Origin of the sequence: Gemmobacter sp. 24YEA27, assembly GCF_030052995.1 — a bacterium.
Lineage (GTDB): Bacteria > Pseudomonadota > Alphaproteobacteria > Rhodobacterales > Rhodobacteraceae > Pseudogemmobacter.
The window spans coordinates 1390007-1502188 of the sequence record NZ_JASJPW010000001.1; the positions used below are offsets into that span (position 1 = coordinate 1390007).

At 63.8% G+C, this 112182-nt stretch carries 110 protein-coding genes and 6 pseudogenes (2 of these 116 only partly in view); 41 read left to right on the top strand and 75 right to left on the bottom strand.

Annotation, left to right across the window (positions count from 1 at the left end; genetic code table 11):
- From gcvP to QNO18_RS06945, 4 genes are all read left to right on the top strand, one after another.
- Positions 1–141, top strand: the 3' end of a protein-coding gene (gene gcvP, locus QNO18_RS06930) for an aminomethyl-transferring glycine dehydrogenase (protein WP_283177087.1). The gene continues 2706 nt to the left of window position 1, outside the view; the window shows 141 of its 2847 coding nt (coding positions 2707–2847); its start codon lies off the left edge, out of view; its stop codon occupies positions 139–141.
- 138 nt (positions 142–279) lie between these two features.
- Entirely contained in the window at positions 280–984 is a 705-nt protein-coding gene (locus QNO18_RS06935; RefSeq protein WP_283177088.1) for an AzlC family ABC transporter permease, read from the top strand.
- Positions 981–1319: an AzlD domain-containing protein gene (locus QNO18_RS06940; protein WP_283177089.1), complete on the top strand. Its 339-nt coding sequence runs from the start codon at positions 981–983 to the stop codon at positions 1317–1319. The genes QNO18_RS06935 and QNO18_RS06940 overlap by 4 nt, the downstream gene beginning before the upstream one ends.
- Before the next feature lie 36 nt (positions 1320–1355).
- Positions 1356–1673: a DUF3775 domain-containing protein gene (locus QNO18_RS06945; RefSeq protein WP_283177090.1), complete on the top strand. Its 318-nt coding sequence runs from the start codon at positions 1356–1358 to the stop codon at positions 1671–1673.
- 9 nt (positions 1674–1682) lie between these two features.
- Here the strand turns inward: QNO18_RS06945 and xylB are convergent, their stop codons facing one another.
- From xylB to QNO18_RS06985, 8 genes are read right to left on the bottom strand one after another with little or no spacing between them, the layout of a single operon-like run.
- Positions 1683–3128, bottom strand: coding sequence for a xylulokinase (gene xylB / locus QNO18_RS06950; protein WP_283177091.1), 1446 nt, complete (start codon positions 3126–3128; stop codon positions 1683–1685).
- Positions 3129–3182: 54 nt separating this feature from the next.
- Positions 3183–4124: an ABC transporter substrate-binding protein gene (locus tag QNO18_RS06955; protein WP_198837976.1), complete on the bottom strand. Its 942-nt coding sequence runs from the start codon at positions 4122–4124 to the stop codon at positions 3183–3185.
- Between the two features lie 35 nt (positions 4125–4159).
- The gene (locus QNO18_RS06960; RefSeq protein ID WP_092895630.1) at positions 4160–5146 is read right to left on the bottom strand and encodes an ABC transporter permease; all 987 of its coding nucleotides are present in this window, start codon (positions 5144–5146) and stop codon (positions 4160–4162) included.
- Positions 5143–6654 carry a sugar ABC transporter ATP-binding protein gene (locus QNO18_RS06965; RefSeq protein WP_283177092.1) on the bottom strand — a complete coding sequence of 504 codons (1512 nt, stop codon included), beginning with the start codon at positions 6652–6654 and terminating at the stop codon, positions 5143–5145. Before QNO18_RS06965 ends, QNO18_RS06960 begins: the two co-directional genes overlap by 4 nt.
- On the bottom strand, positions 6651–7784 hold the full coding sequence (locus tag QNO18_RS06970) for a Gfo/Idh/MocA family oxidoreductase (protein WP_198837974.1): 1134 nt from the start codon (positions 7782–7784) through the stop codon (positions 6651–6653). The genes QNO18_RS06965 and QNO18_RS06970 overlap by 4 nt, the downstream gene beginning before the upstream one ends.
- Positions 7785–7800: 16 nt before the next feature.
- The gene (locus QNO18_RS06975; RefSeq protein ID WP_283177093.1) at positions 7801–8853 is read right to left on the bottom strand and encodes a sugar phosphate isomerase/epimerase; all 1053 of its coding nucleotides are present in this window, start codon (positions 8851–8853) and stop codon (positions 7801–7803) included.
- A 25-nt stretch (positions 8854–8878) separates the two neighbouring features.
- Positions 8879–10195, bottom strand: coding sequence for a xylose isomerase (gene xylA, locus QNO18_RS06980; protein ID WP_283177094.1), 1317 nt, complete (start codon positions 10193–10195; stop codon positions 8879–8881).
- Positions 10192–11280 carry a LacI family DNA-binding transcriptional regulator gene (locus QNO18_RS06985; RefSeq protein ID WP_283177095.1) on the bottom strand — a complete coding sequence of 363 codons (1089 nt, stop codon included), beginning with the start codon at positions 11278–11280 and terminating at the stop codon, positions 10192–10194. The genes xylA and QNO18_RS06985 overlap by 4 nt, the downstream gene beginning before the upstream one ends.
- Positions 11281–11494: 214 nt before the next feature.
- Here QNO18_RS06985 and QNO18_RS06990 point away from each other — a divergent pair, with 214 nt between their 5' ends.
- From QNO18_RS06990 to QNO18_RS07005, 4 genes are read left to right on the top strand one after another with little or no spacing between them, the layout of a single operon-like run.
- Positions 11495–12748: a sarcosine oxidase subunit beta family protein gene (locus QNO18_RS06990; RefSeq protein ID WP_283177096.1), complete on the top strand. Its 1254-nt coding sequence runs from the start codon at positions 11495–11497 to the stop codon at positions 12746–12748.
- An 11-nt stretch (positions 12749–12759) separates the two neighbouring features.
- The gene (locus QNO18_RS06995) at positions 12760–13047 is read left to right on the top strand and encodes a sarcosine oxidase subunit delta (protein WP_198837970.1); all 288 of its coding nucleotides are present in this window, start codon (positions 12760–12762) and stop codon (positions 13045–13047) included.
- Positions 13044–15995 carry a sarcosine oxidase subunit alpha family protein gene (locus tag QNO18_RS07000; protein WP_283177097.1) on the top strand — a complete coding sequence of 984 codons (2952 nt, stop codon included), beginning with the start codon at positions 13044–13046 and terminating at the stop codon, positions 15993–15995. The genes QNO18_RS06995 and QNO18_RS07000 overlap by 4 nt, the downstream gene beginning before the upstream one ends.
- Positions 15988–16575 carry a sarcosine oxidase, gamma subunit gene (locus QNO18_RS07005; protein ID WP_283177098.1) on the top strand — a complete coding sequence of 196 codons (588 nt, stop codon included), beginning with the start codon at positions 15988–15990 and terminating at the stop codon, positions 16573–16575. The genes QNO18_RS07000 and QNO18_RS07005 overlap by 8 nt, the downstream gene beginning before the upstream one ends.
- Positions 16576–16750: 175 nt before the next feature.
- Here the strand turns inward: QNO18_RS07005 and QNO18_RS07010 are convergent, their stop codons facing one another.
- Positions 16751–17758, bottom strand: coding sequence for a GlxA family transcriptional regulator (locus tag QNO18_RS07010; RefSeq protein ID WP_283177099.1), 1008 nt, complete (start codon positions 17756–17758; stop codon positions 16751–16753).
- Positions 17759–17892: 134 nt separating this feature from the next.
- Between QNO18_RS07010 and QNO18_RS07015 the strand changes: the two genes are divergently transcribed.
- The 5 genes from QNO18_RS07015 (at position 17893) to acs (ending at position 23008) form a co-directional block, all read left to right on the top strand.
- Complete coding sequence (locus QNO18_RS07015; RefSeq protein WP_092895648.1) at positions 17893–18555, top strand: XRE family transcriptional regulator; 663 nt, start codon at positions 17893–17895, stop codon at positions 18553–18555.
- A gap of 39 nt (positions 18556–18594) precedes the next feature.
- The gene (gene meaB, locus QNO18_RS07020) at positions 18595–19575 is read left to right on the top strand and encodes a methylmalonyl Co-A mutase-associated GTPase MeaB (RefSeq protein WP_198838020.1); all 981 of its coding nucleotides are present in this window, start codon (positions 18595–18597) and stop codon (positions 19573–19575) included.
- 186 nt (positions 19576–19761) lie between these two features.
- Positions 19762–20049 (top strand): 50S ribosomal protein L28, encoded by a 288-nt coding sequence (rpmB, locus tag QNO18_RS07025; protein WP_092895652.1) that lies wholly within the window; start codon positions 19762–19764, stop codon positions 20047–20049.
- A gap of 174 nt (positions 20050–20223) precedes the next feature.
- Positions 20224–20883, top strand: a complete 660-nt coding sequence (locus tag QNO18_RS07030) for a pyridoxamine 5'-phosphate oxidase family protein (RefSeq protein ID WP_283177100.1) — start codon at positions 20224–20226, stop codon at positions 20881–20883.
- Positions 20884–21052: 169 nt separating this feature from the next.
- Positions 21053–23008 (top strand): acetate--CoA ligase, encoded by a 1956-nt coding sequence (gene acs / locus QNO18_RS07035; RefSeq protein ID WP_283177101.1) that lies wholly within the window; start codon positions 21053–21055, stop codon positions 23006–23008.
- 85 nt (positions 23009–23093) lie between these two features.
- Here acs and QNO18_RS07040 read toward each other — a convergent pair whose 3' ends face one another.
- Positions 23094–23540 carry a pseudoazurin gene (locus QNO18_RS07040; protein ID WP_283177102.1) on the bottom strand — a complete coding sequence of 149 codons (447 nt, stop codon included), beginning with the start codon at positions 23538–23540 and terminating at the stop codon, positions 23094–23096.
- Positions 23541–23720: 180 nt separating this feature from the next.
- Here QNO18_RS07040 and QNO18_RS07045 point away from each other — a divergent pair.
- The 3 genes and pseudogenes from QNO18_RS07045 to QNO18_RS07055 form a co-directional block, all read left to right on the top strand.
- Positions 23721–23786: pseudogene (locus tag QNO18_RS07045) on the top strand (hypothetical protein); the annotation flags it as partial.
- Between the two features lie 164 nt (positions 23787–23950).
- Positions 23951–24916 (top strand): DNA (cytosine-5-)-methyltransferase, encoded by a 966-nt coding sequence (dcm, locus tag QNO18_RS07050; protein WP_283177103.1) that lies wholly within the window; start codon positions 23951–23953, stop codon positions 24914–24916.
- A 31-nt stretch (positions 24917–24947) separates the two neighbouring features.
- The gene (locus QNO18_RS07055; RefSeq protein ID WP_283177104.1) at positions 24948–25421 is read left to right on the top strand and encodes a very short patch repair endonuclease; all 474 of its coding nucleotides are present in this window, start codon (positions 24948–24950) and stop codon (positions 25419–25421) included.
- Here the strand turns inward: QNO18_RS07055 and QNO18_RS07060 are convergent.
- Entirely contained in the window at positions 25355–26419 is a 1065-nt protein-coding gene (locus QNO18_RS07060; protein ID WP_283177105.1) for a 3-deoxy-7-phosphoheptulonate synthase, read from the bottom strand. The genes QNO18_RS07055 and QNO18_RS07060 overlap by 67 nt on opposite strands.
- Positions 26420–26730: 311 nt before the next feature.
- Here QNO18_RS07060 and QNO18_RS07065 point away from each other — a divergent pair, with 311 nt between their 5' ends.
- Positions 26731–27048 carry a hypothetical protein gene (locus QNO18_RS07065; RefSeq protein WP_283177106.1) on the top strand — a complete coding sequence of 106 codons (318 nt, stop codon included), beginning with the start codon at positions 26731–26733 and terminating at the stop codon, positions 27046–27048.
- Here QNO18_RS07065 and QNO18_RS07070 read toward each other — a convergent pair.
- Positions 27005–27226 (bottom strand): hypothetical protein, encoded by a 222-nt coding sequence (locus QNO18_RS07070; protein ID WP_283177107.1) that lies wholly within the window; start codon positions 27224–27226, stop codon positions 27005–27007. The two genes, QNO18_RS07065 and QNO18_RS07070, sit on opposite strands and share 44 nt — an antisense overlap.
- Before the next feature lie 249 nt (positions 27227–27475).
- Here QNO18_RS07070 and QNO18_RS07075 point away from each other — a divergent pair, with 249 nt between their 5' ends.
- Positions 27476–27733, top strand: a complete 258-nt coding sequence (locus tag QNO18_RS07075) for a GlsB/YeaQ/YmgE family stress response membrane protein (protein WP_198836744.1) — start codon at positions 27476–27478, stop codon at positions 27731–27733.
- 19 nt (positions 27734–27752) lie between these two features.
- Here the strand turns inward: QNO18_RS07075 and QNO18_RS07080 are convergent, their stop codons facing one another.
- Together QNO18_RS07080 and uvrB are read right to left on the bottom strand one after the other, a co-directional pair.
- On the bottom strand, positions 27753–27890 hold the full coding sequence (locus tag QNO18_RS07080) for a hypothetical protein (protein ID WP_283177108.1): 138 nt from the start codon (positions 27888–27890) through the stop codon (positions 27753–27755).
- A 183-nt stretch (positions 27891–28073) separates the two neighbouring features.
- Positions 28074–30263, bottom strand: coding sequence for an excinuclease ABC subunit UvrB (gene uvrB, locus QNO18_RS07085; protein WP_283177109.1), 2190 nt, complete (start codon positions 30261–30263; stop codon positions 28074–28076).
- Between the two features lie 201 nt (positions 30264–30464).
- Here uvrB and QNO18_RS07090 point away from each other — a divergent pair, with 201 nt between their 5' ends.
- Positions 30465–30776 carry an ETC complex I subunit gene (locus QNO18_RS07090; protein ID WP_092895672.1) on the top strand — a complete coding sequence of 104 codons (312 nt, stop codon included), beginning with the start codon at positions 30465–30467 and terminating at the stop codon, positions 30774–30776.
- Positions 30777–30996: 220 nt separating this feature from the next.
- Here QNO18_RS07090 and QNO18_RS07095 read toward each other — a convergent pair whose 3' ends face one another.
- Positions 30997–32190, bottom strand: a complete 1194-nt coding sequence (locus tag QNO18_RS07095) for a DegT/DnrJ/EryC1/StrS family aminotransferase (RefSeq protein WP_283177110.1) — start codon at positions 32188–32190, stop codon at positions 30997–30999.
- Positions 32191–32283: 93 nt separating this feature from the next.
- On the opposite strand from QNO18_RS07095, the gene QNO18_RS07100 reads away from it, so the two are divergent.
- Positions 32284–33036, top strand: a complete 753-nt coding sequence (locus QNO18_RS07100) for a CmcI family methyltransferase (protein WP_283177111.1) — start codon at positions 32284–32286, stop codon at positions 33034–33036.
- Here the strand turns inward: QNO18_RS07100 and QNO18_RS07105 are convergent.
- The 3 genes from QNO18_RS07105 to QNO18_RS07115 all read right to left on the bottom strand — a co-directional run bounded on the left by QNO18_RS07105 (position 33012) and on the right by QNO18_RS07115 (position 35996).
- Positions 33012–33701 carry a hypothetical protein gene (locus tag QNO18_RS07105; protein WP_283177112.1) on the bottom strand — a complete coding sequence of 230 codons (690 nt, stop codon included), beginning with the start codon at positions 33699–33701 and terminating at the stop codon, positions 33012–33014. The two genes, QNO18_RS07100 and QNO18_RS07105, sit on opposite strands and share 25 nt — an antisense overlap.
- A gap of 350 nt (positions 33702–34051) precedes the next feature.
- On the bottom strand, positions 34052–34942 hold the full coding sequence (locus QNO18_RS07110) for a glycosyltransferase family A protein (protein ID WP_283177113.1): 891 nt from the start codon (positions 34940–34942) through the stop codon (positions 34052–34054).
- 130 nt (positions 34943–35072) lie between these two features.
- On the bottom strand, positions 35073–35996 hold the full coding sequence (locus QNO18_RS07115) for a glycosyltransferase (protein ID WP_283177114.1): 924 nt from the start codon (positions 35994–35996) through the stop codon (positions 35073–35075).
- Positions 35997–36147: 151 nt separating this feature from the next.
- Between QNO18_RS07115 and QNO18_RS07120 the strand changes: the two genes are divergently transcribed.
- A complete protein-coding gene (locus tag QNO18_RS07120) occupies positions 36148–36951 on the top strand; it encodes a hypothetical protein (protein WP_283177115.1) in 804 nt (267 codons plus the stop codon).
- A gap of 3 nt (positions 36952–36954) precedes the next feature.
- Here QNO18_RS07120 and QNO18_RS07125 read toward each other — a convergent pair whose 3' ends face one another.
- From QNO18_RS07125 to rfbF, 5 genes are read right to left on the bottom strand one after another with little or no spacing between them, the layout of a single operon-like run.
- Positions 36955–37749: a glycosyltransferase family 25 protein gene (locus tag QNO18_RS07125; protein ID WP_283177116.1), complete on the bottom strand. Its 795-nt coding sequence runs from the start codon at positions 37747–37749 to the stop codon at positions 36955–36957.
- Between the two features lie 22 nt (positions 37750–37771).
- Entirely contained in the window at positions 37772–38305 is a 534-nt protein-coding gene (locus QNO18_RS07130; RefSeq protein ID WP_283177117.1) for a dTDP-4-dehydrorhamnose 3,5-epimerase family protein, read from the bottom strand.
- Positions 38302–39534, bottom strand: coding sequence for a class I SAM-dependent methyltransferase (locus QNO18_RS07135; RefSeq protein ID WP_283177118.1), 1233 nt, complete (start codon positions 39532–39534; stop codon positions 38302–38304). Before QNO18_RS07135 ends, QNO18_RS07130 begins: the two co-directional genes overlap by 4 nt.
- The gene (rfbG, locus tag QNO18_RS07140; RefSeq protein ID WP_283177119.1) at positions 39531–40601 is read right to left on the bottom strand and encodes a CDP-glucose 4,6-dehydratase; all 1071 of its coding nucleotides are present in this window, start codon (positions 40599–40601) and stop codon (positions 39531–39533) included. Before rfbG ends, QNO18_RS07135 begins: the two co-directional genes overlap by 4 nt.
- Complete coding sequence (gene rfbF / locus QNO18_RS07145; protein ID WP_283177120.1) at positions 40598–41368, bottom strand: glucose-1-phosphate cytidylyltransferase; 771 nt, start codon at positions 41366–41368, stop codon at positions 40598–40600. The genes rfbG and rfbF overlap by 4 nt, the downstream gene beginning before the upstream one ends.
- Before the next feature lie 207 nt (positions 41369–41575).
- On the opposite strand from rfbF, the gene QNO18_RS07150 reads away from it, so the two are divergent.
- The 5 genes from QNO18_RS07150 to QNO18_RS07170 all read left to right on the top strand — a co-directional run bounded on the left by QNO18_RS07150 (position 41576) and on the right by QNO18_RS07170 (position 43859).
- Positions 41576–41851 (top strand): hypothetical protein, encoded by a 276-nt coding sequence (locus QNO18_RS07150; RefSeq protein WP_283177121.1) that lies wholly within the window; start codon positions 41576–41578, stop codon positions 41849–41851.
- A gap of 112 nt (positions 41852–41963) precedes the next feature.
- Positions 41964–42440, top strand: coding sequence for an anion permease (locus QNO18_RS07155; protein ID WP_283177122.1), 477 nt, complete (start codon positions 41964–41966; stop codon positions 42438–42440).
- Complete coding sequence (locus QNO18_RS07160) at positions 42380–42958, top strand: SLC13 family permease (protein WP_283177123.1); 579 nt, start codon at positions 42380–42382, stop codon at positions 42956–42958. The genes QNO18_RS07155 and QNO18_RS07160 overlap by 61 nt, the downstream gene beginning before the upstream one ends.
- A gap of 5 nt (positions 42959–42963) precedes the next feature.
- Positions 42964–43437, top strand: a complete 474-nt coding sequence (locus QNO18_RS07165) for a LysR family transcriptional regulator (RefSeq protein WP_283177124.1) — start codon at positions 42964–42966, stop codon at positions 43435–43437.
- 20 nt (positions 43438–43457) lie between these two features.
- Positions 43458–43859: a LysR substrate-binding domain-containing protein gene (locus QNO18_RS07170; protein WP_283177125.1), complete on the top strand. Its 402-nt coding sequence runs from the start codon at positions 43458–43460 to the stop codon at positions 43857–43859.
- Positions 43860–43956: 97 nt separating this feature from the next.
- Here QNO18_RS07170 and infB read toward each other — a convergent pair whose 3' ends face one another.
- From infB to rimP, 4 genes and pseudogenes are all read right to left on the bottom strand, one after another.
- A complete protein-coding gene (infB, locus tag QNO18_RS07175) occupies positions 43957–46554 on the bottom strand; it encodes a translation initiation factor IF-2 (RefSeq protein WP_283177126.1) in 2598 nt (865 codons plus the stop codon).
- Positions 46555–46559: 5 nt separating this feature from the next.
- Positions 46560–47206, bottom strand: a pseudogene (locus tag QNO18_RS07180) (RNA-binding protein).
- A gap of 24 nt (positions 47207–47230) precedes the next feature.
- Positions 47231–48856, bottom strand: coding sequence for a transcription termination factor NusA (gene nusA / locus QNO18_RS07185; RefSeq protein WP_283177127.1), 1626 nt, complete (start codon positions 48854–48856; stop codon positions 47231–47233).
- Between the two features lie 52 nt (positions 48857–48908).
- On the bottom strand, positions 48909–49526 hold the full coding sequence (gene rimP, locus QNO18_RS07190) for a ribosome maturation factor RimP (RefSeq protein ID WP_283177128.1): 618 nt from the start codon (positions 49524–49526) through the stop codon (positions 48909–48911).
- A gap of 425 nt (positions 49527–49951) precedes the next feature.
- Between rimP and QNO18_RS07195 the strand changes: the two genes are divergently transcribed.
- Complete coding sequence (locus QNO18_RS07195; RefSeq protein ID WP_283177129.1) at positions 49952–51772, top strand: autotransporter assembly complex family protein; 1821 nt, start codon at positions 49952–49954, stop codon at positions 51770–51772.
- Positions 51772–55320: a translocation/assembly module TamB domain-containing protein gene (locus tag QNO18_RS07200; protein ID WP_283177130.1), complete on the top strand. Its 3549-nt coding sequence runs from the start codon at positions 51772–51774 to the stop codon at positions 55318–55320. The genes QNO18_RS07195 and QNO18_RS07200 overlap by 1 nt, the downstream gene beginning before the upstream one ends.
- Before the next feature lie 194 nt (positions 55321–55514).
- Here QNO18_RS07200 and QNO18_RS07205 read toward each other — a convergent pair whose 3' ends face one another.
- From QNO18_RS07205 to QNO18_RS07235, 7 genes are all read right to left on the bottom strand, one after another.
- Entirely contained in the window at positions 55515–55712 is a 198-nt protein-coding gene (locus QNO18_RS07205) for a hypothetical protein (protein ID WP_198836724.1), read from the bottom strand.
- A 411-nt stretch (positions 55713–56123) separates the two neighbouring features.
- A complete protein-coding gene (locus tag QNO18_RS07210; RefSeq protein WP_283177131.1) occupies positions 56124–56762 on the bottom strand; it encodes a YjbF family lipoprotein in 639 nt (212 codons plus the stop codon).
- The gene (locus QNO18_RS07215) at positions 56753–57595 is read right to left on the bottom strand and encodes a YjbH domain-containing protein (protein WP_283177132.1); all 843 of its coding nucleotides are present in this window, start codon (positions 57593–57595) and stop codon (positions 56753–56755) included. The genes QNO18_RS07210 and QNO18_RS07215 overlap by 10 nt, the downstream gene beginning before the upstream one ends.
- The gene (locus tag QNO18_RS07220; RefSeq protein ID WP_283177133.1) at positions 57550–58812 is read right to left on the bottom strand and encodes a YjbH domain-containing protein; all 1263 of its coding nucleotides are present in this window, start codon (positions 58810–58812) and stop codon (positions 57550–57552) included. The genes QNO18_RS07215 and QNO18_RS07220 overlap by 46 nt, the downstream gene beginning before the upstream one ends.
- Before the next feature lie 180 nt (positions 58813–58992).
- A complete protein-coding gene (locus QNO18_RS07225) occupies positions 58993–60915 on the bottom strand; it encodes a nucleoside-diphosphate sugar epimerase/dehydratase (protein WP_283177134.1) in 1923 nt (640 codons plus the stop codon).
- 99 nt (positions 60916–61014) lie between these two features.
- Entirely contained in the window at positions 61015–61626 is a 612-nt protein-coding gene (locus tag QNO18_RS07230; protein WP_283177135.1) for a sugar transferase, read from the bottom strand.
- Between the two features lie 3 nt (positions 61627–61629).
- On the bottom strand, positions 61630–62490 hold the full coding sequence (locus QNO18_RS07235; protein ID WP_283177136.1) for an NAD-dependent epimerase/dehydratase family protein: 861 nt from the start codon (positions 62488–62490) through the stop codon (positions 61630–61632).
- Positions 62491–62634: 144 nt separating this feature from the next.
- Here QNO18_RS07235 and QNO18_RS07240 point away from each other — a divergent pair, with 144 nt between their 5' ends.
- Both QNO18_RS07240 and QNO18_RS07245 read left to right on the top strand, forming a co-directional pair.
- Complete coding sequence (locus QNO18_RS07240) at positions 62635–62937, top strand: hypothetical protein (RefSeq protein ID WP_283177137.1); 303 nt, start codon at positions 62635–62637, stop codon at positions 62935–62937.
- On the top strand, positions 62934–63776 hold the full coding sequence (locus QNO18_RS07245) for a polysaccharide biosynthesis/export family protein (protein WP_283177138.1): 843 nt from the start codon (positions 62934–62936) through the stop codon (positions 63774–63776). Before QNO18_RS07240 ends, QNO18_RS07245 begins: the two co-directional genes overlap by 4 nt.
- 28 nt (positions 63777–63804) lie before the next feature.
- On the opposite strand, the gene QNO18_RS07250 is transcribed toward QNO18_RS07245, so the two are convergent.
- The 4 genes and pseudogenes from QNO18_RS07250 to QNO18_RS07265 form a co-directional block, all read right to left on the bottom strand.
- Positions 63805–64251: a MarR family transcriptional regulator gene (locus QNO18_RS07250; RefSeq protein WP_092895714.1), complete on the bottom strand. Its 447-nt coding sequence runs from the start codon at positions 64249–64251 to the stop codon at positions 63805–63807.
- Positions 64248–65090 carry a carbon-nitrogen hydrolase family protein gene (locus QNO18_RS07255; RefSeq protein WP_283177139.1) on the bottom strand — a complete coding sequence of 281 codons (843 nt, stop codon included), beginning with the start codon at positions 65088–65090 and terminating at the stop codon, positions 64248–64250. The genes QNO18_RS07250 and QNO18_RS07255 overlap by 4 nt, the downstream gene beginning before the upstream one ends.
- The gene (grxC, locus tag QNO18_RS07260) at positions 65090–65347 is read right to left on the bottom strand and encodes a glutaredoxin 3 (protein ID WP_283177140.1); all 258 of its coding nucleotides are present in this window, start codon (positions 65345–65347) and stop codon (positions 65090–65092) included. The genes QNO18_RS07255 and grxC overlap by 1 nt, the downstream gene beginning before the upstream one ends.
- 35 nt (positions 65348–65382) lie before the next feature.
- A pseudogene (locus tag QNO18_RS07265) lies at positions 65383–66121 on the bottom strand (ComF family protein).
- A 92-nt stretch (positions 66122–66213) separates the two neighbouring features.
- Between QNO18_RS07265 and QNO18_RS07270 the strand changes: the two are divergent.
- Both QNO18_RS07270 and hemH read left to right on the top strand, forming a co-directional pair.
- Positions 66214–67035 carry an SAM-dependent methyltransferase gene (locus QNO18_RS07270; protein WP_283177141.1) on the top strand — a complete coding sequence of 274 codons (822 nt, stop codon included), beginning with the start codon at positions 66214–66216 and terminating at the stop codon, positions 67033–67035.
- A gap of 72 nt (positions 67036–67107) precedes the next feature.
- On the top strand, positions 67108–68160 hold the full coding sequence (gene hemH / locus QNO18_RS07275; protein ID WP_283177142.1) for a ferrochelatase: 1053 nt from the start codon (positions 67108–67110) through the stop codon (positions 68158–68160).
- 215 nt (positions 68161–68375) lie between these two features.
- Here hemH and QNO18_RS07280 read toward each other — a convergent pair whose 3' ends face one another.
- On the bottom strand, positions 68376–68552 hold the full coding sequence (locus QNO18_RS07280; RefSeq protein ID WP_092895724.1) for a hypothetical protein: 177 nt from the start codon (positions 68550–68552) through the stop codon (positions 68376–68378).
- Positions 68553–68696: 144 nt separating this feature from the next.
- The gene (locus tag QNO18_RS07285) at positions 68697–69299 is read right to left on the bottom strand and encodes a L,D-transpeptidase (RefSeq protein WP_092895726.1); all 603 of its coding nucleotides are present in this window, start codon (positions 69297–69299) and stop codon (positions 68697–68699) included.
- A gap of 263 nt (positions 69300–69562) precedes the next feature.
- On the opposite strand from QNO18_RS07285, the gene QNO18_RS07290 reads away from it, so the two are divergent.
- Positions 69563–70081: a CAP domain-containing protein gene (locus tag QNO18_RS07290; protein WP_092895728.1), complete on the top strand. Its 519-nt coding sequence runs from the start codon at positions 69563–69565 to the stop codon at positions 70079–70081.
- Positions 70082–70168: 87 nt separating this feature from the next.
- Here QNO18_RS07290 and QNO18_RS07295 read toward each other — a convergent pair whose 3' ends face one another.
- From QNO18_RS07295 to QNO18_RS07325, 7 genes are all read right to left on the bottom strand, one after another.
- Positions 70169–70669 (bottom strand): L,D-transpeptidase family protein, encoded by a 501-nt coding sequence (locus QNO18_RS07295; protein WP_092895730.1) that lies wholly within the window; start codon positions 70667–70669, stop codon positions 70169–70171.
- Between the two features lie 97 nt (positions 70670–70766).
- The gene (locus QNO18_RS07300) at positions 70767–72002 is read right to left on the bottom strand and encodes a class I SAM-dependent RNA methyltransferase (protein ID WP_283177143.1); all 1236 of its coding nucleotides are present in this window, start codon (positions 72000–72002) and stop codon (positions 70767–70769) included.
- Positions 71995–73857, bottom strand: coding sequence for an ABC transporter ATP-binding protein (locus QNO18_RS07305; RefSeq protein ID WP_283177144.1), 1863 nt, complete (start codon positions 73855–73857; stop codon positions 71995–71997). Before QNO18_RS07305 ends, QNO18_RS07300 begins: the two co-directional genes overlap by 8 nt.
- A complete protein-coding gene (locus QNO18_RS07310) occupies positions 73854–75710 on the bottom strand; it encodes an ABC transporter ATP-binding protein (RefSeq protein WP_283177145.1) in 1857 nt (618 codons plus the stop codon). The genes QNO18_RS07305 and QNO18_RS07310 overlap by 4 nt, the downstream gene beginning before the upstream one ends.
- A gap of 60 nt (positions 75711–75770) precedes the next feature.
- Positions 75771–76922: a CCA tRNA nucleotidyltransferase gene (locus QNO18_RS07315; RefSeq protein ID WP_283177146.1), complete on the bottom strand. Its 1152-nt coding sequence runs from the start codon at positions 76920–76922 to the stop codon at positions 75771–75773.
- A gap of 13 nt (positions 76923–76935) precedes the next feature.
- Complete coding sequence (locus QNO18_RS07320) at positions 76936–77556, bottom strand: CoA pyrophosphatase (RefSeq protein ID WP_283177147.1); 621 nt, start codon at positions 77554–77556, stop codon at positions 76936–76938.
- Positions 77546–78553 carry an Hsp33 family molecular chaperone HslO gene (locus QNO18_RS07325; RefSeq protein WP_283178757.1) on the bottom strand — a complete coding sequence of 336 codons (1008 nt, stop codon included), beginning with the start codon at positions 78551–78553 and terminating at the stop codon, positions 77546–77548. Before QNO18_RS07325 ends, QNO18_RS07320 begins: the two co-directional genes overlap by 11 nt.
- A 236-nt stretch (positions 78554–78789) precedes the next feature.
- On the opposite strand from QNO18_RS07325, the gene QNO18_RS07330 reads away from it, so the two are divergent.
- Complete coding sequence (locus tag QNO18_RS07330; RefSeq protein WP_283177148.1) at positions 78790–79233, top strand: NUDIX hydrolase; 444 nt, start codon at positions 78790–78792, stop codon at positions 79231–79233.
- Positions 79234–79295: 62 nt separating this feature from the next.
- Here the strand turns inward: QNO18_RS07330 and QNO18_RS07335 are convergent, their stop codons facing one another.
- The 5 genes from QNO18_RS07335 to mbfA form a co-directional block, all read right to left on the bottom strand.
- Positions 79296–79919, bottom strand: a complete 624-nt coding sequence (locus tag QNO18_RS07335) for an HAD-IA family hydrolase (RefSeq protein ID WP_283177149.1) — start codon at positions 79917–79919, stop codon at positions 79296–79298.
- Positions 79916–80878 (bottom strand): DMT family transporter, encoded by a 963-nt coding sequence (locus QNO18_RS07340; RefSeq protein WP_283177150.1) that lies wholly within the window; start codon positions 80876–80878, stop codon positions 79916–79918. Before QNO18_RS07340 ends, QNO18_RS07335 begins: the two co-directional genes overlap by 4 nt.
- 13 nt (positions 80879–80891) lie before the next feature.
- Complete coding sequence (locus tag QNO18_RS07345; RefSeq protein WP_283177151.1) at positions 80892–81371, bottom strand: YaiI/YqxD family protein; 480 nt, start codon at positions 81369–81371, stop codon at positions 80892–80894.
- A 158-nt stretch (positions 81372–81529) separates the two neighbouring features.
- Entirely contained in the window at positions 81530–82360 is an 831-nt protein-coding gene (gene fghA / locus QNO18_RS07350; RefSeq protein WP_283177152.1) for an S-formylglutathione hydrolase, read from the bottom strand.
- Positions 82361–82463: 103 nt separating this feature from the next.
- Positions 82464–83441 (bottom strand): iron exporter MbfA, encoded by a 978-nt coding sequence (gene mbfA, locus QNO18_RS07355; RefSeq protein WP_283177153.1) that lies wholly within the window; start codon positions 83439–83441, stop codon positions 82464–82466.
- A 248-nt stretch (positions 83442–83689) separates the two neighbouring features.
- Here mbfA and QNO18_RS07360 point away from each other — a divergent pair, with 248 nt between their 5' ends.
- Positions 83690–84250, top strand: a complete 561-nt coding sequence (locus tag QNO18_RS07360; RefSeq protein ID WP_349293845.1) for a TetR/AcrR family transcriptional regulator — start codon at positions 83690–83692, stop codon at positions 84248–84250.
- A 155-nt stretch (positions 84251–84405) separates the two neighbouring features.
- Here the strand turns inward: QNO18_RS07360 and QNO18_RS07365 are convergent, their stop codons facing one another.
- The 8 genes and pseudogenes from QNO18_RS07365 to QNO18_RS07400 all read right to left on the bottom strand — a co-directional run bounded on the left by QNO18_RS07365 (position 84406) and on the right by QNO18_RS07400 (position 91737).
- The gene (locus tag QNO18_RS07365; RefSeq protein WP_283177155.1) at positions 84406–84801 is read right to left on the bottom strand and encodes a GNAT family N-acetyltransferase; all 396 of its coding nucleotides are present in this window, start codon (positions 84799–84801) and stop codon (positions 84406–84408) included.
- A gap of 237 nt (positions 84802–85038) precedes the next feature.
- The gene (locus tag QNO18_RS07370) at positions 85039–86322 is read right to left on the bottom strand and encodes a folylpolyglutamate synthase/dihydrofolate synthase family protein (RefSeq protein ID WP_283177156.1); all 1284 of its coding nucleotides are present in this window, start codon (positions 86320–86322) and stop codon (positions 85039–85041) included.
- A gap of 1 nt (position 86323) precedes the next feature.
- On the bottom strand, positions 86324–86629 hold the full coding sequence (locus QNO18_RS07375; RefSeq protein WP_198836699.1) for a monooxygenase: 306 nt from the start codon (positions 86627–86629) through the stop codon (positions 86324–86326).
- A gap of 19 nt (positions 86630–86648) precedes the next feature.
- Entirely contained in the window at positions 86649–87581 is a 933-nt protein-coding gene (accD, locus tag QNO18_RS07380; protein ID WP_283177157.1) for an acetyl-CoA carboxylase, carboxyltransferase subunit beta, read from the bottom strand.
- 247 nt (positions 87582–87828) lie between these two features.
- Positions 87829–88434 carry a recombination mediator RecR gene (gene recR / locus QNO18_RS07385; RefSeq protein WP_283177158.1) on the bottom strand — a complete coding sequence of 202 codons (606 nt, stop codon included), beginning with the start codon at positions 88432–88434 and terminating at the stop codon, positions 87829–87831.
- Between the two features lie 13 nt (positions 88435–88447).
- Positions 88448–88801: a YbaB/EbfC family nucleoid-associated protein gene (locus QNO18_RS07390; RefSeq protein WP_092895762.1), complete on the bottom strand. Its 354-nt coding sequence runs from the start codon at positions 88799–88801 to the stop codon at positions 88448–88450.
- Between the two features lie 55 nt (positions 88802–88856).
- Complete coding sequence (locus tag QNO18_RS07395) at positions 88857–90656, bottom strand: DNA polymerase III subunit gamma/tau (protein WP_283177159.1); 1800 nt, start codon at positions 90654–90656, stop codon at positions 88857–88859.
- 122 nt (positions 90657–90778) lie between these two features.
- Positions 90779–91737: pseudogene (locus QNO18_RS07400) on the bottom strand (L-threonylcarbamoyladenylate synthase).
- Positions 91738–91896: 159 nt separating this feature from the next.
- Between QNO18_RS07400 and QNO18_RS07405 the strand changes: the two are divergent.
- Positions 91897–93591, top strand: coding sequence for an acyl-CoA dehydrogenase (locus QNO18_RS07405; protein WP_283177160.1), 1695 nt, complete (start codon positions 91897–91899; stop codon positions 93589–93591).
- Between the two features lie 3 nt (positions 93592–93594).
- Here the strand turns inward: QNO18_RS07405 and QNO18_RS07410 are convergent.
- Positions 93595–94250, bottom strand: a pseudogene (locus QNO18_RS07410) (GntR family transcriptional regulator).
- A gap of 75 nt (positions 94251–94325) precedes the next feature.
- Positions 94326–95018 carry a SprT family zinc-dependent metalloprotease gene (locus tag QNO18_RS07415; protein WP_283177161.1) on the bottom strand — a complete coding sequence of 231 codons (693 nt, stop codon included), beginning with the start codon at positions 95016–95018 and terminating at the stop codon, positions 94326–94328.
- Between the two features lie 167 nt (positions 95019–95185).
- On the opposite strand from QNO18_RS07415, the gene QNO18_RS07420 reads away from it, so the two are divergent.
- Positions 95186–95521: a TIGR02300 family protein gene (locus QNO18_RS07420; RefSeq protein WP_092895770.1), complete on the top strand. Its 336-nt coding sequence runs from the start codon at positions 95186–95188 to the stop codon at positions 95519–95521.
- Positions 95522–95648: 127 nt separating this feature from the next.
- On the opposite strand, the gene QNO18_RS07425 is transcribed toward QNO18_RS07420, so the two are convergent.
- From QNO18_RS07425 to QNO18_RS07435, 3 genes are all read right to left on the bottom strand, one after another.
- Positions 95649–96530, bottom strand: a complete 882-nt coding sequence (locus QNO18_RS07425) for a 4-(cytidine 5'-diphospho)-2-C-methyl-D-erythritol kinase (RefSeq protein WP_283177162.1) — start codon at positions 96528–96530, stop codon at positions 95649–95651.
- The gene (locus QNO18_RS07430; RefSeq protein ID WP_283177163.1) at positions 96511–98382 is read right to left on the bottom strand and encodes a tetratricopeptide repeat protein; all 1872 of its coding nucleotides are present in this window, start codon (positions 98380–98382) and stop codon (positions 96511–96513) included. The genes QNO18_RS07425 and QNO18_RS07430 overlap by 20 nt, the downstream gene beginning before the upstream one ends.
- 370 nt (positions 98383–98752) lie before the next feature.
- A complete protein-coding gene (locus QNO18_RS07435; protein ID WP_283177164.1) occupies positions 98753–100417 on the bottom strand; it encodes an electron transfer flavoprotein-ubiquinone oxidoreductase in 1665 nt (554 codons plus the stop codon).
- 316 nt (positions 100418–100733) lie between these two features.
- Here QNO18_RS07435 and greA point away from each other — a divergent pair, with 316 nt between their 5' ends.
- The gene (gene greA, locus QNO18_RS07440) at positions 100734–101204 is read left to right on the top strand and encodes a transcription elongation factor GreA (RefSeq protein WP_198836689.1); all 471 of its coding nucleotides are present in this window, start codon (positions 100734–100736) and stop codon (positions 101202–101204) included.
- A 12-nt stretch (positions 101205–101216) separates the two neighbouring features.
- Positions 101217–102248, top strand: coding sequence for a hypothetical protein (locus QNO18_RS07445; RefSeq protein ID WP_283177165.1), 1032 nt, complete (start codon positions 101217–101219; stop codon positions 102246–102248).
- Here QNO18_RS07445 and QNO18_RS07450 read toward each other — a convergent pair whose 3' ends face one another.
- From QNO18_RS07450 to QNO18_RS07480, 7 genes and pseudogenes are all read right to left on the bottom strand, one after another.
- Positions 102249–102896: a GNAT family N-acetyltransferase gene (locus QNO18_RS07450; protein ID WP_283177166.1), complete on the bottom strand. Its 648-nt coding sequence runs from the start codon at positions 102894–102896 to the stop codon at positions 102249–102251.
- Positions 102886–103386 (bottom strand): molybdopterin-guanine dinucleotide biosynthesis protein B, encoded by a 501-nt coding sequence (gene mobB, locus QNO18_RS07455; protein ID WP_283177167.1) that lies wholly within the window; start codon positions 103384–103386, stop codon positions 102886–102888. The genes QNO18_RS07450 and mobB overlap by 11 nt, the downstream gene beginning before the upstream one ends.
- Positions 103383–103967, bottom strand: coding sequence for a molybdenum cofactor guanylyltransferase MobA (gene mobA / locus QNO18_RS07460; protein WP_283177168.1), 585 nt, complete (start codon positions 103965–103967; stop codon positions 103383–103385). Before mobA ends, mobB begins: the two co-directional genes overlap by 4 nt.
- Positions 103968–104015: 48 nt before the next feature.
- Entirely contained in the window at positions 104016–104642 is a 627-nt protein-coding gene (locus tag QNO18_RS07465) for a hypothetical protein (RefSeq protein ID WP_283177169.1), read from the bottom strand.
- A gap of 83 nt (positions 104643–104725) precedes the next feature.
- A complete protein-coding gene (locus QNO18_RS07470; RefSeq protein ID WP_283177170.1) occupies positions 104726–104875 on the bottom strand; it encodes an aa3-type cytochrome c oxidase subunit IV in 150 nt (49 codons plus the stop codon).
- Positions 104876–105032: 157 nt separating this feature from the next.
- A complete protein-coding gene (locus QNO18_RS07475; RefSeq protein WP_283177171.1) occupies positions 105033–105536 on the bottom strand; it encodes a DUF6173 family protein in 504 nt (167 codons plus the stop codon).
- A pseudogene (locus QNO18_RS07480) lies at positions 105533–106563 on the bottom strand (MBL fold metallo-hydrolase). Before QNO18_RS07480 ends, QNO18_RS07475 begins: the two are co-directional and overlap by 4 nt.
- A gap of 201 nt (positions 106564–106764) precedes the next feature.
- Here QNO18_RS07480 and QNO18_RS07485 point away from each other — a divergent pair.
- The gene (locus QNO18_RS07485) at positions 106765–107424 is read left to right on the top strand and encodes a thermonuclease family protein (RefSeq protein ID WP_283177172.1); all 660 of its coding nucleotides are present in this window, start codon (positions 106765–106767) and stop codon (positions 107422–107424) included.
- A 42-nt stretch (positions 107425–107466) separates the two neighbouring features.
- Here QNO18_RS07485 and QNO18_RS07490 read toward each other — a convergent pair whose 3' ends face one another.
- From QNO18_RS07490 to QNO18_RS07500, 3 genes are all read right to left on the bottom strand, one after another.
- Positions 107467–109443 carry a DNA topoisomerase IV subunit B gene (locus QNO18_RS07490; RefSeq protein WP_283177173.1) on the bottom strand — a complete coding sequence of 659 codons (1977 nt, stop codon included), beginning with the start codon at positions 109441–109443 and terminating at the stop codon, positions 107467–107469.
- 237 nt (positions 109444–109680) lie between these two features.
- A complete protein-coding gene (locus QNO18_RS07495; protein ID WP_283177174.1) occupies positions 109681–110700 on the bottom strand; it encodes an LLM class flavin-dependent oxidoreductase in 1020 nt (339 codons plus the stop codon).
- A 139-nt stretch (positions 110701–110839) separates the two neighbouring features.
- On the bottom strand, positions 110840–111499 hold the full coding sequence (locus tag QNO18_RS07500) for a glutathione S-transferase family protein (RefSeq protein ID WP_283177175.1): 660 nt from the start codon (positions 111497–111499) through the stop codon (positions 110840–110842).
- Positions 111500–111871: 372 nt separating this feature from the next.
- Here QNO18_RS07500 and ppk2 point away from each other — a divergent pair, with 372 nt between their 5' ends.
- Positions 111872–112182, top strand: partial view of a polyphosphate kinase 2 gene (ppk2, locus tag QNO18_RS07505; RefSeq protein WP_283177176.1) — the beginning only. 676 nt of this gene lie beyond the right edge of the window; only the first 311 of its 987 coding nucleotides appear in the window; it begins with the start codon at positions 111872–111874; the stop codon falls past the right edge of the window.

The window sequence follows — 112182 nt, forward strand, 5'->3', positions numbered from 1 at the left end:
GAACAGGGTTGTTTTCCGCCGGCGGCGTTCCGGGTCGATAAATACTGGCCGCCGGTTGGCCGGATCGACAATGTCTACGGCGACCGGAACCTTGTCTGCACCTGCCCGCCGCTGGAGAGCTATCTCGACGCGGCGGAGTGATGTGACCCAGGCACGGGGGGCTGTCTGCCCCCGGGAAGCGGCTTTGGCCGCTTCCTCCCCCGAGGATATTTTCAGACAGATGAAAGGCCGGGCGGGGGTTTTGACATTGGTGTTATGGCGGGGTAGCGCTGCTGCATCATGAGTGACAAACCAGCCTCGTTTCGCGGTGGCCTGCTGGCCGCTTTGCCCATCGTGATGGGGTATTTCCCGATTGCGTTTTCTTTTGGCGTCGCGGCCACCCGAGGCGGGCTGAGCCAGGCCGAGGCGGTGATGCTCTCGCTGGTGGTCTATGCCGGGGCCTCGCAATTCCTGGCGCTGACATTGTTTGCCAGTGGCGCGCCGGTGCTGGTGGCGGCCTTTACCCTGATCGCGATGAATGTGCGCCATGTGCTTTACGGGCCGGCGCTGATGAAAGAGGCGGGAGCGGAGGGTTCGCGCCGCTTTGCCTGGGTCTGGGCCTGGGGGCTGACCGATGAGGTCTTTGGCCAGGCGCTGGGGGCGCTGGCGCGGGGGCAGCGGTTTTCCGAGGCCTATATGTTCGGGCTGGGGCTGGCGGCCTATGCGTCCTGGGTGCTGGGAACGGCGGTTGGGGCCTTCGCCGGCGGTGGCGCGCTGGATGGCTGGCCGGCGGTGAGCTCCGGCCTTGATTTCATGCTTTCGGCGTTGTTTCTGGCGCTTTTGCTCTCGATCCTGTCGCGGCTTGCCATGCCGGCGATTGTGGTTGCGGTGATCGCGACCTGCCTTGGCACCGTGGTCTGGTCGGCGACGGCCGGGATCCTTGCAGGGATGATCTGCGGTGCGCTAGCCGGAATGGCCGGCGGGCTGGTCAGGGGGCGCGGATGAACCCGGATCTGGTGCTGATGGCGGGGCTTGCGGGGCTGGCGAACTGGGCTTTCCGGGCGCTGCCGGTCCTGTTGATGCGGGGCGAGGCGAAGCCGGGCGGGCTGATGGCGGGGTTTCTGGCTTCGACCGGGCCGGCGGCGATTGCGACGCTGTTCGTGGCCTCGGTCCTGCCGCGTCTCTGGCCCGGGCAGACGGATCTCGTGCCCCTGGCGGTGGGAACTGTGGTCACGGTTCTGGCCTTCCTGCCGAAGCGCTCGGTCGTGGTGGCGACGCTCGCGGGGTCACTGGCATACGGTATCGCGTTTGCGCTGATGCATCCGGCGCTTGCACCCTGAAGGGGAAAGCGGGATCATGGCGGCAGGAGGTGTCCCATGATCGAAATCTCTCCCAGCAAAGTGGTGCAGGTGATTTTCCTGTCGCGCGAGGGGCCGGCAGGTCAGGCGCAGCTATATGCCTTTATCGACGGGCTGAATGACGAAGAAAAGGCGCATCTGACCGCCATTGCCTGGATCGGGCGCGGGGCGTTCGAGACCGAGGATTATGCCGAGGCGCTGCGCACCGCCTATACCGAAGCGACCACCCCCACCGCGGATTACCTGATGGGGATGCCGCATCTTCCGGAAAATCTCGAAGCCGGGCTGGAGGCGCTTGGCGTCGATGTCACGGGCGAGGAAGAGGATCTGCTGTAAGGCCGGGCCTTACCCCGCCAGCGCGGGGTAGAGGCTGCGATAGCGCGAATAAGCGTCATCAAAGGCCGCGAGGAGGCCCGCATCCGGCGCGATGGTGGTTTTGGTGGCGGGGGCGGTGCAGATGCTTTCCGGGCTGGCGCCGGTGGCAGCCATCAGGCCGAGCCGTGCCGCGCCGAAGGCTGCACCGAAATCGCCGCCGACCGGCAGATCGACCGGGATGCCGAGCGTGGTCGCGATGACCTTCAGCCAGTAGCCCGAGTTTGAACCACCACCGACTGCGGTGACGCGCCCGATCCGGGCCCCGGCCTGGCGCAGCGCGTTCAGATTGTCTTTCAGCGCGAAGGCGACGCCTTCCATCACCGCACGGGTCAGCGCCTTGCGGTCGGATTCGTGGCCGAGGCCGGTAAAGGCGCCCCGGATCTTCGCATCATTATGCGGTGTGCGCTCGCCCGAGAGATAGGGCAGGAAACTGGCCGAACCCGGCGCGACCAGATCTTCGCCGAGTTCGCGCGCGAGATCGGCGGCGGCGGTGCCGGTGATGCCGGCATACCAGTTCAGCGCATCGGTGGCGGACAGGATCACGCCCATCTGATGCCAGCGGTCCGGCAGCGCATGGCAAAAGGCGTGAACAGCGCTTTCAGGCAGCGGTCGGAAGGCGTCATTGGCGGCAAAGATCACACCTGACGTGCCGAGCGAGACAAAGGCCTGGCCTTCGCGAATGGTGCCCATGCCGATGGCCGAGGCGGCGTTGTCGCCCGCACCGCCGGCGACGATCACCGGGCCGGTGAGGCCCCAGTCTGCCAGAAGTTCGGCACGCAGGTGGCCACCGGGGGCCGAGCCCTCGACCAGACGCGGCATCTGTGCGCGGGAGAGGCCGGAAGCCGTCAGCAGGTCATCCGACCAGTCGCGCGCCGCGCAATCCAGCCAGCTGGTGCCGGCGGCATCCGACATCTCGGAAATATGCTCGCCCGTCAGCCAGAGCCGCAGCGCGTCTTTCGGCAAAAGCACCATGGCGATCTGATCAAAGAGGGCGGGCTCGTGCTTTGCAACCCAGGCCAGTTTCGGGGCGGTGAAGCCCGGGAAGACGATATTGCCGGTCACCTGGCGAAAGCGTGGATCGGCATCCATTGCGGCGGCCTCAAGGCTCGCGCGGGTGTCATTCCACAGGATCGAGGGGCGCAGCGCGCGGTCGCTGCGGTCAAACAGCGTGGCGCCATGCATATGGCCCGACAGACCGACGCCGCGAATGCCGGCGAATTCAACGGGATGGGCGGCGCGCAGGGCCGCTACGGCCTCTTTGCAGGCTGTGGTCCAGTCTTCGGAATCCTGTTCGGACCAGCCGGGATGGGGGCGTGACACCGGCGTCGCGGCGCTGGCCGAACCGATGATCCGCTGTTCTTCATCCATCAGCAACGCGCGGATGCCAGAGGTGCCGAGATCGAGACCGAGATACATATTCACCTCATGGAATTGCCCCGGCCGGCGCGAACCGGCCGGGGTCGTAATGCCTCAGAACGGGCTGTCGGGGTAGTAGAAGGTGGCCGCATTGTCCGGCGTCACCAGAACCGAGCCGATGATGAAATCGCCCGAGACCGGCGCCGGCGAGACGAGGCCGACCGCGGTGATTTCGATTGCGGTGGCGATCATCGACGGCGGGTAGGTCACATTGGCCGGGATCATCGCATCGCCGTCCATGGTGCGCTTGATCATCTCTTTCATACCGGCGCCGCCGAGCACGAATTTGATGTCTTTGCGGCCGGCGGCTTCGATTGCTGCCAGTGCGCCAAGCGCCATATCGTCATCCGAGGCCCAGACCGCGTCGATTTCCGGATATTTCGACAGGAAATCCTGCATCACGGTAAAGCTCTTGTCGCGGTTCCAGTCGCCATGTTCGGCGGCAAGAACTTCGATCCCCGAGCCCTCAATGGCGCCCTGGAAGCCTTCGAGGCGCTCATTGTCGATGGTGGTCGGGATGCCGCGCAGCACGACAACCTTACCGCCATCGGGCATGTGGGATTTCATGAATTCGCCAGCGACGCGGCCAAAGCCGGGGTTGTCGCCCGCGACATAGAGGTCTTCGATGCCGTCAACCGCCAGACCACGGTCGACCACGGTCACCCAGGCGCCCGAGGCTTTGACATTCTGCACCGGACCGGTCAGCGGCTCGGATTCAAAAGGCAGCACGACCAGCGCGCTGATCTTCCGGGTGGCCAGCATGTCTTCGATATCATTGACCTGCTTGGCCGGGTCCGAGGCGGTCGCCAGCACGAAATCCAGCTCGGGATAGGTGGCTTCCAGCCGCTCTACCGTGGTTTTGGCGAAATAGTTCATGCCGCCTGCCCAGCCATGGGTCGCCGCCGGGATCGACACGCCGATCACTTTGGTGTCCTGGGCCAAAGCAGGCCCTCCAAGCGCAACCGCAAGCGCCAGTGCCGATACGAAATGTTTCATAGTTTCTCCTCCCTTGAGTCATTCGGGGCCAGGGGTCACTGGCCCGCTTTGCTTCCGCGCTGCAAAACGACAGCGAGAACGATGATCGCGCCCTGGATTGCTCCGTTCAGATAGGGCGAGACGTAATCCGTCAGGTTCAGCAGATTGCCGATCAGCACGAGGATCAGCACCCCCACAACCGTGCCCCAGACGCGGCCGAAACCGCCCTTGAGGGCCGTGCCACCGATGATGACGGCGGCAATCGCCTCCAGCTCCCACAGGAGGCCGGTGGCGGACGAGGCCGAGCCAAGGCGCGGCACATACATGATGACGGCCAGCCCGACGAGGGCGCCAAGCATCACATAGGTCAGAAGCCGCACGCGGCCGACGCGCACGGATGAATATTTCGCCACCTGATCATTTGACCCGATGGCGGCGCAATGGCGGCCAAAGGCGGTAGAGCGCATCAGCAATTCACCGAGGATCACCACCACGGCAAAGACGATGATCGGCCAGGTAACGCCGAAAATGCCGCCGTAATAGACCGGCTGGTAGAAGGTGCGCAGGCCGAAATCGAGGCTCAGCGTGCCGCCATCTGCAAGCCAGGTGACGAGGCTGCGATAGATCCCCATCGAGCCGAGCGTGACGATGAAGGCCTCGATCCCCAGCCGGGTGATCAGAAGACCGTTGATCAGCCCCGCGATGATCCCGGCGCCAAGCGCGACCAGCATCCCCACAAGGACAATCGGCACGCCCACGCCCATCGAGGGCAGCATTTTGTTCATCACAAGGATCATCAGCCCGGCGATAAACGCCGCCATCGAGCCGACCGAGAGGTCAAGCCCGCCTGCCGTGATCACGAAGGTCATCCCCACCGCGATGATACCGATAAAGGCCGACCGCGCCAGAACATTGGTGATATTGTCGAGGCCGAGGAAATTCGGGTTCATCATCGCGCCCATGATCACGAGGATCACCAGCGCGAGGATCGGGCCGATCACGCTCATCTGCACCCGGCGCGCCGGAGCTGCCGCAACACTCATTCCTGTAACTCCTTTGCGAGAGGGGCGGCCTGGCCGACCCCCATGGCGAGGCGCACGATGGCGTCCTCAGTGATGGTATCGCCGGTCACCTCGCCCTGGATCCGGCCCTGCCGCATCACCAGAACGCGGTCGGCAAGGCCGATGACCTCCTGCATTTCCGAAGAGATCACCACGATGGCGCGGCCCTCGCGGGCAAGGCGGCGGATGAAGTCGTACATCTGCTGTTTGGTGCCGATGTCGATGCCGCGGGTCGGCTCGTCGATCACGATGATCTGCGGGTCCGAGAGCATGGTTTTCGCGAAGAGCAGCTTTTGCTGATTGCCGCCGGACAGATGGCCGACATTGATCCCGCGCGCGCCACGGATGTCGAAATCGCGGATCGCCTGGTCAAGGGCCGCCTCTTCGGCGCGCTGATCCAGCAGCCCATGCGAGAACCGGTGCAGCGCCTGGAGCGTGAGGTTCTCACGCATCCCCTTTTGCAACAGCAGCCCGCGCGTCTTGCGGTCTTCGGTCAGGTAGCACAGGCCAAGCTCCAGCGCCTCCCAGTTGTGGCGGATGGTGACCGGGCGGCCTTTGACTTTGACCGAACCGGTGGCAGGGCGCAGTCCAGCCAGGCCCTCGAATGTCTCTGTCCGCCCCGAACCGATCAGCCCGGCAATGCCGAGGATCTCGCCCGCGCGCAGGCTGAAGCTGATATCTTCGGCAAAGCCCGGCACTGTCAGGCCAGAGACTTCCAGCACGATCTCACCAGGGGTGCCGTCTTTGGCGGGGTAAAGCTGCGACATCTCGCGCCCGACCATTGCTTCGGCCATGCCATGTTCGTCCATCGCATCGGCGGGGCCTGAATAGACCACCGCGCCATCGCGCATGATGGTCAGGTCGTCGGCGATCTCTTTCACCTCGTCGAGCTTATGCGAGGTGAAGAGAATGGCCGTACCGGCGGCCCTGAGCGCCCGGACCTGGTCCATCAGGATCCTGGTTTCCGCCTTGGTCAGCACCGCAGTCGGCTCGTCCATGATCAGGACGCGGGTCTCGCGCGACAGGGCTTTCGCGATTTCGACCATCTGCTTGTCGGAATTCGACAGGCTCGAGATCGGGCGATCCGTCGCGACCCGGCATTGCAGCCGGTCCAGAAGCGTCCGGGCTTCAGCCCGCATCGCGGCTTTGTTGAGGAAAAGGCCGCGCTTCAGTTCGCGGCCAAGGAAGATATTTTCCTCAACGGTCAGCTGTTCGGCGAGGTTGAACTCCTGATGGATCATCGAGATCCCCGCCGCCTCGGCCTCACCCATGGTGGCGAAGGCGACCGGGCGACCGTCCAGCAGAACCTCGCCTGAGGATGGCGGCTGATAGCCCGCGAGGATCTTCATCGTGGTGGATTTCCCCGCGCCATTCTCGCCGATCAGCGCATGGACGCGGCCCGGGGCCAGCGCGATCGAAATGCCATGCAGCACCTCGATCGGGCCGAAACTGCGGCTGACGCCGTTCAGGGCGAGAACGGGAGTGGTCACAGCGCCACCCATGCCGCATCGGCCCGGGACGAGCGGATCGCGGCGTCGATAAAGCGCATCCCGTCCATCCCCGCCGCAATCCCCGGCAGAAGGCCGGTATCCGGGATCTGGCCGCTGTCTGCCGCGCGAATGGCGCGGGCGGCCTCGGTATAGAGATTGGCGAACCCTTCGAGATAGCCCTCGGGATGGCCGCCCGGGGTGCGGCTGACCGCATTCGCCGCCGCATTCGCCCCGGCGCCGCGCCGGGTCACGAGGCGTTTCGCCGCGCCAAAGGGGGTGTGCCAGAGGTAATTCGGATCCTCCTGGCTCCATTCCAGCCCGCCTTTTTCGCCAAAGACGCGCAGCCGCAGCCCGTTTTCGCAGCCCGGCGCCACCTGGCTGCACCAGAGCACGCCGCGCGCGCCGCCCTGCATCCTGAGAAGGATATTCGCGTTGTCATCGACCCGGCGCCCGGGGACAAAGCTTTGCAGATCGGCGGCAAGGCTTTCCACCGCCAGCCCGGTCACGAAACAGGCGAGGTTATGGGCATGGGTGCCGATATCGCCGATCGCGCCGCCTGCGCCCGAGCGCGCGGGGTCGGTGCGCCAGTCTGCCTGTTTGTTGCTGTCGTCGGCGGCTTCGGTCAGCCAGTCCTGGGCATATTCGACCTGAACGACGCGGATCTTGCCCAGCTCGCCCGAGGCCACCATGTCCCGCGCCTGGCGGATCATCGGATAGCCGGTGTAATTATGGGTCAGGATGAAGAGCGCTTTCGACGCTTTGACCGCAGCTTCAAGGTCGCGCGCCTGGTCCATCGTGGCGGTCAGTGGCTTGTCGCAAATCACATGGATGCCGCGGTTCAGAAAGGCCATCGCGGGGCCGGCATGCATATGGTTCGGCGTCACGATGGACACGGCGCGGATACCATCCTCGCGCGCGGCCTCGCGTTCGGCCATCTCTTCATAACTGCCATAGGACCGATCCGCGGCCAGTCCGAGCGCCAGCCCGCTTTCCAGCGCCCGTTCCGGTGTCGAAGACAACGCGCCGGCGACAAGGTCATATTCGCCATCGATGCGGGCCGCGATCCGGTGGACGCCGCCGATAAAGGCATCCTTGCCGCCGCCGACCATCCCCAGTCTGATCTTTGTCATGGTGCCAGATCCCCCCTCAAAGCCCGAGCATACGGCGGTTCGCGGCTTCATCAGTGCCACCATCCGCGAAATCGTCAAACGCTTTGTCGGTCACGCGGATGATGTGGTGTTTCACAAACTCGGCCCCTTCGCGCGCGCCGTCTTCGGGATGCTTGATCGCACATTCCCATTCCACGACCGCCCAGCCGTCGAAATCATTCGCCGCCATTTTCGAGAACACCGCGCCGAAATCGACCTGCCCGTCGCCAAGGCTGCGGAACCGCCCGGCCCGGTTCACCCATGACTGGAAGCCGCCATAGACCCCCTGGCGGCCGGTCGGGTTGAACTCGGCATCCTTGACATGGAACATCCGGATACGGTCGCGGTAAATGTCGATATTGTCCAGATAATCCAGGCATTGCAGCACGTAATGCGAGGGATCGTAGAGCATGCAGGCCCGGGGATGGTTGCCGGTGCGTTCCAGAAACATCTCATAGGTGATGCCGTCATGCAGGTCTTCGCCGGGATGGATCTCGTAGCAGATATCGACATCGCAGTCGTCGGCATGGTCGAGGATCGGCTTCCAGCGTCGCGCCAGCTCGTCGAACGCCGTTTCCACCAGGCCAGCCGGGCGCTGCGGCCAGGGGTAGACATAGGGCCAGGCCAGCGCGCCGGAAAATGACGCCTGGGCCGTCAGCCCCATATGTTTGCTGGCGGTCAGCGCGTTTTTCACCTGGGTCACGGCCCATTCCTGGCGTGCCTTTGGATTGCCGCGCACATGCGGCGCGGCAAAGCCGTCAAATCCCTCGTCATAGGCCGGATGCACCGCGACCAGCTGGCCCTGGAGATGGGTCGAAAGCTCGGTCACCACCACGCCATTCGCCTCGGCCACGCCCTTGAATTCGTCGCAGTAATCCTTGCTGGAGGCGGCGCGGTCGAGATCGATCAGCCGCCCGTCCCAGCTGGGCACCTGGACACCTTTATAGCCGATATCGGCGGCCCATTTCGTGATGCTGTCCCAGGAATTGAACGGCGCCGCATCGCTTGCGAATTGCGCGAGAAACAGTCCCGGCCCTTTGATCGTCTTCATGGTCTTTCCTCCCCAGGGCTGGCGCTCAGACGTAGCGATTAACCAGATTTTCCAGAATTTCCTGCCGCCCCGAAACCGGCTGCGGGTCAAGCCCGGCGGCCTCTGCCGCATCGGCAATCGAAGCGAGGGTCGCGGACTTGCCCAGCATCGCCTGGGCATCCTCGCTCTGCCAGCCTTTGTACCTTGCTGTACGGGCGGCCTCGAGCCGGCCCTCTTCCAGCATTTTCGCCGCCGCTTTCAGGCCACGCGCGCAGACATCCATCGCGCCGACATGGGCCGCGACCAGGTCTTCTGCATCGAGCGACTGGCGGCGGACTTTCGCGTCGAAATTGGTGCCGCCCGTGGTGAAGCCGCCGTCTTTCAGCACCTCGTAATAGGCCAGCGCGATTTCAGGCACATTGTTCGGGAACTGATCGGTATCCCAGCCGGACTGGTAATCATTGCGGTTCATGTCGATAGAGCCGAGGAGGCCAAGCGTCCGCGCCATTGCAAGCTCATGTTCGAAGGAATGGCCCGCAAGGATCGCGTGACCCTGTTCGATGTTCAGTTTCACCTCATTTTCAAGCCCATAGCGCTTGAGGAAACCGTAGCAGGTGGCAACGTCATAGTCGTATTGATGCTTGGTCGGCTCCTGTGGTTTCGGCTCCAGCAGGATGGTGCCTTTGAAGCCGATCTTATGCTTATGCTCGACAACGAGGTTCAGGAAACGACCCATATGGTCAAGCTCCTGGCCGAGATCGGTGTTCAGAAGCGTCTCATAGCCCTCGCGCCCACCCCACAGCACGTAGTTTTCACCGCCGAGACGATGCGTTACCTCCATCACACCGCGCACGATGGACGCGGAATAGGCGAAGATATCCGGGTCGGGGTTCGAGGCCGCGCCCGACATATACCGGCGATTGGTAAAGAGGTTCGCGGTGCCCCAGAGGAGTTTCGGCCCGCCTGCCTCCATCTTCGCCTGGAAATAGTCGGCGATTTCTTCAAGCCGGGCGCGGCTTTCGCGCAGAGTTGCGCCTTCGGGGCGGACATCATGGTCGTGGAAACAGTAATACGGCACGCCGAGGATGCGGAAGAGGTCGAAGGCCTCATCTGCCCGCTGCTTTGCCAGCGCCATCGTATCGGCGGGGAACCAGGGGCGGTCAAAGGTGCGGCCGCCAAAGGGGTCGCCGCCTTCCCAGGCAAAGGAATGCCAGTAAGCGACGGCGAAGCGAAGGTGATCTTCCATCCGCTTGCCCAGCACGATTTCATCGGGGTTATAGTGATGATAGGCGAGCGCCCCGGAGTCATGGGCAGTTTCGGGGGCGAATTTCACCGGGGCGATGGAGTCGAAATAACCGCTCAACGGGGGTCTCCTGTGGACATAAGGGCAGGCTGAAGGTCAGCCGGGGGCGCGGGCAATGCCGCAGGCAGGTTGTCTTTCAGAAAGATGGTCGGCGTGATGTCGCGCGTCGGGTCGGGAAGCTCGCGCCCGTCCGAGAGCGCCTTCATCACATCGACCGACAGCGCGACCTCCTGCGCCGGTTTCTGGTCGATCACCGCATCGACAAGGCCGGCTTCAAGACCGCCGCGCGTTGTGGGCGTCAGATCATGCATGATGGTGAAGGGGCGCGCATCGGGCCTTTGCGCGAGGATTTCGATCAGCCCGCGATTGCCGGCGCCGATGGAATAAATGCCGGTGATGCCGGGTTCCTGTTCCAGCGCCTCCGTCACGCGCAGCCGCATCAGGTCGGGGCGGTCATCCACCACAACAGGGGCCATAAGCTGCGGCCCGCCTTCAAGCACAAGGCGCGCGCCTTCCAGCCGGTCACGGTGGTCGCGCGCACTGAGCGCACCGATCACCGGCAGGATCAGCCCGGGCGAAGAGGCTGGTCGCGCAATATGGGCCATCCGGATCAGGCGCCCGGCGGTGCGCCCGGCCATCTGGTTGTCGATGCCGACATAGGCCGCGCGCAGATCAGGCGCGGCGTCGCCCACCAGCGTCACCACCGGAATGCGCGCTTCGCACAGCGCGCCGATGGCCTCGGCTATTCTCGGCGTCTCGGTTGCCACCACCGCCACGGCATCACAATCGCGCGGCAGCTGTTCCAGCGCGCGTGCCAGCGCGTCCGAATCAAGCGTCGGCACTTCGGTCAGGGTGAAACGGACGCGGTCCGTGCGGCGGGCAGAGGCTTCGGCGTCGACCGCCTGGCGCAGGGCGCGAAAGAAGCTGTGATCGCCGCCCGGCAGCAGGAAGCGGAAATGATAGATGCGCCCGCGCGACAGATTCGCGGCATGGAGATCGCGCTCATACCCGAGCGTTTCGATGGCGTGCAGGACCCGGCGCGTGGATTTCTCGGCGACATTGCCGCGCTCATTGAGAACCCGGTCCGCAGTCGCGTAGCTCACGCCCGCAGCCCGCGCCACATCCTGCAGCGTCGGCTTGCGCATTTGATTCTCCTCCCGCCCGCAGAAGAGATGAGGAAATGACATACGTCAATCATTTTCTGATATACGTCTGTCATTATGACCTGGTCCCGGGATCCGTTACCCCGCTGACAGAATTTTGTGACATGTCCGAAATGAAAGGGTTGCTGTCTGAAACAAGAGGGGTGGGGCGCGTAAAAATCCTGACACTGAGCTGAAGTTTCGGCGCGGGGATATGATGCGGTATTCAGGCTTCAAAGTGATCAAAGAGGCCCTGACGGGCCATAAAGGCTGGACGCCCGCATGGCGCGACCCGGAGCCGAAGAAACAATATGATATCATTATCATAGGTGGTGGTGGCCACGGTCTTGCGACCGCCTATTACCTGGCGAAGATCTTCGGCAAGGCGAATGTCGCCGTGCTGGAAAAGGGCTGGATCGGCGGCGGCAATGTGGGCCGCAACACGACGATCATCCGCTCGAACTATCTGCTTGATGGCAATGAGCCGTTCTATGAGTTTTCCATGAAGCTGTGGGAAAACCTCGAGCAGGATTTCAACTATAACGCCATGGTCAGCCAGCGCGGCGTGCTGAACCTCTGCCATACCGATGCACAGCGCGATGCCTTCCGCCGTCGCGGCAACGGGATGCGGCTGAACGGGGTCGATGCCGAGCTGCTGGACCAGGAAGGCGTGCGCAAACTGGCGCCCTTCCTGAACTTCGACAATGCGCGTTTCCCGATCAAAGGCGGCCTGTTGCAACCGCGTGGTGGCACCGTGCGCCATGATGCGGTCGCCTGGGGCTATGCGCGCGGCGCCGATCAGCGCGGCGTCGACATTATCCAGAATTGCGAAGTCACCGGGTTTAAGATCGAGAACGGCAAGGTGCTGGGGGTCGAGACCACGCGCGGGTTCATCGGCGCAAACAAGATCGGCTGCGCGGTCGCCGGGTCGTCGGGCAAAGTCATGGCGCAGGCCGGCATCCACCGCCTGCCGATCGAAAGCCATGTGCTGCAGGCCTTCGTCTCGGAAGGGCTGAAGCCGGTGCTGCCGGGCGTGATCACCTATGGCGCGGGCCATTTCTATGTCAGCCAGTCCGACAAGGGCGGTCTGGTATTTGGCGGCGATATCGACGGCTATAATACCTATGCCCAGCGTGGCAATCTTCCGGTCGTGGAAGACGTCTGCGAGGGCGGCATGTCGATCATGCCGATGATCGGGCGCGCGCGCCTTCTGCGGATCTGGGGCGGTATCATGGATATGTCGATGGATGGCTCGCCCATCATCGATAAGACCGATATCGACGGGCTCTATTTCAATGGCGGCTGGTGCTATGGCGGGTTCAAGGCAACGCCCGCAAGCGGCTGGTGCTTTGCGCATCTGCTCGCCAATGACCAACCGCATTCCGTGGCGACCGCCTATCGGTTCGACCGGTTCCGCAAGGGGCTGATGATCGACGAAAAGGGCATGGGCGCCCAACCGAACCTGCATTGAGGACCTGAGCGATGATTATCAATCACCCCCTGCTGGGGCCGCGAGATTCGCAGGAATTCGTCTATCTTGGCGATGCGAACCTGATCGACCGGCCAGACTGGGCCGCCGAGGGCGCCGTCGATACCTTTCATGACTATCTCTATCAGCGCACGAACCCGGCAGGGCTTCACCAGGAGCTGTGGTTCCACGAACAGGGCGACCGGTCCTGGCTTGTGGTGACCCGCAACACGCTGACCCATGAAATCACCAAAGTCGAGCTGGCCCGAGATGTGGCCCGGGCCCGGGGAAGGTCGAAATGAGCCAGAAGAACCGTCTGTCCGGTGGCCAGCTGAACCGCTCAAAACCGCTGAACTTCACCTTCGATGGGGCAACCTATCAAGGCTATGAGGGCGACACGCTCGCCTCGGCTCTGCTCGCGAATGGCGTGCGGCTGATGGGCCGGTCGTTCAAATATCACCGCCCGCGCGGCCCGATCTCTTCGGGTTCGGAAGAGCCGAACGCGATTGTCGAACTGCGCCAGGGCGCGCGGCAGGAGCCGAACACCCGCGCGACCATTGCGGAACTGTTCGAAGGCCTCAGCGCGAAAAGCCAGAACCATGTCGGTTCGCTGAAATTCGACTTCCTCGCGATCAATGACCGGCTGTCGTCCTTCTTTGCTGCGGGGTTCTACTACAAGACCTTCATGTGGCCGAAGGCCTTCTGGGAAAAGCTTTACGAGCCGATGATCCGCCGCGCGGCGGGGCTTGGCAGCCTCTCGATGCAGGACGACCCGGATGCCTATGACAAGGGCTTCCTGCATTGCGATCTGCTGGTGATCGGGGCCGGGCCCTCGGGTCTGGCGGCGGCGCTGACGGCGGCGCGGTCTGGTGCGCGGGTGATCCTCGCCGATGAGGATTTCACCCCGGGCGGGCGGCTGAACTCTGAGACCTTTACGCTTGGCGATGCCTCGGGCGCGGACTGGGCGAAATCTGCAATTGCCGAGCTTTCGAGCCTGCCGAATGTTCGCATCCTGACGCGGACGGTTGTGATCGGCTCTTTTGATCACGGCATTTATGGTGCGCTGGAGCGGGTGTCGGACCACATCGCGACCCCGGCGTCAGGCAAGCCGCGCCAGATCCTGTGGCGGATCTATTCGCAGCGCGCCGTGCTGGCGGCCGGTGCGACCGAGCGTCCGATTGCGTTCAAAAACAACGACCGCCCCGGCGTGATGCTGGCCGGTGCGATGCGCGCCTATGCCAATCGCTGGGCGGCGACGCCGGGCCAGACGGTCGCGGTCTTCACCAATAATGACGATGGCTTGCGCACGGCGTCGGATCTGCTCGCGAAGGGCGTCAAGGTTGCCGCCGTGATCGACAGCCGCGCCGATGGCCCCGCCTTCCAGGGGGCCGAACATCTGCGTGGCGCGGTGGTGACCGATGCGCATGGCCGCCTTGGCCTGTCCTCGATCAGGGTGAAACTTGCGAATGGTGAGACCCGCCAGATTTCCACAGAGGCGCTTGGCGTCTCGGGTGGCTGGAACCCCAATGTGCATCTGACCTGCCATCAGCGCGGTCTTCCGGTCTGGAATGCAGACCTTGCCGCCTTTGTTCCCGGCACGCTTCCGGTGGGCATGGTTGTTGCGGGCGCGGCGAATGGCCGGCTTTCAACCGCCGGTGCGCTGGCCTCTGGTGCAGAGGCTGCGGCCCTGGCGCTGGAAGGCCTTGGTCTGACGGTGAAATCCGCCGATCTGCCCCAGGCCGAGGATGCGCCGGTGCGCGTCACGCCGCTCTGGTATGTGCCGCATAAGGGCCGCGCCTGGCTCGACCAGCAGAACGATGTCACCGTCAAGGATGTCAAGCTGGCGCATCAGGAAGGTTTCCGCTCGGTCGAGCATCTGAAGCGCTACACCACGATGGGCATGGCGACGGATCAGGGCAAGACCTCGAATATTTCGGGCCTTGCCGTGATGGCCGAGATGACCGGCAAGTCGATCCCGGAAACCGGTACCACCATTTACCGCCCGCCCTATACGCCGGTGCCGATTGCGGCCTTTGCGGGCCGGTCTGCGGGGGCTGACTTCCGCCCCAAACGCCTGACGCCCTCGCATAAATGGGCAGCGGAACAGGGCGCGGTCTTTGTTGAGGTCGGCATGTGGCTGCGCGCCCAGTGGTTCCCGAAAGCGGGCGAGACCACCTGGCGGCAATCGGTTGACCGCGAAGTGCTGGCGACCCGTGGATCGGTCGGCATCTGCGACGTGACGACGCTGGGCAAGATCGACGTTCAGGGGCCGGATGCGGCGGAGTTCCTCAACCGCATCTATTGCAATCCTTTCGCGAAACTGCCCGTGGGCAAGGTCCGCTACGGCCTTATGCTGCGCGAAGACGGTATGGCGATGGATGACGGCACCACGGCGCGCCTGGCGGAAGACCATTTCGTCACCACCACCACCACCGCGAATGCGGTCGGCGTCTACCGCCATATGGAATTCGCGCGGCAATGCCTCTGGCCTGATCTTGACGTGCAGATCATCTCGACCACCGAGGCCTGGGCGCAGTTCTCGGTCGCCGGACCCAATGCCAGGAAACTCCTGCAGAAAATCGTCGATCCGGAATTCGACATCTCGAACGAGGCCTTCCCCTATATGGGCTGCGGCGAGATCACGGTTTGTGGCGGCCTCAGGGCGCGGCTGTTCCGGATCTCCTTCTCGGGCGAGCTGGCCTATGAAATCGCAGTGCCGACCCGTTACGGCGACGGCCTTGTCCGCGCCATGATGGAGGCCGGGCGCGAGTTCAATGCCCTTGTCTATGGCACCGAGGCGCTCGGCGTCATGCGGATTGAGAAAGGCCATGCGGCGGGGAATGAGCTGAACGGCACCACCTCGGCGCTGAACCTCGGCATGGCCGGCATGGTCAACAAGAAGAAGGACTCGATCGGCTCGACCTTGTCGGAACGTGAGGGGATGAACCGCGAGGGCGCCTATAATCTTGTGGGCTTCCAGCCGGTTGATGCGACGAAACCCCTGCTTGGTGGGATGCATTTCATCAACCAGGGCGCGCCGGCCGATGCGAAGAATGACCAGGGCTATATGACCTCGGTCGCGTTTTCGCCCTCGCTTGGCCATTCCATCGGCCTTGGCTATCTGAAAGACGGTGCGGCCCGCAAAGGCGATACACTGCGCGCCGTGAACCCGCTGGCGGGAGAGGAGACGCTGGTCAAAGTCGTTTCCGCCCATTTTGTCGACCCGGAAGGAGAACGTCTCCGTGGCTGATCCCGTGCTGAAAATGCGCCCGCTTAAACCGATCACCCAGCTGGGGGGCGACGCGCCCCGCAAGGACAGCTTCCCCGGCCTGACCATTACCGAGCGGACCGACACCGCGCTGGCCTCGCTTTCGGCGCGGCAGGGGAAACTGGCAGAGTTCCATGCGGCAGCCAGTGCTTTCTTCGGCTTCGACCTGCCCGCTCCGGCGCGCAGTGCCACGGGCGGCGCATTTACCGCGATCTGGACCGGGCCGGAGCAATGGTTCATCGAGGCACCTTTCGCCACACATGAAGACATTGCGCCGATCCTGAAAAAGGGCTTCGGAGATACGGCTTCGATCACCGAACAGACCGATGGCTGGGGCGGGTTCGATCTGGAGGGCGAGGGCGTTCTTTCCGTTTTCGAACTTCTTTCGAACCTCGATCTGGGAAAACTGCCCACTGGCGGTGCCAGCCGTACAGTTATCGAACATCTGGGCTGTATCCTGGTCTGTCGTGCCGCAGGGAAAAGTTACACGGTCTATGGCGGGCGCTCCTCGGCTGCCTCGCTGCATCATGCGCTGGTGACTGCGGCGAAATCGGCGCTCTGATGCGCGGCGCAGCACAAGGTTGAAACTGTGGCGAGGGGGCACTGTCCCCTCGCCATCCGGAATATCCAGAGACAGAAACCAGCGCGGTTTCTCCGATATTGTTGTCGTTCTCCTGAACATCCCCGCCGGAGGCTTCTGCAGCCTGCCAGAAGCGGGTGGCCCCCATCGCAACGGGTCAGATTGCGGGAAGTGGCGCGTTTTCTTTCACACGGAACTGGTTGGCCTGTTTGCGATCCTCTTGTGGAGTGACGCCGAAGGCCTGACTGTAATGGCGCACGAGCGGGGTGGTGCTGGCATAACCCACCGCCAGCGCGATTTCCGTGATCGTGTCGTTCGAGTAAAGCGCCATCTGACGCGCTTTTTTCAGCCGGAGCAGCCGGTAATATTTCAGTGGGCTCTGGCCGGTTGACCGTTTGAACGAGCGGTCGAGCTGGCGTGAGGAGAGGTCCACCGCCTCGGCCACCTCGGCGATCTGGATCGGGTCTTCGATATGTTCGGCGAAAAGCCGGATCGCGCGGGCCACGGGCGGCGGCAGCATATCCTCGGTGCGGTCCGAGCGGAGCGTCGGGGTCTTTTGTTCGACCTCCTCGCCGCGCATGAAAGGGTGCTGGAACCAGCAGGCCACTTCCGTCATCGCCTCGGGGCCAAGCAGTTCCTCGATCAGCCGCAGCATCAGATCAAACACAGCGGTGGCGCCTGCGGCGGTCAGGCGGCCGCGGTCGATGGTGATCACCTTTTCCGACGCGATCACGCCGGGAAACTCGGTCTTGAACGCGGCCTCATAACACCAGTGGACCGAGGTTTTATGTCCATCGAGCAGGCCGGAGCGGGCCAGAGGGAAGATGCCGCCCGAGAAGGCGCCGATCCCGGTGCCATGGCGCGCGAGCCGGCGCAGCACCGCATTTGAGCTGCGGGCATTGGTGAACTTCCCCGCCGGGCCCGACAGGATATAAAGCTGGTCGCAATCCGTAAGATCTGCCAGCGCCAGATCGGGATCGAAACCGACCTCGGCAGACGAGACCACGCGGCTCGCGGTTTCGCCCACGACACTCCAGCGGAACGCGCGTTTGCCGATGATCTCATTGGCTGCGCGCAGGGGCTCGATGGCCGAGGTCAGGCAGGCCATCGGAAAGCCCGGAAAGATCAGAAAGCCCAGATGCAGGCCGCTTTCATCCTGGTTCATGTTTCTTATTCTCTCAGGAAACATTTATCGCTAGCATAGTCATATTTTACGGCCATGATACAAGCTCCGTCAGTGGACCGGCAGGTCCGGGCCGGCAAGGCCTGACGGCAAACTGTGGGAAACAGAGGGATTTGATGAGCAGCAGACCGAAGAAAGCAGAGCCCGCCAAGCCACTTCGTTCCCTCTCCCAGGATCCGCACCGGGTCTCTGAACCACGCGAGAAAGTGCTCGAGGTGGCCATCGGGCGCGCCGTGCGCAGCTTTCGCCGCCAGAAGGGGATGACGGTCGCTGATCTCTCAAAGCAGACGGGGCTCTCGATCGGCATGGTCTCGAAGATCGAAAATGGCATCACCTCGCCCTCGCTCACGACGCTGCAGGTGCTGGCCCATGCGCTTTCCGTGCCGCTGACCTCGTTCTTCCGCCGCTATGAGGAAAATCGCCAGGTCATGCATGTGAAATCGGGCGAGGCGGTGATTACTGAGCGCGCCGGCACGCGGGCGGGCCATCAATACAGCCTTCTCGGCCATATCGGCGAGAATGCCAGCGGTGTGATCGTCGAACCCTATCTGATTACGCTCAACGAGCAATCCGATATCTTCCCGACCTTCCAGCATGACGGGATCGAGCTTCTCTATATGCTGGAAGGCGAGGTTGTGTACCGCCATGGCGAGCAGACCTTTCTGATGCAGCCCGGCGACAGCCTGTTCTTTGACGCCGATGCACCACATGGGCCGGAAAAGCTGAACACGCTGCCGGCACGCTATCTTTCGGTGATCTCCTATCCGCAGGCGAACTAAGGCTGGCAGATGCGGGAGCGGAGCGCAGAGGTGAAGTCTATGGATATTGGCGCAATGGCCGGGGCGATCCTGGCCTGTGACCGGCGGGCGCTGGCGCGGGGGATCACGCTGATCGAAAGCGCGCGCCCTGATCACCGTGAACAGGCGGTAGAGCTGATTTCCGCGCTGCGCGCCTCGGGGCGTCAGGCGCTGAGGTTGGGGCTTTCGGGCACGCCGGGGGTGGGGAAGTCGACCTTTATCGAAGCTTTCGGCATGAAGCTGGCCGAGACCGGCAAAAAGATCGCGGTTCTCGCGGTGGATCCGTCTTCGGCGCGGTCGGGGGGCTCGATTTTGGGCGACAAGACCCGGATGGAGCAGCTCTCGCGCCATCCCAACGCCTATATCCGCCCCTCGCCCAGCCAGGCCCATATGGGCGGTGTGGCGCGGCGCACCCGTGAGGCGGTGGCGCTGTGTGAGGCGGCGGGGTTTGACCTCGTGCTGATCGAGACGGTGGGGGTCGGCCAGTCCGAGACCATGGTGGCCGAGATCTGTGATGTTTTTTTGCTTCTCATGGCGCCGGCGGGCGGCGATGAGCTGCAAGGGGTCAAGCGCGGCATCATGGAAATGGCCGATATGATTCTGGTCAATAAGGCGGATGGCGACCTGCTGGCGACCGCGACCCGTACCGTGGCCGATTATGCGGGCGCGCTGCGGCTGTTGCGCAAGCGCGCGCAGGACCCCGAAGGCTTCCCCAAAGCGATGCCGGTTTCCGCCTATAGCGGCGCAGGGCTCGACAAGGCCTGGGACGAGATGACCCGGCTTGCCACCTGGCGCAAGGACCAGGGCCATTGGGCGCGCAGGCGGTCGGAACAGGCGGCGCATTGGTTCGGAGAAGAGGTGCGCCACGGGCTTTTGGCGGTGCTGGAGCGCGAACCGGCAAAGGGTATCCTCGCACGGCTCGGCGCTCAGGTCGCGGCCGGAGAAGCCACGCCGGAGGCCGCCGCGCGGCAGATGATGGCAGCGCTTGGGCGCCCGGTATGAAAGCTGCCTGACAGCTGCGTTTCCCGGCGGCTTCCCGCGGTGAATCGCTTGACGCCGGAGCGGATTCCCCGTATTTGCCCCAGGATCGAATTCGGACAGCGGGGGGATTCCCTTGGGTTTGTCCTTTGAAAACAGCGCAAGCTGACCCAATACAGCGAAAGCTGACCAGACCTGAAGGATACCGCAATGTCGCGCGTTTGCGAACTGACGGGCAAAGGCCCGATGACCGGCAACACGGTCAGCCATGCGAATAACAAGAACCGTCGTCGTTTCCTGCCGAACCTGAATGAGGTTTCGCTCGCATCCGACGTGCTCGGCAAAACCTATACCCTGCGCATCTCGGCAGCCGCTCTGCGGACCGTGGATCACCGCGGCGGTCTGGACGCGTTCCTCGCACGCGCCAAGGATGCAGAGCTTTCGTCCGATGCGCTGAAAATCAAGCGCGATATCGAGAAAGCACAAGCCGCCGCCTGAGGCGTGCCGGGCTTCACGCAGTCGTGGGGCCCAGGTAAGATCTAAACCCCGTCCGGGTAACGCCCGGGCGGGGTTTTTCTGTTGTCGGATCCGGGCAATGCGCTGGCTGAAACGGGGTGGACGACGGGGCGGCGTCAGAGAAGACTGCGCATAGAGCCACCGCCTGGAGCCAGCATGTCCGACCATAAGCCGCCTTCGACCCTGACCCGTGCCCGCCGTCAGCATGGGATGGCCAGCTATGACCCCGAGGTGATCCGTGATGTGCTGGACCGCATTCCGCTGGCCCATATCGGCCATCTGATTGACGGCCAGCCGGTGGTGACCGCGACGCTGCAATGGCGGATCGGCGACCGGATTTACTGGCATGGATCTTCGGCCAGCCGGATGATCAAGGCGGCGTCTGGCGCGAAGGTCTGTGTCACGGTGACGGCGGTCGATGGAATGGTATTGGCGCGGTCAGGGCTGGAACATTCAACGCAATATCGCTCGGTGATGGTCTTTGGCGAGGCGGTCCTGCTGCGCGACCCGGGCGAGAAAGAGGCCGCGCTGAAGGCGATGATGGAGCGACTTTTCCCCGGTCGCTGGGATACTTTGCGCCCGATGACGGTGCAGGAGCTGAAGGCGACGGCGGTCTTGTCACTGCCGATCTCGGAGGCCTCGGCCAAGATCAGCGCCGGCGGTCCGACCGACCCTCCGGAAGATGCCGGCTGGCCTGTCTGGGCCGGCGTTCTGCCAATGCAGATGGTGATGGGGGTGCCGCGCCCGGCCCCTGACCTGGCACCCGGGCTTGCCGCTGATCCGCCCTCTTATCTGCGCGATTTCACCTTCGGTTGAACAGGAAGGCTGTCGCCCCTTCTTGACCTTTCCGCTCCCGAGGCCCCCTATCGCGTTCAGGGGGGCGGTCCTGGATCCGGCCCCGGCCAGCAGATCGGGGCGGAAACCGGGCCTTGGGGGAAATCCCGGCCAGGGGCACAGACCGCCCGAAGCAAGGGAGGAATGTGTCATGTCAGGTCCGGTTACGAGCCGCGCGCCATCATTGGAATTTTCATCTGGTGCGCATGTTGATGCGGCGGGTTACGCGCGTCTTTATGGCGAATCGATAGGGTCTCCTGACGCGTTCTGGGGGCGTGAGGGGCTTCGTCTGGACTGGATCCAGCCCTATAGCACGGTCAAAGAGACCAGTTTCGCGCCGGGGAATATCTCGATCCGCTGGTTTGGCGACGGCTCGCTGAATGTGGCGGCGAATTGCATCGACCGCCATCTGATCGACCGGGCGGAGCAGACCGCGATCATCTGGGAGCCGGATGATCCGAAAGAACCGGCGAAACACATCACCTATCGCGCGCTGCTGGAGCAGGTTTCGCGCATGGCCAATGTGTTGAAATCGCATGGTGTGAAAAAGGGCGACCGCGTCGTGCTTTATCTGCCGATGATCCCCGAGGCCGCCTATGCGATGCTGGCCTGCGCCCGGCTGGGCGCGGTGCATTCCGTTGTTTTCGGGGGATTTTCTCCGGATGCGCTGGCGAACCGGATCAATGATTCCGAGGCGAGAATCGTCATCACCGCCGACTGGGCACCGCGCGCCGGCAAGAAGACCGGGCTCAAGGACAATACCGATAAGGCGCTTTTGCATTGTTCGGACCGGGTGAAATGCCTGGTGGTGAAACGCACGGGCGAGCAGACCTCCTGGGTCTCGGGCCGCGATTTCGATCTGCTGGCGGAAATGGCTGAGGCGAAGCCCTATTGCCCCTATGTCGAGGTCGGGGCCGAGGATCCTTTGTTCATCCTCTATACGTCCGGCTCGACCGGTAAGCCGAAAGGGGTGGTGCATACATCGGGCGGCTACCTGACCTATGCCGCGATGACGCATCAATATACCTTCGATTATCATGACGGCGATGTTTACTGGTGCACGGCCGATGTCGGCTGGGTCACCGGCCACAGCTATATCGTCTATGGGCCGCTGGCGAATGGCGGCACCACGCTGATGTTCGAGGGCGTGCCGACCTGGCCCGATGCCGGCCGTTTCTGGGAGGTCTGCGCCAAACACAAGGTCAACCAGTTCTACACCGCGCCGACCGCGATCCGGTCGCTGATGGGGATGGGGCCGGAATTTGTCGAGAAGCATGATCTGTCGTCCTTGAAGCTGCTTGGTTCGGTTGGTGAACCTATCAACCCCGAAGCATGGGCCTGGTACGACAAATATGTTGGAAAAGGGAAACTGCCGATCGTCGACACCTTCTGGCAGACCGAGACCGGCGGCCATATGCTGACGCCTTTGCCGGGCGCCACCGCGACGAAGCCGGGCTCGGCGACGGTGCCGTTCTTCGGGGTGAAGCCGGTGGTTCTCGACCCGCAGACCGGGGCAGAGCTGAGCGAGACCGAATGCGAGGGCGTGCTGTGCATCAGCGACAGCTGGCCCGGGCAGATGCGCACGCTCTGGGGCGATCATGCGCGATTTGAAGAGGCTTATTTCAGCCAGTATAAAGGGTATTATTTTACGGGCGACGGCTGCCGTCGCGATGCGGATGGCTATTACTGGATTACCGGCCGCGTCGATGATGTCATTAACGTCTCCGGCCACCGGATGGGCACGGCAGAGGTGGAATCCGCCCTTGTCGCGCATGAGAAGGTCGCCGAAGCGGCAGTTGTCGGCTATCCGCATGACCTCAAGGGCCAGGGCATCTACGCCTATGTCACGCTGATGAACGGCGTCACCCCCTCGCCCGAGCTTAAGCGCGAGCTGGAGGCCTGGGTCCGCGCCGAGATCGGCCCGATCGCCAAGCCCGACCTGATCCAGTTCGCCCCGGGCCTGCCCAAGACCCGTTCCGGCAAGATCATGCGCCGCATCCTGCGCAAAATCGCCGAAAACGATTTTGCCGCCCTGGGCGATACCTCAACCCTCGCAGACCCCACCGTCGTCGAAGACCTCATCGAGAACAGGATGAACAAGGGATGAGGCTGTAACGCCAGATCCGGGCCAGATGTTGAAGAAGGGAAAACGCTGCTCGTAATCGGGCGGCGTTTTCCATATCGATGTTCGATTATTGAACCTGAGCCAGCGCGAGATCCATTCGCTCACGCGCTTTCTTCGGCAGTTTCACAGCCTTGAGCTTTTCGATCTCGTCCGCCAGATCTTCAGGCGCGGCGCCAACCTGGATCACCATCACCATGCCCATGGCAAGATGTGGCGTGCATTTGACGCCGTAAACGCCCGGCTCGGTCACCGTCACGTCAAGCGCTTCATTGATCTTGCCTTTGAACACTGCGGCGCCGGGCGGCAACATATCTTTGATCGCCTCGACATTGTGGCTCTTGTCGGTCGGGATGAACCTGATCACATCGCCCGGTTCGGCGCGCACGTAATCGGGTTCGAAAACCATTGTGCCAGCGGCGCCTTTGTTCAGCATATGCACCTCGATTTCAGCGGCAAAGCCGGGGCCTGCGAGGCCGCAGGCGATCAGGGCGGCAAAGAGGATGCGGGATGTCATGGTAAACTCCTGTGTCACAGAAATGACCGGCAACCGGCCATTCCCCATGCGCTAGGCGAGGCTGTCCCGCCCGACCTTGAGCGAGGTCAAACCGGAGCTGCGGCGGGGCGTCGCAGTCCCGGTTGCGGCGGGGCGTGTATCGCCATAATGTCAGAAAAATTCCCAGAGATGAAAGCCGCGATGCAAACCGAATTTGACAGGCTTCTGGCCCAGGCGGGGTGGTCTGTGCCCGATGCTGCGAAACGTCTTGGCTATTCTGAGGGCCATATTTACCGCTGGAAACGCGGCGAAGAAGCCCCGCGCGAGGCCGTTCTGACGGTATTGCGCGCCGAGGCCGGGCGCCATCCGGATCCCGTTGGTTCCTTCACGTTCATTGACCTTTTCGCCGGAATTGGGGCCTCAGGCGTGCCATGGAGGCGGCGGGGGGGCGCTGTGTTTTTACGTCGGAATGGGACCAGTTCGCGCAGAAGACCTATCATGCAAATTATCCCGACAACCGCCCGATTGCCGGCGATATCCGCGAGGTGGCTGAGGCAGATGTGCCCGACCATGATGTGCTGGTTGCGGGCTTTCCCTGCCAGCCGTTTTCCATCGCCGGGGTCTCGAAGAAAAACGCGCTCGGCCGGGCGCATGGTTTTGCCGATGAAACCCAGGGAACGTTGTTTTTTGACGTGGCGCGGCTGATAAAACACCATCGCCCAGCCGCGTTTTTGCTGGAAAATGTAAAGAACCTGCAAAGTCATGATAAGGGCAATACCTTCGCAGTGATCAACCGGACGCTGACCGAAGAGCTGGGCTACCAGCTGTTTACCAAAGTGATTGATGCCGGTCATTTCGTGCCGCAGCACCGCGAGCGGATCGTGATGGTGGGGTTTCGCGAGGCCACCTCTTTCAGCTGGGCTGATCTTGAGCTGCCCTCTTACGGTGGTCGCCGGCTGGGCACGATCCTGCATCCCGAGAATGGCACCGAGGCTCCGGAAGGGCATTTCACCACCGGCCCCGATGCGGTTGTCAGCGAGAAGTACACGCTGACCGACAAGCTCTGGCGCTATCTTCAGGACTATGCCGCCAAGCATCGCGCAAAGGGCAATGGCTTCGGCTTTGGCCTTTTCGGGCCGGATGACATCGCCCGCACGCTTTCGGCGCGCTACTATAAGGACGGGTCCGAGATTCTGATCCGCCAGCAGCCCGGTGAAAACCCGCGTCGCCTGACGCCCAGAGAATGTGCCCGGCTGATGGGCTATGGTGAGAATTTCCGCATTCCGGTCTCGGACACCCAGGCCTATCGCCAGTTCGGCAATTCGGTGGCGGTGCCGGTCTTCACCGAGGTCGCGCAGAAGATGCGGCCGCATATCCTTTCGCTGATCCATGGCTGACGTCCATTCGCCTGATGCGCGGCGACGCAATATGCAGGCGATCCGGGGCGCGGATACCAGGCCTGAGATGGTCTTGCGCAAGGGGCTGCATGGGCTAGGCTTTCGCTACCGATTGCAAGCGCGCGATCTGCCCGGGCGGCCGGATCTTGTGCTCCCGAAATACCGGGCGGTGATCTTTGCGCATGGGTGTTTCTGGCATGGCCATGGCTGCGATCTGTTTCGCTGGCCGAGGACCCGGGAAGAGTTCTGGCGCGCCAAGATCGGCGGCAATATGGCGCGCGACGCCCGCATCCTGGCCGCGCTTGAGGCACAGGGCTGGCGGGTTGCCCTGGTCTGGGAATGCGCGCTGAAAGGGCGGCGGCGCCAGCCCGAAGGTATGGTTCTGGCAGAGCTGGCCGCCTGGATTGCCGGAGGCGGCCAGCGTATAGAGATTATGGCTCAGGCGGCTGCCATATCGCCCGCTTTGACCGCATCGGCCAGCCCGTCAAGCAGCTCGACCGTCTGATCCCAGGAAATGCAGCCATCGGTGATCGACTGACCATAGACAAGCTTTTGGCCGGGAACGACTTTTTGGGCGCCGGCGACCAAGTTGCTTTCGACCATCAGCGCGCGGATACGGCGCTCGCCGGCGCGGATACGGGTGGCGACATCGGCGACCACCCCGGGCTGGCGGGCCGGATCCTTGCCGCTGTTGGCATGGCTCGCGTCGATCATGATGCCCGGATCAATGCCGGCTTTTGCCGCGGCCTCCGCGACCGCATCGACGTCAGCCGCACTGAAATTCGGCCCTTTCGATCCGCCGCGCAGCACGACATGACAATCGGGGTTGCCGGTGGTGCGCGCAATCGCCGCCCGCCCGTCCGCCGTGATCGCCGGGAAGGAATGCTGGCCGCGCGCCGACAGAATCGCATCCAGCGCCATCTGGACCGAGCCATCGGTGCCGTTCTTGAAGCCCACCGGGCAGGACAGGCCCGAGGCCAGCTGGCGATGGATCTGGCTTTCGGTGGTGCGCGCCCCGATCGCGCCCCAGGCAATCAGATCTGCGAAATATTGCGGCATGATCGGGTCGAGGAATTCGGTCGAGGCGGGCAGACCCATGCGGTTGATATCGAGCAGCAGTTTGCGCGCGAGCGGCAGCCCGTCCTCGATCCGGTCCGAGCCGTCGAGATGCGGGTCATTGATCAGCCCCTTCCAGCCAACCGTGGTGCGCGGCTTTTCGAAATAGACCCGCATCACGATTTCCAGCTTGTCCTGGTGGCGCTTGCGCTCGGCCGCGAGGCGGCGGGCGTAATCCATCGCGGCCTCGGGGTCATGGATCGAACAGGGCCCGATCACGAGGAGCAGCCGTTCGTCGCGGCCCGCCAGGATCTCACGGATGGCGTTGCGGCTTTGCGCCACAGTCTCGGAAATGGCGGCATCGCGGGGGATCGCCACGGCGAGCTCCAGCGGCGAGGGCAGGGGGCGCAACTCCTGGATACGCAGGTTGTTGGTTTCGGTCGGCATTTCGGTCTTCCTGTACTTTGCCTCAGGATCTGACCGGCACCCCCGAAAACGGAAAGCCGCCGGTTGAACCAGCGGCTTGGGGGTTTTTGGTGAGTATCGCCTGTCTCGCGTTACACAGCCGCCCGCATCCGCTGGCATGAGCGGAAGTAATAAAACCAGACGGGGGCGCAGGACATGGACATGCGGGGAAAGCTAAGCGCGAAAAGTCACTTTGTCATCAGAAAAATAATGGGGCTTTTCAGGGGTCTGGTGGGCCGGACGAAGATCTTCAGGAATTATTAACCCTGGTCGCAGAGCATCGGATCATGCGAATGGCCCTGATCCTGCCTCTTTCCCTTGCCGCCTGTGGTGCCCAGCCCGCGCCGCATATGTTTGGCGCCGAACGCTTTGAGGCCAGCCGTGGCGGGCATGACTATGTGGTCTTTCTGAAGGGAAGCAGTGTCGAGGTGATCCGTCTCGGCTGGGCCTCGCCGGGGGAACATCAGGCGATTCGGGCCATAATGATCGACCTGATCCCGGAACTCACCGGCTGCAAATTGCGCGAAAGCGCGCTCCAGGGGGATTCGGGCGAGATGCGGGGGCTGGTCACTTGTCCCCGTCCGGGCCCCCGTCGGGCCCCTTCGGCCTGACGATAAAAAGCATATAGCCGGCATAAAGCCCCGCGACGAGGAAGACCGCGCCCCAAAGCGGCGCGTTGAAAGCAAAGAATTCCAGACCAGACCACAGGATTGGCAGGATCGTGGTTAAAAGCCGCGTGAGGGGGCGCTCGAACATCGGGTGAAACGGGTCGAGGATCTGCATGGGCATGGGTCCGGTCTTTGAGGACGTGGGTCGACGGATGGCACGGCGGCAGAGGTTGCAGCGCAGCACAATCGGCGGATGCGGCGGCAAGGTCAATCGCTGTGAGGCCGCGTCTTTACGCGATATGGAACCAAATCCCTCCGGCTGCGTTAACCTTCCGGCCATAGTGAGGCTCTGCAACAGAACCGCCGATCTTCGGGCGGGGCGGCAACGCCCGACACCCTGACGGCGCTTCGTTAAAGTGAGGGAGAGATTATGGGTATCGAAAGCATTTTGATTCTTCTGGTCATCGGCGCGGTTGCCGGCTGGCTGGCGGGGCAACTGGTCAAAGGCTACGGCTTTGGCCTGGTCGGGAATATCGTGGTTGGTGTGGTCGGCGCCTTTATCGCCGGGCTGATCCTGCCACGCATCGGCCTGACCTTCGGCGGCAATGCTATTCTTGCCTCCATCATCCACGCCACCATCGGCGCGGTGATCCTGCTCCTGCTGATCCGCCTGGTGCGGACGGCCTGAAAACGCTAATTCGACGGGGTCAGCGGTCGCAGCCGGCCCCGTCGCCATCCCGGTCGGGATCGCAGATATCCTGACCGCTGGCCCTGACCGGGCCTTCGACATAAGCGGCGTAAGTGCCGGTTCCGCCGATGTGACTGACAACAGAGTCGAGTGGCACGCTTCCTCCGGAAGGGGTCCGGTTATAGTTCTGGTCACAGTCCTGAGCTGAAACCCCGCCGGTCTCTGCGCTCAGCGCCAGGGCCGAAATGGCGAAACACCGAAGAATATACCAGCTGCCCTCCCAAAGCAGGGCGTGCGCAGGTTAACGAAGGTTAACCGTGCCGGGGCAAAGCCAGCTGCGTTACCGCCGCTTGCTCCTTTTGGTGCCGCCGCGCTGGCCCGCGCGCCCGGCGGTCGAGCGGCCCGAAGACTTCACCGCCTCCTCCACCGCTTCATCGACCGCCGATTGCCGCGCCAGCGGGTCGTCGGCGACGGCCAGTTCCACCGCTTCGAGCCGTTTGACCTCGTCGCGCAGCCGGGCGGCTTCCTCAAATTCGAGGTTCTCGGCCGCCTTGCGCATCGCCACCCGCAGCGCGTCGAGATGCGCCGCGAGGTTCTGCCCCACCGCCGGCCGCTCGATCTTCGCCGTCACCCGCGACTGATCTGTGTCGCCCGACCACAGCCCCGCCAGCACATCCTCGACGTTTTTCTTCACCGTCTGCGGTGTGATGCCATGTTCGCGGTTATAGGCCTTTTGCTTTTCGCGCCGCCGGTCGGTCTCGGCCATGGCGCGGGTCATCGAGCCGGTGATCTTGTCGGCATACATGATAACGCGGCCCTCGGCATTGCGCGCCGCCCGCCCGATGGTCTGGATCAGCGAGGTTTCCGACCGCAGGAAGCCCTCCTTATCGGCATCGAGAATCGCCACCAGACCGCATTCGGGAATATCGAGCCCCTCGCGCAAAAGGTTAATGCCCACCAGCACGTCAAAGGCCCCGAGCCGCAGATCGCGCAGGATCTCGATCCGCTCGATCGTGTCGATATCGGAATGCATGTAGCGGATGCGGATCCCCTGTTCATGCATATATTCGGTGAGATCCTCGGCCATGCGCTTTGTCAGCGTGGTCACCAGAATGCGCAGCCCCTTTGCCGCCACCCGCCGGACCTCGTCCAGCAGATCATCGACCTGCATCTCGACCGGCCGGATCTCGATCATCGGGTCGATCAGCCCGGTCGGGCGGATCACCTGTTCGGTGAAAACGCCGCCGGCCTGTTCCAGCTCCCATGCCGAGGGCGTCGCCGAGACGAAGACCGATTGTGGCCGCATCGCGTCCCATTCCTCGAATTTGAGCGGCCGGTTGTCCATGCAGGAGGGCAGGCGGAAGCCATGTTCCGCCAGCACCGATTTACGCCGGAAGTCGCCCCGGTACATGCCGCCGATCTGTGGCACAGAAACATGGGATTCATCTGCAAAAACAATGGCATTGTCGGGGATGAATTCGAACAGGGTGGGCGGCGGCTCGCCAGGCGCGCGCCCGGTCAGATAGCGCGAATAGTTCTCGATCCCGTTGCAGACGCCGGTGGCTTCCAGCATTTCCAGATCAAATCGGGTACGCTGTTCCAGCCGTTGCGCCTCGAGCAGCTTGCCCTCGTCATTAAAGCGTTTGAGCTGCTGGTGCAGCTCGGCGCGGATGCCCTGGATCGCCTGGGCCATGGTCGGGCGTGGCGTCACATAATGGCTGTTCGCATAGATGCGGATCTGAGCATAGCTGCCGGTTTTCGCGCCGGTCAGCGGGTCAAATTCGGTGATGCTCTCCAGCTCTTCGCCGAAGAATGAGAACCGCCAGGCGCGGTCTTCCAGGTGGGCGGGCCAAAGCTCGATCACATCGCCCCGGACGCGGAACCCGCCCCGCTGAAACCCGACCTCTGAGCGCCGGTATTGCTGCGCCACCAGCTCCTGGATGAATTTGCGCTGATCGTAGAACTGGCCCTGAACCATGTCCTGGGTCATCGCCGAATAGGTCTCGACCGAACCGATGCCGTAGATACAGGACACCGACGCCACGATGATCACATCGTCACGTTCCAAAAGCGCCCGTGTCGCCGAATGGCGCATCCGGTCGATCGCTTCGTTGATCTGGCTCTCTTTCTCGATAAAGGTATCGGTGCGCGCGACATAGGCCTCGGGCTGGTAGTAATCGTAATAGCTTACGAAATACTCAACGGCGTTATCGGGGAAGAAGCCCTTGAATTCCCCGTATAACTGCGCGGCCAGTGTCTTGTTTGGCGCAAGGATGATCGCAGGTCGCTGCGTCTCTTCGATCACCTTCGCCATGGTGAAGGTCTTGCCGGTGCCGGTCGCCCCCAGCAGCACCTGGTCATGTTCGCCCGCGGTTACGCCCTGCGACAGCTCGGCAATTGCGGTCGGCTGGTCGCCTGCTGCTGTGAAGGGCGTGTGCATGACAAACCGTTGCCCGCCTTCGAGCTTTTCGCGCCGCACGGGCGTGATATGGGAAATGTCGGGCAGTTTATCGGGCGCGTTGTTATGCATCTCGGGCCTCGGGAGGGGCAGGGGGGCAGCGGGCAGTCACCCGCTAATTTGATCTGTTTTTGTTCCAGTTCAACCCCAGTTCAGCGCGAGCATGTTCCGGCGGCGCGCAATGCGCCGGCGCGAAGGTTCAATCTGTCGGCATCCCTTGCGCTTTCGCCGCGTTTCGGCCAGAACGGCGGGGCTATTCCGGAGGTCAGCCCAATGCGAGCCCGTATCTATCAGCCCAGCCGCAATGCCATGCAATCCGGTATGGGCAAAACCCATGTCTGGCTCTTGGAATTCGCGCAGGATTCCGCACGTGAAGTGGATCCGCTGATGGGCTGGACCTCATCTTCGGACACCCAGACCCAGGTCAAGCTGCGGTTCGAGACCCGGGAAGAGGCCGAAGCCTATGCCCAACAGCATGGCATCGCCTATACGGTGATCGAGCCGACCCCGCGCAAGGCAAATATCCGCCTGCGTGGCTATGGCGAGAATTTCGCCACTGACCGGCGCAATCCCTGGACTCATTGACCTGGGTGACTTGCGGTAAGGTTCGGTCCGGCTCACAGCAGTTCGCCCCCGACTGGCAGTCAGGTTTGCGCTGTCACCGATGGTGCGTTCCGCGCAGCTGACGCCTGGCTGTGCCCGGAGTATGACGGTCGGCCTGACCGCGACCATGGCCGTCAGGCAGGGCTTTCAGGTGCGATTTCGTCCTTTTGCGTCGGAGAGAGCGGCGCGGGTGCGCGTCGCCTCAGCGCCGTTCGCATCCCTGCAGAATCGCTTTCAGCGTTTCGCAAATGTAACTCACTGTTACTTCATCGAGGCCATAGCCCGAGGGCAGATTGATCCCGGCATGGACGATCCGTGCGGTCTCTGTGCGCGGCGTCATCAGGGGGCGGCAGTCTGTGTCCGCATAGGCCTTGAGCGATGAGAGGCTTGAGAAGAATGGTCTTGAATCAATGCCCTGTTCCGCTAGCGCGGTTTGCAGGGCGAATTTATCCAGATCATAGCGTTCATCGGGCATGACCGTGACCATCCAGAATGAGTTCTTCACCTCTTGCGGTTCGGCATTGATCGCGAGGCCCGGCACATTGCGCAACCGGTCAGCATACCAGCCGAACAATTGCCGCTTATAGGCAATCAGCGCGTCCAGCCGTTCCATCTGTGCGATGCCAAGGGCGGCCTGGACGGCGCTCATCTTATATTTGAATGCGACCTCGTCATTGAGGAAGAACCGGTCCCCCGGCGGGCGGCCGTGATCGCGCAGCTTTTGTACCCGGGCATGAAGCTGCGGGTCATTGGTCACCAGCGCGCCACCTTCGCCCGTGGTGATGGTTTTCGAGCCGTGGAAGGAAAACACCGCCACATCGCCAAGGCTGCCAGCCGGGCGGCCGCAATATGTCGAACCAAGCGCTTCGGCCGCATCCTCGATCAGCGCAATCCCGTGACGGTCGGCGATCTCGCGCAGTGTATCCCAGTCGCACATCGAGCCATAGAGATCGACGCCGATGATCGCTTTCGTGCGGGGCGTGATCGCGGCCTCGACCGCCTCCGGGTCAAGGCACCAGGTATCGGGCAGGATATCGACAAAAACCGGCACCGCGCCCATATAGGTGACCGGCGCCATCGAGGCGATCCAGGTCACATCCGGGCCGATCACCTCATCGCCGGGCCCGACCCCGAGCGCCGCCAGCGCCAGGTGCAGCCCCGAGGTCGCATGGGGCAGGCTGACCGCATGGGCAACCCCGCAATGGGCAGCGAGCATCTCTTCGAACCGGCGGTTATAGCGGTAGTGATCCGCGCCCCAGGCGTTCAGCGCAGCCTCACGCGCCAGCTCGCCCTCGCGTTCAGTAATCGACGGCGCTGCCACCGGGATCTGGCGGGCGGGCTTTGCGGCGGAAACGGGAGCGGCAGGACTGGGGGCCAATGGCCGATCAGATGTCATTCGACGTTTCTCCCTGACCGGTTTTCTCTTGACCGGTGGCCGGTCCTGGTCGTCTGATCCCGATACCCTGATCCAAGTCGTATCGAGGCCAAAGTGACCGTACAAGACGACCGTTTAGAGTTCGAAGCCCATAAACGCAAGCAAGCGCTCGCGCTCGGAGAGGATAAGGCGGTTTTCGCGCAATCGCTTGATATGCTCACCGCGCTGGACCGCTATGATTACTCCTATCTCTGGAACTGGATGGGCGTGCCGATCATCCAGATGCCGGCCGATATCATGGCGACGCAAGAGGTGATCTGGGAGACGAAGCCCGATGTGATCATCGAAACCGGTGTGGCGCGTGGCGGATCGGTGCTGTTCATGGCCTCGCTTCTGGAGGTGATGGGCAAGGGCAAGGTGATCGGTGTCGATATCGACATCCGCGCCCATAACCGCGAGGCGATCGAAAGCCATCCGATGTCGAAACGGGTGGTGCTGATCGAAGGGGGCTCGGCGGATGAGGATACGCTGGCAAAGGTGCGGGCCGAAATCCCGCCGGGGTCGCGAGTGATGGTGGTTCTCGACAGCGACCATTCGCGCGCGCATGTTCTGGCGGAATGCCGCGCCTATGCCGATCTGGTGACCGAAGGCTGCTATCTTGTGGTCGCTGATACGGTGATCGGCTTTATGACGCCGGATCAGACGCCGGAGAAACGGTCGAAGATCTGGTATCCGGGTGATGAGCCGCTGAGCGGGATGCTGGATTTTCTGGCTGAGACCAGCGATTTCGAACCCGATCAGGTGATCAATGGCAAGCTGCAGATCGCATCTTCGCCCGGCGGTTATCTGCGCCGCAAGAAGGCCTGATCCAGCAATGCAAGATCGGTGACCGGCGGTTCCAGCCTGAGAAATCTGGCGGGATTGCCGACCACCACCTCGTTTTCGCCTACATGCCGGCGAACCAGCGCGCCGGCGCCGATCTGGGCGCCACGTCCGATGGTGAGGTTCGGCAGAATGGTGGCATTGGTGCCGATTGTTACGTGATCGCCAATGGTGACGCGCCCGGCAATGGCGGCTGCTCCCATGACATGGACGCCCTCACCGATCACACATTCATGGTCAATCGTGGCGCCGGTATTGATCAGCGTGTAATCCCCAATCCGGCTGGCAAGCCCGATATAGGCCCGCGCCATCAGCTGTACACCTGCACCAAGAACCGCCTCAGGATCCAGACCGGCCTGCGGCGAGATGATGGTAAGCGGGTTCAGCCCCCAGTCATCCCTGAGCCTGTGAGACAGGGCGGCCCTCTGTGCGCCATGCGCCCCGCCGATACAGACCACAAAGTCGCGCGCGCGGTCCAGCGCTGCGGCCAGCGCTCCGGATGTGTTGCAGAAACCAGCGCTGGTGGCGAAATCCGGCGCGCTCAGGGTCGCGTCGAACAGCATCCCGGGCGGTGTGCCGGCGCGCGTCAGCTCTGCCGCAATTATGCGCGCCTGCGATTTTGCCCCCCAGAGGAAAATTCCGCTGCTCATCTCACGCCTGTCCTTTTTCAGCCCGTTCGTCAGGCAGGGGCCATATGCTGTCTTGGCTCATCCGGCGCTCGGCCCTGTTCCCGGAAAGACGCCGCTGAAACGCGTGAGACCTGCCGATCACTGCGATTTTAAGGGAGATCACGCGGCGAATACAATTGGGAAGGCTGGCCACACTCGCGCGACGATTGCGAGAAGCCCATGACCTGTAAGATCCGCCTTATCATCCCGACCTACGAGCGCCTGGAATATCTGCCCTGCGCGCTGTCCTCGGCGGAGCTTACGGCACCTGGCACCTGCATCACGGGCCTTTGCCTCTAAAGGACGAGCCATGTGTTGCGACCCTATGCGTTTCAGGTAGCCTGCTTTTCAATTCCCAGAATAGTCCGCAGTTTTGCTTTCGCAACGCGCCGCCAAGGGTAACAGCGCTTGTAAGTATACTTCTGCAGAACCTTGTCGATTGCACGCTTGTCGGGCGCGGCCATATCGGTTTCGGTCAGCAGGTCCCTGGCGCAGGCGAGGAAGCGCGTATTGCGGTCCTTCATGACCGACCAGGGCGGCCGGCGCGACGAGCCGTAATGGCTGGGTCCGGGCAAAACGCCCTGCAGGAACTCGATTTCCGGATCGGAGGTGCCTGCTACGCCATCCGCAAGTATTGCGTGCAACAAAATCAGATGATCACTGGCCCAGAGATCGTCATATTGCGAAAGGACGCGCTCGAATGCCTCTGTGAGCGCTGCTTTTCGCCACAACCCGTAGAACCAGGCGGGGTAGCAGGCAAACATTCTGTGAATGATGCGCTGCGCGGCCTGCCCTGTCTCTGTCGCCGGGTCGCTGATCCAGGGCACTTCGCGCATGCCGATCTCGGGTCCGAAGTCCTGTCTGACATTGCCGACAGCCAGGCGCATGTCTGAATTCGTCTTAAGCAGGTCCGAGAGTTTGCTGAAATAGCCTGGAGAGCTCAGGTCATCATACGCCCGGAAGGCAAAGAACTCGCAGTCAGCAGCATCCCGAACCGAGCGAAAATTGTCGTTTGCCGAGGATGTTGTCGCGTGGCGCACATGCCTGAAACGTCGATCCCTGTCGGCAAATTCCGCGCAGATCTCGCTTGTGCCATCCGTGGACGCGTTGTCTGAGAGGATGATCTCAACGTCCTCAAGCTGATGTGCCGTGAGGTTCTCCAGGCACCTGCGGATAAGAGAAACTCCGTTGAAGACAGGCACTCCGACAATGGTTCTTGGCATGCATATCTCCCGACAGTTACCTCAGAGCAGCGATACCTCAGGATTACTGCACGGTAAATACGGGCGCGGGCGACGGCTATTTGAATGCGTCTGTCGCATCAGGCCACAAGACGAAGCTGTCGCGGAAAACTCAGCGCCGCGCTTTTAATGATATGAGCTTGACCGCGCCATAAAGCCGGAATGCGGGCCGAATCAGCCGGGGGCGCACCATTGCCGTGAAAGCCCTGAGCCGCGCGCGCGCGCCCAGTTTTGCCGCCCGGCGCAGATAACGTGCGCCAAGGAACCAGCGTGCCTCGGACCATGCGGGAAAGCTTGCCTCATGCCGGGTCCAGGTCCGCAGGTAGCAGTCCAGCACCAGATCCGGATCCGAGCCTTGCGTCAGCTGCGCGCCGGGCGCGTCGGCGGCGCTGTGCAGGTGATAGATCCGCATGCCGGGCCGCGCCTCATACCAGGGCAGGCTGCCGCTGGCGATGAGCGCGCAGCACAGGCTGGTATCCTCGTCGATCTTCTGATCTGGATCGAGGCCGCCCAGGGCGAGAAACCGCGCGCGGCGGATCCAGAAACCGGTGCCAAGCCCGGCGATCTTGTGGCGCAGCGCGGCTTTTTGCGGCACCTGACCCGGGGCGAGGCGGCGGGTGACCGTTTCTTCCTGCCCTGAGGCATCGCGCCTGAGAACCGCACTGAAGCCGTAATCCACGGGTTCGCCTGTGGCGATTTCCAGGACGCGGGCCGCGTAACCGGGCAAGAGTTCATCATCATCGTCGAGGAAGAGGATGATCCCGCCCAAGGCCTCCGCCACGCCGAAATTCCGCGCCCCTGCCGCGCCGCGCAAACCGCTGTTGCACAAGACCCGGAGCCGCGTGTCCCATCCGGCCAGAACCTCGCTGGCCGGCACAGTGGAGGCATCATCGATCACCAGAACCTCCGCCCCCGCCGGCAGATCGGCCAGCGCCGAAGCGACCGCGCGTTTCAGCAGATCCGGGCGGTTATGCGTCGGGATCAGCACCGTCAGCGCAAGCCCCTCAGTTTTTACCGCATCCCGCCCCTCTGTCACTGCCAGGTCCCCCGTTTCCTGCGCTCTGACTAGCGCATTGCGCGGCGAATGGCGAGGCTGCGACGGGGCTGTGCCGCCCGCACTGGCAGCCCGGGCCGAATGGTGACAGAATGGACCCTTGTGATCCAATTCACGTAAATCCGAGGCAAGTATGGCTCCCCATTCGAAAAGCGGCTCTGGCGAGCGCGTTGTGCTGAGCATGAAATGGGGCAAGCTCTATCCGGCCAGCTATGTGAACGTGCTTTATAATGCCTGCCGCCGGAACATCACCGGGGATTTCCGTTTTGTCTGCCTGACGGATGACGCGACCGGGCTTGGCCCCGATATCGAGGCCTATCCGATCCCCGATCTTGGCCTGACACAGGGCATGTGGAAAAGCGGCGCCTGGGCCAAACTCGGGGTGTTTGAGCATGATCTTTACGGGCTGAAGGGCCGCGCGCTTTTCATCGACCTTGATATGGTGATCTGCGGCGCGCTGGACCCGTTTTTCGACCATCCGGCGCCGGTCCTAACCACGGATATGGGCGAGGGCTGGGGGCGGCCGTCGCGGGCCAATGCGCCCCGGGAGGCCGGGACCTGCATTTTCGCCTTTACGCTCGGCGCCGAAGGCCAGATTGTCGACCGCTTTACCGCAGACCGCGAAAAGGCGGTGCGCGACCATGTGATCGAGCAAAACTGGGTCGGGGCCGAAGCCAGCGCAATGGAGTATTGGCCCGATGGCTGGGTGATCAGCTTCAAGCGGCATTTGCGCCGACCAGTTGGCCTGGATCTGATCCTGCCCCCGAAAGCACCACCGGCCTCTGCCAAGGTGCTCGCCTTTCACGGCACGCCGCGCCCGATTGACCTTCTGCGCCCGGGCAACCGGTTCTGGGACAGGTTTCCGCATATGGGCCATGGCCAGGTGCGCTGGATGGCGGATTACTGGGTGGAAAACGGCGGCGATCTGCCGCGCTGATCCTCAGCCCTTAGGGGCGGGAAAGCGCCCTTTGCGGGTCAGATAGACCAGCTTTCCGATCATATTGCGAAAACGCAGCCCATATAGCGGCAGCCGCCGATACCAGGTAAATTTTCGTACATCGCTGTGCGACTGGCCGGTGATGGTGCTGGAATTGCCGTCATCGACATGGCTGGGAAAGGGTTCCAGGCCGTAATGGCGGAAGTCATGGATATGGACGCGGTCAAGTTCATGATCGATGGGCCGGGTGATCGGCAGCGTCGCGGGCAACAGCCGCGCCACCAGATCGCGGCGGATCAGATAGGCGCCAAGCCCCGTCGCGGGGCCGAGATAGGCGTTCAGATCCCAGATGCCGAGCTTTTTCTGCCGCAAAGGCTGTTTGGCGCGGATCTTGTTGAGCTTCAGGAAATCCCAGTCGGCCCTGGCGGCCAGCGCCGTTTGCAGCGCGGTCATGAATTCGGGATGGAAGACGACATCATCCTCCATCACCAGCGCCACATCCTTGCCGGAGTCGAGAAACGCCTGCCAGACCGCGATATGCGAATGGTAGCAGCCAATCTCGCCCGGAAGCACCTCGCGGCCCACATTGCGGCGAAAGGCGGCAAGGTCGACATTCTGCACCAGCCGGTTCCATTCCACGCGGCCATCGGTGGCCTCGTGCAGGCTATAGGGCAGGTTCAGTGCCGAAAGCTGTGCTTCCATAGCGGCGCGCCGCTGTGCTGATCGCGGCAGGTTGATCAGCCAGGCGCCGAAATCCGGCAGAGCTTGCGGGTCGGGCAGCGCTTGCGGGTCTGGCATGTTCACTCCTGGTCAGGTCAGGTCAGGTCAGGCTGGCGAAGGGCGGCAGGGCGGCGTCGGCGTCAGAGATCACCGCAGGCCGCGCGGGCCAGGTGATGGCGAGATCGGGGTCATCCCAGGCGATGCCGCGCCCATGGCCGGGGATATAGGCGGGCGCCATCATATATTGAACCACTGCGCCGGGCGTCAGGCTGAGAAAGCCATGCGCAAAGCCTTTGGGGATATAGATGCCGTTCATCCGCGCCGCATCCAGTTCAACCGCATACCATGCGCCGCGCGTCGGGCCGGGGCGCAGATCGACCGCCACATCCCAGACCCGGCCCGCGACACAGCGGACCAGCTTCTCCTCGGCAAACTCACCGGCCTGGTAATGCAGTCCCCGCAAGGTATGGACCGCCGTATTGGTCGAAAGATTGACCTGCACCGGCTGAAAATCCACCCCGGCCGCCAGAAAGCTGTCACGGCAAAAGACCCGCGCGAACTGCCCGCGCGTATCCTGATGCGGATGAGCTTCGACCTGGATCAGGCCGGGAAAGGGTGTCGGGATCAGTCTCATCCGATCTGAAGCGCCGGGATCGCGGTGACGAATTCGCCACCCCAGGTGCGGATCTGCGCCTGTTGGTAGCGGACCTCGGCTGCGATGTTCCAGGGCAGGATCACCAGGTAATCCGGGCGGCGGGCGGCGATTTCCTCGGGCGCGAAGACCGGGATATGGCTGCCCGGCAACAGGGTCGCCTGTTTCTCGGGGTTGCGGTCGACGACGAAGGCGATGTCATCCGCGCCGATGCCGGCCACGTTGAGGAAGGTGTTGCCCTTGGCCGCCGCACCATAGCCCGCGATGGTCTTGCCGTCTTCACGCGCACGCGCCACGAAGGCGCGGAAGGCGCTTGTGATTGCCGCGACCTTGCCGGCGAGATCGCCATATCCGGCAGCCTGATCCAGCTTCAGGCGCGTCTCTTCCGCCGCGACCTCTGCGAGGCCCGGCCCCGGCTGATGCGCGCCCTTATGGCCGACAAAGACCCGCAGCGAGCCGCCATGGGTTGGCAGGCGTTCGACATCGAAGACCTCCAGCCCGGCCTCATCCATCAGGCGGCGCACGAAGGTCAGCGACAGGTAGGAATAGTGTTCGTGATAGATCGTATCGAACTGTACCTGTTCGATCAGCCGCGCCAGATGCGGAAATTCAAAGGTCGCAACGCCTTCGGGGTTCAGCAGCACCCGGAATCCGGCAGCGAAATCGCGGATATCGGGGACATGGGCCAGCACGTTATTCGCGGCCATCAGGTCGGCGCCATGGCCCTCTTCACGCAGCTGCCGCGCGGTCGCTTCGCCGAAGAACGCGACCCGCGTGGGCACGCCCTTTGCCTCGGCAAGGCTTGCGGCATGGCCGGCGGGTTCGACCCCATGCACCGGGACACCATCCGCCACGAAATGCTGCAGCAGATAGCCGTCATTCGACGCGATCTCGACTACCTTCGACTGCGGGCCAAGCCCAAACCGCGCCGTCATGGCGGTCGCATAGCGGCGGGCATGTTCGACCCAGCCCTGGGAAAAGGACGAGAGATAGGCATAGCCGTGCGAGAAGATTGCGTCCGCAGGCACGGTCTCGGTCGTCTGGGCAAGCCAGCAGCTGTTGCAGACCATGACATGGAGGGGAAAGCGCCGCTCGGCGGCCTGGGCGCCCGCATCCCCTGCGGGTAGGTAGCTGTTTGCAAGCGGGGTCTCGCCCAGATCGACGAGCGTCTGGGTCAGGGCTGCGTTGCAAAAGCGGCAGGAACGGGTCACGGGCGGATATCCTCGTAAAGGGCAATCTGGTGGTCGGTGAGCGCGGTCACATCCTGCCCCTCCGCCCAGGCGGCATACCAGTCAGCGGTGAGGCCGATGGTCCGGGCGGCGTCAAGGCGCGGCGTCCAGCCAAGCACCTTCTGCGCCAGCGCGGAGTTGATACCAAGGAGCGCCATTTCATGCGGGCCGGTTTGACTGTCCTGCGCAAAAGCGGTGGGTCGTCCCATGGCCGAGAGCAGGCGGTTCGTCAGGACGCCGACCGCGACCGGCTCTGCCCCCTCGGCAGGGCCAAAATTCAGCGCATCGGGCAGGGGCGCGTCACCTGTCATCGCCTCAAGCAGGGTGAGATAGCCGTCAAGACATTCCAGCACATGCTGCCAGGGCCGGGTCGAGGTGGGGTTGCGCAGCACCGGCACCTCATCTGCGGCCAGCGCACGGATGATATCGGGGATCAGCCGGTCCTCCGACCAGTCGCCGCCGCCGATCACATTGCCGCCCCGCGCGGTCATCAGCCGGGGGCCGGCCTCGGTGCAGAAAGACTGCCGCCACGAGGCCACAGCGATCTCGGTCGCGGCTTTCGAGGCCGAGTAGGGGTCATGCCCGCCCAGCCGGTCGCCTTCCTCATAGGCACGGCCGGAGCCGTCATTCTCATAGACCTTGTCCGAGGTGATCACGAGCACCGCGCGCGGGCGTGCCAGCCGCTGCAGCGCGTCGAGGAGATGCAGCGTGCCCATCACATTGGTGGCAAAGGTCGCGACCGGTTCTGCGTAAGACCGCCGCACCAGCGGCTGTGCGGCCATATGCAGCACCAGATCGGGCTGCGCCTGTGCCACGGCCGCGTCAACCGCCGCCGCATCGCGCAGATCGACCAGATGCGAGGCCGCGAGATGATCCTCGCCCAGAAGCGTCGAGAGGTTCGGCCCGGGCTCCGGGGCCAAAGCGAGGCCGGTCACGGCCGCACCGCGCCGGGCCAGCCAGCGGCCCGCCCAGGCGCCCTTGAACCCGGTATGGCCGGTCAGGAGAACGCGCTTCCCGGCCCAGAAGTCGCTCGCGGAACCAGAGGTCACGACCAGATTTTCCAGGGCGCGGCCCCACCGGCCCAGAGCTTTTCCAGATGGTTGCGGTCGCGCAGTGTATCCATCGCGTGCCAGAACCCGGGATGGCGCCAGGCCTGCAGCTCGCCGTCGCGGGCGAGCCCCTCAAGCGGATCTCCCTCGAACGGGGTCGGATCTCCCTCGATCCGGTCCAGAACCTCACGCTCCAGCACGAAAAAGCCGCCATTGATGCGGCCCTCATCCCCGGGCGGCTTTTCGATGAACCGCTCCACCTGGCCGCTTGCGGTGATCTCAAGCGCGCCATAGCGGCCCGGAGGCGTCACTGCCGCGATGGTCGCAAGCTTGCCATGGGCGCGGTGAAAGGCGATTTCCGCCGTGATATCGATATCCGAGACCCCGTCGCCATAGGTCATGCAAAAGGTCTGGCCAAGCCAGGGCTTTGCCCGTTTCAGCCGCCCCCCGGTCATCGAATTCTCGCCTGTGTCAATCAGCGTGATGCGCCAGGGTTCGGCGACCGAGCCGTGAAAAGTGATCTCGCCCGTCCGCGCATCGACCGTCATATCCGAGCTGTGCATGACGTAATTGGCGAAATATTCCTTGATCATATGGCCGCGATAGCCAAGGCAGATCACGAAATCGGTAATGCCGTGATGGGCATAGATCTTCATGATATGCCACAATATCGGGCGGCTGCCGATCTCGATCATCGGCTTGGGTTTCAGATGGCTCTCTTCGGAGATCCGGGTGCCAAAGCCCCCTGCCAGGATAACAGCCTGCATGTCCACCCTCATATCCATCGCCCGCTATGTACAATATCGCGGGCGCGGATGACAACCTCCGGCGCAGGCAGGGACTGTGTCGGCGGCGGTCCTCAGCTTTTCCGGGGGGAGGCCCCGGTCATTCGATTGGTAAGCCCGGCGGCGGATATGCGATAGCGTGGACTGGCCAGACCGGATGGGGCGGCCAGGATGGCAGGAGAGGGTCTGATGGGCGCAGTACAAAGACAGGGCATGGCGGCGCTGATCACCCTGATGAGCCTTGCGCTCGCCGCAGGGCTGGCGCTCTGGCTGCCCTGGGGGATCGCCGGGACCGCCGGTCTGGGCGCGTTTTGCATCCTGATGTGGGCCAGTGGCGCAGTGCCGGAACATCTCACCGGGCTGATCTTCTTCGCGGTGGCGATCCTGAGCGGGCTGGCGGTGCCCGAAGTGGTGCTGGGGGATTTTCCTCCTCGACCTTCTGGCTGTTGTTCGGGGGGATGGTGATGGCGGCCTCGATCCGCTTTACCGGGCTCGGGCGGCGACTGGCGCCGCTTCTCGGGCGGCTGACGGGGCAGAGCCTTGGCGGCATCGTGGCGACGATCGTTGCGGTGGGGTGGTGCTGTCTTTCGTGCTGCCCTCGTCGATGGGGCGGATCGCGCTGTTGTTGCCGGTGGTGGCGGCGCTGGCGGATCACCTCGGATATGCGCAGGGGCGACCGGGGCGGATGGCCATGCTGATGGCGGCCACGTTTGGCGCCTGCCTGCCTGCCTATGCGATCCTGCCCGCCAATCTGCCGAACATGATCCTTGCGGGCAGTGCCGAAAGCCTCTGGCAATATCACATCGGCTATTTCGATTATTTCTGGCTGCATTTTCCGGTTCTGGGCGCGCTGAAGGCGGTGCTGCTGGTGGTGGTGATCCTGCGCCTCTATCCCGATCAGCCACCCGGGCGTCCGGAGCGGCATGAGGCGCCATCGGCCATGAGCCGGGCCGAGATCGCGCTTCTGGTGATCATCCTTGCGATGCTGGGCCTGTGGCTGACCGATGCGCTGCATCACATCTCGCCGGGCTGGATCGCGCTGGCGGGGCGGTGATCTGTCTCTGGCCGGGCGCCGGGCTGACCGGGCCGAAATGCCTGAATGAAGAGATCGGCTACGGCACCCTGTTCTTTGTCGCGGCGATCATGGGGCTCGGGGCGGTGATTGCGACCAGTGGGCTGGGCGAATGGATCGTCGGTCAGGCATCCGGGCTGATCGGGCTCGCGCCGGGGCAGCCGCTGCGCAGCACCCTGGCGCTTGGCGCGATCGCGACGCTGGTGGCGCTGGTGACCAATCAGCCCGGCGTGCCACTGGTCATGACCCCGGGCGCCGGCCATCTGGCAGAGGTGACCGGTCTGCCGCTGGCCACGGTGCTGATGACCCAGGCACTTGCGTTTTCCAATGTGATGCTGCCGTTTCAGGCGCCGCCTTTGATCATGGCCGCCCAGACCGGCAATCTGCCGATGCGCGAGATGACCCGGATCTGCCTGATCCTCTTCGGGCTGACGCTTCTGGTGCTGACGCCGCTTGATCTGGTCTGGTGGTGGTGTCTCGGCATGTTTCCGCTATCGTAACCACGATGGATATCCATGAGCTGCGCAGTTTTATCGCGGTGGCGGCGGTGGGCAGTATCACCCGCGCCTCGGAACAGCTTTGTCTGAGCCAGCCGGCGGTCAGCGCCCATATCAAAGCATTGGAGGAGGAGCTGGGCCTCGTGCTCTTCCGGCGCAATCCGCGTGGGATGGGGCTGACCGATGACGGTGCCCGGCTGCTGTCCGGGGCCGAAGCAATCCTGGCGGCGCATCGCGACTTCCTCGCCTGTGCGCAGCTTTTGCGCGGGCGGCTGTCCGGCCCGCTGCGGATCGCGGGGGGCGGCAATTCTGACCCGGAACCGCCAGGCCTTCTGGTTAGCGCGCTTTCTGCCCGCCATCCGGAAATCGCGGTGACCCTGGTACAGGCGAGCAGCGGTGAGGTGATCCGCGGGCTGCGGGAGGGCAATTTTGACGCAGGGTTCTTCAATGCGCCCGCGCCGGACGGTGCCGGGAGGATCTGAGTGATCTGACGCAGCGGGTGGTGGGGCGGTTCAGCATCTGGCTTGCCGCGCCGAAAGGCATGGTGGCGGATCCGTCCGATCCCGACTGGCAGGCCCTGGCAGAACAGACCTGGATCCTGCCCTCCGAGCGCCCGAGCTGTTGTGGCCTGGCTGGCGAGGCGCTGTTCCTGCGCCACCAGTTCCGTCCGCGCCAGGTGATCGGGATCGACCGCGAGGCCGCAACCCGCAGCCTGATCGCAAGCGGGGCCGGTCCCGGCTTTCTCCATGACAGGGCGGCGTTTGCCGCGCGCGACAATGGCGAGCTGGAGCTGATCTGCCAGGCCGGGCAGGGCGGTGATGTGGTTTTCGCAACCCTCGCCAGTCGGGCGGAAGAGCCGCTGATTGCTGCCACAGGCGCAATCGCAGATGATCTCTGGCCGTGATCGCGCAGCAGCCAGAGCCCAAAACAGATAACAAATGAAAAAGGCCGGGACATGATCCCGGCCTTTTTCATAGTCACTACGCTTTGAGGCCGGGCGCTCAGAGGCTGCGCTGGATCTCTTCGCGTTCGAAGATCTCGATCACGTCGCCCTGACGGATATCCTCGTAGCGTTCAAACGCCATACCGCATTCGGTGCCGGACTGGACCTCTTTGACCTCGTCCTTGTGGCGCTTCAGCGTTTTCAGCGTGCCTTCATGGATCACCACATTGTCACGCAGCAGGCGCACGCCAGCCGAACGGCGGGCAATGCCTTCGGTGACCAGACAGCCTGCGACATTGCCGGTGCCGGTGATGCGGAAGACCTCGAGGATCTTCGCATAGCCGATGAAATGCTCGCGGATCTCGGCCTTGAGCATGCCCGAAGCCGCCTGTTTCATATCATCCAGCAGATCATAGATGATCGAATAATAGCGGATCTCGACGCTCTTTTGCTGCGCCGAAGCGCGGGCGGTCGCGTTGGGACGCACGTTGAAGGCAAGGATCGGCGCGCCCGAAGCATCGGCCAGGCCCACATCCGAATCGGTGATAGCCCCGACACCGTAATGCAGGATCCGGATCCGGACCTCGTCATTGCCAACCTTTTCCAGCGCCTGGACAATGGCCTCAGCCGAGCCCTGGACGTCTGCCTTCACGATCACCGGCAGCACGGCCACATCCTTGTCAGCCTTGGCTTTCGCCATCAGCTGTTCCAGCGTGGTTGCAGCACCGGCAGCCGCACGTTTGTCCTTGGTCGCTTTCTCGCGGTAATCGGCGATCTCGCGGGCCTGGGCCTCGGATGCCACCACGTCAAGCGTGTCACCAGCCGAAGGCGTCCCATCTAGGCCAAGAACCTCGACCGGAACCGAAGGACCGGCTTCAAGCACGGTCTCGCCCTTGTCATTCACAAGCGCGCGGACCTTACCCCATTTCTCGCCGACGACGAAGATATCGCCCTTCTTCAGCGTGCCGTTCTGCACGAGAACCGTCGCCACCGGGCCGCGGCCCACATCCAGCTTGGCCTCGACCACGGCCGCACGGGCGGCCCGGTTCGGGTTGGCTTTCAGGTCAAGCACTTCGGCCTGGATCGCGATGGCTTCCAGCAGGTCGTCAATGCCCTGGCCGGTATGGGCCGAGACCTCGACATCCTGCACGTCGCCCGACATCGCCTCGACGACGATCTCGTGCTGCAGAAGATCGGTGCGCACCTTGGTCGGATTGGCCGAAGGTTTGTCGATTTTGTTGATCGCCACGATGATCGGGACGCCCGCCGCTTTCGCGTGGGAAATCGCCTCGACCGTCTGCGGCATAACCGCGTCATCCGCCGCGACCACCAGCACCACGATATCCGTCACCTGGGCGCCACGGGCGCGCATCGAGGTGAAGGCCGCGTGGCCGGGCGTGTCGAGGAAGGTGATCAGCTGGCCGTTCGGGGCTTTCACCTGATAGGCGCCGATATGCTGGGTGATGCCGCCGGCTTCACCCGTGGCCACAGTAGCCTTGCGGATCTTGTCCAGGAGCGAGGTCTTGCCGTGGTCGACATGGCCCATGATCGTCACAACCGGCGAGCGGGTGATCAGGTCATCGGCTTTGTCCACAACGGTGTCGATCGACTGTTCAACGTCAGCATCCGAGACGCGGACAGCACGGTGGCCGAATTCCCCGATCACCAGTTCAGCCGTATCGGCATCAATGGATTGGTTCATCGTGACCATCATGCCCATTTTCATCAGCGATTTGACGACATCGGCGGCACGTTCGGCCATCCGGTTCGCCAGTTCGCTGATCACAATGGTCTCAGGCAACTGCACATCGCGGGCCTGCTTCTCGGGCTTCGAGAAGCCCATTGCCTTCTGGCGGGCCTTTTCCTGCTTGCGCTTCATCGCAGCAAGGCTGCGCTGACGTCCGCCTTCTTCATTGGTCGCAGCCGAGAGTGTCAGCTTGCCGGCACGGCGGTCGCCTTCGCCGCGACGTGCGGCGCCGCGATCGGTGTCGCGATTCTCACGCTCGCGCTCGGTCTTGCGCGGCGTGGTGGCCGGGCGCGGGCCGGTGGCGTCGGTTGCACCGGGGCGCGGACGGCTCTGGCCGGCGCCGCGATCTGCGGGTACGCCCGGATCGGCTTCGGCTGCGGTCTTTGCAGGCGCTTCGGGGGCTGCGGGCTGACGACGCTGCGTGCCAAGCACATCAGCCTTACGGGCTGCGGCTTTGGCCTTAGCCTCTTCCTCGGCCTCGCGCTTGACGCGCTCTTCCTCTTCGGCTTTCGCCCGGAGAGCGGCCTCGCGCTGGCGATCCTCGCGCTCTTTCGCCTCGATTTCCTCGCGGCGGCGCTGGCGTTCCTCTTCGCGTTCTTTTTCCTCGGCAGCCCGTCTGGCTGCATCTTCCTGCTCGCGTGCTTTGGCACTGCGCAGAGCGTCGAGGCGGCGCTGCATTTCAGCATCAGAGATGCCTGCGGGCCGTTTCGACGGGTCGCCCAGATGCGACGCGCCGGCCCCGCCGGCAGCCGTACCGGGCTTTGCCTGGGCAGGCACCACAACGCGCTTGCGTTTGGTCTCTACGACCACCGCATGGGTGCGTCCGTGCGAGAAGCTTTGCTTCACCGAACCGGAACGTGGGCCACCACCGCCAAGCCCGAGGGGTTTTTTGCCGTCAGTATCGCTCATACGTCTTACATATCCTTCCCGGCGGATATCCCGCCGACATGCTCTGCGTCCGGTTCGCCCGATGGCGCCCTGAAGCCGGAGAGCCTTGCCGCTTCCTCTACTATGCGTGGACTGAGTCCACCAGCGGCAAGCGCCGCGTGTATTGCACGTTCACGACCGAATGCCAAACCCAATTCCCCGGCAGAAAGCCAGGAAATCAGGGTGTTTTTGCCTTCGGGGGGCGCAGCTTGCTTTTGCCGCGTTCCGATCCGTCTTCTGCCTGGATCAGGACACGCGCGGTCCCCTTCACCAGCCACTCTTTCACCTTCTCATATCCGGTGACCGCATCGCCGGATTTGCGGGCCAGCGAGATCAGTTCGATCACCCGTCTTGTCAGCAGATCATGGACCGTATCTGCCAGGTCTTCCGGAGCCATCACAGGGGCGCGCGCCGCCCGGGCGAAGAGCCCCTTCTTCGCGGCTTTCGTCACCAGATCCCGGTCGGCCGAGACCCAGATCCCCCGGCCGGGCAGGCGTTCCAGAATATCCGGAACGATTTGCCCGTCAGGTCCGACGACGAAACGGACGAGGCCGGTTTTCGACCCCGTCTCGCCGGAAGCGATACATTTGCGCTCCGGCTCGTCCCTTGATTTATCCCGGCCACCGCGCGTCATCGCGGAAACTCCCGAGGCCTGAGATCAGGCCCCGGTCTCCTCTTCGCCGGTTTCATCTTCTTCGGTCTCTTCTGCCTCTGCCGGCATCATTTCGGTCGGGTCGACCCAACCCAGCATGACGCGCGCGGTCATGACCAGGTTCTGTGCATCATCAAGCGACACGCCGAATTTCTCGAGCAGGCCGTCGTCTTTCTTGCGCTGGCCGTTTTCCGTGGTCCAGCCGCCGGCCAGTTCCCAGTCGGCGCAGGTTGCGAAATCTTCCAGCGTCTTCACGCCGTCTTTACCCAGCACTTCCAGCATCTGGGGAGTGAGGCCCTCGAATTCAATGAGGCTTTCCTCGACACCCATCGCGCGGGCGGCTTCCAGAGACTTTTTCGCCTGCTCTTCCAGGTAGTCGCGGGCGCGGGCCTGCAATTCGTCTGCGGTGCCTTCGTCAAAGCCGTCGATGGACAAAAGCTCGTCCTGGTCGACATAGGCGACTTCTTCGAGATTGGTGAAGCCTTCGGCCACCAAGAGCTGCGCCATCATCTCGTCCACGTCCAGCGTCTCCATGAAGAGCGCGGTGCGGGCGGCGAATTCAGCCTGGCGGCGGGTCGATTCTTCGGCTTCGGTCAGGATATCGATGTCCAGAGCCGTCAGCTGCGAGGCCAGACGCACGTTCTGACCGCGACGGCCGATGGCGAGCGAGAGCTGCTCGTCCGGTACCACGACCTCGATCTTGCCGCCTTCATCGTCGAAGACAACCTTGGAGACCTGGGCCGGTTGCAGCGCGTTCACGAGGAAGGTCGCCTGGTCCTGGTTCCACGGAATGATGTCGATCTTCTCGCCCTGCAGCTCGTTCACCACGGCCTGGACGCGGCTGCCGCGCATACCGACGCAGGCGCCGACCGGATCGATCGAGTTGTCATAGGAAATCACTGCGATCTTGGCGCGCGAGCCGGGGTCACGGGCCACGGCCTTGATCTCGATGATGCCGTCATAGATTTCCGGCACTTCCATCTTGAAGAGCTCGGCCATGAATTGCGGGTCGGTGCGCGACAGGAACACCTGCGGGCCACGGACTTCGCGGCGCACGTCTTTGATATAGCAGCGGATGCGGTCGCCGATGCGATACGCTTCGCGGCCGATCTTTTCGTTGCGGCGCAGGATGCCCTCGCCACGGCCGATATCGACGATGACATTGCCATATTCTTCGCGTTTGACTGCGCCGTTGATGATGGTGCCCTTGCGATCCTTGAATTCGTCGAACTGACGATCACGCTCAGCCTCGCGAACGCGCTGCAGGATCACCTGTTTCGCCGATTGCGCGGCGATGCGGCCCAGATCGACCGGGGGCACTTCGTCAACGATCTCGTCGCCGATGGCCGGGTCTTTCAGGTAGTCTTTCGCCTGTTTGACAGTCAGCTGGGCGTGGTAGTTCTCAACCGCATCATCCTCGACCACGGTGCGCACGCGGGTGAAGCTTGCGCGGCCCGTCTTGCGATCGATGGCGACACGGATGTCCATATCGGCGCCGTAACGCGATTTCGCCGCACGGGCGAGGCTGTCTTCCATCGCCTGGATCACCAGATCCGGGTCAATCATCTTCTCGCGCGCAACGGCCTCTGCGGTCTGCAAAAGCTCAAGCTGGTTGGCCGAGGTAATCGCCATTTGGGTCTCTCCCGCTCTCGTGTCAGGTTCTGGAAGTCAGTATTCGGTAGCGTCAGTGTTTCGTCTCGGGCGTGTCGGAAATGTCTTCCTCTTCGCCTTCGACTTCTTCGATCTCGTCAAAACCGCCCTCTTCGGGCAGTGCGACTTTGCGCTGGCGCAGCATCTCGGCGATCAGCTCATCCGTCAGGACCAGTTTCGCATCCGCCAGCCAGTCGAATTGCAGCCCGATGATCACAAGCTGACCGTGCTGTTCGATCTCGATCAGGATCTCGCCATCCTCGACGCCTTTCAGCTCGCCCTTAAAGCGGCGCTGGCCTTCGATCAGCTCGGTCGTCTCGATCCGCGCTTCCCAGCCGGCCCAGGCTTCGAAATCCTTCTCCCGGGTCAGCGGGCGGTCGATGCCGGGCGAGGAGACCTCGAGCACGTAATTCTCTTCGATCGGGTCTTCGACGTCGAAAACCGCCGACACCGCAGTCGAGATTTTCGAGCAATCTTCGACGCCGATGCCGCCCTCGGGCCTGTCGGCCATGATCTGGAGGGTGCGCTGGACCCTGCCCTGGCCGCCCATCAGACGGATGCGCACCAGTTCATAGCCGAGCCCCTCGATCACCGGAGTGGCGATTTCGGCGAGGCGGCGGTCAATGGCGGTTTTTGCGATCAGGTCGGACATGGCGGGCTCGGATATGCCTTTCGGGCGAAGGGTCTGGTGCGGTAACGGCAGGGCGGGGCGCGAAACAAAAAAGCGGGCTCAGCGGCCCGCTCATCTTTTCGGTAGCCCCGGGTTTGGACCCCGGCGCAGCTGTTGGAGCCTTATATAGGGCCAGTGACGTTTTCATGCAAGCGCTCAGTGGTCCGGCCACCGGTGGTGGCGGCGTCAGGGAGGCTCCGGCCAGCAAAACCAGGGCCTTAGCTGTCAGGACTGCGACGCGGCACCGGGGCGGTGGTCGCGAATCGGTGTGCCAGGCAGCCGGCTGCGCCGGGCAACAGAGGGGAACAGTTTGGGATAAGCCTGCCACAACACGCTAAATCTGTGGTTCTCCGGTTGCTCTTGGCCAGGAATTTGCGATACTTGACCGGTTGGCGGAGGGTGATGTTTTGCGTAGCTTTTTTCCAGGACTCCCAGGGCGCCGGCTGGCGCGCGTCACGCTGATTGCGGGGGGCATTTCCTGTTTCGCGCTGGAGCCCGGCCAGGCGCTGGACGGGGTCGCGTTTGACGTGGTGGGCGCGGATAAAGACCTTACCAGAACCCTGCGGCAATCGTCGCTTCTGGTGGCGCAGGTCTCTGAAAAGCAGACCGAGGCCGAAGATCTGTTTACCGCCGCGCGGGCCGATTACGGCCGCATCCTTGCCGCGCTTTACGCCGAGGGCTATTATTCGGCGGTGATCCGCATCACCATCGACGGGCGCGAAGCCGCGAATATCCCGCCGCTGGATGCGCCCTCCTCGGTCGGTGCGGTCAGCGTCTGGGTCGATCCCGGCCCGCGTTTCGAGTTTTCCGATACAGTAATCGACCCGCTGGCCAGCGATACGGTCCTGCCCGAGGAATTCGCCCGCGGCGAGGTCGCCCGCGCCGGGGTGATTGAAGAGGCGGTCTCGGCCTCGATCCTGCAATGGCGCGAGCGCAGCCATGCGAAAGCAAAGGTCGAGCGTGAGGATGTTACCGCCGATCACCGCAATAACACACTTTCGGCGCGGATCGGGATCCTGCCCGGCCCGTCGCTGCGGTTCGGCACGGTGACCGTCAAAGGCGCCGAACGGATGCGGGTGCAGCGCATCCTCAAAATCGCGGGCCTGCGCGAGGGGGAGAAATTCAGCCAGACCGAGCTGGACCGCGCCGCCAACCGGCTGCGGCGGTCAGGCGTTTTCTCGGCTGTGACGCTGACCGAGGGAGAGACACTGCAAAATGGCGGTCTCCTGCCCATCGAGATCTCGGTCACTGAACAGAAGACGCGGCGCTATTCCATCGGGGCTGAGCTGTCTTCGGTCGACGGGGTCGCGCTGACCGGCAACTGGATGCATCGCAATCTGCTGGGCGGCGGTGAGCGGCTCAAGGTCGAGGGCGCGATCAGCAATATCGGCTCGGGCGACAGCGGGGTGGATTACGAACTGGGCGTCACCATCGACCGCCCCGCCACGCTGACCCCGGACACCACGGCCGGGCTTCTGGCAAAGGTCGGCCATCTTGACGAGGTGGATTACTACGCCGATTACGCCGAATTCGGCCTGACCTTCACACAGTATTTCTCGGAACAGGTGACGTTCCGGGGCGGGCTTTCCTTCGAATATGTGCAGGGTGCGGATCCGACCGGCGATTTCCGCTACCGCAATCTCGCGCTGCCGCTGGGCGTGACCTGGGACCGCCGCGACAGCAGCACGGATGCGCGCAAGGGCTTTTATATCGATGCGACCGCCAAGCCGTTTTACGGGCTTGGCACCACCGGTTCGGGCGCGCGGCTGACCGCAGATATGCGCGGCTATCGCAGCTTTGCCGATAAGAAATACACCATCGCGGCGCGGATCCAGGGCGGTGCGATCGTCGGCAGCGAGCTCTTGGAAACGCCGCGCGATGATCTGTTCTTCTCGGGCGGCGGCGGTACGGTACGCGGCCAGCCCTATCGCTCGCTCGGGATCGACACGCCGGACGGCTCCGGCGGCACCTATCTGATCGGCGGCACCGAATTCGCCGCCGCCTCGATAGAGCTGCGCGCGCGGTTTGGCGAAAGCTGGGGAGGCGTGGCTTTCGTGGATGCCGGCTATGTCGGCGCCGATGGCGACAGCGAATCCCATGCCGGCGCCGGTCTTGGTGTACGCTATGAGACGGGCTTTGGCCCGATCCGCTTTGACGTGGCGGCTCCGGTCAGCGGCAAGACCGGGGACGGCGTGCAGATTTACATCGGTCTGGGGCAGGCATTCTGATGCGCTATATTCCTCTGATTCTCCCGGTTGTTGCGCTTACCGTGCTGCCGGGCGCCCCTATCCATGCGCAGGACAGCGCCGCTGATGATCGCGGCTGGCTGACTGCCATGCTGGAAGACAGCCTTTCGGGGGCCGGGCGCAAGGTGACGATCACCGGTTTCGCCGGCGCCTTGTCCTCGCGCGCGACGATCCAGAAACTGACCATCGCCGATGATCAGGGCGTCTGGCTGACCATCGACAATGCCGCCCTTGACTGGAGCCGCACCGCGCTTTTGTCGGGCGAGGTGATCGTCAACGAGCTTTCCGCCAGCTCGATCGTGCTGGACCGTATTCCGGCGGGCGATCCGGACGCGGTCGCCCCCGAGGCGGGGACGTTTGATTTCTCGCTGCCGGATCTGCCGGTCTCGATTGATATCGGCAAGGTCCAGGCCAACAGTATCGTGCTTGGGGAAAGCGTGCTCGGCCAGCAGCTGACCGGCACGCTGGCGGCGGAACTGCACCTTGCGGGCGGCGCCGGTACTGCCGATGTACTGATCGAACGTACCGATGACGGGCCCGAGGCGAAGATCGCGCTGAAAGGCAGCTATTCGAACGAGACGAAACAGCTGGCGCTTGATCTGGATGCGCGCGAAGGCGCGGGCGGGCTGGTCGCCACTGCGCTGGATCTTCCGGGCAAACCCGCCGCCGGGCTGAGCGTCAAAGGTCAGGGCACATTCGACGATTTCGCCGCCGATTTCCGGCTGGAAAGCGATGGCGAGGAACGTCTGGCCGGGCCGGTTACGGTGAAAACCATCGAGGCGGGCACCGGGTTCGAGGCGCGTCTGACCGGCAATCCGGCGCCTTTGTTCCTGCCGGAATATGCCGAATTCCTCGGCGACAGCCTGTCGCTTGATGTGGCCGGCACCAGCCTTAGCAGCGGCGAGCTGGATCTGGGCGAGGTCACGCTGAAAGCGCGCTCGCTGAACCTTGATGGCAAGCTGAAGCTTGATGCCGGCAAGATGCCGACCCTGATTAACCTGACCGGCACCTTGGCCAGCCCCGATGGCACCGCGGTGCTACTGCCGATCTCTGGCCCGGTGCCGACACGGGTGCAGGATGCGGCACTCGGGCTGCAATTCGATGCAGCGCAGGGCTCCGGCTGGACCATGCAGCTGAGCATGACCGGGCTTGACCGTGCTGACCTTTCGCTGGCCCGGGCCGGACTGATTGGCGGCGGCACGCTGGACCGACAGGACGGCAAGCCCGGGATCGAAGGAACGCTGATGTTCGACGCCGAAGGCATCGGGCGGCTTGACCCCGCGCTGATCACGGCGATCGGCCCGAAAGTCACCGGTCGCACCAGCTTCAGATGGCGCGAGGGCGACCAGTCGTTCAGCCTGCCGGAAATCTCCCTCAACGGCAGTGATTACGGGCTGACCGGCACTGTCGATATTGCCGGGATCGGCGAAGCGCTTTTGACCAGGCTTGATATGGTGGTGAAAGCCGGGGATCTGGGGCGCTTTTCGGGGCTGGCCGGGCGCCCGCTTGCCGGTGTGGCCGAAGTCGGGCTGAAAGGCACGGTGACGCCGCTGACCGGGGCGTTTGATCTTGATCTGAACGTGCTGGGCGAGGGGCTGAAATCCGGCATTGCTGAGGCCGACCGGCTGCTCGCGGGGCGTTCGGTCATCACAGCCTCGGCTCTGCGCGATATCACGGGCACCACGCTGCGCAGCTTCTCGGCCCAGGCGGCATCACTGAATGTCAGCGGCTCCGGCAAGCTGACCAGCCAGGGCGCTGATATCAAAGCCGATATCGACTGGAGCAACCTCGCCGATATCGGGGCGAATTATGGCGGCGGGCTGAAGGTCAGCGGCACGTTCACCGGTGATGCGGCCAATGGAACCGCAAGTTTCAGCGGCGAAAGCCAGGGGCTGCGCATCGGCCAGGCCGAGGTCGACCGGCTGATCTCGGGGCGCTCGGATATCAGGGCGACGGTGGCGCTGGTCGGCGGCGCGCCGATCCTGCGGGCGCTGAACCTCACCTCTCCCCATGTCACCGCCGAGGTGACGGGCGAGGGGGATCAGGGCGCGATGCGGGTCTCGGGGCGGCTGAGCGATCTTGGGCTGCTGGTCGCGGAATTCCCCGGGCCGGTGACGCTTTCGGGGCGGCTGACCCCGGCGGGGGGCGCGGATTTCGACAGCGATCTGCGGGTCCAGGGGCCGGCGGGGATCGATGCGCGGCTTACCGGTCGTATCGGCCCGGTGCCGGATCTGACCGTCACCGGCAGCGGCGAGGCAGGGGTGGCCAATCCCTTCACCGATCCGATCACTGTCGCGGGGCGGCTGGGTTATGACATCCGCCTTCAGGGCGGCTGGGGTGTGACGAATGCCGCCGGTCGGGTGACGCTCTCGAATGGTCAGCTGGCCGTGCCTGCGCGGGGGATCTCTTTCGAGCGGATGGCGGCGACGGCGGATCTCTCGGGTGGTACGGTGCGGCTTGCGCTGACGACTGATGTGACGCGGGGCGGGCGGATACGGGTCGACGGACCGCTGGCGCTGGCCGCGCCATTCAACGCCGATCTGACCATCCAGGCCGACCGGGTCCATTTGCGCGATGCCGAGCTTTACGACACTACCATTGATGCGGCGCTGGCACTGAGCGGGCCACTGATGGGCGCGGCGCGGCTTTCGGGCACGGTGCAGATCGGCGAGACCGAGTTGCGCGTGCCCTCGACCGGCTTTGCTTCGGCGGCCGATATGGAGAAGATCCGCCATGTCGGGGATTCGAGCGCGGTGCGGGCCACCCGCGACCGGGCGGGACTGGGGGCCGTACCGCCGGGCGGTGCTGCGGCAGAGGCCGGCTCTGGCATGCCGCCCTGTGCGCTGGACCTGGTGATCCAGGCGCCGAACCGGATTTTCGTGCGCGGACGCGGGCTTGATGCCGAACTGGGCGGGCAGCTGCGCGTTGGTGGCACGCTGAACAATATCGTGCCCGCCGGCAGTTTCGACCTGATCCGGGGCCGTCTCGATATCCTCGGCAAACGCCTCGTGCTGGATGTCGCGTCGCTGACGATGGAAGGCAGCCTCGTGCCCTATATCAATTTCCAGGCGAGCAACGTTTCGGATGAGGTGACCAGCACCGTGACTGTCTCGGGCCCGGCCAATGACCCGGAAGTGACCTTCTCTTCTGACCCGGAGAAGCCACAGGAAGAGGTTCTTGCCTGGCTTCTGTTCGGGCGTGGGCTGGATACGATCTCGGCCTTCCAGGCAGCGCAGCTGGCCAATGCGGTGGCCACGCTGGCGGGCCGCGGTGGCGAGGGGATCGTCAATAAACTGCGGCGCGGCTTTGGTTTTGACGATCTGGATGTCTCGACCTCGGCGGACGGGAATACATCGGTCAGCGCCGGGAAATATATCTCAGAGAAAGTCTATACCGAGGTCGGCGTTGATCAGTCCGGCAATACGCGGGTCAACCTCAACCTGAGCCTGAAGCCCGGTGTCACGGTCAAGGGCAGGGTCGACAGCGATGGCAGCAGCGGCATCGGTATCTTCATGGAGCGCGATTACTGAGGCCAGTCAGGCCGGCACTGAGGGGCCAGCACGGGCAGGCCAGTGAAAACGGAAAAGGGCCACCCTGGCGGGTGGCCCTTTTTCTGTCCGGCCTCACTGCGATATACCGCACAGCTGAAGGAGAGGAGGCAAAAAAAAGAGCCAGCCCGAAGGCTGACCCTTTTAAGTTTCTGCGCGAGTTATGCGCAGTTGGCTCAGCTGTCGCTGCCGCAAGCAACGGCGCAGAGAACCGCAGCACCGATCAGCAGCGGGACGAGAACGCCACCGGTGCTCGAGGTGCGCTCGGTAACAACTACCGGTTCAACGTCGTCAACGACGACAACCGGGCCACCAGCGAAAGCAGCCGAGCCCACGAGGGACAGTGCGACTGCAGCAGTCATGACTTTCTTCATCGGAAACCTCCAGAACGACTCCACCTTCCGGATAGCATTTTTCTGCTCAGGACAAAAGCTAATCTCACGCGCTGAGCGGAAACTGTGGCAGCGGTGCAATGAATTCGCCCTGCGGATGCAGAGATCCGCCAATCCTGTCGGACTTAACCCTGAAAATGATGCTTTTTAAGGCCGAAAGCGCGAAATTTGAGGGGGCGCTGGCAATCGTCGCGTGGCCAGGCCGGAGGGCGGTGGCGTTTGGTCAACAAAAGCGGCGGAATCACGCCTGGGATTGCGGGTGTTTCCGACTGCAGGAGGCCGGAAGATATACCGCAGTGCCCGAAAGCCTGTGACGCGCCGGATAAAAGAAAAGGTGCTGCGGGCGAGGCAGCGGAGATTCCCTGCCCCCTTCGCTTTCTTGCCCGCGCGCGGTCAGTCGACCACGCGTTCGAATTCGATCTGACCGATACCCGGGCTGACCCATTCGCGCGATTTGCGGACCTTGCCGCCTTCCAGCCAGTAATGATTGGTGAGGCGCCCGCCTTCGCGTTCACAGGTCTCGCTGATCTTGCGGGTGCTGTGGCCGCGCCCGTAGATCGTCACCGTCTCGGACCCGTCGGTGGTGGTGACGCAATTGTAATCGCGCCGTCCGGTCTGGTCATCGGCATCCATATAGAAATACGACCGCCGGTAAGCGCCGCCCGAGGCGATCTGGCCGGCCTGGGGGGCAGCAGAGGACATCAGATCAGCGCCAAGCCCCCGGGTCTCGATCAGGATATCCCCACGGAACGAGAACAGCATCCCGTCCGCCGAGAACCATTGTGTCACATCGCCACGACGGTCGCGGATGGTGAGGAACGTCTCGATCCCGCGCGAGGGGACGCGCAGTTTCATCACCGGCCCGCCCGATTTCTCGATCGCGGCGCGGCTGACATTGCCGATCGGTGCCAGCTGGCCACCGGCCTCGCCGCCCGTCAGGTCGCTGACCCCGGGGATGAGCTTTTCCAGCTTGCCGCAGCCCGCGAGCGTGGCGAGCAGCGCCAGCGCGCCGGTGGTGGTTTTCAGCGCCATACGCGGCTCCATTGGTCATCGACCCGGTCAGAGTGATAATCGCGGATCGTGTCATAGAGCCTGCCCTCGACATCGACACGCGCGCCGCCGTCGCGTTGCAGCGGGCGGATGGTCTGGCTGATTTCCTGGCGGGACGGGTTGCTGAGCATCCAGTTCATCGGGATGGTGATGCGGATCCCCTTGTCGAACCGCCCCTCGCCAACCTCTGCCGCGCTGGCATCGGTCAGGGTGGCAAAAGCGCCCACTTTCCAGCCATTGGCGAATTCGCGGTCCAGCGTCAGCGTTGCGCCGACATCGCCCGCAAGATAGCGCCCGACATCTAGCTGGCCGAGATAGCCATTGCCGAAATCGTAATAGGCCGAAAGGTAGCCGGTCGCGATGGCATAGTCATAGTCGCCAAAGCCCAGCATGCCGTCGGTGTCACGCTGCTTGGTGTAATTCACCTCGACCCCAAGGGCGAGCGGGCTGTCGGCGGGCTTCCAGAGCACCTCACCCGAGACGCCGCCATGCATCCGTTCCAGATAACCGACGGTGACGCGGCTGTAGAAATTCGGGGCAGGGTGGGCGTACCAGGCCAGCGTCGCGCGTTCGAACGCGAAATCGGAATCCTCGTTATATTTGCGCGTGTCCGAGCGAACATGGGGCAGGGTGCCGCCTTTGGGGACCAGATGGGCTTTCTCGGAATTGCCGGCGATCTTTTGATAGATGGTGCCCGAGGCCACCCAGCCAGGGGCGAAATCATAGCTGGCCGAGGCGCGGATACCGATATCGCCATGCGCCGGCGACGTCACGCGGAAGCCCGGCAGGATGCGCCAGCGGAGTTTCTGATACATGTCCTCTTCGGCGCCTGCGCCACCGGGATCATCTCGCCTGCATCGGCCCAGGTGACACGGTCCCGCAGGGTCGCGGCATTGTTGGGCGTATGCTCCAGCCGTTCAAGATCCGAACGGCGGATGGTGACTTTCGACACGCCCATGCCTTTGACGACCGGCACGATCTCAAAGGTCTCGACCGAGGCCGGCATCACAGCGGCAAGGGCGCGGGCGGTGCGGCCTATCGCCTGGGCCGGGGCGTCAAGCTTGTCATTGCGGATGCGGATCTGCACGCGATCAGCGGTATAGGCGAAATCCTCGATCCGGATTCCGTCCTTTTCCAGATAGCGGTTCAGGTTCTTGCGCAACACACCATTGGCATCGGCCTGCGTCACCCAGCCGCCGTCATAAGCATCCGGGTTCGAGGCACGCGACGGGCGGGTGATCACCGGGATCGGCCCTGACCCCAGCACGCCGATGGTGCCGGGGCGGTTTTTCGGATCCATCACCAAATGGAAGGAAAGCCCGAATTCCGACCCGTAAAGCGAATAGGCGCCGATGCGGACATTGTCGCCCCAAGCGTATTCGACGCCGATATTATAGGGGTTCTTGCGCTCGAACACTTTCCGGTCGCCGGATTCCAGATTGTAATTGTCGCTGGAATACTCGGCCTTCAGCGTCCATTTGTCGTTGATCTTATATTCAAGGCCGCCAAAGAGTGCGGCCGGGCCGCGAAACCAGTTATCGGCGTTCAGCTCAGAGCCGAGGCCGGTGGCGGAATCCCAGGTGTCGCGCACGCCGCCGAACGGATTGCCAAAGGACTGGTAGCTGCCAAAACGCCCCCAGCCGATGCCGGCGGTCACCTTCAGCCTGTCGTTGAAGGTTTTGGTCGCGACAAGATATTCGGCAGAATTAAAGCCTGTCCCCAGAAAATCCTGCAACCCGAGGGTGACAGCGGGCATCCATGTGCCCTCTTCCGCGAGGCGGAAGCGCAGATCGAAGCTGCGGTCATTATAGGTCGAATAATCATTCGGGTCGGGCAGAACATCGTTCCACTTGCCGGTCGCCTGCAGCCGGAAACTTGCGGCCATCCAGGAGGTGATCTGGAAGCTGAGTGTTGCGCGAGACACCGCGCCAAATTTCGAAACAGAGAGATTGAAGGTGCCATCCGGCATAGCATCGCCCGAGGGCATATCAATAAGGCCGGGCACGCCGCTGAAGCTCAGCGTCGGTTTCATCTCTGCCTTCGACTCTCGCACAAAGGGAAACGTCATCACCGATGCACAAACCGTCGCAAGCAGCAGGCTACGTGTCTTGCTTGCCAAAACTGACCCTCCGTTCGCCCCATCTATGCGAAAGCCTGCACCGAACGGCAAGCCCTGCTGTGCGCAGCTGCCCACAGATTGGCAGGAACCGCGTCACTGCGACATCACTGCCGCGTTGAGATCCCGCCCGGCTTCGCCAGTGCCGCAGGCGACGCTGATCGCCAGTTCACGGGCTTCCGCGGCATCGCCTGTGGCGGCAATCCGGCCAAGCCTTTGCAGCAGAAGCGGAATTTCCAGCCGGGTCTCGTCTTCTTCACTCGCGCGCAGGATCTTGGGATGCGGCGTGCGCAACAGGCCGTCGCCGATCAGCAATTCCTCATGCAGTTTTTCGCCAGGACGCAGCCCGATGACGGTGATTTCAATATCGCCGGTCGGGTTGTTCTCATCGCGTAAGGTATAGCCCGCCGCTTCGATCAGCTGGGTCGCGAGGTCGCGGATCCGGACCGGCTTGCCCATGTCCAGCACGAAGACATTGGCGCGCCCGCGTGTCGAGGCATCCTCGAACGAGCCCGCCAGCAGGACGAGCCGGGTCGCCTCGGAGATCGTCATGAAATAGCGGGTGACGTCTTCATGGGTCAGGGTGACCGGCCCGCCATGCGCGATCTGGTCTTTGAAGAGCGGAATGACCGAGCCCGAGGACCCCAGCACGTTTCCGAACCGCACGATTGAGAAATGTGTGCCCGGGTGGCGATGCGCCATATCCTGGATCACCAGTTCCGCCAGCCGTTTGGAGGCGCCCATCACATTCGTGGGCCTGACCGCCTTATCTGTCGAAACCAGCAAAAAGCGCTGCACCCCCGCCTCGACACAGGCATCGGCCAGCGCCCTGGTGCCCAGCACATTGTTTACCAGACCCGAAATCGGATTGGCCTCGACCAGCGGGACATGTTTATAGGCGGCGGCATGGAGCACCACCTCGACGCCGTTTTCATGGATGGTGCGGCGCAGGGTACGGGCATCCGTGACCGATCCCAGCACCGGTTCGATATGGATATCCTGCGCGCCGGGCATCGCGGCGAGTTCGCGCTCGATGGTGTAAAGCGCCAGTTCGGACATCTCGAACAGAACCAGCCGCGCCGGTCCGCAGGACATAAGCTGGCGGCACAGCTCGGACCCGACAGACCCCCCGGCGCCCGAGACCAGGACCGAGCGGCCGTAATAGGCGTCCGATCCGTCCGGCAGGCCGACATCAAGCCGGTCGCGGTTCAGAAAATGCCCCGGCGAAACCGATTTCAGCGTATCGACGCGCATCTCGGCACCGGCGAGCTGCTCGAACGAGGGCAGCACCTGCACCTCCAGCCCAAGCGCCTGCATCTGCCGCACGATCCGCATCTGTTTTGGTGCCGACAGCGACGGGATCGCCAGGATCACCCGGTTGATCTCATGATTGCGGGCAATATCGGAAATCCACTCGGGCGAGAGGATGCGCAGCCCGGCAATGCGCTGGCTGGACAGGTTCGTGTCATCATCAAGGAAGGCGACAACGCGGATCGTCTCATGCGCTTTCAGGGCCGAAGCGAGACGCAGCCCCGTGGTGCCGGCACCATAGATCAGAACCCGTACCGGCACTTTGTTATAGCGCAGCGCCGAGAGGTAAAGCTGCAGCAATACCACCCGCGAGCCAATGGCGGACAGAAACAGGATCAGCGCAAAGGCCAGCGTCCCGACCACCGGGAAATAGAGCCCCGGCAGGCTGGTGACGAAAAAGGCGCCGGTCGCCACCACTGCCGCATAGGGGAAGATCCCGATGGTGCCGAAGGTCTCATAGCTTTTCAGCTTGACCCGCAGCAGCCCGAAGGCGACCGAGGCAAAGCCGCCAAACACCGCCAGCAGCGGAAAGACCAGCCCCAGCCGCGAGAGCTGCTCGCTGGGCCAGAGTGTATTATACGTGAAAATGCAGGCCAGCAAAAAGCTGAATGGGGCCAGCGAGACATCGAGCAGCCAGATGGCCAGTTGCTTGTGCTGCCTGGTCAGAGATTGGGAGATCCAGAACAGCGTCTTGCGAAAAGATGTCATTGTCAGAAAGATCACCAAGTAACTGAACACAGAATGAGCATATGCCACCCACAGGGCAAGCGTAACATGCTGCGCAGCCTGTCGGCGGCATTTACCGGCCTATTTCCGCCGTAAAACCTGCCCGATCGTGCGGCCGAGTATGACAATATCGTAACAAAGGCTGCGCTTCGTGCGGTAGATCAGGTCGAGATGCGCCTTTCTGGGCACACAGCGCCGGCGGTAAACCTCGTCGGTCTCAGATGCGTCACGGCATTGCGCAAGCAGCCATGCCTCGTGGCGATGGAAGTGCAGCGTGGCGAGGCCGGTGAGACCGGGGCGGCATTGCAGCACCTCGCGGTAAAGATCGGGGAAGGCCTCGGTATATTGCCGCAAGGGCGGGCGCGGGCCGACAATGCTCATATCACCTTTGAGGATGTTCCAGATCTGCGGGATCTCATCAAGCCGGTAGCGGCGCAGGATGCGGCCCTCGCGGGTGATGCGCGCGCTTTTATCGCCGCCCGAAACGCCGGTATCGGCACGGTCCACCGTCATGGTGCGAAATTTCCACAGCCGGAACGGCTGGTCGGGTGTCTTCATCCGCTCGGCACGGTAGAAGACCGGCCGGCCGGAACGGATCAGGATCCAGATCGCGATGATCAGCGCCGGCACAGCCAGCAGAAAGGCTGCCATCAGCGCGAGAACAAGGTCAAAGAGGCGTTTGCCGGGGGTCATGGTTTATGGCTCCGGCAGGGCGCGCAGCGCCTGGATTTCCGCGATGATCTGTGCGGGCGTGGCAGAAGGCAGCGGCAGCAGCGCGGCAAGCGCGGCATTGTCCTGGGTTGCGACCGGCACCACCTTTGGATTGGGTGCGGCCCAGCCCCATGCGAGGTCTGACGCACGCAGGAGATCGGCCATGCCCAAAGGTGGCGCCTGCACGATATTCAGCACGGGCGGCAGGGCTTCGCCCGCCGCAATCCGCCCCAGCAGCGCGGCCAGTGCCTGGGCGAAGGTGAGGGGGCCGATCCAGGACCGCAATGGCCCGCCCGGCGCATCTGCAACCGGGTCGAGGCGAATGTCCTGCCCGGGCGCGCGCGGGGCCAAAAGTGCATCGGCCCCGGCCAGATTGCCAAGCCGCAGGATGGTCAGCGGCAGGCCCGATGCCACAAGCAGACGCTCGGCCTCCAGCTTGGCCGCACCATAGGGGCCCGGCGGCGCAGGCGGGTCGCTTTCGCGGGCCGGCACCGGCCCCGGCGCATAGACGGCCGCAGTTGAGAGACAGACCAGATGGCGGACATGATTTTGGCGACAGGCCTCCAGCACCGGCGGGATCAGACCCGGATTGGAACCCGGATCCCTCGCGCCGGTCGTGCCGGCCAGATGCAAAAGGATCGCATCCCGCCGCCAGGCCGGTGCAGGGCCGGCGCCGATATCCCAGCGGATGCCGGGCGTCTCCTGCCGCGAAGACCACAGAAACCGCAGCGCCGGCGGTGGCGCGGCCGTCCAGACCCGTTTCAGGATCGAGCCAACCCGGCCTGCCGCGCCGGTTACAATAACAGTGGTCTCTGACAGAGTTGCCCCCAGGTTTTTGCGCCGCATTCCCGCCAAATCGTCCCGGCCAATGTCACAGGCAATTGACCGCAGCCGACCAGAGCTTATGGTCCCGGGGGTCGAACTGTCCATATATGGGGATATGCGGACAGGCACGACACCGGAATTCCAGGGCTGCCGCCGGAGATTTGTATGCGTTCCTCGTCTGTCGTCAGGCTGCTTGTCGCAGCCACTGTCTCTGTGTCACTTGCCGGCTGCACCGCGCCGAGAGGGGCGGGGAAGGCGAGCGAGATCCTGCGCGGCGCTGATGCCGAAGACGCCGATTTCCAGGTGGTGCATGTGTCGCGCGATACGGTGGGGAGGGTTTCGGGCTGGCCCGGCCTGGGCGGGGGCGCCGCCACCTCGGGCTGGCTGACGAAAAAGCGTGGGCCTTCGGGCAATACTATCCAGGCCGGCGACAAGGTCGATCTGACGATCTGGGAGACCGGGATGTGACGCTCCTGTCGCAGCCGGGACAGAAACTCGTGGCGCTGCCGGGGCTTACCGTCTCGCCCGATGGGTCGATCTACCTGCCCTTCGCCGACAAGGTCTATATTGGCAATATGACCCCCGACCAGGCGCGCGAGGCGGTACAGAAAAAAATCGAAACGATCATGCCCTCGTCGCAGGTGCTGGTCGCGCATCAGCCGGGGCATAAATCGACCGTCGATCTGGTCTCAGGCGTCAATGCGCCTGGCAGCTATCCGATGCCCTCGCGGGACTTTACCGTACTGGGCCTGCTTGCCATGGGAGGCGGCATCCCGGCCGCGATGAAGAACCCCTATGTGCGGCTGATGCGCGACGGCAAGCTCTACGGCATCTCTGCCGACCGGCTGCTGAAAGACCCGGCGCAGGACACCACGCTGCGTGGCGGCGACAAGGTCTATGTCGAATCGGATGAACGCTATTTCATCGCGCTGGGCGCTTCGGGCGCCGAATCGCAGGTGCCCTTCCCGCAAGAACGGGTGACCGCACTGGAGGCTCTGTCGCTGACCGGCGGGCTGAACGATGCGCGTGCGGATGCCAAATCGGTGCTGGTCCTGCGCAACTATCCGGCGACTGCGCTGCGTGCGGCGAGCAGCGCGGCAGGCGTGGGCCCGGACAAGCAACGCGTGATCTTTGCCATCGACCTGACCTCGGCAGACGGGCTGTTCTCGGCCGGACAGTTCTACATCCAGAACAAGGATGTGGTTGTGGTGGCAGAAAGCCCGATCGGCTCGGCGGCTTCCATCATCGGCCTTGCGGCGGGTGTGATGGGCATCGGACGCGCGGCCCAGGCGATTTCGAACAACTGATTGCGGGGCTGAGGCGGCGGGAGGGCCTTCAGCCCTCCTGTTCCAGCCTTGCCCGCATCTCACGCAGGACCGGCAGGACGGCGCGCACCCGGTCCTGGCCAAGCGCCTCGACCACTTCGGCAATCATCGGCGTCACTGCCTGGACGGCGGCATCGCGGGCGGCGCGTCCGGCGGGGCTGATCGCCACGAATTTCCGGCGTGCGTCATCCCAGTCGGGGCGGATATGGATATGCCCGGCCCATTCCAGCCGCGACAGTGTGTTGGTCATCGCGCCCCGCGTGACATGGAACGCGCGCGCAAGCTGCGCGGGGCTGCGTTCATCCTGCACCCGCGCGAGGTGGTTCAGCACCGAGAACTGCGACAGTTCCATGCCCTTTGGCAGTGCTTTCGAAATGCGGTTGCGCGCAAGCTGATCGGTCATGAACAATTCGCCAAACAGCGCGACGGCAATGTCTTCGGTGCGGTCCTGGCTCATAGGGGCGTATCCGGCCCGCTGAAATCGCGGTCATGGCTCAGCGCCGGAACCCGGCCCCGCGCCCGCGCGATCTGGGAAAGGTCGAGATCGGCCAGGGTGACGCCCGGCTCGGTCCCGCCATCGGCGATCACCTCGCCCCAGGGCGCGATGGCAAGCGAATGGCCCCAGGTGCGCCGCCCGCGGCCATGCGCCTCGCGGTGAAAACCGGTCTGGGCAGGGGCGAGGACGAAACAGCCATTTTCAATGGCGCGGGCGCGCAGCAGGGTCTCCCAATGCGCGCGTCCGGTGGTGTCGTTGAAGGCCGCCGGCACGGTCAGGATCTCTGCGCCGCCTTTCGCGAGGTGGCGGAAAAGATGCGGGAAGCGGAGGTCGTAGCAGACCGCCATGCCGACCTTACCAAAGGGTGTTTCCGCCACCACCGCGCGGTCGCCGGGCCGATAGCCTGCGCTCTCGCGGTAGATCTCGGTTTCCGAGACATTGACGTCGAACATATGAATTTTGTCGTACCGCGCGAGGATGCCGCCATCCGGCCCGATCAGAAAGGAGCGATTCGCGAATCGTCCATCTGCATCGCGGGTCAACAGCCCCAGCGAACCGATCAGCAGATGCTTCCCCGCCGCCGCTGCTGCCTCGCGCAGGGCGCTGAGCGTGGGGTCGTCGTCCTCATGGTGATAAACACTGCGTTGGTGATCGCGCGATGAGGACAGGCAATTGGTCATCTCGGGCGTCAGGATGAAATCCGCACCCGAGGCCACCGCGGTGCGAAACATACCCTGGACCGAGGCGAGATTCTCGGCCGGGTCGTCTGTCACATTCAGCTGGATCAGAGCCGCGCGCATCAGCCGGCCAGCAAGGCGTCAAGCCTGCCCTCATGCTCCAGCGCATGCAGATCGTCCGAGCCACCGACATGGGTCTGGCCGATGAAAATCTGCGGCACCGTCCGCCGCCCGCCGGCACGGTTGGTCATGGCGATCCGCAGATCCGGGTCGCGGCTGACGTCAATCTCGGCGAAGGCCACGCCCTTTTTCGTCAGAAGCCGCTTTGCCGCGAGGCAATAGGGGCAGGTGGGGGTGGTGTAGATCTCGACTTTACGCATGGCTCGTCCCTTATTCCGGATGGAACTATAGGGATTTAACCATTGCGTGCAACGCGTGCGAGGGCGAGAACGGATACCGGCCCTGCGCCTGCTGCATGACAGGCGGCGGTCGCTGCGGAAAATGTCGCCCCCGAGGTCATCACATCATCGACCAGCAGCACCGGGCGGCCCCGGATCCGGGCGGCCTGGCGCGGCGAAATGCGAAATGCCCCGTCAAGCGCGGCAAAGCGCGCCTCGCGCGAGCGGCCCTCCTGGCTGCCTGTGGCGCGCGGGCGGGTCAACAGATCGGGAAAGTGATCAAGCCCGGTCAGCCGGGCCAGTTCATGCGACAACAGGGCAGCCTGGTTGTATTGCCGCCGAAAGAGCCGCCAGCGGTGCAACGGGCACGGGGGCGATCACCATGCCTTCGGCCAGCAGGGGCCGTGCCGCGCGCGCAAGCCACTCGCCCATGGGGCGCGCCAGATCCAGCCGGTCGCCATGTTTCAGCGCCAGCACAAGGCTGCGCCCGGTCGCCCTGTAGAGCATCGCCGCGCGCCCGGCCGCCCAGGGGCGGGGGGCGGCATGGCATTCCTCGCAAAGGTGATCCCCGCCGCCAGCTGCCCCGGAGGCATCCGGATCTGCGGGCACCTCCAGGCCGCAGGTGCTGCAGCAGGCGCCGGTGATAAACGGCGTGTCACGCCAGCAGCCGCCGCAAAGCCCGAAATCCGACGAGACCAGCCCGCCGCAGGCAATGCATTGCGGCGGAAATACCGCGCGGATCAGCCCGAGCCCCAGTGTCTTCGCAAGCAAAGAAGGCCGACCGGACGGCGCCCCAATCACCTTATCTTCGCTTGCATCTTTGCCTGCGCCCCCTATTTTCCGCCATCATGTCCGCACCTGTCCTGACCGATCGCCACGCCCTTTCGCTGCACCGCCGTCGCGCGGTTGCCTCGCCTGATCCGGCCTTTTTCCTGCTTGAAGAGGCTGCCGATGAGATCAAGGAAAGGCTGCTTTCGGTTAACAGGAGGTTTACGGCGCCGGTTCTGATCAGCGGTTTTCCGGATTTCTGGGCCGGGGCGCTGCCGGATCTGCCGCAATCCCCGGATCTGCCGCTGCTTGACCTGGCCCCTGGCAGCCAGGATGCCGTAATCCACGCGATGAGCCTGCATTGGGCGGATGACCCGGTCGGGCAGATGGTGCAGGGGTTTCGCGCCCTGAAACCCGACGGGTTGTTCCTCGCCCTTTTGTTCGGCGGACAAACGCTGCACGAGCTGCGCGCCTGTCTCGCCGAGGCCGAGGCCGAAATCAGCGGCGGTCTCTCGCCCCGGATCCTGCCGATGGCCGAGATCCGCGATCTGGGCGCGCTGTTGCAACGAGCCGGATTCGCACTGCCGGTGGCAGACAGTTTCACCCGCAAAGTGGCCTATCGCGACATTTTTCATCTGATGTCGGATCTGCGCGCCATGGGCGAGACCAATGCGCTGGCAGCCCGGTTGCGCCGCCCGACATCGCGCGCGCTGTTTCTAAGGGCTGGCGAGATCTATCGGCAAAATTTCCCGGCAGCCGGCGACCGGATCGAGGCTACATTCGAGGTGATCTGCCTGACCGGATGGACCCCGCATGAAAGCCAGCAAAAGCCGCTGCGCCCCGGATCAGCACGCGCGCGGCTGGCGGATGCGCTTCGTGCGACGGAACACCGCTTGCCGTGATGCGGCCTGGCGCTTGACCCCACAGGTCAAGCCTGTATCCCGGACCCGCAACCAGCAGAGGGAGCGACAGGCATGACTGACGCGAGAATCAGCGCGGCGAACGGGCTCCCCGAAGGGCATCCGGTGACGGGCAGCAAGAAGATCGGCGTGCTGATCGCCAATCTCGGCACGCCTGACGGCTATGATTACTGGTCGATGCGCCGCTATCTGAACGAATTCCTGTCAGACAAGCGGGTGATCGATATCCCGGACTGGAAATGGCAGCCGCTGTTGCAGGCGGTGATCCTGTCGAAACGCCCCTTCACCTCAGGCGCGAATTACAAGCTGATCTGGAACGAAGACCTGAACGAATCGCCTCTGATGACGATCACCAAGGCGCAGACGGCTGCGCTTGCGGCGTCGCTGAAGGCGCAGTTCGGCGACCGGGTCGAGGTCGATTTCTGCATGCGTTACGGCAAGCCCTCGACAGAGGAAAAGCTGAAAGCGCTGATCGCAAAAGGGTGCACGAAGATCGCCTTCCTGCCGCTTTACCCGCAATATGCGGGGGCAACGGTGGCGACGGCGAATGACCAGCTCTTCCGCGCGCTGATGCAGGAAAAGCGCCAGCCCTCGGTCCGGATCGTTCCGGAATATTACGACAACCCGGCCTATATCACGGCACTGGCGGGGTCGGTCACCCGCGCCTATGCGGCGCTGGATCACCGTCCCGATCTGCTGGTCGCAAGCTATCACGGCATGCCGAAACGCTATGTCGAAGAGGGTGACCCCTATTTCTGCCAATGCCGCAAGACCTCGCGCCTGTTGCGCGAGGCGCTCGGCTGGGACGAGGCAGAGCTGCATACGTCTTTCCAGTCGGTCTTTGGCACCGAGGAATGGCTGCGCCCCTATACGGTCGAATATGTGGCCGAGCTGGCGAAACAGGGAAGGAAGCGGATCGCAGTGATCGCACCGGCCTTTTCGGCCGATTGCATCGAGACGCTGGAAGAGATCCAGGGCGAGATTCAGGAGGCCTTCCTGCATGCCGGGGGCGAGCGCTTCACCTATATTCCCTGCCTCAATGACGACCCGGCCCATATCGAGGCCCTGACCGGCATCATCGCGGCTAATCTGGCTGGCTGGGTCTGAGCAGGCGTCAGACGGTTCCCTGGCGGCTCTGCGGGATGATTCTCTTGGTTAATCCCGCGGGCCTAATCGCCCCGGAGGTGCTCAGCCTTGTGTCCGATCGAGGCATCTGCCGCCCGGATCTGACACAGGCATAAGGCATACGCATCAAGGCATAGACACAAATGAAAAGGGACGGCAGAAGCTCTGCCGTCCCTTTCCATGAATTGCTTCAGTGATCAGCTTGCGGCAGCTGCTGCGATCACAACGAGCACCAGCAGCGGAACAAGGATGCCGCCCGAGGACGACGTCGTTTGCTTCACGACTTCCGGCTCCATATGGGGTTCAACAACACCACCTGCGAAAGCCGACGAAGCGGCAACCGAGAGAGCAGCGGCAAGCGCGATTTTTTTCATCTTAGAATCTCCAGTTACAGCATGCCGTGGTATTGCAGAGGTCACGACATGCACCCAAGTGTCCTCGTAACCGTTTGTTAATCAGGAGCCCCTGGAAAATGCAATTCGCTGTAAGCGGGTGCTGTATGTAGGGCTAAAGTGTCGTCAAATTAGCAACACTTGTGTGCCAATTTGCGCCATATCGTAAAGTTCCTGCACGTGTTCATTATACATGCCGATGCAGCCATTGGACGATTTCCGCCCGATCTTGCGCGTGTCATGCGTGCCGTGGATCCGGTAATAGGTCCAGCTCAGATACATTGCGCGGGTTCCAAGCGGATTGTCCGCAGCACCGCCTTCGACCACATCCGGCCATTCCGGATTGCGCTCTTTCATCGAGGGCGTCGGACGCCAGGACGGATTGACGACCTTTTGCACCACTTCGGTCCGGCCGAGACGGGTCAGATCATCCGAGAGCGGCACCGAAGTCGGGTAAAGCCGGTAGACCGACTGGTCCTCCGACCAGAAGTGAAGCGCCCGCGAGGTGATATCGACGAGAATCGCCCCTTTGCGGGTGTTGTCGAAATAGCCCCGCCAGTCCAGCATCCGGAAGCTGGAGGCATTGTTGCGCGGAGTATCCTGGGCCATTGCCGGCGTCAGCCCGGTGCCGAAAGTGGCGGCTCCGAAGGCAGAGGCGCCCAGAGCGGCGGCCCCCAACGCGGCGGCATTGCCAAGCACCCTGCGGCGATTCAGGTGGTCAGCGGACATCTCGTTACTCCTGCAATGGGTATTTTTGTGCGGAACCTAGTATTTTCCGGCGTCATGCGCAAATCAAACGGTTGTAACTTCGGTGCATGGCGGCGCCCTGCGCTGTTCAAAGGCGCGAAAGCGGGCCGGGGCGATGTCGGCGCCGCCGTTGGGCATGGCCCCGGGGGCCGCCCGTCGCCTGCGTTATGCGTAGCATTTGCGCCCGCGCCGCAGAACGGATAAAAGGGGGCAAAACACCGAAACGGGCAGTAGTTGGTGAGAGCATGAACAGACGAGCATTCCTGGCCCTGGGGCCGGCACTTCTGCTGGCGGCATGTGTGGGGGCGGGAACCGAACCGGTGCAGCTTGGTGCGGATGGCAAACCGCTGCCGCGCATCTATCGCATCACCCCGGCCATTGCCGAACAGATCCCTTATCGCTTCCTCGACAGCGTCAATACGATGCGCCGGGCAAAGGGCGCACAGCCTCTGGCCTTCAGCGCGGCGCTGAATGCGGCGGCAGAGACCCATTCGCGCGATATGTCGGTGCAGAACCGCCCCTGGCATTTCGGCTCTGACGGCTCTTCGCCGCTGACGCGGGTGCAGCGTGCGGGCTATAACGGGCGGCTTTTGGGCGAGAATATCTCTGAGACCTATCAGACCGAGCTTGAGACGCTTTCGGTCTGGATGGCGGCCAAGGACCAGCGCGATGTGATTCTCGATCCGAATGCGCGCGAGGCGGGCTTCGCCTGGTATCAGGAAGAGGGCGGCAAGATCTGGTGGACCCTGGTCACCGGCGGCTGATCCGGAATCGGAGACCCATTCAAAGCAAAACGGGCGGCCCGCACAGGTCGCCCGTTTTGTTTAGGGTACTGGTTATGAGGCGAGAATTCAGGGCAGAATGTGGATCGGCGTGCCCAGGTTGACCATAGAATAGACCTCTTCGATCTGATCATCGGTCACGGCGATACAGCCTTCGGTCCAGTCCCGCACCGAGACTTTGTTGCGCGGCCCGCCATGGATGAAGATCTCACCGCCAGGCTTTTTATTCTGCAAAAGCGCGAATTCCTTGTCGATGACATTGGGGTAATTCACGTAAAGCGACAGGTGATAGCGCGAATTCGGGTTCTTGAAGGTCATGTAATAGGTGCCTTCGGGCGTCTTGCCGTCCCCTTCGAACTGCTTGTGGCCGACCGGTGCGAAACCTAGGCCCACATCATATTTCTTCAGCACTTTTTCATTGTGCAGAAGATACATGATTCGGTCGGTCTTCTTGATGACGACCGAAGTGACCTCCGGGCCCTTATAGGTCCGGAATTTGGTATCCTTCTTGCCACAGGCTGCCAGCGTCACCGCAAGCGCCAGGATAATAAGAAGTCTGAATGCCCGCATGGAGTGTTTCCGCTCGCCTGTTTTTTTACCGGATAGCGGAATCACCTTACTGAGGCCAGCATTCCCGTCGCCATCCGGTCTCACGGATGCGTTATTTTCAACGCGAAAAGCGGGCGGCCAGTTCGATATGAACCGACCAGCGGAACTGGTCGACGACCTGAACATGGTCGAGCTGGTAGCCCGCCGCGATCAGGATCTTTGCATCGCGCGCGAAGGTGACGGGGTTGCAGGACACCATCGCGATCACCGGCACCTCTGATGCGGCAAGCCGCTGACATTGCGCCTCGGCTCCGGCACGGGGCGGGTCGATCACCACCGCGTCAAAGCCCTTCAGTTCATCGGTCTCAAGCGGGCGGCGGAAGAGGTCGCGCGTCTCGGTGGTGATTTTCTTCAGCCCCGGCGTGTTGCGCGCGGCTTTTTCAAGCGCACCCGTGAGGGCAGGGTGGCCCTCGACCGCATGAATCGCAGCCTCTGCCGCCAGCGGCAGGGCGAAAGTGCCAAGCCCGCAGAACAGATCCGCGATGCGCTTCGCGCCCCCGACGGCGGTTTTCACCGCGCTGACCAGTGCCGCCTCACCCTGGAATGTCGCCTGCAAAAAGGCGCCGGGGGGGAATTCGACCCGCGCCGTGCCCAGCCGGATCACCGGGGCCTCGCGTTGCGAGATGATGTCTTTGTCCCAGGTCAGCCGCGCGATGGAGAACCGCTCGGCAATCCGCGCAAGCTCCATCTGGGCCGGGCCATCCAGTACCTTGCCGCCGGTCACAACCACATCCGGCCCCGCGAGGCTTTGCGTTACCTGAAGCTGGATCTCGGATGTGCGCGAGCCCCCGAACTGCACCAGCGCCTCCAGCGCGGGCAGGGTGGCCATCAGGTCGGGATGCAGCAGTTTGCAGCCCGGAACCGGGATGATCAGCTCCTGGCCCTTGACGTGAAACCCAAGCTGCACACCGCCTTTGGTGCGCCGCCCCGACAGGGTTGCGCGCCGCCGTGTGGCCGGTGGCGAGGTCACAACCCCGGGCAAAAGCGGCGCCTCGATCCCCTGCAGGCGCAGCGACTGGGCAACCACATCGCGTTTCCAGCCGGCGACGAAATCGTCCGAGGCATGTTGCAGCTGACAGCCACCGCAGCTTTTCGCATGCGGACAGGGCGGTTTTACACGCGCAGGCGAGGGCGTCACGATTCGCGCGCCGGTCAGACGGTCGCCCTGCAATATGCCTTCGACCTCTTCGCCGGGCAGCATCCCGGCAACAAACACCGCACCATCCGGGCCAGACGCAATCGCGTCGCCCAGATGCCCCAGCCGGTCAATGACCAGCCGAACCGTTTCACCCATTCGCTTCTTCCTGTTCGGTGACGATGAAGCCGCCCGACTGGCGTTTCCAGTACCGCGCGTAGCGCCCGTCCTGTGCCAGCAGCGCCTCATGGCTGCCTTCTTCGACAATCTCGCCTTTTTCCATCACGATGATGCGATCCATCGCCGCGATGGTCGAAAGCCGGTGCGCGATGGCAAGCACGGTCTTGCCCTGCATCACCCGTTCCAGCGCCTCCTGGATCGAAGCCTCGACCTCGCTGTCGAGCGCCGAGGTCGCCTCGTCCAGCACCAGAATCGGTGCGTTTTTCAGGAAGGCCCGCGCCAGAGCGATGCGCTGCCGCTGGCCGCCGGAAAGCTTGACGCCGCGCTCGCCAAGGAAGGCGTCATAGCCCTGGCGCCCCTGGTGATCGACCATGGAGGAGACGAAGTCATGTGCCTCGGCGGCACGCGCCGCCGCTTCGATCTCGGCCTGGGAGGCTTCGGGATTGCCATAAGCGATATTGTCGCGGGCGGATCGGTTGAAGGTCGCGGTTTCCTGCGTGACCATGCCGATCTGACGGCGCAGGCTTTCCTGCGTCACGCCGCGCAGGTCATGGCCGTCAATGGTGACCGACCCTTTTTCCGGGTCGTAAAGCCGGAGCAGCAGCGAAACCAATGTCGATTTCCCCGCGCCCGAAGCGCCGACAATGCCGATCTTCTCGCCCGCCAGGATGGTCAGGCGGATGCCCCGCACCCCGCCCCGGCCTTTCTCATCGGTGCGGCCATAGGCAAAGGTCACGCCATTATAGCCGATCTCACCCCGGATCCTCGGCAGTTCGATCGCGCTTTCGGCATCGGCCAGCGCATGGGGGATCGAGAGCGTCTTCATCCCGTCCTCGACCTCGCCGACCGAGGTATAGATCCCCATCAGCGTGAAGGAGACCCAGCCCGACATCTGCGCGATCCTGAGCGCCACCGCGCCCGCCGCCGCGATATCCCCCGCCGTCGCCGCCCCGGCCTGCCATTGCAGCAGCGTGCCGCCAATCAGCATCACCGGCAGCACCCCCGCCAGCGTCATCAGCGCCAGCCGGAACCAGGTGGAGATCTCGCCATATTCCAGTGAGGCGTCGCGGAAATTCTCCATCGCCTTCAGCGCAACTTCATCCTCGAACCGGTGATGGGCGAACAGCTTGACGGTCTTGATATTGGTGATCGTGTCGACAACCTGACCCGAAACCATGGCACGGGTTGCCGCGCGGGCGGCCGAATTCTTGCGGATCCGCGGCAGGAAAAAGCGGATCATCAGCAGGTACGCGACCAGCCAGACCAGCAGGGCGACTGCAACGATGGGGTCAATTGCGATCAGGAAAATCGCTGAACCGATCACCGAGGCCAGCGCGAAACAGACGGTATTGATGATCTCGGATGCGGTATCGGTGACGGCGCGGGCCGCCTGCATCTGTTTGGTGGCAATGCGGCCGGCAAAGTCATTGTCGAAAAAGGTCACCGGCTGGCCAAGCGTCCAGCGATGCAGGCGCGACAGGACCAGGGGCATCACATTCGGCCCGATCACCACCGCGTTCGAGGCATTGCCAAGCCCGAAAGCCAGCGGCCTTACGATCAGGTAAAAGCCAAGAAAGCCCAGCAAAAGCCAGGCATGGGTGCTGAAAAAGGCCTCTGGCCCGGACGTGACCGCGGCATCGATCACCTGGCCGAGGATCATCGCGCTGACCACCTCGGTCACGCCGGTCAGCGCCGAGATCACACCCGCGACCACCATCCAGGGCCAGGCGCCGCGCAGGCACCAGCGCATGAAGGCGCCGAGCTGCTGCGGCGGCGGCCCATCCGCCGGGCGGAACGCGTCGATCCTTGCGCCGAGCCAGGCGAAAACGCTCATTGCGGCTGATCCTCAGACTGGGCTTCAAGACCGATAAAGCCGCCTGACTGGCGCGCCCAGAACCGGGCATAAAGCCCGTTCCGCGCCAGCAATTCGGCATGGCTGCCCTGTTCGGCCACGCGGCCATCATCCAGGACGACAATGCGGTCCATCTCGGCAATGGTGGAAAGCCGGTGCGCAATCGCGATCACGGTTTTCCCCTGCATCACGCCGTAAAGCGCGGCCTGGATCGCGGCTTCCGCCTCGCTGTCCAGCGCCGAAGTGGCCTCGTCGAGGATCAGGATCGGGGCGTCTTTCAGGATCACCCGCGCCAGGGCCACCCGCTGCCGCTGACCGCCCGAAAGCTTCACGCCACGCTCGCCGACATGGGCGTCATAGCCACGGCGCCCTGCAGGGTCTTCCAGCGTCAGGATGAACTCATGTGCATCGGCGCGTCTGGCGGCTGCGATCATCTCGTCTTCCGTCGCATCCGGCCGGCCATAAAGGATATTGTCGCGCACCGAACGGTGCATCAGCGAGCTGTCCTGCTGCACCATGCCGATCAGCCGGCGCAAGGAATCCTGGGTGACTTTCGTCACATCCTGGCCGTCGATCAGCACCTGGCCGCCTTCGGGGTCGTAGAACCTGAGGATCAGCTTCACCAGCGAGGATTTCCCCGCACCCGACCGCCCGACCACACCGATTTTCTCGCCCGGACGGATCACCAGGTCGATGCCCTGGATGCCGCCCGCCTCACGCCCGTAATGGTGGCGCAGACCTTTCAGCTCGATCAGCCCCTCGCGATAATCCAGCGGATTCGCGCCGGTCGCATCGGTCAGCTGAATGGGCTGGGTGATGGTCTGCATCCCCTCCTGCACCACGCCGAGAGCCTGAACGAGGCCGGAAAACGCCCACATGATCCAGAAGGTCATATTGTTCAGCCGCAGAACCAGCGCCGAAGCGGCGGCGACGGTTCCGGTCGAGGCATGACCCTGAACCCAGAGCCAGACTGCCCAGCCGATGATCGCGATGATCAGGAACCCGTTCAGAAGCGTCAGCGCGAGATCCATCCTGGTGATGATCCGCATTTCCTTCTGGAAGGTGGCACGGGCGTTTTCGATCGCCTCTTTCGCATAGAGGATTTCGCGGTCGTGATGGGCAAAGAGCTTGACGGAATGGATGTTGGAATAGGCATCGACCACCCGCGCGGTCACGGCGGAACGCGCATCCGAGCTTGCCATCGCGGCCGGGCCGGCGCGGCGGATCGTCCAGCGGACCAGCGCCATGTAAAGCGCGAACCACAGGACCAGCGGCACCAGAAGGCGCGGGTCGGCCTCGGCCAGCATAAGCCCGGCGCCGACCACCGTGACGGCGGCAAAGGCCACCGCGTCAAAGGTCTGGAACACCGCGTCACCTGCGGCGGGCGGTGTTTGCATGATGCGGTTGGCGATGCGGCCGGCAAAGTCGCTCTCGAACCAGCCGACCGGCTGGCGCAGGACATGGCGATGGGCGCGCCAGCGGATCATGGTGCCGAAATTCGGCAGGATCGTGTTGTGCAGAAGCGCCACGCTGCCGACCTGGATCATCGGGCGTATCACCAGGACCGCCAGCGCGATCAGCGCCACTTCCAGCCCGTGTGCGGCAAAAAAGGCGGCGGGGCCCGACGTCACCATTAGGTCAATCAGCCGCCCGAGATACCAGATCATCGCCACTTCAATGAAGGCCGAGGCCACCGACAGGGTGCCGGTGACCGCAAAGACCTTGCGGAAGGGGCGGATATAGTCCCTCAGCCAGGGCCAGAGCCTGCGCGGCGGGGTATCCGTTTCGGAATAGGCGGTATATGGGTCGACGAGACCCTCGAAAAAGCGAAACATTTCAGCACCCGGAATTGTCCCGGGTGTCTATACGGTTTTGCGGCAGAAGGAAACTGCGGCTCAGGGCAGAGCCAGCAGTGCGTCTCTGCCGAGGGTCAGATCCGAGGCGAGCCAGGCCTCTTTCAGCGCCGCCAGCCGCCGGCCAAGCGCGGGGCCGCTGTAATCCGTCATCAGATCCGCAGCGGTGACGGGGAAAGTGGCGGCGGCACCGCGCGCGACCGCGTCTTCCCAAGCCAGGGGCGGCGGGCTTTCGAGCAGCGCCGCGCGGGCGAGAATGGCATCGGTGGCGGTCTCTGTGCCGAGGATATGGCCCAGCCGGGCAGGGGCGCCGCCTTCCAGGGTGGCCTCGCGCAGGCGGGTGATTTCTGTGCTCTCGGCGCGTGAGAGGCGTAGTGTCTCGCCCAGGGTGTCGCCGCCCATGACCGCAAGGCGGCGGGTCCAGCGCGGGGTGCGGCCCGTCTCGAAATGGACCAGCAAGGCGACCTGGCGCGCATCGGCGCCGGGCAACGCGGCCGCCAGCACGCCCGCAGCCTGCATCGCCGCCAGCGCAGGTGCCGGATCGGGGGCGGCGAGGAGCTTTTTCAGCTCGGCCCCGACCCTTTCGCGCGACAGCGTGTCGACCCCGCCCGCCAGCGCCGCGCAGGCGCCGAGGCTGTCCGGGTCCGGGCCCTCATCCGGGTCGCCATACCAGGCGTAAAAACGGAAGAAGCGCAGGATGCGCAGGTAATCCTCGCGGATCCGCGCCTCTGCCGCGCCGACAAAGCGGATATGGCGGGCCAGCGCATCCGCGAGGCCGGTGCCCAAAGGGTCGGTCACGGTGCCATCTGCCCGGGCGTAGAGCGCGTTCATGGTGAAGTCGCGCCGCATGGCATCATCTTCGATCCGGTCGGCAAAAGCCACCACGGCGCGGCGGCCATCCGTTTCGACATCGCGCCGCCAGGTGGTGATCTCATAGGGCGCGTCACCGATGATCACGGTGACTGTGCCATGGTCGATCCCGGTCGGCACGACGCGAAGCCCTGCCGCGCGGGCGAGCCCGATCACCCGGTCGGGATGCGCATCGGTCGAGATATCGACATCGGCGACAGGCGCGCCGATCAGCGCATTCCTGACGCAGCCGCCCACCGCCAGGGCCTGATGGCCCGCGCTTTCCAACAGGCGAAAGACCTGCTGGCTTTCGGTGCGGGTGAGCCAGTCGCCGGTGATCTTCATGATGCAGTGGTTTTCATGACCCGTCCCGCCCGGCAGCGCGCCCGGCAAGGCCGCGCAGGATACGGGCGGTGGCACCCCAGATATACCAGGGCCCCCAGGGCACGGTGTAATAGCGTCGCCATTCACCGCGCCACATCCGCCGCTCGATCGAGTAACGCGGGATCGACAGAAGATGTGCCAGCGGCACGGTGAAAACCTCTGCGACCTCGCCGGCCTCGGGGCGCGGGGCAAACGGGGCCGCTATAAGCCCCAGAATCGGGGTGACCTGAAAGCCGGTCACCGTCTCATGGTCCGGCAGGCGGCCAAGGACCTCGACCGCGCCGGGGGCAAGGCCGGTTTCCTCCCATGCCTCGCGCAGGGCGGTGGCCTCGGGGCCTGCATCCCCTTCGTCGGTCTTGCCGCCCGGGAAGGCGATCTGGCCGGGATGGTGTTTCAGCTGCGAGGAGCGTTTCGTCAGCATCACCCGCGCGCCGCCCTGCATCAGCAGCACCGGGATCAGCACGGCGGCGGGGCGCAGTTTGCGCCCCTCGGGCAGGCGGATGCCGGGGTTCAGGTCGTAATCCGACGATGGCGGGGTGGCCCCTGGCAAAGCCAGGAGCTGCCGCAGCGTCTCGGGCGAAGGGTCAGCCGCCATTGCCGGTGGTGCTGGCCGCAGCTGTGCCCTCAAAACCGAGCGTTGCCGGGTCCATCTCGTAATGCGCGCCGCAGAACTGGCAATCGGCGGTGACCTTGCCTTCGGCTGTCGTCATATGGGCGATGTCTTTCTGGCTGTAGATCGAGAGCGTGTTGCGCACCTTATCTTCCGAGCACGAACAGCCGAACCGCAACGGCTGTGCGTCAAACACCCGGGGCTCTTCCTCGTGGAACAGCCGCACCAGCAGTTCCGTCGGCGCGACATTGGGGCCGATCAGCTCCAGCGTCTCGACCGTGTCGAGGAGGTGATTGGCGCGGTTCCAGTCTTCGGCCGGTGCGCCGGAAAGAATATCCGCATGGGTCAGCAGCCCGCTTTCGCCCGAGCCCTGCGCCGCGGCCACACCGCCGGTTTGCGGCATATGTTGCAGCATGATGCCGCCCGCGCGCCAGCCGGCCTCACGCCCCGGCTCGTGGCTTTTGCCAAAGCTCAGTGCGAAACGGGTCGGGATCTGTTCGGATTGCGCGAAATAGCTTTCGGCACAGGATCTCAGGCTGCCCCCGGCGATGGGGGTAAAGCCCTGATAGGGCAGCATCCCTTCCCCCTGGTCGAGCATGACCGCGAAATACCCGTCGCCGATCAGCGAGAAAGGATCATCGGTTTCCCAAACGCGCTCAGCATCATAGCTGGCATAGGCGCGGATGCGGGCGGGTTCGCCCTCGGCGGTCGGGCCGTAATAATCGGTGGCAATCAGCCGGGCCGCACCATTGCCCCGGATCTGCAGCGAGAGCTTCCAGCGCAGTTTGATCGTCTGCCCGATCAGCGCGGTCAGAAGCGCACATTCTGCCACCAGCGCCTCGATGGCGGGCGGGTATTTGTGTTGCGAAAGGACCTGGTCAAGCACCCCGTCCAGCCGCGCGACCCGGCCACGGATGCCGCTGAGGTCGAGCTGGAAGGGAAGGACCGTGTCATCCCATGCGATTTTGGAGCCGATCTGGATCCCGGTTGCCATAGATTTATCCTCGGGCGCGGAATTTGCGCATGTCTGAAGGGCTGAGACCCGGGCAGGGCCTGGGCTCTGCACGCGCACGCCATCAGCCTTGCCCATCAGGGCGGGCTCTGGCAAGGCTGGTGGCAGAACGGCACCCGGGCCGGGACTGGGTTCGACGGCCTATATAGGCGCGCCAGGGCGGGTGACCAAGGGGGGCCGTTTATGGGGCGCTGTATGGGGATGCGATGATCAGGCGGTATGGCGAGGCGGTGAAACCCGGGCAGCAGTATCGCCGGCGACCAGGGGTCTATGCGGTTCTGTGGCGCGGGGGCCGGATCCTGACCACCTTTCAGCAAAGTCCGGTGCCGGAGCTTCAGCTGCCGGGCGGCGGAATAGATCCGGGCGAGAACCCTCTGGCGGCATTGCATCGCGAGGTCTTTGAGGAGACCGGCTGGAAGATTGACGCGCCGCGCCGGATCGGGACCTATCGGCGGTTCACCTTCATGCCGGATTATGACTTCTGGGCCGAGAAGGTCTGCACGGTCTGGCTGGCGCGGCCGGTCCTGCGGCACGGGCCGCCAGGCGAGCCGGGCCATACGGCAGTCTGGCTGACCCCGGGAGAGGCGCTGGAGCGTTTGGGCAGCGAGGGTGACCGCGCCATGCTGGCACGAGTGCTGGCTGGCCGGTGACGGAAGCGGGGGGCATTTCCCTCCGCATCCCCGGTAGTATTTTGATCAGGAGGCAGGGGCGATCAGAGCCCGGCCTCATCCTCGGTCAGCAGGTCTTCCGCGACGAGACGACGGGCGAGGCCTTCCCAGCTTTCGACCTGATGGGTGCGCCAGCCGCGCCTGGCGGCGGCGGCGATATTGTCCGCGCGGTCATCGGCAAAGAGCAGCCGGTCGGGGGCAATGCCGCAATCCGCCTCGACATGCGCGTAGAGCGCGGGGTCTGGTTTCACCAGCCGCAGGCGGCCCGAGATATAGAGCCGGTCGAAATCGGCGAGGAAGCCGTAGCGCAGCAGGGCATGGTCCCAGGAACCGTCGCCGAAATTCGTCAAAGCAAAGACCGGGATGCCTTTTGCGCGCAAAGTGTCACGCAGCCGGATTGCTCCGGTGATCGGCGGCGAGGCGAGATCATGCCAGCGGTCATGCCACATCATGATCTCGGCCGCCCAGGCCGGATGGCGTGCAGCGAGATCCTCGATCGAGGCGCGGAACGGCGCGCCGGCGTCGACTTCGTCATTCACTTCCATCACGCCGGTCTCGGCAAAAAGCGCGCGGCGGCGGTCCTCGCCGATCTCGCGGTCATAGAAACCCTCGGGATCCCAGCGGAGCAGCACATTACCGATGTCGAAGATGACGGCTTCGGGTTTCACGTCTTTTTCCTTTTGCCGATGATCGCCTCACGCCAGACGATATAGATGCCCGAGCCGCAGATCAGCGCGATGCCGCCCCAGGAGGTGAGGTCGGGCCAGGTGCCAAAAATGGTGACGCCCCAGAAAATCGCCATCGGCATCCCGGTATAGTCGAAAGGGGCGAGGATGGCGGCTTCGGTGGTGCGATAGGCCTGAGCGACCATAAGCCCGCCGGTCACCACGCAGCAGCCGGTCAGCAAAAGCCAGGGGATATCGGCAAGCGGCGGCCAGATCCAGGGGCGCAACAGAAAGCTCCAGAGCTCATCGCCGGTGTCGAACCGGCCATCACCGCAGATAAGACCCATAAGCGATGACAGGATGATGAAACCCGAGATGACATAGAAAGAAAATGTCATCGCCGTCTCGGTTTCGCGCATTGATCGGGTCATCAGATTGCCGATCGCATAGAGCAGCGAAGACAGGAGCACGAGCAGGGCGGCGATCTGGATGACCCCGGCGCCGGGTCGCAGGATCAGGATGGTGCCGATCAGACCGAGGAATACCGCAAACCAGCGCCTTGGTCCGACACGTTCATGCAGCGCAAGGACGGAAAGCGCGGTCACCATCAGCGGGCTCGTATACGACACCGCCGCGGCATCGGCCATCGGCATCACCGCGAGGCCGGTGTAATAGACCGAGTTCGAGATCAGGATGACGAGAACGCGGATCAGGTGTCCCAGTGGCCTTCGGGTGCGCAGCTGCGCAAAGCCGCGCCCGGAGCGCGCGATCAGGAACAGCAGGACCGTCATCCCGATCAGCGAGCGGATCAGGATGATCTGATGCAGCGCATAGCCGCTGGACAGCTGCTTGATCGCCATATCATTGACCGAGTAAAGCGCGGTGCCTCCTGCGGCGAGCAGGATGCCGGTCAGAACCGGCGAGGGGCCGGATGGGCCGGCATGGTGTATGGGCTCAGACATGATGGCAGCAGGTTCAGCCTGCTTTTCCGCCGGCGTCTGTCCTGCCCGCGACATCGGCGCGGCGCATCACGCGATCCAGCGATTCCAGAAACCGGGAGCGGTCGGCTTTCGAGAAGGCGCGGCCACCCCCCTGGCGGAACGGATCGGCCGAGCGCAGGTCTGCCATCAGATCGCGGGTGGCCAGAACCGAGCCGATATTGCGCTCATGCAGCTCTTCCCCATTGGGTTTGACAACAAAAGCGCCGCCTTCGATCACGCGCGCGGCCAGCGGGATATCCGAGGTCACCACCACATCACCGCGCCCCGCGCGATCCGCGATCCAGCGATCGGCCTCGTCCAGGCCCTGACCGACATAGACCGACGAGACCAGTGGATTGGCCGAGGGCCGGATGCCGCCATTCGAAACGAGCACCATCGGCTGGCGCAGCCGGGTTGCAACCTGTTCGGCCTCGGCTTTCACCGGGCAGGCATCAGCGTCGATGTAAAGCGTCATCGGGCATTCCTGACATGCGTTGTCATCTCTGGCTGGTCGGGGAAGCCTCCGGCGGGGATATTTAAGGACAGATGAAACACGGATATTTTCATCTGTCTCTAAATATCCCGGGGGAGAGGCCCTGAAAGGGCCGAGGGGGCAGGGCCCCCTCTTTGTCTTCAGCCCCTCAGCGCGTCGACATGGAAGGAGATGTGATCTTCGATGAAGGAGGACACGAAGAAATAGCTGTGGTCATAGCCTTTCTGCATCCGGAAGGTGCCGCCCTGGCGGCGTTCGGTCATCGCGGCGGCAAGGGCTTCGGGTTTCAGGAGGTCGATGAACTGATCAGAGGTGCCCTGGTCGATCAGCACCGGCCCGTCAAAGCCACGTTTGCGCATCAACGCCGAGGCGTCATGCGGCGCCCATGTGCTCTCATCCGCGCCCAGATAGGCGGTAAACTGTTTGCGGCCCCAGTCTGACGCCATCGGGTTGCAGATCGGCGAAAAGGCCGAGACCGAGGAAAAGCGGCCCGGGAGACTCATCGCGATGGTCAGCGCGCCATGGCCGCCCATCGAGTGGCCGGTGATCGCCTGAAGGCCCTCCTCCAGCGGGAAGGCGCGGAACACGAGGTCCGGCAGCTCATCCGTCACATAATCCCACATCTTGTAATGCCTGGCCCAGGGGCCTTCGGTCGCATTCACATAGAAGCCGGCACCCTGGCCCAGATCATAGGCCTCGTCATTGGCGACTGCCTCGCCGCGCGGGCTGGTATCGGGGAAGATCAGCGCGATGCCGGCCTCTGCGGCCCAGCGTTGCGCGCCGGCTTTCACCATCGCATTCTCATGCGTGCAGGTCAGGCCTGAGAGATACCATAACAGCGGCACGGGCCCGTCTTCGGCCCCTTCCGGCAGGAAAAGGCCAAAGGTCATATCGGTCCGCGTGGTCTCCGAGGCATGGCTATAGACGCCCTGCACCCCGCCAAAGCAGCGGTTTTCCGAAATCGTCTTCATGGTCTCTCCTCTTTCGTCTCCGGATGGGGCGGATCCCGGCCCCCTCCGGCTTTGGCGCCACCATGGAGTTATTGCCGCGCCGGAGCAAGGGGCGCGGGCGCGGCTAACCGCCGCCGATCAGCACGCCGGCGGCGAAGACCAGCGCGCCGCCCAGCACGACCTGGAAGGCCGCACGCAGGAAAGGCGTCTCCATATAGCGGTTCTGGATCCAGGCGATGGCCCAGAGTTCGAAGAACACTACGATCATCGCGATGGTGGTGGCCAGGTGGAAATTCGGGATCAGATAAGGCAGCGCATGGCCAAGCCCGCCAAGGGCCGTCATCACCCCGGTCGCGATGCCGCGCTTGAGTGGGCTGCCGCGCCCCGAGATCCGGCCATCATCCGCCGCGGCTTCGGTAAAGCCCATCGAGATCCCGGCGCCGACCGAAGCGGCCAGCCCCACCAGAAAGGTCGTATGGGTGTTTTGCGTCGCGAAAGCCGTGGCGAAGATCGGCGCGAGGGTCGAGACCGAGCCATCCATCAGCCCGGCAAGGCCTGGCTGTACCCAGGTCAGGATGAACTGGCGCTTTTCCGTCTGGCTTTCGGCAGCACTTGCATCGTCGCTCAGATGGGTTTTTGTCAGCTGATCGGCGGCCCGTTCATGGGCCGATTCCGCCTGGGCCAGATCGCCCAGCAATTTGCGCGTCGCGGCATCGGTGGCATGGGCGGCGGCGCTTTCATAAAAGGCGCCGGCCTCGCGTTCCATTTTTGCCGCCTCTGCCCGGATCACGTCCAGCGACATCTGCGTCTTCAGCCAGACCGGCCTGCGCATATGGAACCCTGCCACATGTTCGCGCCGGATCAGTGGGATCACCTGGCCGAACCGGCTGGTGAAAAGGTCGATCAGCGCGCGGCGATGGCCATCTTCCTCAAGCGCCATCCCGTCAAACACCGCTGCGCTGGCGGGGTATTCCGCCCGGAGATGGTCGGCGTAATGGCGGTAAATGCGTGCGTCATCTTCTTCTGACGAGATCGCCAGAGCGAGGATCTCTTTCTCCGAGAGATCCCGGAGCCGGCGGCGGGATGAGAGCGCGGTCAACATCTCGGACCTCCATCACAGCGGCATCACTAAAGCACCCCTGCACCATCTTTGCGCGATATGCTGCATTGCGGTCAGCTAGCCTGCTGCGCTGCCGGAAGGCCAGCCGGAAAATCTGGTCCGGGGGCGAATTGACAAGCCTCATGGTTGCCAACTGCCCGACCCGCGGCCATGATGCTGCTGTTATGACATGTATTTCCGACTCCGAGGTCCGCAGAGGCCGAAAATTTGATCAGGTTCAGGAAGGCGCATTGCGTGTTTTCCTGCGCGATGGGTTTGAAGGCGCATCGGTCGATGAGATCGCCCGCGAGGCCGGGGTTTCCAAGGCCACGCTCTATTCCTACTTCCCCGACAAACGCGTAATGTTTGCCGAGGTGTTCAGCGTCGAATGCCAGCGTCAGGCCAGCCTTGCCGAGGCGGATATGACGCAGACGCCCCCGGCGCGCGAGTTTCTGGCTCAGTCCTCGCGGCGGGTGATCCGCTTTGCGCTGTCGGATTTCGGGCGGCAGCTCTTCCGGCTTGTGGTGGGCGAAGTGTCGCGCTTTCCCGAGCTGGCGCGGCAGTTCTATGTGAACGGGCCGGGGATGGTCAGGGGCCGGCTGGAGATCCGCCTGCGCGAACTGGCGGCACGCGGCGAGCTGGAGATCGCGGATTTCGACCTGGCGGTGGATCAGTTCGTGCAGCTGGCGAAATCGACAGTCCATGACCGGGCGATGCTGAACCTCGTCGATGATATCCATCCCGAAGAGATCGAGCGCGCGGTCACGGCCACAGTGGAGATGTTCATGGCGCGCTACGGGGCGAAAGGCTGAGGCGGGTGCTCTCCGGGCGTCCTCTGGGCCGGCCATAAACGGCAGGCCAGCCCGCCTCGGCGGCAATCTGTCAGCTGCAAAGAGCCGAAGCCAGCTATCACCTGAGGGACGCAGGGTTGCGTTGTGCAGGATCACAGGCGGGGCCCGGGCACCGCTTAAGGTGACGGGATGCCGCCCGACTGAAGCAGCAGATAATCCTGACCATCCGCATGGCCATCACCCGCCTGCGTGAACTGATTTGCCCGATAGAACGCAAGTGCCGGGGTGTTCACTGCGACGCATTTGAGACGGTAGGGGGCGGTTGGCCAGCCGGGCAAGGCCCCGAGAAGGGCTGACCCGATGCCACGGCGTGGAAGCTCCGGGTCAACATGCAGGTGATGGATGAAACTGTCGGGCTCCCAGACCGAGATGAACCCCAGAATCCGACCGGCATCCACTGCGACATATTTCAGTTCATCGACTGTCTGGATGTCGAAGTCCTCGGCACGCAGCGAGGACCGTTCCTCCCAGACGAAGGCCGAGCGTCTGGATCGCAGGAACAGGTCCCGCAAAGCTGGCAGGTCCTGGGCGTCGGCAATTCGGGTTATCAGGGTCGCACCCTTTCCTGGGCTTATGGCAGTGTCCGGCCATTGGTCAGTCAATCAGACCAATGGCACCCCGGTCCCGTTAAGGAGCCTGAAGACCACCCCGGCAATTATGCGAGGATGGCGGGTTGGCATCCGCTGCGGCCGAAACGCAAAACGGTCCTCTGGCACTGTACTTTGCAAAGAAATGGCCGGGCGCCTGGCTCAGCCATTCTCTTTGAGGATCTGCCCCGCGAGATAGAGCGAGCCGCAGATCAACACCCGTGCTTCGGGCGCCCCGGCGGAAATTTCGTCAAGCGCGGCCTGGACGGATCCTGCAACTGCGGCAGGGATCCCGGCGGTTGCAGCTGCATCGCGCGTTGCCGTGGCCGGCAGGGTGTTCGGCTCGCCCGGGATCTCGACCGCGATCAGGCGCCGCAGCGCGGGGGCGAGCGGGCGCATATAGCCCGTCACATCCTTGGTGTTGAGCATGCCGCAAATCGCGTAAGTGTCGCGCGCGGGCATGCGGGCAAGCGTTGCCGCCACTGCATCGCCGCCTGCCGGATTGTGACCCCCATCAAGCCAGAGCTCGATGCCCGGCGCCGATGCCGCAAGCGGGCCTTGCGTCAGACGTTGCATCCGGGCGGGCCAGATGGCGCGGGTGACGGCGGCCTCGCAGGCGGCCTCATCCCGGCCGAGATGGCGCAGCGCGGCAATCGCCGCCCCGGCATTCTGGATCTGATGCGGCCCCGGCAGATTGGGCAGGGGCAGATCCAGCAGGCCGTTTTCGTCCTGGTAAACCATCCGGCCGCGTTCTTCGGCGATCTGCCAGTGCTGACCGAAGGCAAAGACCGGTGCGCCAAGACGGGCGGCCTTTGCCTCGATCACCGCGAGGCCCGCCTCTTCCTGGGGGCCGACCACGACAGGCACACCGCGCTTGATGATCCCGGCTTTCTCGCCGGCGATTTCGGGCAGCGTCTCGCCGAGATATTGCTGATGGTCGATCGAGACCGGCGTGATGATCGACAGCCGCGGCTGGTCTACGACATTGGTGGCATCAAGCCGCCCGCCAAGCCCGACCTCAAGCAGCGTGAAATCCGCCGGAACCCGCGAAAAAGCGAGCATCGCCGCGACGGTGGTGATTTCAAAAAATGTGATCGGCTCACCGCCATTGGCGGCAATGCATTCATCCAGCAGTGCCATCAGAGCCGGTTCCGAAATCAGCTCGCCCGCGAGCCGGATCCGTTCGTGGAACCGCGCCAGATGCGGCGAGGTATAGGCATGGACCTTTGCGCCCGAGGCCTCGAGCCCGGCGCGGATCATCGCCTGGGTCGAGCCCTTGCCATTGGTGCCCGCGAGATGGATCACCGGCGGCAGGTTACGCTCCGGGTGGCCGAGAGCGGCCAGAAGACGATGCACGCGGTCAAGCGTCAGGTCGATGATTTTTGGATGAAAGCTCATCATCCGCTCGAGGATCGCATCCGATCCGGTGCTGTCTGGCATGGTCATGTCAGAGCGGCGCGCGCGTGATGGCGGACAGCGCGTCATTCACTGCAAAAGCATGCGCGACAATGCCGGTGATGCCGAAGGCTGCGAGCCGGGCCGAATGTTTCACGCGGTACGCCTCTGCCGCGTCAGCCGAGGCGAAGAGGTAGACCCCGCCTGCACGGCCGCTGTCCTGGTTCTCCGTCCAGATCTTCCACAAAAGCCCCGGCTCTCCGGCGATATCCTGTGCCAGGTCCTCCATTGCCGCAGTCATCCCGGCCCCCCAGGGGCCCGTGAAGGGGAAATCGAACTGAAGAAGTGTGACAGACATTGCGAATGCCTTTCCTGGATCAGCTTTGGGGTGTGTCGGGGGCCGGAGCAGTGGTCCCGACCTGGGCCGGCTCGGGGGCGGCAAGATCGGCGCGGATCGCCGGGGGCTGGCCGGTGAGCATCCTGAGGATGGTGATCAGCTCTTCCCGCATGGATTTGCGATGGGTGACGCGGTCAAGCATGCCGTGATCGAGCAGATATTCTGCGCGCTGGAACCCTTCGGGGAGCTTTTCGCGGATGGTCTGCTCGATCACGCGCGGCCCGGCGAAGCAGATCAGCGCATTGGGTTCGGCGATCTGCACATCGCCCAGCATCGCGTAAGAGGCCGTGACACCGCCGGTGGTCGGATGCGTCAGCACCACGATATAGGGAAGCCCCGCCTCTTTCAGCATCTGGATCGCCACGGTCGTGCGCGGCATCTGCATAAGGGCAAGGATCCCCTCCTGCATCCGGGCGCCGCCGGCGGCGGAAAAGACCACGAAGGGCTTCTTCATCTGAACCGCGCGCTCGGCGCCCGCGATGAAGGCATTGCCGACATACATCGACAGCGAGCCGCCGATAAAGGCGAAATCCTGTGCTGCGGCGACAATGGGGGTGCGGCCGATCTCACCCTCGGCCACCAGCATCGCCTCTTTCTCGCCGGTCGATTTCTGTGCGGCCTTCAGGCGGTCAGGATATTTCTTCTGGTCGCGGAAATGCAGCGGATCGGAGATCGGTTCGGGAACCTTCACTTCCGTGAAAATGCCGCCGTCGAACAGCGCGGTAAAGCGATCCCGCGGGCTGATCGCCATATGGTGATCACAATTCGAGCAGACATTGAGATTGGCCTCGAGCTCACGATGGAACAGCATGGTTCCGCATTCCGGACATTTGGTCCACAGGTTCTCGGGCACCTCGCGCCGCGAGAAGAGCGAGTTGATCTTCGGGCGGACGTAATTGGTGATCCAGTTCATATGCAGGCCTTTCCACCGGGGACGTTTCGGGGGTCTGAGGTTCGGGTTCCGAGATAAGGCCCCGGCGCCCTGAATGCAATGCAAAGGCCTGGGGCTGGCGGTGAAGAGGGGGCCAGCCCCCTCGCGGCTTTGCCACTCACCCCCGGGATATTTATAGACAGATGAAATTGGTAAGTGAGAGTGGTTTTCAGCTGTCCTTAAATATCCCCGCCGGAGGCATCCGCAGCCGGCAAGAGGCTCCGGAGTTTCAAAGTTTGCGCCGCGCCCGCAAGGCGGCTCCAAGTGTGCCATCGTCGAGATGGTCAAGTTCCCCACCGACTGGCACGCCCTGGGCGAGGGTGGTGATCTGCGCTGTGGTGAGCGTCAGGGCATCGGCGATATAATGCGCGGTGGTTTGTGCGTCGATGGTTGCGCTCAGTGCGAGGATCACTTCGGTGACAGCCTCGTCCGCGACCCTTGCGACAAGTCGCGGGATGCCCAGCTCTTCGGGGCCAAGCCCGTCCAAAGCCGAAAGTGTGCCTCCGAGAACCTGGTAGCGACCGCGAAACACGCCTGCGCGTTCCAGGGCCCAGAGATCGGCGACATCTTCGACCACGCAAAGTTCTCCGGTGGCCCGGGACGGGTCCTGGCAGATCGGGCAGAGATCAGCGGTCGAGATATTGCCGCAACTCTGGCAGTCGCGTGCGGTCAGCGCCACTTCGGCCAGCGATTGTGCCAGCGGGGCCATGACCTGAGCGCGGCGCTTCAGCATGGCCAGTACTGCGCGCCGGGCCGAGCGCGGGCCGAGGCCCGGCAGCCGCGACATCAGCTGGATCAGCGTTTCGATACCGGTCTCGTCAGAAGTGCGCGTCACTGGGGCGCCGGCATCAGAACGGAAGTTTCATATCGGCCGGCAGGCCGAGCTGTTCAGTCAGGCGGCGCATCTCATCGGCGGATTTCGTAGCGGCGCGCGACTGGGCGTCGCGGATCGCGGCGAGAATCAGGTCCTCCAGCACTTCCTTTTCCGAAGGCACCAGGATTGACGGGTCGATATCGAGCCCGGTCACATCGCCCTTGCAGGTCGCGCGCGCCTTCACGAGGCCGGCGCCGCTTTCGCCCACCACCACGCTGTTTGCGAGGCTCTCCTGCAGATCGGCCATTTTCGTCTGCATTTCCTGGGCGGCTTTCATCATTTTGGCCATATCGCCAATCCCGCCGAGACCACCAAGACCTTTGAACATCGGTTTCTTCCTTTGTGTTTACCGCTGACTGCTGCGCCCCGGGCTGCGGGCAGGGTTATTCCTCGAACGGGTCCCAGTCATCGCCATCCGCCGCCTCGACCTCGGGCAGGGCCTCGAGCGCGGCCTCTGCTTCGGCAGAGCTTGCCGTCCGGATATCGGTGATTTTCGCTTTGGGGAAGGCCGTCAGCACCGCTTTCACCAGCGGGTTCTGCAAGGCGCCGGTTTCCGCCTCACGCCGTTCCTCCTCGCGGATTTCGGCGATGGTGGGGGCGCCGCCGCTGGCGACCACCGAGACGCCCCAGCGGCTGCGGGTCCAGCCCTGGAGGCGTTGCGAGAGTTTGGCCGCCAGATCGCGCGAAGCACCGGGGGCGGGTTCGAACTCGATCCGGCCGGGCGCATATTGCACGAGGCGCAGGCCGGTCTCGACCTCGACCAGCAGCTGCATATCGCGTTTCTCGCGGATCAGCGCCACGATCTGATCAAACGAGGTATAGATCACCTCGGGCTGGCCATTCAGCGCGGGCGCTGCCGCCATCATCGCGCCATGGGCCGGGCCGCGCGCCATGGGGGCAAGCCGCATCGCGCCATGCACCGCGCCGCTGCCCGCCGGAGCGCCGCCTGCCATGCCGCCGCCTGCCATGCCACCACCACCGGGGCCAGCGCCGCCTGGTCCATTGCCCGGGGGGCGCGGCCCGTTATTCAGCCGCCGCATCAGGGTCGCCGGATCGGGAAGCTCGGCCACATGGGTAAGGCGGATGATCGCCATCTCTGCCGCCATCATCGCATTGGGGGCCTGGCCGACCTCTTCCAGCGCTTTCAGGAGCATCTGCCACATCCGGGTCAGCGCCCGCATCGGCAGTTTTTCGGCCATCTCGAGGCCGCGGCTGCGCTCATCCGGCGGCACGGTCGGGTCTTCGGCGGTCTGGGGTGTGACCTTGATCACCGAAATCCAGTGGGTGATCTCGGCAAGATCGCGCAGGACCGCCATCGGATCGGCGCCTTCGGCATATTGCTGCGCGAGTTCTGCCAGCGCATCAGCGGCCTGGCCCTTCATCACCATGTCAAAGAGATCCAGCGTGCGGCCGCGATCGGCGAGGCCCAGCATGGCGCGGACGGCGGGCGCGGTCGTCTCGCCCTGGCCATGGCTGATCGCCTGGTCGAGGATCGAGGTCGCGTCGCGCGCAGAGCCCTCGGCTGCGCGGGTGATCAACGCCAGCGCATCCTCGGAAATATCAGCACCCTCCGCGCCTGCGATACGCCGCAGGAGGGCCATCATCACCTCGGGTTCGATCCGGCGCAGGTCAAACCGCTGGCAGCGCGACAGGACGGTGACCGGAACCTTGCGGATCTCGGTGGTGGCGAAGATGAATTTCACATGGGCGGGCGGCTCTTCCAGCGTCTTCAGGAGCGCGTTGAAGGCGTTGACGGAAAGCATATGCACTTCGTCGATGATGTAGATCTTGTAGCGGGCCGAGGCCGCCCGGTAATGCACCGAATCGATGATCTCGCGGATATCGCCGACGCCGGTATTCGAGGCGGCGTCCATCTCCATCACATCGACATGGCGACCTTCCGAGATCGAGACGCAATGCTCGCATTTGCCACAGGGCTCGGTCGTGGGGCCGCCGGTTCCGTCTGGGCCGATGCAGTTCAGCCCCTTGGCGATGATACGGGCGGTGGTGGTCTTACCGGTGCCGCGAATGCCGGTCATCACGAAAGCCTGGGCAATGCGGCCGGCCGCGAAGGCGTTTTTCAGGGTGCGGACCATCGCCTCCTGGCCGACAAGATCGGCGAAGGTCTCGGGGCGGTATTTGCGGGCGAGAACCTTATAGGCCTGCGGCGATTGGTCGGACATCTGGCCTCCTGTGGCTCTGGCTCAATCTAAGCACCGGCGTCGCTTTCGGCAACCGGCTGCCGCTGGCGCCGGAATTCGTGACGAATTCCGGTTCGGTTTCTTGATGAAGAAACCGGCGCCCGTTACGGGCGGGGCGCGGCGGCGCGGCGCAGGCGATCATTGATGGCCTGGCCAAGACCGGTTTCCGGGATAGGCGCAAAGGCGATGCGGCCTTCTGCACCTGCAAGCACATCGGCTTCGCGCAGGATGTGAAAGAGCCGCGCCGCAGCCTCCACGAGATCACCATGCTCGGACAGGGTCAGATCGCCTTTTACCTCGCCGAAGCCTATGAGGATCTCGCCGGTTTCGGCTGCTCTTGCCTCCAGCCGCACCAGCGCGCCCGGCGCGTAATGCGACCCGAGCTGGCCGGGCGCCGTTGGGCGGTCAGGCGCTTTTGGCGTCATATGCGGTGGGATCCGCTGACCCAGCACGGTTTCCAGGGCCTCGACCGGTACGCCGCCGGGTCGCAAAAGCTGTGCCCCGTCGCCGAAGCCCAGGATTGTCGATTCCACCCCGACCTCGCAGGCGCCGCCATCCAGCACCGCCGCGATCCGGCCTTCCAGCCCGTCCATCACATGCGAGGCCCTGGTCGGCGAGACCCGGCCCGAGGGATTGGCCGAGGGCCCTGCCAGCGGGCCGCCGAAGGCGCGCAGCAGCGCCCGCGCCACCGGATGCGCCGGCACCCGTACCGCAAGCGTTTCCAGCCCTGCCGTCGCCAGCGGCGAGATCCCCGCACCGGATCTGAGCGGCAGCACCAGGGTCAGAGGCCCCGGCCAGAAATGTTCCGCCAGCAAAAGCGCCTCTGGCGTGAAGGTCACATAATGCTCTGCCGCCGCCAGATCCGGCAGATGCGCGATCAGCGGGTTGAAAGAGGGCCGCCCTTGGCCTCGAAAATCCGCGCGACTGTGCTGTCGAGACGCGCATCCCCCCCGAGCCCGTAGACCGTCTCGGAAGGGAAGGCGACCAACTCGCCCTCACGCAGGAGCCGGGCCGCGCGGGCGATGCCGTGATCGGTGGCAGCAAGGAGTTCGGTCTGGCGCATTCCTGATCCTGGCATGTGACGTCCGGCGATTGTGACGCAGCGTCTGTCTTGCGGGTGAGGGGCATTTGTTATGCTTTTGCGCATATTGGACCTCGACAGATCAGACAAGACCGTTCCCGGGCTCCGGCCCCGGCGCAGCGGCCCGCCGGAGACCAGAATATGAGCCATGCACCCGCAGCGGATCACCGATTCATCCTGGATCACATCATTGATTTTACGGATATTTCCGGGACGGATCGCTTTGCCGAAGCCTCGCCCGACATGGTGAGCGCGATCCTTGATGGTGCGGCGCGGCTTTGCGATGAAGTGGTGGCGCCGGTCAACCGCAATGGCGACCTGACACCCGCGCGGCTGGAAAACGGTGTGCTGCGCGCCTCGCCCGGCTTTGAGCGCGCCTACCGTGCCATTGCCGGGGGCGGTTGGGTCGGGGTCTCGGCCAGTGCGGAATATGGCGGTATGGGGCTGCCGCATGTGCTGGCGACCTGCGTCAACGAGATGCTTGCCGGCGCCTGCCTGTCCTTGCAGCTGAAACCGCTTCTGAGCCAGGGGCAGATCGAAGCGCTGGAACATCACGCTTCGGAGGCGCTGAAAGCGCTTTATCTGCCGAAGCTGATTTCGGGCGAATGGTCGGGCACGATGAACCTGACCGAGCCGCAGGCCGGGTCGGATGTCGGTGCCCTGACCACGCGCGCGGTGCCGGCAGAGGATGGCAGCTACCGGATCAGTGGCCAGAAGATCTTTATCACCTGGGGCGATTCGGATCTGGTGTCGAATATCTGCCATCTGGTGCTGGCGCGGCTGCCGGATGCGGCACCGGGGGTGAAGGGGATTTCACTGTTTCTGGTGCCGAAATACCTGCCGGATGCGGCGGGAAATCCGGGGCAGGCGAATAATCTGCGGGTGGTCAGCCTGGAACATAAGCTCGGCATCCATGGCAGCCCGACCTGCGTGATGGAATTCGATCAGGCCACCGGCTGGATGGTGGATGGGCCGGGCAAGGGCATGGCTGCGATGTTCACCATGATGAACAACGCCCGCCTGGGCGTGGGGATGCAGGGGGTCGGCGTGGCAGAGGCGGCGCTGCAAAAGGCCGTGGCCTTCGCGCAGGAGCGGGTGCAGGGCAGGACGCCCGACGGATCTGCCACGATCATCGGCCATGCCGATATCCGCCGTATGCTGACTGAGGCGCGCGCCAAAATCTTTGCGGCGCGGGCGATCGGCCTCACCTGTGCCAAAGCGATCGATATGGCCAGCGCGACCGGCGATGCCGCCTGGGCGGCGCGGGCGGCATTCCTGACGCCCATCGCCAAGGCTTTCGGCACCGATATCGGCATCGAGGTCGCCGATATGGGGGTGCAGGTTCATGGTGGCATGGGCTTCATCGAGGAAACCGGCGCCGCGCAGTATCTGCGCGATGCCAGGATCACTGCGATCTACGAGGGCACCAATGGCATCCAGGCGATGGATCTGGTCGGGCGCAAGCTGGCCGATGGCGGCGCGGTGGCCTTTGAGCTGATCGACGGGATCATCGCCCGCGCCATCGCGGCGGAGGAACACTGGCCGGAGCTCGCGGCGATCCTCGGCACGGTGGCGAGATCGTTGCGGGGGGCGACCGGCGCGCTGCTTGAGATGGAGATGAATGACCGTTTCGCTGGCGCGGTGCCCTATCTGCGCGCTTTCGCGCTGGTGCTGGGGGCGGATGCACATCTGCGGGCCGCGCAGGCCGATCCGGAGCGGCTGCCACTGGCGCGGGTGATGATCACCCGTCTTACAGAGGATGCGCTTTTCCTGCTTTCCGCGGCACGCCGGCGCGCGGCGGATCTTTACGCGGTGCCGGTCGCGATGCTGGGCTGAGCCCTATCCGGCGAGGTGGCGCAGCCCCTGTGTCACATCGGTTCTGACGGCAAGGCGCAGCCCCGGCTCGTCACCGGCTTTCAGCGCCGACAGGATCATCCGGTGATAGGGCGGGGCCTCGCGCCGCCGCAGACGCGCGTAAAGCGCCCGCATCGTCGGGCCAAGCTGCAGCCAGACCGTCTCGCACATTGCGAGCATCGCGGGGGCCTGGGCGCGCAGATACAGGGTGCGGTGAAATTCCAGATTGGTCCGGACATAGGCGACCGCATCGTGGCGCGCGACGGCCTCGGTATTGGCGGTGTTGATCGCCGCCAGCCGCTCGATCAGCGCGAAATGCGCGCGGGCAGGGCGCGGGCGGCCAGTTCCGGCTCTAGCATGGCGCGGATTGCAGCCAGTTCCTCGATCCGCTCGGGTGTCAGCTCCGGCGTGGACACCCGCCCTGAGGAGGACAGCGTCAGCGCGCCTTCGGCCACAAGACGGCGCAACGCCTCGCGCGCGGGCGTCATCGAGACGCCGAAATCCTTCGCGAGCCCGCGCAGCGTCAGCGACTGGCCGGGCGCCAGTTCGCCATGCATCACCTGCTGGCGCAGGACACGGTAAAGCCGCTCATGCGCGGCGGCATTGGGGTCGGGCGGACGGGGGCCGGCAGGAATGATCATGGCGGGCATCGGAACATGCTGGGCAAAGCGGGGTCAACCGGTATCGGAGTGGGAATAAGGGCGGGCATGATGCGTTCAGCCCGCAAAACTGTAGCGGTGCAGCGTCTGGCCGTCGCGTTTCAGCCAGTCGCGCTCGGCCTTCCAGCCGGGGCGGATCTTCGAGACCACTGCCCAGAAATCAGCGGAATGGTTCATCTCGACCAGATGCGCGACCTCATGCGCCGCGACATAGTCAAGCACCTCGCGCGGCGCCATGGCAAGGCGCCAGGAATACATCAGCGTGCCGTCATGGCTGCAAGATCCCCAGCGGGACCGTGTGTCGCGCAAAACCAGCCGCGCATAGCTGCGCCCGACAAGTCCCGCGTAATGGGTTGAACTATAGGCCAGCCGGTCGCGCGCCAGCGCCTTGAGCCAGGCCGCCACCTTCGCACCGGCCTGATCCGGCCGCCCCGGCACCAGGAGGCTGTCGCCCTCGACCCGGACGCCGCGCCCTTCGGAGGGCGTGATTCGCATCATCCGGCCCAAAACCGGCAGTTCGGCCCCATGGCTGACCGGCACCAGCCGTGCCATCGGCATCGAGGCCAGAACAGTCCGCAGCCAGCCCTCCTGATCGTGCAGGAAACTCAGCGCATCACGGTCTTTTGCGCGCGGCGGCAGCGTCAGCGTCACCTTGCCATCGAGTCGCGAAACCCTGAGCGAGAACCGCTTCGCCCGGGCCGAGCGGCGCATATTGATCTCGACCGGCGGCGGTCCGGGCAGCAACAGCATCAAATTCTCGTTCCAGAGGCCACAATTCACACGCCGTCCGGCTTGATTCCCCGCCGGTAAAGGCGCATCTGACGGCTTATGCAAAAGGCTTTGACAGCCGCCCCGGCCTGTGGCAAGGGCAGCGTTCGGATTACCCTGTCATCAGGGCGAAAGTGAAGGGACAACCCATGGCCAAGGAAGACTGGGGCACCAAGCGACTGTGCCCGACGACCGGTAAACGGTTCTATGACCTGAACCGGACGCCGGTGGTCAGCCCCTATACCGGCGAGGTTGTGGATATCGAATCGGCCCGCCGCAAGCTGGCGGCTGCGGTGATCTCGCGCGTTTCGCCCGAGAAGGACGATGAAGTTCTGGTCGACGATCTCGAAGCCGAAGAAGATCTGCTGGAAACGGCAGAAGGCGGCGATGATGATATCGACGATGATCTGCTCGAAGATGATGCCGATGACAATGTCTCGCTCGACGAGCTGGCCGATGTGGCCGGCAGCGACGAAGAGGGCTGAGGCAAGCCTGCAGAAACGTTCCGCAGGGCATGCCTTGTGAAACAGGAAAAGACCCGCCTCTGGCGGGTCTTTTTCATTTCGCCCTGCGGGGCAGGAAGGGGCAGATCGGGCAGATCCTGTCGGGTGCTCAGCCGGGCCCGGGCAGGATCGGGCCGGCCTTTGCCCACCAGCCGGGATTGGCACGGGCGATCAGCGGCAGCGCGCCACTGGCTGCGGCTTCATCGGCAAAAAGCGCGAAACAGGTGGCGCCCGAGCCGGACATCCGCGCCATCAGTGTGCCAGGAAGCGCGTTGAGCTGGTCCAGCACCGCGCCGATCACTGGTGCGACCTCGCGCGCGGGCTTCTCCAGGTCATTGCGCTGGTTCCTGGCCCAGGCGGCAAGCGTGGTGATATCGGGCCAGCAGGGAAGTCGCGGCGGCAAAGGCGGGTTCTCGCGGCGGGTCAGGGCACGAAATACCGCCGGCGTGGGGACCCCGACACCAGGATTGACGAGGAGAATCCCGCCCGAGGGGAAGCCGGTCAGTGGTTCGATGATTTCGCCGATGCCGCGCATCCTGGCAGGGCCAGGGCTCAGGCAGACCGGCACATCTGCACCAAGCCGGGCCGCGATACGGGCAATCTCCGCCGGGTCAGGCCGCGCCCCGGGCGGGGCCAGCCGCAGGGCGGCACGGATCGCAGCCGCCGCATCCGAAGATCCGCCGCCGATGCCAGAGGCCGGCGGCAGGTGCTTTTCCAGCCGGAACGCCAGGGACAGCCCCGGCAGGATCGCTGCTGCGGCGCGAGAGACAAGGTTCTCCGCGCCCCCGGGCAATGCCGGTCCGAAGGGGCCGGTCAGCTCAAGCGCGGGGCCAGCGGCCGGTGCCGTCTCCAGCCAGTCGCCGATGCCTGCAAAAATCACCAGGCTGTCCAGCAGGTGATAGCCATCGGCCCGCTGCCCGGTGACATGCAGGCAGAGATTGACCTTCGCAGGCGCGAATTCGCGGATGGGATCAATTCTCGGCAGGGGCATCCTCCGGCGGGCTGCCTTCGACATCACCCTCACTATTGCCATCTGGGGCGACAGCGGTGCCGTCCCCCGGGGCGGGTGCCGTAGCCGGGGCAGGAGCACCCGGGGGGGAGGCGGGGCGCGCAGGGGCCCGGGCGGCCTCTTCGGCCATCACCGCATCAAGGCCGATCTCCAGCTTGCGCCGGATACGGACCGCATCGGCGGCTTCCGGTCCGTAAGACAGCGCCCGGTGCCACTGGAATTCAGCTTCCCGCTTGCGCCCGTTCATCCAGTAGATATCACCGAGATGATCGGTGATCTCCGCCTCCAGCGGTTCCAGGAGCGAGGCCTGTTCAATCGGCTGCAATGCCTCCTGATAGCGACCAAGCATGAAATAGGCCCAGGCGAGACTGTCGAGGATCATGCCCGAATCGGGCGCTCCGGCCACGGCCTGTTTGATCATGGCCAGCGCCTCATCAAGGTCCTGGCGCCGTTCCAGCAGGCTGTATCCGAGATAATTGAGCACCTCAGGCTGACCCGGATTGATGCGCAGCGCCTCGCGGAAATCGAGATCGGCGCCGGTATGGAGGTTCTGACGTTCCCGCATCGCCCCCCGGCTGAAGTAAAGCAGCCAGGCCGCGCGCGGCGGCGGATCGGGCAGAAGGCCGATTGCCACGCTATAGGCCGCCTCTGATTCGGCCCAGCGTTGTTCATTGCGCAGCATGTCGCCAAGCGCGACCTGGACGACCAGCAGCTTGCCATGACTGCGGGTCAGCTGTTTCAGCACTTCGATCGCCGCCTCTTTGCGACCGGCGGAATAAAGCGCATTGGCGCGGCCGAGCTGGGCATCATACCAGGACGGGTGATCGGGCGAAAACTCATCATAGGCCGCTTCGGCCAGGTCGTATTCTCCCATCTGGTCGAGCATCGCCGCCCCGAGCAGGATCGCATCGTCATGATCGGGTTTCAGCGCAACGGCGATGCGGCAGTTCAGCTGGACAAAAGCCGGCTCCGCCTCGCCACTCAGCAGGGTGGCCAGTGACCAGAACACCTCGGCCATGCCTTCGCGCGCGTCTTTCACCGTGTCGAAGGGGATGGTCTCGCCGGCGACAAGCCGGGCGCGCAACACCTCGGCCAGGGGCTCGGGCGTGGTGCCCCAGGTCTTGTCGATCAGCGCGATGGCGTCGTCATTGCGTTCAAGCTGCGACAGGATCTGCACATGCGCCAGCACCCCGCGCCGGTTCAGCCCCAGACCGGGTGCCGACAGCGCCTTGTCGGCGCCCTCGAAATCGCCTGCCAGTGCGAGCGCCAGTGCTTTGTGATAGATGCCATGCGCCTCGAGCCCGCGGCGTTCGGCAATCTCGTCAAATTCGCCCAGAGCCTCGGTCATGCGGCCCTGACCGATATCGGCCCAGGCGCGGGCAAGTCCATCGACCAGCGGGCCAATCGATTTCCCGTCATCCAGCGCTGATCTGATGGCGGCGAAATCGCTGTTCAGACCAGCCTGGCTGATCTGCGCCAGATCGGCGAGCTGGGCGGGCTGGTCGCCCTCTTGCATAAGGGCGTGGCGATGTTCGGCGATGCTCGCCGCATCGGCGATCTTGCCAAGGCTGAGCAGGGCGAAGATCGAGCCGTCCATCAGCAGCCGGTTGTCGGGATCAACGCTGAGCGCCTGGGTGAACCAGGCGGAGGCGGAGCGGAAATCACCGGCGGTTTCGGCATTGCGGGCGGCAAGGAAAGCGCCTGAGTCGACGGGAGTTCCGGTCGTGACATCAGCGGGTTGCGCTGTGGCAGAGGCCTCTTGCGCGACCACCGGTGAAAGCCCCGAAAGGCTGAGACCAAGCGCGGTGGTCAGCGTAAGGAGAGAACGGATCATTGCGGAATACCCCCTGGACTGCCTCTGGCGGAGCCCGTCTGACCTGGCCCACCCCCGCCGGGCTTTTCGGACGCGCCCGTGCTGGGACCGAAGCTAACGCCCCGTTTTGCAACACGCAATGCAGGGCGGAGCGGTTCGGGGTGAGGATTGCCTGTCATAGTGGGCTGGCGGGTGAACTCTTCGTGAAACGGTGTTCACGCCATGAGCCGGAAAAAAGAAACCGACTGCCAGGAATTACACCACAGCCTTGCAGGAGGTCCGCATCATGACGGCCCTGTTGTGCAGGCGAGGCTCTTTACAAGTCTGTGCGGCGGATAAGGGGCGGCGGTCAGGCGAGGATTTCGGCTTCGCTGACCGCAGCGCCCGGTCCTTACATATTCGGATAGTTCGGCCCGCCCCCGCCCATCGGCGTGGTCCAGTTGATGTTTTGCGACGGGTCTTTGATGTCGCAGGTTTTGCAATGGACGCAGTTCTGAAAATTGATGCGGAAGCTGGCATCCTGGCCTTCGCCCAGCACCTCATAGACACCGGCCGGGCAGTAGCGCTGCGCGGGCTCGTCATATTCGGGCAGGTTGACGCGGATCGGCACCGAAGGGTCTTTCAGCCGCAGATGGGCGGGCTGGTTCTCGTCATGGTTGGTGAAGCTGTAGGCGACATTGGTCAGCCGGTCGAAGGAGAGAACGCCATCCGGTTTCGGATAGTCGATCTTTTTGTAATCTTTGGCCTTTCCAGTCGCGGCCGCGTCGTTCTTGCCATGTTTCAGCGTGCCGAACAGCGAGAAGCCGAGCGTGTTCGTCCACATATCGAGCCCGCCGAGGGTGAGCGAGGCCTTGAGCCCCCATTTCGACCACATCGGTTTGACATTGCGGACCTTTTTCAGATCGCGGCCAATGGCGCCGGCCCGCACCTCGGTCTCGTAATCGGTCAGCTCATCGCCCTGGCGCCCCGCCTTGATCGCCGCATAGGCGGCTTCTGCGGCGGCTTTTCCCGAGAGCATCGCGTTGTGGTTGCCCTTGATGCGCGGCACGTTGACGAGGCCCGCCGAGCAGCCCAGCAGCGCCACGCCAGGCGCCACCATTTTCGGGATCGACTGGAAGCCGCCTTCCGAGATCGCCCGCGCGCCATAAGCCACGCGTTTGCCGCCTTTCAGCAGTTCCGCCACCATCGGGTGATGCTTGAAGCGCTGGAATTCCATGTAAGGGTAGAGATGCGGGTTCTTGTAGTTCAGGTGAACCACGAAACCGACATAGACCTGATTGTTTTCAAGGTGGTAGATGAAAGAGCCACCACCTGCATTGCCGCCCAGCGGCCAGCCCATCGTATGGGTGACGGTGCCGATCTGGTGTTTCTCCGGGTCAATCTCCCATATCTCTTTCATGCCAAGGCCGAATTTCTGCGGGCAATGGCCATCTGAGAGGTTGAAACGGTTGATCACCTCTTTCGCGAGGCTGCCGCGCACGCCTTCCGAGAGGAAGACATATTTGCCGCGCAGCTCCATCCCCGGTTCATAGGCGGGGCCGGGAAGGGCGGTTTCGGGATCAAGGCCGAATTCACCTGCAACAACGCCGGCGACCGTCTTGCCATCTTCGGACCAGACCAGTTGCGAGCAGGCCATGCCGGGGAAAATTTCGACGCCGAGACCCTCGGCCACGCCCGCCATCCAGCGGCAGACATTCGCCATCGAGACGATGTAATTGCCGTGATTGTTCATCAAAGGCGGCATCGGGAAATTTGGTACCCGGATCTTGCCGGCCGGGCCGAGGACGTAGAAATTATCCTCTTTCACGGGCACCTTGATCGGCGCGTCCATAGTCCGCCATTCGGGCAGCAAAGCATCGAGACCGACGGGATCCAGCACCGCACCCGAGAGAATATGCGCGCCGACTTCAGAGCCTTTTTCCAGCACGACCACGCTCAGATCGGGATCAAGCTGTTTCAGACGGATCGCCGCCGAAAGACCCGAAGGCCCTGCGCCCACGATCACAACGTCATATTCCATCGACTCGCGGGTGATCGCTGTGTTGGGATCGGTCATCGGCTTTTTTCTCGCTCCTTGCTGCGGTCTGTCGGCGCCGCAAATTCTGGCTGGGAAGTCCTGTTGGGCCCCGTTTGGCCGGGCGTCTCGTGATTGCCCTATGGGCAGGCGCGCGTCAACCATGCTGCAGCATCATCCCATTGGGACGCAGCCCGCGGCAATATTCTTGCCGTTAAACGACAGGGCGCGCATGCAGGACGCCATGGCCCTTGCTTTTTCTTTGCCCATCGGGTGAGGTTGCCGGAACACGAGGCGCGAAGTCATGACCCGGGTGACCGGTTCGTGGCTTCTGTTTTTTTAAAGTGACGACAGCGATATGGAAAAAATTCCGGTTACGAGGCGCGGCTTTGAAGTGCTGGACGCGGAACTGCGGCAATTGAAAAGTGAGGCGCGGCCCGCGATCATCCGCGACATTGCCGAGGCCCGGGCGCATGGCGACCTGTCTGAAAATGCAGAATACCATGCGGCGCGTGAAAAGCAGGGCTTTATCGAAGGCCGGATCAAGGAACTCGAAGGCATCATTTCGCTGGCCGAAGTGATCGACCCGACCTCGCTGTCGGGCTCGATCAAATTCGGGGCGACGGTCACCGTGGTCGATGAAGACAGCGATGAGGAAAAGACCTGGCAGATCGTCGGCGAGGTCGAGGCCAATATCGAGCTTGGGCTTCTGAACATCCGGTCTCCGATTGCGCGCGCGCTGATCGGCAAGGAAGAGGGCGACAGCGTTGATGTCACCACTCCGGGCGGGCAGAAGAGCTACGAAATCCTGTCGGTGCGCTATATCTGAGCCGGAGCCGCCATGGCGAAAGATCCTGAGGACATGCCCGAGGATATGAATGTAACGAGGCTGCGGGCGGGGGGGCTCGGCGGCTCGCCGGTGACCGAGATTGCCGCCGGCGTGATGTCGGGGATCTGGGTTGTCGCGGTGCTGACCTGGGTCTTCACGGCGCCCGAAGGCGCCGAATCGCGGCTGCCTGGCCTTGTGATGACCTTGCTGATTCTGTTCCTGCCGCTGGCCCTGATCTGGGTCGCGGTGGTGACATTGCGGCTTGTCGCTGATCTGCGCTCTGAGGCGGCCAGCCTGAAAGCCGCGATTGACGGTATGCGGGGCTCTTTCCTTGAGGCGCGCCAGGAGATCCGCAGTGTGATCACCCGCCCCGAGGCGCCGGTTGCGGCGGCCCAGATGGCGGAGCCTGCGGGGAATGCGATGGCCGGACCCGCCAGTTTTTCATCGCGCCGCGATCATTCGCTTTCGGTGCCTTCGGCAGACCGCAAGGTCGCGCTGACGCCGGCGCGCCCGGAACCCGAGGCCGAACAGCCGGCCCTGGCGCTTGGCACGCCGGGCGATATGGCGCGTCAGCCGCTCTCGATCGAAGATTTCATCACCGCCCTGCAATTCCCCGAAAGCCCCGATGACAAGGCCGGTTTCCGCGCCCTGCGTCTGGCGCTTGAGGATCGCGAGGTCGCAAAGCTGATCCGCGCGGCCCAGGATGTGCTGACGCTTCTGAGCCAGGAGGGCATCTATATGGATGACCTGCGGCCCGAGCTTTGCCATCCCGATATCTGGCGCCGGTTCTCGGCCGGCGAGCGGGGGCGCGGCATCGCGGCGATTGGCGGTATCCGGGATCGCTCGTCGCTGGCGCTGGCTGCCGGACGGCTGCGCGAGGACACGATTTTCCGCGATGCGTCGCATCACTTCCTGCGCACCTTTGACCGGGTCTTCCAGGTGTTTGAACAAAATGCCAGCGACAATGAGCTGATACATTTCGCCGATACCCGCACGGCGCGCGCCTTCATGGTGCTGGGACGTGTGGCCGGGGTCTTCGACTGATCACCGGGGCCCATCGGGGGCCATCGGGGGCGGGGCCTGATCCGCAGGGAAATCGTCGAGTTGCCGTACCATTGTCGTCGCGGCGGCAAAGCCGAAGGCAAAACGCAAAAGACCAAGCTGATCGGTATGGGTCGCAGTAAAGCCTTCGCGCTCGTAGAGGGCACGGGCGCGGGGGTTGCCCTCGATCACCTCAAGGCGCACCGAAGGGTAGCCCCGCCGCTTTGCCTCGCGGCACAGCGTGGTGATCAGCGCGGTACCGATACCGAGGCCGCGGGCCTGCGCCGCGACCGCGATGCCGTCGATCAGAAATCGTTCATTATCGACCTCGTGGCTTAAAAGCCGCAACAGCCCTGCGCGCCAGGCGGATCCGAACACGCCGTAAACCCGGCGCAGATCACGACTGGTACCGCCCGAAAAGCTGCCCTGCACCGATTTGAAGCCGGCAAGCCCGATCAGCCGGCCGCTGTCGTCCAGCGCGGAAAAGCAGTGATCGGGCCTGAGCCCGTTTGTCAGAAAAGCCAGCGCACGCTTGTCGGGCCCCATGACGCGGCCAAGTTTGGCGCCGAAAGCCTCCCAGTAGATGCGGGCGGCCTCGTCGCGCTGGTCCAGGGGAAAGCCGCGCCGGATAGAGAAGTGCTCAGGGCGCAAGCCCGCAATCCTTCAGGATGAAAGCGGCAATTGCCTCGGCGTCATTCAGGTCGAGCACCGGCACGCTCAGCCCCTTCAGGGCTGCGTCGGACGCCACCGCCCGCACCAGCGGATCGCCGGGCTGGATCATCGGGCGGTCGGCCACGCCCTCGCGCCAGACTTCGATTTTCGGATGGGCGTCGCGCTTGTAACCCTCGACCAGTACCAGATCGACCGGGGCGAGGCGGGCCAGCACCTCTGTCAGGTCCGGCTCGGGCCCGCGATGTTCACGCAGGATGGCGAAGCGTTTCGCCGAGGCCAGCACGACTTCCTGCGCGCCGGCTTCGCGGTGGCGCCAGGTATCTTTGCCGGGCTGGTCGAGATCGACATCATGATGCACATGTTTGACCGTCGAAACCGACAATCCGCGCCGGGTAAGGGTGGCGACCAGGCGCTCCATCAGCGTGGTTTTGCCGCTGTTTTGCCAGCCGATCACACCATAGATCATCATGCGGGGCGGCCCTCACTGCGGCTATTGGCACGGGCGAGGTCTTCGGGTGTGTTGAGATTGTCGAAGGCCGCCGCATCGGGGAAATCGACGGCATGCCCGCCATGGCGGGCGGCGAAATCGGCGATTTTCGGTTTCGCGCCCGAAGCAAGGAATTCGGCCAGCGGATCCGCGAGTGCGACCGGCCAAATCGCGGTCGCATTATGGTCGCGCCCGCCGGCCCGGGCAAATGCCGGCCCCGGCAGTGCAGCGGCAAGGCGTGTGATCAGATCACCCGGGAGGAAAGGCGCATCAACCGGGGCCGAGACCAGCGCGGTGGCACCTGCCGCCTGTGCTGCCCGCAGCCCGGCGAGGATCCCGGCCAGCGGCCCGAGTGACGTTTCATCGGGCAACACCTTAAGTCCGGTAAAGGCAAAGCGCGCGGCATCGCCATTGGCCGAAATCAGAAGTCGCCCGGCCTGGGGCTGCAGACGCGCGATCACATGGGCGATCAGCGGCTGGCCGGCGAGGGGCAAAAGCGCCTTATCCGCCCCGCCCATCCGGCGCCCCTGTCCCCCAGCGAGAATGACGGCGAAGAGGCTCACGCGCGAATGCACCTTATGCAGGACTGGAATTCGGCCGGTGCCAGCGGATCAATTGACCCGCTGGCCCTTTTTGTCGACGAGGATCACGCCATGCCCGGCGCCGGGATTGTCGTTTTCCTCGGTTACGATACGGGTGGTGACGCCCGGCAGTTCCGCGAAGGACGCATCCAGCTTTTTCGGGAAGTAAGTCGAGGTCACGCCCTCAAAGCCTGGCACAGACCGCAGGATCCCGGCGATCGAGCTGGCACAATGCGCCTTGGGCACCGCGCCATTCGCCAGCGCTTTTTGCAAGATCGCCTCGGCCACGGCGGGCGAGACCTGCAGCTTGCGCTCGATGACGTGGAACTTTTCTTTCTCGGAATCGCGCGCATGGTAGTCGAGGTAGAAATTCACCATCCGGTCGGTCATGCCGAAATGCACGTCATTGCGTTCGGGCGCGGTATCATGATGCCAGGTTCCGGCGGGATCGAACAGCACACGTTGCGACGCATTGATCAGCAAAGCCGAATGCGAGCCTGATCCCGTGCGGTCATTGATGGTGGTAAAAAGCGTGATTTCGGTCGGCGGTCCGGCGACGTAGCTGGCGCGCGACACCTGGTCATCAGGCGCCCAGACCGGTTCCGCACAGGCCGAAAGCGTCAGCAGCACCGCGAGCGCGGCAAGAAGGCGATACATGTAACCTCTCCCTGCCCTGTGCCGGCCCGTATCGGGCCGGTTCCAGGGCGGCAATTCGGGGCGGAGATATCAGAGCGGCGATATCAGGTCCGGGCGAGGGCCAGGAAAACCAGAATCACGGCGCAGACAACGACCGTCCAGGTTGCCACTTTGACGAAGGCGGCAAAGGACTTTTCCTGAGTGCGGATATCCATGCTGCCATGTTCGTGTTTGACGTGCTGATCATCGTCCATTCTTTATTCCCCGGGAACAGATGCTTTTCCGCCTGTTAGCCGATTCACCGCCCGCTGTCACCCATCGGGCGTGGTCTCTGATGCAGGAAGATGCGGCTTTGATGTATCTTTCCCGCGCCTCGGGGGCTGATCGGGGCTGGTTCAGTCGGGGGGACGATCAGCCGCCCGTGGCCGGCCAGACAGACGCGTCCCCGGATTCGCCGCCGTCCCAGCCCTGCAGGAGCCGAAAGCCGATCCGGACCGGCGGCGCTTCGGGAGCAAGTTTCGGCACCGCGCGCAGCAAAACCGAAAGCTGGCTGACATGCTGCACCATCTGGGTGCGGATGCCGTCTTCATCCCGGCCGAAGAAGGTGAGCAGGTCCGGCGCCGACCAGCCCAGCCCCTCGATCCGCAGCACCCCAGCGGCGCTGCCGGTAAAGCCCATGGCGATCTCCTGGCTCTGATCGAGCTGGCTTTCGAACTGACGGATATAGAGCACCAGCCGCTCACAGGCCGATTCGGCCGGGGTCTTTTGCGCCGCTGCCTTCCTGGTCGTGGTCTTTGGTGCCGCTGCCGCAGGGCCGGGCGGAACCAAGGCTGTAGCCTTTGCCGTCGTTTTGCGTTTCGCGGGGGCTGCTGTGCTGCCAGCGGCGGCAGCTTTGGTCAGGGTTTTCTCGGTCATGTCTTTTGCCAGAGCCATGCCCCATCGGGGCCGGGGGAACGGGTGACCTCGCCACGATGCAGCAGGTGGTTCAGATGCGCCACCGCCTCAACCAGAGCGTGGCCAAGCTCGCTTTCGCCGATCCTGCGGCGGAACAGCAGCGGGAAGCAACCCACCGCCGTATTGGGCACGGTGAGGAAATCGCGCAGCCGGTCCAGGGCCGAGAGATGGTTTTCCACCATCTGGCGCAGCCGGAACGGCAGGCCGGTGAAAGGAAGCTTATGGCCCGGCAGCACCAGTTGATCCTCGCGCGCGAAAACGCTGAGCCGGGTGCAGCTTTCCAGCCATTCCCCAGCGGATCGGCCTCGGGTTCCGCCGGATAAACGCCGATATTGGCAGAGATCCCGGGCAGCAGCTGATCGCCACCAAGAACCAGGCCATCCGTCCAGAGCGTCGCATGGGCGGGGGCATGGCCGTGACCGATGCGGATTTGCCAGTCGCGCCCGCCCAGCCGCAGGGTCTGGCCCTCGCTGATCCGGGTAAAGCCCAGAGGCAGCGGCGCCATACAATCCGAGGCGTTGAACGGGCGCTCATTCATCCGCCGCTCCAGATCGGCGGGCAGCATGCCTGCGCGTTTCCAGAATGTGACCGTCTCGGCAGCGGGGCGGTCTTCGGCTGTGTTGAACAGCATCCTTGCATAAAGCCAGGCGGTGCGGGTGATCAGCAGGGCTGCGCCCTGTTCGATGAACCAGCCCGCCATGCCGATATGATCCGGGTGATGATGGGTGACGATCAGCCGCTTTACCGGCCTGCCGGCCAGCGGCCCGGCCAACAAATCCTGCCAGGCCGCAAGGGCGCGGCGCGAACTGATGCCGGTATCGATCAGCGTCCAGCCATCGCCCTCGTCGATCGCATAGACATTCACATGGTCCAGCGCCCAGGGCAGCGACAGCCGCATCCATAAAACACCCGGCGCGACCTCGGTCGCGGAACCGGCTGCGGGGGCATCGGGGAAGGGGTGGCGGATCTCACTCATGGCGTGTTTCATGCCGGGAACGCGCGGCGCGGGCAAGCCGATGTTCATGGGAGCGGGTTCGGCAGGGCCAGGACAGGCGCCGGGGGCACCAGGGGCGCGAACACCAGGATGAAGCGCGGCGCGGCCACAGCGGGGAAATGGCTGCGGCGCTTCCGTTAACCTTTGTTAACACAGGCGCTGGACAAAGCCGGCGACATCGGCGAGGCCCGTCTGATGTCCGGTCTCATTTTACAACTTGCCTTCGTAACCTCTGTTGCTGCAGCGCCACTGATCTCCGGCGCGCCCCAGGTCAGTGATGGTGATACGCTGCGGTTCGGACCGGTCGTGGTGCGGCTTCATGGCATCGACGCTCCGGAATCCGGCCAAAGCTGTGCCAGTGCCGGTGGTGGTAGCTGGGCCTGCGGCCTGGCGGCGACGAGGCGGCTGGAGGCTCTGATCGCCGGCAAGGCCGTGACCTGCGAGGCGCTCGACCGCGACCGCTATGGAAGGGTGGTCGCGCGCTGTGAGGCCGGCGGCGAGGATCTCGGCGCCGCGATGGTTTCGGATGGCCTCGCCTGGGCCTATATCGCCTATTCCGATGCCTATTTGCCGCAGCAGACCCTGGCGCAGGCGGCCGGTCACGGCATCTGGGCCGCACCGTCACAACCCGCCTGGGAGTTCCGCGCCGCGCGCTGGAGGGCGGCCGATCAGGATACGCCGCTCGAGGGCTGTCCGATCAAAGGCAATATCTCAAAATCGGGCGAGCGGATCTACCACCTGCCCTGGTCACCGGCCTATGCAAAGACGGTGATCCGCGAGGATCAGGGCGAGCGCTGGTTCTGCGACGAGGCCGAGGCCCAGGCCGCAGGCTGGCGCCCGGCGCGCTGGAAATAGCGCCGGGGCGCGCAGACCTGGTGCAGGTCCGCTGTGCCTGCCTCAGATATCGAGCTCTTCGGTATTGGCGAAACGGGCTTTTTCCTGAATGAACTGAAAGCGCAGCTCTGGCTTTTTGCCCATCAGGTCATTGACCAGGGTTTTCGTCGATTCGCGCTCTTCCTCATTGATCGAGACCTGGATCAGCTTGCGCGTTGCCGGGTTCATCGTCGTGTCTTTCAGATCCTTGGCATCCATCTCGCCCAGCCCCTTGAACCGCTGCACATCGATCTTGCCGCGCCCGCCGAGACCCTTGGCCATCCAGGCCTCTTTCTCGGCATCATTCGAGACATAGAGCCGTTTTGGCCCCTGGGTCAGGCGGTAAAGCGGCGGGCAGGCAAGGTAGAGATGCCCTTTCAGAATCAGCTGCGGCATCTGTTCATAGAAGAACGTCATCAGCAGCGAGGCGATATGGGCGCCGTCCACATCGGCATCGGTCATGATGATGATCTTGTCATAACGCAGGTCGTCGATGCGGAAGCGCTCTTTCATGCCAACGCCAAGCGCCTCGCAAATGTCGCGGATCTCGGCATTGTCCGAGAGCTTGCTCGCCGCAGCCCCCAGCACGTTGAGCACTTTGCCGCGCAAGGGCAGCAGCGCCTGGAATTTGCGGTCGCGCGCGCCCTTGCCGCTGCCACCCGCCGAATCGCCCTCGACGAGGAACAGCTCGGTGCCCCTGCGGTTTGAGGCCGAACAATCGACAAGTTTACCCGGGAGCCGCAGCCGCTTGGTCGCGGTCTTGCGCTGCGTTTCCTTTTCGGCGCGGCGCTTGAGCCGTTCCTCAGCGCGCTGCACCAGGAAATCGAGGATCGCGCCGGCAGATTTCGGATCACTGGCCAGCCAGGTGTCGAAATGGTCGCGGACGGCGTTTTCCACCCATTTCGCGGCCTCTTCCGTCGCAAGCCGGTCCTTGGTCTGGCCGACGAATTGCGGCTCGCGGATAAACACCGAGATCAGCGCGCAGCCGCCGGTCAGCATATCCTCGCGGGTGATCTGATCGGCCTTACGGTTCTTGACCCGCTCGCCATAGGCGCGGATGCCTTTCAGGGTCGCGGCCCAGAAGCCGGTCTCATGCGTGCCGCCCTCGGGGGTTGGAACCGTGTTGGTGTAAGAGGAGATGAACCCGTCGCGCATCGGCGTCCAGTTGATCGCCCATTCGACCGAGCCCGGCACGCCGAATTTTTCCCTGAAGCTGACTTTGCCCGCGAAAGGCCGCTCAGCATAGGTCTGATCGGATTGCAGCTGTTCGGAAAGATATTCGCCAAGGCCGCCGGGGTAATGGAAGGTCGCCTCCAGCGGCATGTCCCCATCCGGGATGGCGGATTTCCAGCGGATCTCGACCCCGGAATAGAGATAGGCCTTGGAGCGGACCATCTTCATCAGCCGCGCGGGCCTGAAAGTCTGATGGCCGAAGATCTCGGCATCGGGGTGGAAGATCACCGTAGTGCCGCGCCGGTTCGGCGCCGGGCCGACTTTGACGACCGGGCCCTGCGGTTTCCCGCGCGAGAATTCCTGAACGTAGAGCTCTTTGTTGCGCGCGACCTCGACCCGCATATGGTCGGACAGCGCATTGACCACGGATGAGCCAACGCCGTTCAGGCCGCCTGAGGTTTCATAGGCGTCGCCATTGAACTTGCCACCGGCATGCAGCGTGCAGAGGATCACCTCCAGCGCGGATTTGTCGGGGAATTTCGGATGTGGGTCGACCGGAATGCCGCGCCCGTTATCTTTGATCGAGACCGAACCATCGGCCAGCAGCTCGACCTCGATCCGATTGGCATGGCCGGCAACCGCCTCGTCCATCGAATTGTCGAGGATCTCTGCGGCAAGATGGTGATAGGCGCGCTCGTCAATGCCGCCGATATACATGCCGGGCCGCATCCGCACCGCCTCGAGCGGTTCGAGCACCTCGATCGAGGATGCGTCATAGGTTTGCTGGTTCGGCGCGGCGAGAAGATCGCCGGAATCATTCGGGGCCATGCGCTGCTCTTATGGTTTGTAGCACAGCATTAGACCACTGCGAGGGGCAGGCGCGCAAGATCCAGGGGGGATTTTCCTGTGGAGGCCGGGAAGGGGGCGCTGCCCCCGGCTCCTGGCGGAGCCTCCCCCGGGATATTTAGAGACAGAAAATGTTCGCGTCTCTTTTCAATATTTTCTGTCCTTAAATATCCCCGCCGGAGGCATCCGGCCCCTGTTAGGGGGCCGGACGTCTTTTCCTCAGCGCCAGCCAAGCGCCGGGGCGACATGTTTCAGGATGCTTTCGATCACATGGGCGTTGTACTCGACGCCCAGGGTGTTCGGCACCGTCAGCAGCAGGGTATCGGCCTCGGCGATGGCTTCGTCCTGGCGCAGCTCCTCGATCAGCTTTTGCGGCTCGGCGGCGTAGGAGCGGCCGAAGACCGCGCGCTGATCGTCGATCACACCGACCTGGTCCTGGTCGGGGCGCGATTGCCCAAAATACATCTGATCCTGCGCCGTGGTGATCGCGAAGATCGAGCGGCTGACCGAGACGCGGGGCGTATGCTTATGACCCGCCTCTTTCCAGGCCGCGCGATATTTGCGGATCTGGTTGGCCTGCTGGACATGGAAAGGCTCGCCGGTTTCGTCCCATTTCAGGGTCGAGCTTTGCAGATTCATCCCCAGCTGCGCCGCCCAGATCGCGGTCTGATCCGAGGCTGCCCCCCACCAGATGCGGTTCCTCAGCCCTTCGGAATGCGGCTCCAGCCGCAAGAGGCCCGGCGGGTTCGGGAACATCGGGCGCGGATTGGGTTTGGCGAAGCCCTGGCCTTCGAGGAGGCTCAGAAAGGTCAGCGCGTGTTCGCGGGCCAGATCCTGGTCGGTCTCGCCCTCGGCCGGCGCATAGCCGAAATGTCGCCAGCCATCGATCACCTGTTCGGGCGAGCCGCGTGAGATCCCCAGTTGCAGCCTGCCGCCGGAGATCAGATCGGCAGAGCCGGCATCCTCGATCATGTAATGCGGGTTCTCATAGCGCATATCGATCACGCCGGTGCCGATCTCGATCTTCTGCGTGCGGGCGCCGATGGCGGCGAGCAGCGGGAAGGGCGAAGACAGCTGACGGGCGAAATGGTGAACCCGGTAATAGGCGCCGTCCGCGCCAAGCTCTTCGGCGGCCTCAGCGAGTTCGATGCTCTGGAGCAGCACATCCTGGGCCGAACGGGTGGCCGAGCCCTGCTGGGTCGACCAATGGCCGAAAGACAGAAAGCCGATTTTCTTCATGGTTCAAATCCCCTGATCCTGAGATCCGGGGCGGGCCAGTGGCCTCTCCGGATCGTTTGACGGAAAGATGGGGCGATCGGCGCGCCAATGCCAGAAGCAGCGGCGCGCAACCACTGTGCGCAGGTGCCCGTTCCCGGTGTCAGGCGGGCTCTGCCTCGCGCCTGGCCCAGAAGGTCTGGAACGCTGGCCGGGCCTGGCAGCGGGCGAGCCAGTCGCTCACATGCGGGTATTCCGCCAGAAGCGCGGGATAGCCCTGGGCATAGCGCAGGCATTCGGCAGTATTGATATCGGCTGCGGTAAAGCGGTTGCCCACCAGCCAGTCATGTCCGCTCAGATGCCGTTCCAGCCGGTTCAGCGGCCGGCGCAGTTTTTCAGCGCTGACCCGGATCGCGGCGCGGGTCTCGGGCAGGGTGTCGCCGCCGGATTCGACGGCAAGCAGGATTTCGAGCGCCGGCGGCTCCAGCGAGGTTGCCGCGTAAAGCGCCCATTGCTCCATCAGCGATTGCTCGGAGCCGTCGGCCGGGCCAAAGCCGCCCCCATGGCGGCGCGCGATATGGAGGGTGATTGCCAGCGACTCGGTCAGCAATAGCCCATCATCCTCCATCGCGGGGATCTGGCCCTGCGGATTGACGGCGAGATAATCGGGCGAGGCGGTGTTCAGAACCGCATCCTCTGCCTTCGCATCCTTGAGGCGATAGGCCTGGATCACCGGCACATGGGTGAAATCGCAGCCGATCTCGCCGAGAAGCCAGAGCGGGCGCGAGGCGCGTGAACGATAGACGCCGTAAAGGGTGATCATGGCGGGGTCCCCAAAGCCGGGCAGATACTGCCTGAAATAACCCGGCCCCAATAACAGAAGCGGGACGAAAATCCACTGGCTGCCGGGGGCGCTCACCCGATTGGGAAGAGATTTCCTGCGAGTGCCCGCCAGGCAGGAGGGTTTTTCGCGCGGGTGGGGTTTGCGGGGAAAGGCAGGTGGGGTCCGCCCGGGTTCTGCGGCTGACTTTGCCGGTTTCTCCTGGTATGCAGGCCTGACCGCGCGCCGCGTTTGTCCAGGATCAAGGTCAGATGCTGCGGTCAGGATTATGCTCTGGCCGGCCCCTTTCGGTACGGCGCGCGCGCAGCCCCGACAAGACGGGTGTCGTTTTGCATTATGGTGAAGGAGTTCCTCATGAGCACAGATCTGCATGTCAGCGGCAATGAACAACCGTCTGAGCCAGAGGCTGTCCCGGGAGATAGCCTGGCCCTGCGGGTGCTGCCGCTTGAGACCGGCGACACTCTCGCGCCGCCGCGTCATTTTCCCGCCGTGACCCAGGATGAAATTCGCGAGGCTTTCGAAAGCGGGCGCTACCCCTATGGGCGCCTGATGGGGCGCGTCGCCTATGAGCGGGAAAAGGCGCAGCTTCAGGCCGAGTTGCTGAAAGTGCAGATCTGGGCGCAGGAAACCGGTCAGAAATTCGTCCTTCTGATGGAAGGACGCGA

Coding starts and splice junctions, on each gene's coding strand:
- QNO18_RS06935 (WP_283177088.1), top strand. CDS start 280: ATGAGTGACAAACCAGCCTCGTTTCGCGGTGGCCTGCTGGCCGCTTTG.
- QNO18_RS06940 (WP_283177089.1), top strand. CDS start 981: ATGAACCCGGATCTGGTGCTGATGGCGGGGCTTGCGGGGCTGGCGAAC.
- QNO18_RS06945 (WP_283177090.1), top strand. CDS start 1,356: ATGATCGAAATCTCTCCCAGCAAAGTGGTGCAGGTGATTTTCCTGTCG.
- xylB (WP_283177091.1), bottom strand. CDS start 3,128: ATGTATCTCGGTCTCGATCTCGGCACCTCTGGCATCCGCGCGTTGCTG.
- QNO18_RS06955 (WP_198837976.1), bottom strand. CDS start 4,124: ATGAAACATTTCGTATCGGCACTGGCGCTTGCGGTTGCGCTTGGAGGG.
- QNO18_RS06960 (WP_092895630.1), bottom strand. CDS start 5,146: ATGAGTGTTGCGGCAGCTCCGGCGCGCCGGGTGCAGATGAGCGTGATC.
- QNO18_RS06970 (WP_198837974.1), bottom strand. CDS start 7,784: ATGACAAAGATCAGACTGGGGATGGTCGGCGGCGGCAAGGATGCCTTT.
- QNO18_RS06975 (WP_283177093.1), bottom strand. CDS start 8,853: ATGAAGACGATCAAAGGGCCGGGACTGTTTCTCGCGCAATTCGCAAGC.
- QNO18_RS06985 (WP_283177095.1), bottom strand. CDS start 11,280: ATGCGCAAGCCGACGCTGCAGGATGTGGCGCGGGCTGCGGGCGTGAGC.
- QNO18_RS06990 (WP_283177096.1), top strand. CDS start 11,495: ATGCGGTATTCAGGCTTCAAAGTGATCAAAGAGGCCCTGACGGGCCAT.
- QNO18_RS06995 (WP_198837970.1), top strand. CDS start 12,760: ATGATTATCAATCACCCCCTGCTGGGGCCGCGAGATTCGCAGGAATTC.
- QNO18_RS07000 (WP_283177097.1), top strand. CDS start 13,044: ATGAGCCAGAAGAACCGTCTGTCCGGTGGCCAGCTGAACCGCTCAAAA.
- QNO18_RS07010 (WP_283177099.1), bottom strand. CDS start 17,758: ATGAACCAGGATGAAAGCGGCCTGCATCTGGGCTTTCTGATCTTTCCG.
- QNO18_RS07015 (WP_092895648.1), top strand. CDS start 17,893: ATGAGCAGCAGACCGAAGAAAGCAGAGCCCGCCAAGCCACTTCGTTCC.
- meaB (WP_198838020.1), top strand. CDS start 18,595: ATGGATATTGGCGCAATGGCCGGGGCGATCCTGGCCTGTGACCGGCGG.
- rpmB (WP_092895652.1), top strand. CDS start 19,762: ATGTCGCGCGTTTGCGAACTGACGGGCAAAGGCCCGATGACCGGCAAC.
- QNO18_RS07030 (WP_283177100.1), top strand. CDS start 20,224: ATGTCCGACCATAAGCCGCCTTCGACCCTGACCCGTGCCCGCCGTCAG.
- acs (WP_283177101.1), top strand. CDS start 21,053: ATGTCAGGTCCGGTTACGAGCCGCGCGCCATCATTGGAATTTTCATCT.
- QNO18_RS07040 (WP_283177102.1), bottom strand. CDS start 23,540: ATGACATCCCGCATCCTCTTTGCCGCCCTGATCGCCTGCGGCCTCGCA.
- dcm (WP_283177103.1), top strand. CDS start 23,951: ATGGAGGCGGCGGGGGGGCGCTGTGTTTTTACGTCGGAATGGGACCAG.
- QNO18_RS07055 (WP_283177104.1), top strand. CDS start 24,948: ATGCAGGCGATCCGGGGCGCGGATACCAGGCCTGAGATGGTCTTGCGC.
- QNO18_RS07060 (WP_283177105.1), bottom strand. CDS start 26,419: ATGCCGACCGAAACCAACAACCTGCGTATCCAGGAGTTGCGCCCCCTG.
- QNO18_RS07065 (WP_283177106.1), top strand. CDS start 26,731: ATGGCCCTGATCCTGCCTCTTTCCCTTGCCGCCTGTGGTGCCCAGCCC.
- QNO18_RS07070 (WP_283177107.1), bottom strand. CDS start 27,226: ATGCCCATGCAGATCCTCGACCCGTTTCACCCGATGTTCGAGCGCCCC.
- QNO18_RS07075 (WP_198836744.1), top strand. CDS start 27,476: ATGGGTATCGAAAGCATTTTGATTCTTCTGGTCATCGGCGCGGTTGCC.
- uvrB (WP_283177109.1), bottom strand. CDS start 30,263: ATGCATAACAACGCGCCCGATAAACTGCCCGACATTTCCCATATCACG.
- QNO18_RS07090 (WP_092895672.1), top strand. CDS start 30,465: ATGCGAGCCCGTATCTATCAGCCCAGCCGCAATGCCATGCAATCCGGT.
- QNO18_RS07095 (WP_283177110.1), bottom strand. CDS start 32,190: ATGACATCTGATCGGCCATTGGCCCCCAGTCCTGCCGCTCCCGTTTCC.
- QNO18_RS07105 (WP_283177112.1), bottom strand. CDS start 33,701: ATGAGCAGCGGAATTTTCCTCTGGGGGGCAAAATCGCAGGCGCGCATA.
- QNO18_RS07110 (WP_283177113.1), bottom strand. CDS start 34,942: ATGCCAAGAACCATTGTCGGAGTGCCTGTCTTCAACGGAGTTTCTCTT.
- QNO18_RS07120 (WP_283177115.1), top strand. CDS start 36,148: ATGGCTCCCCATTCGAAAAGCGGCTCTGGCGAGCGCGTTGTGCTGAGC.
- QNO18_RS07125 (WP_283177116.1), bottom strand. CDS start 37,749: ATGCCAGACCCGCAAGCGCTGCCCGACCCGCAAGCTCTGCCGGATTTC.
- QNO18_RS07130 (WP_283177117.1), bottom strand. CDS start 38,305: ATGAGACTGATCCCGACACCCTTTCCCGGCCTGATCCAGGTCGAAGCT.
- rfbF (WP_283177120.1), bottom strand. CDS start 41,368: ATGCAGGCTGTTATCCTGGCAGGGGGCTTTGGCACCCGGATCTCCGAA.
- QNO18_RS07150 (WP_283177121.1), top strand. CDS start 41,576: ATGGGCGCAGTACAAAGACAGGGCATGGCGGCGCTGATCACCCTGATG.
- QNO18_RS07165 (WP_283177124.1), top strand. CDS start 42,964: ATGGATATCCATGAGCTGCGCAGTTTTATCGCGGTGGCGGCGGTGGGC.
- infB (WP_283177126.1), bottom strand. CDS start 46,554: ATGAGCGATACTGACGGCAAAAAACCCCTCGGGCTTGGCGGTGGTGGC.
- nusA (WP_283177127.1), bottom strand. CDS start 48,856: ATGGCGATTACCTCGGCCAACCAGCTTGAGCTTTTGCAGACCGCAGAG.
- rimP (WP_283177128.1), bottom strand. CDS start 49,526: ATGTCCGACCTGATCGCAAAAACCGCCATTGACCGCCGCCTCGCCGAA.
- QNO18_RS07200 (WP_283177130.1), top strand. CDS start 51,772: ATGCGCTATATTCCTCTGATTCTCCCGGTTGTTGCGCTTACCGTGCTG.
- QNO18_RS07205 (WP_198836724.1), bottom strand. CDS start 55,712: ATGAAGAAAGTCATGACTGCTGCAGTCGCACTGTCCCTCGTGGGCTCG.
- QNO18_RS07210 (WP_283177131.1), bottom strand. CDS start 56,762: ATGGCGCTGAAAACCACCACCGGCGCGCTGGCGCTGCTCGCCACGCTC.
- QNO18_RS07215 (WP_283177132.1), bottom strand. CDS start 57,595: ATGTATCAGAAACTCCGCTGGCGCATCCTGCCGGGCTTCCGCGTGACG.
- QNO18_RS07220 (WP_283177133.1), bottom strand. CDS start 58,812: ATGAAACCGACGCTGAGCTTCAGCGGCGTGCCCGGCCTTATTGATATG.
- QNO18_RS07225 (WP_283177134.1), bottom strand. CDS start 60,915: ATGACATCTTTTCGCAAGACGCTGTTCTGGATCTCCCAATCTCTGACC.
- QNO18_RS07230 (WP_283177135.1), bottom strand. CDS start 61,626: ATGACCCCCGGCAAACGCCTCTTTGACCTTGTTCTCGCGCTGATGGCA.
- QNO18_RS07235 (WP_283177136.1), bottom strand. CDS start 62,490: ATGCGGCGCAAAAACCTGGGGGCAACTCTGTCAGAGACCACTGTTATT.
- QNO18_RS07240 (WP_283177137.1), top strand. CDS start 62,635: ATGCGTTCCTCGTCTGTCGTCAGGCTGCTTGTCGCAGCCACTGTCTCT.
- QNO18_RS07250 (WP_092895714.1), bottom strand. CDS start 64,251: ATGAGCCAGGACCGCACCGAAGACATTGCCGTCGCGCTGTTTGGCGAA.
- QNO18_RS07255 (WP_283177139.1), bottom strand. CDS start 65,090: ATGCGCGCGGCTCTGATCCAGCTGAATGTGACAGACGACCCGGCCGAG.
- grxC (WP_283177140.1), bottom strand. CDS start 65,347: ATGCGTAAAGTCGAGATCTACACCACCCCCACCTGCCCCTATTGCCTC.
- QNO18_RS07270 (WP_283177141.1), top strand. CDS start 66,214: ATGTCCGCACCTGTCCTGACCGATCGCCACGCCCTTTCGCTGCACCGC.
- hemH (WP_283177142.1), top strand. CDS start 67,108: ATGACTGACGCGAGAATCAGCGCGGCGAACGGGCTCCCCGAAGGGCAT.
- QNO18_RS07280 (WP_092895724.1), bottom strand. CDS start 68,552: ATGAAAAAAATCGCGCTTGCCGCTGCTCTCTCGGTTGCCGCTTCGTCG.
- QNO18_RS07285 (WP_092895726.1), bottom strand. CDS start 69,299: ATGTCCGCTGACCACCTGAATCGCCGCAGGGTGCTTGGCAATGCCGCC.
- QNO18_RS07290 (WP_092895728.1), top strand. CDS start 69,563: ATGAACAGACGAGCATTCCTGGCCCTGGGGCCGGCACTTCTGCTGGCG.
- QNO18_RS07295 (WP_092895730.1), bottom strand. CDS start 70,669: ATGCGGGCATTCAGACTTCTTATTATCCTGGCGCTTGCGGTGACGCTG.
- QNO18_RS07300 (WP_283177143.1), bottom strand. CDS start 72,002: ATGGGTGAAACGGTTCGGCTGGTCATTGACCGGCTGGGGCATCTGGGC.
- QNO18_RS07305 (WP_283177144.1), bottom strand. CDS start 73,857: ATGAGCGTTTTCGCCTGGCTCGGCGCAAGGATCGACGCGTTCCGCCCG.
- QNO18_RS07310 (WP_283177145.1), bottom strand. CDS start 75,710: ATGTTTCGCTTTTTCGAGGGTCTCGTCGACCCATATACCGCCTATTCC.
- QNO18_RS07315 (WP_283177146.1), bottom strand. CDS start 76,922: ATGAAGATCACCGGCGACTGGCTCACCCGCACCGAAAGCCAGCAGGTC.
- QNO18_RS07320 (WP_283177147.1), bottom strand. CDS start 77,556: ATGGCGGCTGACCCTTCGCCCGAGACGCTGCGGCAGCTCCTGGCTTTG.
- QNO18_RS07330 (WP_283177148.1), top strand. CDS start 78,790: ATGATCAGGCGGTATGGCGAGGCGGTGAAACCCGGGCAGCAGTATCGC.
- QNO18_RS07340 (WP_283177150.1), bottom strand. CDS start 80,878: ATGTCTGAGCCCATACACCATGCCGGCCCATCCGGCCCCTCGCCGGTT.
- QNO18_RS07345 (WP_283177151.1), bottom strand. CDS start 81,371: ATGACGCTTTACATCGACGCTGATGCCTGCCCGGTGAAAGCCGAGGCC.
- fghA (WP_283177152.1), bottom strand. CDS start 82,360: ATGAAGACGATTTCGGAAAACCGCTGCTTTGGCGGGGTGCAGGGCGTC.
- mbfA (WP_283177153.1), bottom strand. CDS start 83,441: ATGTTGACCGCGCTCTCATCCCGCCGCCGGCTCCGGGATCTCTCGGAG.
- QNO18_RS07370 (WP_283177156.1), bottom strand. CDS start 86,322: ATGACCATGCCAGACAGCACCGGATCGGATGCGATCCTCGAGCGGATG.
- QNO18_RS07375 (WP_198836699.1), bottom strand. CDS start 86,629: ATGTCTGTCACACTTCTTCAGTTCGATTTCCCCTTCACGGGCCCCTGG.
- accD (WP_283177157.1), bottom strand. CDS start 87,581: ATGAACTGGATCACCAATTACGTCCGCCCGAAGATCAACTCGCTCTTC.
- QNO18_RS07390 (WP_092895762.1), bottom strand. CDS start 88,801: ATGTTCAAAGGTCTTGGTGGTCTCGGCGGGATTGGCGATATGGCCAAA.
- QNO18_RS07395 (WP_283177159.1), bottom strand. CDS start 90,656: ATGTCCGACCAATCGCCGCAGGCCTATAAGGTTCTCGCCCGCAAATAC.
- QNO18_RS07405 (WP_283177160.1), top strand. CDS start 91,897: ATGAGCCATGCACCCGCAGCGGATCACCGATTCATCCTGGATCACATC.
- QNO18_RS07415 (WP_283177161.1), bottom strand. CDS start 95,018: ATGCTGTTGCTGCCCGGACCGCCGCCGGTCGAGATCAATATGCGCCGC.
- QNO18_RS07420 (WP_092895770.1), top strand. CDS start 95,186: ATGGCCAAGGAAGACTGGGGCACCAAGCGACTGTGCCCGACGACCGGT.
- QNO18_RS07425 (WP_283177162.1), bottom strand. CDS start 96,530: ATGCCCCTGCCGAGAATTGATCCCATCCGCGAATTCGCGCCTGCGAAG.
- QNO18_RS07430 (WP_283177163.1), bottom strand. CDS start 98,382: ATGATCCGTTCTCTCCTTACGCTGACCACCGCGCTTGGTCTCAGCCTT.
- QNO18_RS07435 (WP_283177164.1), bottom strand. CDS start 100,417: ATGACCGATCCCAACACAGCGATCACCCGCGAGTCGATGGAATATGAC.
- greA (WP_198836689.1), top strand. CDS start 100,734: ATGGAAAAAATTCCGGTTACGAGGCGCGGCTTTGAAGTGCTGGACGCG.
- QNO18_RS07445 (WP_283177165.1), top strand. CDS start 101,217: ATGGCGAAAGATCCTGAGGACATGCCCGAGGATATGAATGTAACGAGG.
- mobB (WP_283177167.1), bottom strand. CDS start 103,386: ATGATGATCTATGGTGTGATCGGCTGGCAAAACAGCGGCAAAACCACG.
- QNO18_RS07465 (WP_283177169.1), bottom strand. CDS start 104,642: ATGTATCGCCTTCTTGCCGCGCTCGCGGTGCTGCTGACGCTTTCGGCC.
- QNO18_RS07470 (WP_283177170.1), bottom strand. CDS start 104,875: ATGGACGATGATCAGCACGTCAAACACGAACATGGCAGCATGGATATC.
- QNO18_RS07475 (WP_283177171.1), bottom strand. CDS start 105,536: ATGACCGAGAAAACCCTGACCAAAGCTGCCGCCGCTGGCAGCACAGCA.
- QNO18_RS07485 (WP_283177172.1), top strand. CDS start 106,765: ATGTCCGGTCTCATTTTACAACTTGCCTTCGTAACCTCTGTTGCTGCA.
- QNO18_RS07490 (WP_283177173.1), bottom strand. CDS start 109,443: ATGGCCCCGAATGATTCCGGCGATCTTCTCGCCGCGCCGAACCAGCAA.
- QNO18_RS07495 (WP_283177174.1), bottom strand. CDS start 110,700: ATGAAGAAAATCGGCTTTCTGTCTTTCGGCCATTGGTCGACCCAGCAG.
- QNO18_RS07500 (WP_283177175.1), bottom strand. CDS start 111,499: ATGATCACCCTTTACGGCGTCTATCGTTCACGCGCCTCGCGCCCGCTC.